Below are 115,343 nucleotides of genomic sequence, written 5' to 3' on the forward strand. Positions count from 1 at the left end.
CAGTTTAATTCGCGCCTTATGTTGCGTCATTCATAAACTCTGACCGTTCTTTTCTACCATCAGTGAGTGTGAATATGTCAGAGACAGCAGCAGAAAACCAAGTAAGCCAGACGCCGCAACCTGTTAATAAGGTCAAGCGCACAACCAATGCATTATTGGCACTCACTATGGTGTCCATTGGTACAGCGATTGTGGCAGATCGCATCATTCCGACGACCGATAATGTCCGCGTGGAAGGCAATGTCGTCTCATTGATCCCACAAGTTTCTGGCCAAGTAGACAGCGTCAGCATTAAGCCAAATACCCAAGTCAAAAAAGGCGATGTGCTACTGCAAATCAATACCACCGATCACCAGATTGCGGTCAAACAAGCAGAAGCAAAGCTCAAAATCGCAGGACAGAATGTTGGCTCGCAAATGGCAGGTGTGATGTCAGCACAAGCTCAATTGACCACCGCGCTCGTGGCACAAGAAAATGCTAAACGCCAAGGGCAGCGAGTTTTAGCCATGGCAGAAAAAGGCGTGGTTTCAAAATCAGATGCAGACACTACTCGCGCGGCCATTGCTCAAGCGAATGCCGATGTCGTTAACGCCAAAGCGAATCTAGAAAAAGCAAAAGCTCAGGTGGGAGCGGCAGGTGAAGAGAATGCTCAGATCCAATCGGCTTTACTGGAACTGCAACAAGCGCAACTGAACTTATCACGCACGACAATGCGAGCACCTTCTGATGGCGCTGTGACCAATTTTAATTTGTCGCAAGGCGCTTATGCCACGGCAGGTTCTCCCTTGATGACGTTTGTTGAAAGCGACGGCTTATGGCTTGAAGCGTTCTTCCGCGAAAACAGCATGGGCAATATTAACGCCGGAGATAAAGTTGAAATTGCGCTCGATTATGCTCCAGGGCAAACCTTCTTTGGCACAGTATCTTCTGTAGATTTAGGGGTTGCATGGGGCGCGAATAATCAGCCAGGCACCTTAGCCACCGTAAAAAATCAAAATGGTTGGCTTCGCGATACACAGCGTATGCCCGTGACCATTAAGCTCGATGATAAACATGCAGCTGACTTCATGCGCATCGGTGGACAAGCAGATGTGGTGATCTACACCGAGAGCAATGCTCTATTTAACTTTCTGGGCAAGATTTGGATCAACCTAGTGAGCGTGTTCTCTTATGTTAGATAGTCTGACCCAAGCACAAGAACGTCGAATACTGCGCTATGTTGTCACTGTAGGTTTGGCTACTTTTATCGCGTTATGGTTTAACTGGCCTTTGGCATTTTGTACGCCTCTTTTGACGGCAAAATTCATCGTCGATAAACCGCAATTTCATATTCTGCATGTCAAACAACTTGGCTATGCGTTGATCTCCACCGCGGTCATTGGCTTTTTGGTATCGAGCGGCTTGCCAGAGTACAAAATAGGTTTTTTGGCTGTACTTTCGTTGGGCATGTTGTGGAGCTATTACCTATTTACCGATCCAAAATGGGTAATGTTTGCCACTTTCTTAATGATTGCCCTGATTTTGATTCCATCGGTTACCATCATCGACAAGCAAGCCGCGTTAGACGTGGGCATCGGTTTTGCGTTTTCTGGTATCGTCGCCGTAGCGCTTTACGGGATGTCGCATGTTTACTTCCCAGAAGAGGATGCGACTGAATTTGCTGGCTTCCCCCCTTCCCCCATAAGCAAAGAAGTTCGTTGGAATGCTGCGATTCGAGCTTGGATGATGTCGTTTCCTTTAGTTTGCTTTTATTTCTATTTCCAACTGTCACAAATATTACTCACGGTTGCGTTTGTCATGCTGCTTTCTCTGATGGCAACCAGCGACAAAGCGGGCAAAACATCATTGTTTTTTGTTATCAGTAATGTGTTAGGAGGACTACTCGCTTTCGCCGCATTCGTTACCATTTCTCTGGTGCCAAATATGTACATCTACATGCTAGTGATGTTGGTGGTTATTACGTTACTTGGGACCAAGATTTACACCGAGCCCGCCAAAGCCCCAGTCTACGCCACTGCATTTACGGGCTTTATGGTGTTAATGGGTACCTCCATGAGCAGCGGTGCGCTAGACGATAAGTTTTACGTTCGGATATGGCAGTTAGTGTTGGTCGTTGCCTACATGGTATTTGTGACCTATTTCTTCGAATCTCGCGACAAGAAGACCGCGTAGTCGCATTAAGCTTGGGCACTTTATGTTGCTCAAGCTTTCATCACTATTGTCGCAAACTGGCAATGAATACTTCATCAAATTGGTAATCTCATACCTTTCATATTGTTATTCACTGAAGGATGGGAAATACGCCATGCTCGATTCACTCGCTCAAAAATTCATTCCACCAAAGCCCTACCTTGTGCTAGGCAACCGCATGTTTTTGCTTTCTATCGTGCTTCTTATCATCAGCGCGTATTTTTATGATGTCGGAGAAGCTTTTGTGGCGGTGGAAGTGGGAATCATCCACTACCTATACAATCTCAAATTCAGTACGACAAAAGACACCCTACTAGGTAGCCTCCATCCTTTGGTCATGACATTAGTTGCGGTACCACTTTCCATGGTACCTATCACTTATGCACCTTTTACTAGTGCGCTGTTTGCCTTCTTGCTCGTCATAACAGAGCGCGATAAACACCACCAAGGAGTACCAAAGTACATTCTGCCGCTGACGTTTATGTTGTTATCGATGATGATGCCGGTAGATATCCCAGCCACAGAACTTATGCTTCAACGTTCAGTATCGGTTGTGCTTGGCATCACTGTTGCGATCATTGCTAGTACGTTGGTTTGGACAAACGCCAACACCCAGAATGGCTCGATGAGCACCACACATAAAATTGGTCGTGCTGATCTCAAGTACTCCAGCCGCAAAGCGCTTGGGATTGGCTTGGTGCTGTCGCTAGGTATATGGGGTGGCACAGGAGCCGTTTTAGGTGCTTACCTATTTATGATGATCCACAGCCCGTTCAGCAAAGATTTAGCACCGAAAGCTTGGCAACGTTTGAACGGAACCTTGCTTGGCGCATTAGTTTATTTGCCTGTGGGATTGCTATTGGGCTCGTTCAACTCCGACATGGCAATGACAATAACCATGTGGGTTTTGGTCATCGCTTCGCTTTACGGCATCCTTGTGTATCTCGAACACAACTACACCATTGCCACGGCTTGTATCATGCTGCTTATTCTTACTGTATCGGTAGGTCCTTTTAATCCGGAAATGGCTGAGTTGATCTTTTCCCAGCGAGTATTATTCACCGTAATTGGCGGCGCTGCCATGGTGGCTCTTGGGGTATTGATACCACTTAATGAGAAAGAGATAACTGCATAAAAGGAAAAGCCTCCCAATTAAAGGGAGGCTTTCCATTGAACAGTTTGGTTTTAATTGGATGCAAATCAAACATACCGCTTCACAAAGTCAATAAAAGTACGGTCGGCGATGGATAGATAGCCTTGTTTTCGCCACGCAAGTGCAAGGTCGAGCTTAACGCTCGGTTCAAATGGAATACCCACTACACCTTGCTCATGTTGTGTCACCAATTCTAGGAGCGCAGTAATAGCAAATTCTTGTTTAACGATACTCAGAATGAGCGGCAGCAAGTTGGTTTCGAATGAGGACTTCATCGTAAAGCCATGCTCTTCGCTGACGTGGTCTAAGAATTCTCGGTGGAAGTAGCCATGTTGGAACATCACCAAATCATGCTCGAAAAACTGATCAAATGTGATGGCATCACGCTGAGCTAAGTCATGTTCCGGAGCCACGACGGCAACCATTTGGCTAGTAAACAAATGGTCAGTTTCTAAGTCGTCTGGTACATCGTCACAGCTGATCACGCCAATATCGAGCTGACCATTAAGTAACATTCGACGAATAGACTGAGTTCCCGCCTCCACCAGCGTCAGCTTTAAATCTGGATACTGGCTCTTAAACGCCATGACAATTCGAGGGAAAAAATAACTGCCCATCATTGAAGGCGTACCAAGGCGCACTTCCCCTTTGGCTAAACCTTTGAGTTCATCAATTGCTAACTGCGCATCGTGTAACTGCTGAATTACTCGCTTAGCGTGAACCAACAAGGTTTCCCCTTCTTTGGTTAAGCTGATTTTCTTTTCTTCTCGGCGAAACAGCGTCACGCCAAGAGACTGTTCGAACTTCTTAATTGAAATACTTAACGCTGGCTGAGCAATGTGCAAAGCCTTAGCTGCATGAGTAATGTTGCCGTGTTCCGCGACCGCCAAAAAGTGTTTAAGTTGTTTCGATTCCATTAGATCAAAAATATATACCAACCATATTTTTAATATATTTTTTCAATCCACAACTAACTGATAGATTGATCACAGTTTCTTTATATTTGCTCGCTCGCATTAGGCAGGACTCATGGTCAGTTTCGGCACTCCGGAATACAAACGCATTACGCTATCTCTGGCACTCGGCTCGTTTTTAGTTTTCTCGAACCTATATCTCCTTCAGCCGATGCTGCCAAGCTTTGCGGCGCACTTTCAGATCTCGGAAACGCAGGTCAACTGGCTATTCGCCGCCACCACACTGGCTCTCTCCTTTAGCTTGGTCCCGATGGCTGTGCTCTCTGAATCGATTGGGCGCAAACCTGTAATGATGTTTGGTCTGTTTTCGATCCCTGCAATTTCTGCATTAATGCTGCTTGGCGATTCGTTTTTGTTCTTAGTGGTTTGTCGCGCTTTGATCGGTGTTGCGCTTGCCGCGTTTGCTGCTGTTGCCGTTGCTTATATGGCGGAAGAGCTAGATAAACACGCATTTTCAATGGCGATCGGTACTTATATCGCAGCCAATTCATTGGGAGGGATCGCAGGACGTATCAGCGGAGGTTTGCTGGCAGACAACTTCAGCATCGATGTCGCCATCGAAGTTATGATGCTATTCACCCTTATCGGTGTGGTCAGCGTGCATTACTTGCTACCAAAACAGAAAAACTTTACTCCTTCTTCGAGCAGTTTAAGGCACCACAATAAAGCTATTATCGGACACTTCAAAAATCAACGTGTGTGGTTCGCTATGCTGATTGGCGGTTTGAACTTTGCATTGTTCGTCAACCTCTATTCGGTAATGGGTTTCCGCTTAGTCAGTGCGCCACATAATGTGCCTGTCGGGTTAGCTTCTCTCATATTTGTTTGCTACCTAGGTGGTACGTTTTCTTCCCGTTGTGCCGGACATTGGAGTAAACGCTTTTCACCGATACTTGGCATGTTTTTAGGCTCTATCGTCAGTATGGCTGGCATGTGGATCGCAGTAATTGAAAGCATACCTGCAATGTTGACAGGTTTGTTATTGATCAGCTTCGGTGCGTTCTTCACTCACACGCTCGCCTACGGTTGGGTTGGACAAAACGCAACACAAGCAAAAGCGACGGCGACCGCATTGTATCTCGTGCATTACTATATTGGCGGCAGTTTAGGTGGATTCCTATTGCTCTATTGCTGGCAAAACGGCGGTTGGTCGAGTGTACTCATCGGTGGCAGTTCACTGTACATTGCCATGTTCGCTGCTATCGCATTCTTAAAACACATCACAGAGCGAATCGACGCTGGCGATAACGCAGACATAACGGCTTAATGAAGCGTTAAGCCTTATTGGTTTTATGTTGTGGCGCTGGTCTGCTATGCTTGCGCCACATTCATAAAAGCAAGAAAGTCGTATGCCAACGCGCTCAACACAAGAATCACCAAACACCGATATCAATGCGATCACAGAGCAAGTCGATCAATGGCTCAATGATGTCGTGATCGGGTTAAATCTCTGCCCGTTCGCCGCTAAGCCTCAGCGCAATAAACAAATCAAAATTTTCGTGAGTGAAGCCTCGCAAGAAGAAGCTCTACTTGAAGACATTTTGCTGCAATTGATCGAACTCAGTAATACCGAGCCAGAAAAACTGGAGACAACCTTGGTTGTGGTTCCAAACATGCTGCAAGATTTCTGGGATTACAACTTCTTCATTGATTGGGTTGAAGGCTTGATCAAACAGCAAGATTGGGAAGGCATTTTCCAAGTTGCCACCTTCTATCCTGATTACTGCTTTGGCGGTGCAGAACCAGAAGATGATGAAAACCTGACGAATCGCTCTCCATACCCAGTGTTTCATTTGATCCGTGAAGAGAGCATGGAAAAGGTACTTAAGCACTACCCTGATCCAGAGTCCATTCCAGATACTAACATCGCACGTGTCTCAGCGCTTTCAGAAGAAGAACGTAAGAAGCTCTTCCCTTACCTATTCCGTTAAAACTCACTCCCCAAGAGACAGATTTCTAACCAGTTAGAATGGGATCACTTGGGGATTAAAGTTCGGTTTGATATGATTGCGACTTCAATCGATTCAATGGACATTAGAATGCAACTGTCAAAGCTAACCCAAGAGATTTTTGATCACCTATACCGTGACATCACCGAGTTCCGTAGCACTTTCGACCTACCAGTGGCGGATGTTGCAAGCCTAGACGCACAAGCAGATACGCTACACACTTCTCTTGCGATCGAAGAGCTTACTGAACTAGCGGAAGCGGATTGCAAAACAGAGCAAGCAGACGCAATCATTGACAGCGTTTACGTTCTAATGGGTCGTCTAGTACACCTTGGTGACAGCAAAGTTGAAGATAACCTAGCGATCAGCTACCTGATCGATCTACTGCTTAACGTAGCGGTGAACCGTGGTATCAACTTTATCCCTTGCTGGGACGAAGTGCACTCAAGCAACATGAGCAAAGTGTGTCGCAACGAACAAGAATACGCAGAAACAGAAGCGTTCTATGCTGAACAAGGCATCAAGCTGATGGCGGTTCAAAAAGGCGAATACATCATTGCGAAATGCGCAGAAGATTTTGTATCTGAAGGCAAAACGGTACGTAAAGGCAAGGTCCTAAAATCAGTTTACTACCGCCCTGCAGACCTCAAGCCACTTACACAGTAAGTCGTCGATTAGGCACTACAGATAAAATTCAGCGCCCACAATACTCGATATTGTGGGCGCTTTTTTATGTCCTCTCAGAGCCTGATTACTTAAAAGTTAAGCTTCATTGAATCTCTGGTCAATGAAGCTAAATCCATGCTTTTAACGCCACTAAACACCTGTTCAGTATTTATTGATATTTCTGAGGTCTATCTCTCTGATAACCTAATCTTAATTACCATATCGTGGATTACCTATGATTCATATATCTCAAGTGTTGCCGTTAGTCGAAAAACAGCTCAAAGAATTGCAGCCTAAAGAAGCGGTAGAGTTTAAGACTTACAAAAGAGATCGCGGTTTTCTGATTTACTGTCTAGCAGATAGCCAGTTCCAAGTTGTTGAAATGGGATATCACAACCAAACGTTGACGGGAGATTTGGTCAGTACGCGTAAACACGTTAAAAAAGCCCTCAGACGAGAGTTCCCGAGAAGTAATAAAGCTTGGGTGGAGTATTTTCAGAATGTCGATAACCCATTAGATGTCAAGAAGCCCCATCCACATCAGATGCCTCTGTTTTAGTCTCACTACAAATAAACGCTTGGCATCTGGATGCTCTGTATTTCTTTAGGATACTAATCAAAAATTAGATACGGCCTTTCTTCTACCAAGACCTTCTTAACTTGAGTTTGGAACACCTCAGCTAATCCTTCTTCTGATAGCACTTCGTCGGCGTTACCGGAAGAATGCAATACGCCGTTATTGAGCAGCAGTACCTTGTCAGCATGCCTAAGCGTTCGGTTTAGGTCGTGGTTTGCGACCAACACCCCAATACCTTGCGCAGCGACGGCATTAATGAGCTGATATAGCAGTCCTTCTTGGGCAATATCGAGCGGCGCTGCGGGTTCATCCAAAATCAATAACTGAGAGTAAGGGTTAATCGTACGCCACACTTGCAAACACACTCCGGCTAGACGGACACGTTGCCATTCACCGCCGGATAATGTCTGAATACTTCGATGAAGCTTGTCTTGCAGTTGCACCAGTTCAATAACGATATTAACAGCATCTCTTACTTTGTCATCGCTGATATTGGCACCCATAGGCAATGAAAGTGCTAAGTATTGAAAGACATCAACATTGAATGCGGGCCTTGATTGCTGACACAAATACCCGCGGATATGCGCTTGTTCTGAAAGTGGCATTGTGAGCAGGTCGTTATTGTCGACAAGTACTTCCCCACTCACGCCTTCACGCTGAGTTAAGGTGCCAGATATCGCACCAAGCAATGTACTCTTTCCTGAGCCGTTTGGACCCACGACATGAACAACCTCACCCGGCTTACATTCAAAGGAGAGCGGTAGCAGTCGACTTCCAACTGCAATGTGCTTAACGTGCATCATGACTTTTCACCAGCATCCAAATGAAGATAGGTGCGCCGATAGAAGTGGTCATCACTCCAAGCGGCAGCTCAGCAGAATCGAGCAACAAACGTGCGCCGATATCAGCAAACACCAATAAGGCTGCGCCAGATATCGCAGAAAGAGGCAACAGGTAACGATTTTCTGTACCAAACGCTAATCGAAGCAAATGCGGCACGACTAGGCCCACAAAGCTAATGATCCCACCCAACGCAACGGAACCACCAACAAGTACGGAGATTGCCAAAATGAGTTTCCAGCGCATCTGATGAACATCAATACCCAGTTGAGTGGCATGGATTTCCCCTAGCATCAACTTATCAAGCGGTTTGCCCTTGCAGCAGAGCCAAATCAGCACAGGTAGCATGACCAAAGTGACGGTGTGTTGATACCAACTTGCACCACCAATGCTGCCCATTAGCCAGTACATTAACTGACGTAGGCTTAAGTCATCGCTAAAGTAGAATGCCCACGTCACAATGGCGCTCGACAAAATACCCAGTGCAACGCCGACGAGCAGCAGCCTTGCAGTAGTGAGATGCATTGCCCTTGCGATACCAACCAATATGACGGTAAACAACATCGAACCGGCAATGGCAGCCAACATAAAGATCATCGGAGAAGGTAAAACTGGCAAGGCAAACATGACGAGCACCATTGCCAAGCTCGCGCCACCGGAGATCCCGAGAACGCCGGGTTCGGCTAATACGTTCCCGAGTAGAACTTGTAAGGTAGCACCAGAGACCGCCAATGCTGCCCCGATAATGGCGGCAGAAACCAAACGTGGCAGGCGTAAATCCAACAAGAGTTTTTGTTCAAATGCAGAGAGAGACTGAAAAGGAGAAAGGAATACCTCTCCGACCATCAAGTGGATAGCAGAGAGCAGCACGAGAATCACTGACATGATCAAAAGATTGCGTTGCCAGCGTCGTTCCTTGTTCAGGATAAGTTGTTGAAAATCCATAGTAGCCGATAAATACAAACGAGGCTTAACCTTACAGTTAAGCCTCGGTAAATTGCAAATGTGTTCTTACGCTTTATTCGCCGAAATTAAAGCGATATGGCATTAATCGTAGACTAACTCGCCATCTTCGTAGCGCGTTTTCACTTCACACACCATTAATGCTGCGCGTTGACCGATCGCGACGTGGCGGTTTGGGAAAACAACGGCTTCGTTATCGTTCTTCGCCATCAATGGTTTGTCACCATCGTGACCAAACACTTCGCCGTGAACGAATGAGGTGAAGTTCTCGACGTTGTCATCAAACATGAAATCGAAATCTTCGTGCAAGCGCACAATCGTACGACTAACACGGTACTTGATACATGGCTTAGACAAGTGCTCCGCTTTCGCCTCTGCAATTAGGTTACGCAGTGACAAATCGAATGCTGTCAGTTTATCTAAGTCGTTTTCACCAATGCGAGCCACACGACCCAGTTCCATCGTCAAAGCTTGAGCGCCGTAGTTCTCTGCACTGAACCAGCTGAATGTGCTGGTTGGCGAGTTAGACAGTAAAACCGCTTCAATATGTGCACTGTCGAGAAAATCAATCAAAGCTTTGCTGCGAACAGGATGACGCGTTTTCGGACTCACCGCAAAGGTGTAGTGCTTTGAATCACGGATCGCACAGTGCAAATCTAAGTGCCAGCGTGTTTCCGCTGCAGTATCTTGATAGAAATCTCTGACTAACAATTTGAGGGTATCAGCAATCGCAAGCTCTTTGGTCGGCTCGTGCTCTTTCTCATCAAACAGTCGGTTAAGGTTTTCTTCTAAAAATCGCGTGTGCGCCAGAGTCGATTCTGGGTGAGCGATAATGAATAAGCATCGAGCCTCGACTTTCTGGAAGCCAGATTCGATGTCTTTGATAACTGAATCCACCAGCTCCATCGGTGCGGTTTCATCCCCGTGGACACCACAAGAGATGATGACGTTCTTTGTTTCCTGAGTGTATTCGTCAGGAATCACTTCTAGCACACCACGCTGATAGAGTTTAAGTTTTACACCATTAGACAGCACCTGCTCCGCTGGCGCGACATCAATATGAACATCTAACGTGTCAGTTAAAAACGATTGGCGAAAGAGAGACTTCGTCATGCGTTACTCCTTAATAGCACGGCGGGTATGTTAATAAATTGTACAAAGGATTTTTGTTGTTGCGATCCCACTTATGAGTAGAAGCCACCAAATTTATTTAAAATCCCATACCTTTTCGCGCCATGCACTCAAATCAAGCATTGAGGCGTTTATTTTTTAAACAATTACAAAGTGTTAGGGCTGTGAACTTTACCACAACCCTAAAGAAGATCATTATGATTTGATCAACTTTTAGCGTTTATTCACCACGTTGTGCGAGTAAACGTTCAAATTCGTCTACTTTGTCACGAACTAGCTCCACACTCTGCTGCCAGAATTCCGGTTGCGTCAGATCCATTGAAAGATGCTTTTCGACAACCTCTTCAGCCATCATGTTGCCAGTGTCGCGCAATAGTTCTACGTAATCGTCGTAGAAACGCTCCCCTTTTGCATCACGTTGAGCGTAGATACCTTTACTGAACAAGAAACCGAACAGATATGGGTAGTTGTAGAAGCTCACCCCAGAAATGGAGAAGTGCAGTTTGCTCGCCCAGAAATAAGGGTCAGCCTCGCTCATCACATCCCCATACCAATCTTTCCACGTTTCTGACATCAGCTCACAGAAGTCATCTGCTGTCAGTTCGCCCTCTTGGCGACGCTCGTAGAAGGCTTTTTCGAATTCGTAACGAACTGGAATATTGATCATCAGCGCTAACGCCGAGGAGAGCTCTTCCCACAGCATTTCGAGCTTATCATCCACGCTTTCTGCTTTTGAAATTAGATGATCACGAACGATGTTTTCAGCGAAAATCGAGGCAGTTTCTGCCAACGTCATCGGGTAGTATGTTTGGCAAAGCGGCAAATCACGAATCACCCAGTTGTGGAATGCGTGACCAAGCTCATGAGCAAGCGTCATCAGGTCTGAGCGGCTACCACTCCACGTCATAAACACGAGCGGCGTACGCGTCGCCGGCAGCTTAGTACAGTATGCACCAAGGCGTTTATTGGCATTAGGCGCAGCATCAATCCAGCCGTTTTGTACCATCATGCGGACAAACTCGGACATGTCTGGATTCACGGTTTCAAACGCTTCACAAATGACGTCGATTGCTTCATCGAAAGGGTAAACTTTCGCTTCACCACTCAAAGCATGCATCGCAGCAAGATGATTCCACGGTTTCATCTCATCCAGACCGTAGACCTTCGCCATTAGCAAACCGGCTTTTTGACCAATCTCACGGCTGTCTTTAGCCACTTTCATCATGGCATCCAATGTTTCGGCTTTGATTCGGCTGCCATGTAAGCTTGGATCAAGGAAATGAACATCACGTTTAGTAGAACGCTTTTTGTTCTCTGTTAAACGCCAACCTGAAAGCGCGTTAAGGATAGAGGCAAAAGACTCTTGGTGTGTCGACATCGCCTTCTGAACACCACGCCATGCAGCTTCTTGGCGATCAAATTCAGAGCCGTAAAGAATGCTTGCTGCTTGCGAGAAGCCAAGCTCTTCACTTTCACCATCAGCGTAGTCAAGCTTCACTTTCAAAGAGCCCGTGAGGTTGTTGTATAACTTACCCCACGCAGATTTTCCATCCACGCTCATCGCCGCTAACAGCTTTTCTTCTTCGGTGCTTAAACGTGTGTCAGCCAGTTTGCGAGAGTTCAGGATTGAAAACGCCTGACCACTGATGTCTGGATTTTCATGATCCAAAACGCGAGTAATGAACTCTTCATCAGCGTGAGTCAATTTAAGCTCAAACGCACTGTAAGCTTGAGAAAGCTCAGAGAAAATACGCGTCATACGACCTAGCAGTGCTTTCGCCTCTGCATTTGTCGCATCCACTGAGGCGTAACAGTTAGCGAAGTTCGCAATAGTGCCAGCCAAACGGCTTGCCGCCTCGCTGGTTAAGATTGCGTTTTGCATCACTTCAACAGAGTTACAATCGGCAGACTGTTTATTGAGTAGGTCAATGCATTGCTCTACAAGGGCAATGTCATCTTGAATTCGTGGGTCAGCGAGATCGTTATAAACGATGGATAAATCCCAGCTAGGAGCGGTCATTTATGGTTCCTTTTGATGTAATCGAGCCAACTCTTTTCTCTCTTAAACTCGGTAGAGATCCAAGCGTTGGCTACTTCCGTGACTAATTTTCAAATAGTGGTACGCCTATCGAACGAATTGAGGCGTAAATCTGATCATCGATGGTAATTGTTATATGTGTTACTGACGCATTTCCTATCGCTAATGTCGAATACCATCGCGGATTGCGCCAATCTACACCCAATACATGGGCAAGAATCATTCTAATTACGCCACCATGCGTGACAATTAGCAAGTTGTCATTGATATCATTAATGATTTGAGACCAAGCACAAGTTACACGATGAGAGAAATCATCCAAGCTCTCAGCATTCGGTAAGGTGTATTGTGCCGGTGCTTTCCAAAATGCATCGAGCTTATTCCAGTGCTCAGAAAGCATGTCAAATGGGATGCCGTCGAAATCACCAAAATCCAATTCTTTAAGTTGAGGTTCCACACTTAAAGGTAAAAGTTGCTGCTCAGCAAGTATCTCAGCAAGGTCGTGACAACGTGACAAAGGAGAGCTGATGATCCCTTCTACTTCTCGACCCGTTTGTTGCCAGGCTTGGGCAATTTTGCGCTGCTCAGCTTCATCGACTTTTAAATCGGCTTGTCCGTGTAAACCTGGGGCTGCGTTCACTCTTCCGTGTCGCAGTAAGTAGATATTCAATATTTTCATCTCTTCCCTTCCTGTGGTTTGAGCTCAAGTGGCAAGCCCGCAGCGACAAACGTGACTCGCTCACATACGGTCGCCAGTTTTTGATTCATCCGTCCCGCATTATCAACAAAGTAACGACTGACGGTGCCGAGCGGCACAATGCCCATCCCGACTTCATTAGAGACAAAAATCAGCGTCGCTTCAGCTTGTGCTGCCGCATTCACCAACAACTCAATTTGTTCCTCTAACCGCTCATTACAGCAGTCATCACCGAGTTCAAAGATCCAGTTGTTGAGCCAAAGCGTAAGGCAGTCAACTAACACAACATCTTGAGACGAAAACTCACAAATGAGCTCTGGCAAGTTACGCGGACATTCATGTTCAATCCACCCAGCCCCTCGCTGCTGTTTATGGTGAGCAATGCGCTGCCTCATCTCGTCATCAAAAGGCAATGCCGTCGCAACGTAGTGAAGCGTTCCGTTTTTATTTTGTGCCCATTGTTGCGCCCTGCTCTCTGCTAAGCTCGACTTTCCTGAGCGCGCACCACCTAGAATAAGTTGCTTCATAATGAATGACTAAATGCGATAAGAGTGAGATAAACAAGCAACTCTGCAAGCTGCTGCGCAGCACCAAGGCAGTCGCCAGTAAATCCGCCGATACGTTTGGTCAGCCAGCGTTTAAAGCCGACACGAAACAGTGCCAATACCAATACAATCACAGCAGCCTGAGTCACACCCAGTAACAACGTGACAACCCCACCAGTTAAGAGCAGTATCGTGACTTCTAAGCTCGATTGCTTATTCGCTAACGGTTTACTTTTCGAGGTATCCGCGTCACTAACGTAAGGCATGTCATATATGAGAGTAGCAGCCAGCGCTCGGCTCACGGTGTACGCCACAACGATCATCAGCCAAAACTGAGGCTCATTGGCTAACTCGCTCCAAAATACAAACTTCGCTAACAGCGCCATCATTAGCGTTGCAGCTCCGTACGTCCCGATGCGGCTGTCCTTCATGATGGTTAAGCGGCGCTCTAACGTCATGCCACCGCCAATACCATCCGCCATATCCGTTAAACCGTCCTCATGGAACGCGCCGGTAAGCAGCAGGCTAAATGCCATGGTCAACACAATGGCAACTGAGTTTGGGAACAACAGACTCGCCAGTGAAAACACAGCCGCGCACAATAGCCCGAGCAACACGCCGACCAAAGCAAAGTACCGCCCCGCTTGGTTCATGCGCGTTTCACTGTAAGGTAAATCTGCGGGCACAGGTATACGGCTAAAAAAACTTACGGCGAGCAAGAAAAGCTCACTCTGATAACGCAAAGAACGAGTCTCTGAATGGAGTGTATTATCAGAAGCAGACACTAAACCGTCACTCCCGCACTCTCAAAGCTCGCCATGTTGTTGTAAAACTGAGCCGCCGCTTTTACGAGTGGCAAAGCAAGCGCTGCTCCAGTTCCTTCACCTAAGCGCAGTCCAAGATCTAAGAGAGGCTCCGCTTGCAAACATTCCAGCACAAACTTGTGCCCATTCTCTTCTGAGTTATGAGCAAACAACATATAATCTCGCGTCTCTTCATCTAATAGAGTCGCGACATAAGCGGCTACAGATACGATAAATCCGTCGACTAAAACAGGCGTTTTGTTGCGTTTCGCTTCTAAGAATGCGCCAACCATTTGCACGATTTCGAAGCCACCGACTTGAGCCAGTGCTCCTTTGGTATCAAGGTCACGACAGCGATTCACACCTTGCGCGACTAGCTTGATCTTGCGGTTGAGTTGCTCTTGAGTAATGCCCGTGCCATAGCCAACGCAATGGTCGACTTCCAATGGACTCAGCGCAGTTAACAATGCCGATGCCGAACTGGTATTGCCGATCCCCATCTCACCAAACATCAACAAGTTCGAGCCATTAAGGATCGCCTGTTGCGCAACCTTTGCACCATATTCCAAACCCAATGCAACTTGCTCTAACGACATCGCCGTTTGCTTAGCAAAGTTTGCCGTGCCATTTCCGAGACGTTTCTCAATCAGGTTGGGATGGTTTTTAAAGTCAGGAACTAAGGTATCGATCGGTGACAACATGCCACAATCAATGACCTTAAAGTCAATTTGGTTGAGATCGCAGAAACAATTTATGGCGGCGCCACCAGCGAGAAAATTCGCCACCATTTGTTGAGTCACGGCACTTGGCGCAATGCTCACCCCTTCTTCGGCGATACCGTGATCACCAGCGAATACCAACATGGTTGGTTTGCGAATTTCTATTGTTTCAACCGCTTGAGGCTTATCTTGGCTTTGAATTAACGCCAGTTCTAGCGCCACTTTTTCGAGCAAACCAAGAGCGCCTAATGGTTTGGTTTTGTTATCAATGCGAGCTTGAATTTCTGAGGCAAAAGAGCGATCCATGATGATGATTCCTTATTCTTTATTTTGGACGAGCGACAGAAAAAGTTTTTTCTAACGTGGCGTATTCATTACCGCCTAATCGAGCTAATGGGTCTACAGCTAAGGCATCAACTTTTAAACGGTCACCCTCCATGGATATGACCCGCTCATCGACATAAATGTGTTCAATCTCTGCAAAGATTAAACTTTGCGGTGTCTCCCCCATCTCTATCACTTCATGCAACTTACAGCCGAATGCAATTGGCGCGCCCTCTAAGCGTGGTAATTCGAAACCTTGGAAATCAACCGTCTCAAGTTGAGTCGTCTCCAGTTCAGATTCCCCATGTTCTAATGTGGCAGAAGATAAAGTGACTTTATCCGAGAGATCGCTGGGTGCAATATGGATAACCAACTTACCGGTTTCTAATGCATTTCGCGTGGTGTCTTTGATATCACCATTGGGCTTTTTTCCCACAGAAATCATCAATAAAGGTGGACGGCTAGAAACCGCAGTAAAGTAGGAAAATGGCGCTAAGTTGAAGTTTTGCTCACCTGAGTCTGTGAGCACCCAAGCGATTGGGCGAGGAATGACAGTTTGAGTCATCAAATGGTACACCTGCGTTGGCGCAAGCGTACTGAGATCTATGTTCATACGACGTCCTTGGTCTTAGAAAACCGCGAGAGAAATGAGACTCCCGACAAATTGAGAGAACAAGTGTACCCCTCTCCCGTGCAATTTCATCTGATTTTCTCTTTTTGACTGCGCTTTTTGTCAATTCGACAGTCATATTGATAAAAATATTATTTCAACAAGCTTGTTCCACTAAAGAAAGCATTCAACTTAAACCAACTCAGTCTCAGTCATTTATTTTTCAGCGCTCTAATTGATAACGTCTGATGGTCAATATCAGTCTAACCAAACAACTTAAAGCATTGATAAATAAAAACTATACAATAGCACGTCTAACAAAGATTAGGCGTAAATGAAACGAGAGCTGATTTCCTCATCGCCTGTATTTTGAAAGTTGGCACGTGTGATGCTTTAAAGAAATCGTCCCTAACACAAAAAGCGAGAAATTATGTTTGCCAATCAAAGTCGTCGCCCCGCTAAGAGAGGCAAGCCAAACCCACCACGCCAATCTCGGCGATCCATACCCTTATCATTCTCCTAAGAAAAAAGACCCGTTTGTCCCGCGGGTCTTTTTATTTGCCTCGTTTGAAGAGCAATCAAATGGGTCGTGCGTCAAACATTGATAGCATGCCTAATGCTTGGCTGAACAATTAAGCTACAATAGCCTAAGCAACTGTTCTCTATGAGGAAGAATACAATGAGTAACGATTCAAATGCATGTGTCATTATCGCTGGCGCAACAGGGCTGGTTGGTAGAGAAGTCATCCATCAACTGATCTCGCAGCCTAGCATCGTAACTCTGTATTCCCTTTCTCGACGAGCCCTCACTGACATTGCCGACCCTGATAATAAAATCATCCCACTTCTCGATGCTGAACTCACCATTCATGACTGGGACGAACAACAACCGACCCCTCGTGTTGGTTTTATTTGTCTTGGTACGACATTGAAGCAAGCTGGCAGCAAAGACGGTTTAAGGAAAATCGATGTTGAGTTGGTGTGTAAAGTGGCTCAGCAAATGAAGTTGATTGGCGTAAAACGACTGGCCGTCGTATCGAGTTTGGGTGCAAAAGCCTCTTCATCATCCCACTATCTTGCTTGCAAAGGCCACATGGAAAAAAATATTGAAAAGATGGGCTTTGAAGAAGTGGTGTTCGCAAGACCAGGGCCTCTGGTCGGGCAACGAGAAAACCCTCGTACAGATGAGAAGGTTGTTCAGACTCTTTCTAAAGTAATTCGTCCGCTTATGCTGGGAAAACTGGCTAATTTTGTGCCAATTCAAGCTCAAGACGTCGCCAAAGCGATGATTTACCAAGTTTTCAGCTATCAACAAGACCCAATCGTCTATTTGCATAGAAGAGAGATGATGGACCTCATCAAGCATTATGACTAAGTAAAATCGGATAAACCTCGTGCTAAAACGTTATTGCACGAGATATGCGTCTCACTTTTATATTCATTTTCGATCTATCTAATACCTGTTTTTCATTTTTAAAGTTATATCCCGATCGGTATCTTACGTTATCAGTATATAGCCCCGTATAAAAAACAGTCAGCATTTGGCGCTGATTAATAAGGTCAGATTATGAATTTCGCAGTGGTTGCCTCTCTGGCGGTGTTTATCGCCATATTATTCTTTCTTTTTAACCAACAACAAAAAAAGAACACGTTATCTCGTCTTGTGTTAATTGGTCTCGTGACTGGTTCACTTTTCGGTCTTGCTTTACAACTGATTCATGGTGAAGGCAGCGATGTGATTGCTCAAACGCTTGAGTGGGTTGGTATCGTTGGTAGTGGTTACGTTGGCCTGTTGAAGATGGTCATTATGCCATTGGTACTTGTCTCTATGATTTCAGCGGTTGTTAAGCTGGAAAAAGGCGGCTCTCTGGGTAAGATTTCTGGCCTTACGATTTCTGTTCTTCTCGTTACGACCGCTATCGCTGCCATGATTGGTATTCTGGTTACCACAACGTTTGGTCTTTCTGCAGAAGGCCTCACAGAAGGTGCGCGTGAAACAGCTCGTATTGCGGTACTAGAAAGCCGTGTAGGCTCAGTAAGCGACTTAACGATTCCTCAGATGCTAGTTAGCTTTATTCCAACCAACCCATTTGCTGACCTAACAGGAGCTCGCTCTACATCGATCATTGCTGTGGTTATCTTTGGTGTGTTAGTGGGTATCGCTGCACGTAAAGTGATGGCAGAAAAAGAAGAGCTAGAATCTCCTATTCGCACTTTTGTTGAGGCTGCTCAATCGATCGTGATGCGTTTAGTTAAAATGATCATGGCATTGACGCCTTACGGTATCGCAGCGCTGATGGCAAAAGTCGTTGCAACTTCAAGTGCTGGTGACATCCTTAACCTGTTAGGCTTCATCGTGGCATCGTACGTTGCTATTTTACTTATGTTCCTTGTACACGGACTACTAGTGTCTTTCGTTGGCGTGAGCCCAGCAGAGTACTTTAAGAAGATCTGGCCTGTACTGACATTTGCGTTTACGTCACGCAGCTCAGCAGCAACGATTCCACTTAACGTTGAAGCACAAATCACCAAGCTAAATGTGCCGCCAGCGATTGCGAACTTGTCCGCTTCTTTCGGTGCCACTATCGGTCAGAACGGCTGTGCAGGTATTTACCCAGCAATGCTGGCGGTAATGGTAGCGCCAACCATGGGTATTGATCCTCTAGACATCAACTTCATTTTGTCATTGATTGCTATTATCACGATTAGCTCATTCGGTATTGCCGGTGTAGGTGGCGGCGCAACTTTTGCGGCATTGATTGTACTACCTGCAATGGGCTTGCCTGTAACAATTGCTGCGTTACTTATCTCTATCGAACCATTGATCGATATGGCGCGAACTGCACTTAATGTGTCTGGCGCGATGACAGCCGGAACGATTACTAGCCGAGTGTTAAAGTCGACCAATAGCGAAACGGCGTTGGAAGAACAGAAAGCGTAGTCGCTACCCAATAATCATTTCTTATACGAGCCGATGGTTTTCCCATCGGCTTTTTTGGTTTTCAGACTCGCTAAAATAAAAGCATGACGAATCTCCCCCAACTCTTTCAAAGACTTACCAGAGTCTAAATAACATTTGCGGCAAATGGGTTTGTTAGCAATAATTGTTATGATATAACATTTCAACAAACTAAAGCCGCATACGAATAACATCGGAGGTTATATCATGACTTCAACTTTAACCGAGTCCATTACAACTGAAGCCTTGGGAAACACGCACAAAACAGCATGTTTCAGTGCACGAAAAGAACCGACGGTGTTGGCAGACATTTATCAGGAAGACATCAATATCGCGATTTGGCAGCGTCAATTTGATCAACAACTGATTGATGCCAGCAAAGCGTTTGTTACATCAAACCCCAACTTTGGTAAGTCGTTGAGCGTCTCCCCGGAAAATGCTTTAGAAACGTTGCAATTCGCAACTGACGGAAAAGCACCAGACGTGCTACTAAGAAATATTGCTGAACTGGTTGATATGTTCTGCTATCTGTTTGAACTCAAAGATGCAGGATTACGCCTCGCAACGCTCAATAGTGCAATGTGTCCCCGCTTTCACGTTGACCAAGTACCTTGCCGATTGGTAACCACATATCATGGTACTGCGACACAGTGGCTAGCCAACGACGCCGCCAATCGCGCCAAACTGGGGCACGGTAGCAATGGACTCCCAGACTCGGAATCAGGTTTGTACATGAAAGAGAATGACATTCAACATTTGTCTGGGGGTGATGTTGCACTTCTGAAAGGTGAACGTTGGAGCGGCAATGAAAACAGAGGTCTGGTACACCGGTCTCCGAACATTGAATCGAGTGATCCTCGCTTGCTATTAACCTTAGATTTTGGGTGATACAACACCTCAATAGTCTAAGCATTAGTCAATTCCCAAATATTAAGCCGACGGTTCGCCTTCGGCTTTTCCATTTTCACAACATCACCTTGCATCTTTCGTTGCGAGTCAAGGCGTTGAATGGTCTAATACCCTCAATCGGTTCCGTAAACGGTAAGCAGAATGCACCAAGATAATCAGCCCACTTTTTTCTTTTTTGATTACGAGACTTGGGGAACAAGTCCAGCCAAAGATCGTCCAAGCCAATTCGCAGGCGTTCGCACTGATGAAAACTTCAATATCATTGGTGAACCTTTGGTCATGTACTGTCGTCCACCTGCTGATTATCTCCCTTCACCAGAAGCTGCTTTGATCACTGGCATTACGCCACAAAAAGCCATGCAAGAAGGCCTACCTGAGCCAGAGTTTATCGCTAAGATCCACGCCGAGCTTTCCAAACCAAACACAACGAGCCTTGGTTACAACAGCATCCGTTTCGATGATGAAGTCACACGTTACACTTGTTACCGCAACTTTATCGACCCGTATGCGTGGAGCTGGCAAAACGGTAACTCGCGCTGGGATTTGCTCGATGTGATGCGAGCGTGTCATGCCCTTCGTCCTGAAGGTGTGGAATGGCCGGAGAATGATGAAGGCTTTACGAGCTTCAAGCTTGAGCATTTATCCGTGGCTAACGGCATTGAACACAGCAATGCTCACGATGCGATGGCAGATGTAATTGCTACTATTGAGATGGCGAAGAAAGTCAAAGCCGCGCAACCAAAGCTGTTTGATTACTTTTACTCGATGCGTAACAAGCGCAAGCTGAACGAGTTAGTCGATATTGTAAACATGACGCCATTGATGCACGTGTCAGGCATGATGGGACGTGAGTGCCAATACACAAGTTGGATTGTGCCAGTGGCTTGGCATCCAACCAACAATAACGCCGTCATCACGATTGATTTAGCCAAAGATCCTCAGCCTATTCTTGAGCTTTCAGCAGAAGAGTTGAAAGAGCGTTTGTACACCAAACGTGAAGAGCTAGGTGACTTACTGCCTGTACCCGTAAAGCTCGTACATCTGAACAAGTGCCCTATCCTTGCTCCAGCTAAAACGTTAACGGCAGAGAACGCAGAGGTAATTGGAATCGACCGTCAGAAATGTTTGAGTAATCTAGCGTTGCTGCGTCAACACCCAGAAATCCGTGAGAAGCTAATTAGTCTATTCTCTATTGAGCGTGAGTTCGAAAAGAGCGATGATGTGGATACGCAACTGTACGATGGCTTCTTTTCACCAGCAGATCGCGCAGCGATGGACATTATTCGTGAAACAGACCCAAACAACCTTGCTGCACTGGACATTGAGTTTGATGACAAACGCATCAAGCCGTTGCTGTTCCGTTACCGTGCCCGTCACTACGCTGGCACACTGGATGAACAAGAACAAAGACGTTGGGCACAACACTGTCGTGAAGTTTTCGAAAGCCAAATTGAAGAGTACATGCTGAATTTAGAAAACTTAGTTCACGAACATGAAAGTGACGAAAAGAAGATAGCGATACTAAAATCCGTCTATCGTTATGTAGAGAGCTTAGCCTCCTAATTTCTTACCTTGTTCAAGCGCACCTTCGGGTGTGCTTATTGTTTTATATGCTGTCAAAATGATTAAAGATCGATTACTACAGCTGGTCCATTTGCTCATTTCCCTCGCACTCATCATGGGAGCACTTGGCATCGGCAACACTATTCAAAAATTCACTGGCGTTTCTGTTCCTGGAAGTGTCATCGGCATGCTTGTGCTGTTTTTCTCTATGACCCTTGGCTTCGTCAAAGTCGAATGGGTTAAACCTGGCGCAACGCTTTTCATTCGCTACATGATCTTATTGTTCGTCCCAATCAGTGTTGGTTTGATGCAGCACTTTGATATGTTGCTGGCGAATGCGCTGCCAATTATTGCAAGTGCAGTTGGCGGTTCACTGATCGTATTGGTCAGCTTAGCGTGGTTCTTAGATTACTTGCTGAAGGAGAAACACTAATATGTGGTTACTTGTCACTATTGTGGTTTTCCTTGCCGCTCGTCAAATCGCAATTAAGGTTAACAACCCAATCGCTAACCCGCTTTTAATCAGCATTGCCGTATTGATCCCTCTACTCACCTTTTTGAAAGTGCCGTTTGAAACCTACTACGCTGACAACGAGTATATTAGCTTCTTGCTTCAACCCGCTGTTGTTGCGCTAGCGTATCCCCTCTATGAGCAACTGCCTCAAATCAAAGCCAATTGGCGCATTATCGCACTGGCTTGCTCTTTGGGCAGCGTGATGTCGATGCTAACAGCGACACTGATTGCCGTTGCGTTCAAAGCAGACATCAGCCTGATTGCAAGCTTAGTGGGCAAATCGGTAACTACTCCTATCGCGATGGAAATCTCTAGCCACTTAGGTGGAGAAGCTGCCGTTGCGGCTATTTTAGTGCTTATCGTTGGGTTATTCGGGGCGATTTTGGCTTACCCAATCTTCAACCTTATCGGCATTAAGCACCCTATCGCTCGCGGCCTGACAATGGGTACTGTCTCTCACGCACTTGGGACAGCAACATGTGCTGAAAAACAGCCTGGTGATGCGGCTTTCTCATCTCTAGCTTTGGTACTGTGTGGCATCATCACTTCTATTCTTGCGCCAAGCTTCTTTGCTTTGGCTGTTTGGTTATACCAATAAAGACCTCAATGACCTGCTCTACTTTGCTTCCCGATAAAGTGAGCAGGTCATAATCTCATCCAGAAAATTCGCAGTATGAATATACGTTGATATAGTTATTAGTGGGACAGAGATAACGTTAAATCGTCGTGAAATCGAATACATGTGTGAGCTCACTCTAATTATGTAACGTAAATTATCATTACACACATTAACGTGATCTAAAGCACAGAACATTTCCATCTTTCACATAGAATAACTGTCCATGCAATAACAAGGATTCAACATGAAAAGTCGCATTGAACAGGCGCTAGCAAGCGCTCCTGAAGCACTTTCAACACATCTTGCTCCTATCGTTCTCGCTGACGATTTTGATGCCACTATTTCTGAGCAACAGTTTGATGAGCTGCTGAACGCTACCAACCTTTCAGACAAAGAGCTTCGTGTTGCTCTACTTCCTTTTGCCGCAGCGTTTTCTTACGCTCCAATTTCTGAATTCTATGTCGGTGCGATTGTTCGCGGTCTATCTGGTCGCCTTTACTTTGGTGCGAACATGGAGTTTTTCGGCGTTCAACTGGGTCAAACCGTTCATGCTGAGCAGTGTGCGATCAGCCACGCTTGGATGAAAGGCGAACATGGTGTGAAAGACATCACCATCAACTACAGCCCTTGTGGTCACTGTCGTCAGTTCATGAATGAACTCACTACTGCAAAAGAACTCAAGATCCAATTGCCAGAACGCGAAGAAAAGTCACTACACCACTACCTTCCAGAAGCTTTTGGTCCTGCAGACTTAGGCATCGAATCTGGTCTAATGGCAGATGTAAAACACGAGTTTGTGTGTGATGAAGATGACGCTCTGATCCAAAAAGCGGTCAGCGCAATGAACATCAGCCACGCGCCTTACACTAACAACTTGAGCGGTATTGCTCTAGAGATGAACAGTGGTCGCGTATTCCAAGGCGCTTACGCAGAAAACGCAGCGTTCAACCCTAGCCTTCCACCACTTCAGGTTGCACTGATTCAAATCCTGATGGCTGGTGAGCAGTTTGAAGACATCAAAGCTGCTGCGCTGGTTGAGAACTCACAAGGCAAGATCAGCCACCTAGCCGATACTCAATCAACGCTAGAAGCGCTAAACCCTGATATTCCAGTGAGTTTTGTGAACGTTTAATTCATAAACTTCAATACAAATAAAAAAGAGCCCGTCGGGCTCTTTTTTATTATAGGAATTCAGTTAATCGATTCGCGGCTCTTTCTAATGCCAGGTTGATCACCTTTGTAATCTCTGGATATTGGTTGTCAGGGTCATCCCAATCAACATCTTCCGGTAGCATTACCTCTTCAAGAATCTGGTGTTCCATGACAATCTTGTTATTGCTGAGATCAACCAATGTCACTTCAGCATTAACATAACCACGTGGCGATGTAAGTGGAATAAAACCATAGTAATCACGCAACGTTCCGGCAGCCATGGTTTGAATTACCAATAAGTGGGTCGCTTGATACTGTTCTTTTACTGCAGAAACATCGTAGTCAAAGTAGCCCTTTTTACGTTCTTCTTTCGGCAGTTTATGTTCATCGGTCGCTTCATAGTATTCTGGAAGAATCACACTGCGACTTCCTCGGCTCTTGATAAGTGTCGCGACCTTGGATTTACCCAATTCAAACTTATCGTGTTTCAGTGACTGGATATGAGATTCAACACTATCTGTCACCATTTCATTGATGGCCATATCCAGCAGACCTTCACCACCTTTCCTATGCGCATCCATCTCTGGAGGCTGAACAAACGCAACGGCGATATTTTTGTCACCACCCGTTTGCCAAAAGTCTGAAGGGATATCCATCGCCTTTTGAGATACACACCCAGACAAAAGCATCACTGCAATAGCACAACCGATTATTCTTATATATTTCATTATATTAGACTCCTTTTTATAGAAGCGAAGAAATCTATCAATATGAAATATATTCTCAATGAGAATAATCATTTATTGTGATTTATTGCATATTAATTATTACAAACGTAGAAGCCAAGCGATGACGCAAACGTTTGCATCATTACAAAAAATCAGTATGATCCCCTGCAAATTCGGTTTCATCACTTTATTTTGTAAGGGAACACTATGTTCGGTACTGCTACTAGCACTCATGCTACCCGTGTATTACTTTTGGGCTCTGGCGAGCTTGGTAAAGAAGTGGCAATTGAATGCCAACGTCTTGGTTTGGAAGTGATCGCGTGCGACCGTTATGCCGATGCTCCAGCGATGCAAGTTGCGCATCGTAGCTACGTCATCGACATGCTTGATGGTCAGGCACTGGAAGAGATCATCAATAAAGAGCAACCTGCTTACGTGGTTCCTGAAATTGAAGCTATCGCGACCGACAAATTGGTTGAGTTAGAAGAGAAAGGCTTGAACGTTGTTCCTACAGCGAAAGCAACTAAGTTGACAATGAACCGTGAAGGCATTCGTCGCCTTGCTGCTGAAGAGTTGGCCCTAAACACTTCCCCTTATCAATTTGCTGACAGCTTTGAGGACTTTAAAGCAGCAGTAGAACACGTTGGAATCCCGTGTGTTGTTAAGCCAGTGATGAGCTCTTCTGGTAAAGGCCAAAGCGTTATCAAATCAGAAGAAGATGTTCAAACGGCTTGGGATTACGCACAAGAAGGTGGTCGTACAGGTGCAGGGCGTGTGATTGTTGAAGGCTTTATTGACTTTGATTACGAAATCACATTGCTAACCGTGCGCGCAGCTGATGGAGTGCACTTTTGTGCTCCGATTGGGCATCGTCAAGAAGATGGTGATTACCGTGAATCATGGCAGCCACAAGCAATGTCAGACAACGCCATCAAAGCAGCTGAATACACAGCAGAGAAAGTTGTTAATGCACTGGGTGGCTACGGTATCTTTGGTGTAGAGCTGTTTGTTAAAGGCGATAAGGTTATTTTTAACGAAGTGTCCCCTCGCCCACACGACACCGGCATGGTAACCATGATTTCTCAAGAAATGTCTGAGTTCGCACTGCATGTTCGAGCGTTCACTGGAATGCCGATCAACAACATCGTTCAGTATGGACCATCAGCATCAGCGGTTATTTTAGGCCAAGGTACATCAACTGATATCCGCTTTGACAATGTTGCCAAAACACTGGCTCAGCCACAAACCCAAGTACGTTTGTTTGGCAAACCTGAAATCGACGGTCGTCGTCGCTTAGGCGTTGTTTTAACGCGTCGTAAGACGATTGAAGATTCGATTGAAGATGCAGTGAATAACGCATCTAAAGTGCAGATCGTATACTAATTTCATTAATCAGCTAAAGATAGACAAAAGCGCAGCTCAATTGGCTGCGCTTTTTCTTTCTGTGGGTTCGAAAAGTCCTTTATTCGCTCTCTATTAAGTAGACTTCTTCAGAGAAGCGGCTTAGACCTTTCTTCGCAATTTTAGGATGGTTTTCGTCGGCTTGGTCGACATTCAAACACGTCACCTTATAACCCGCAAACAGCTGTTCAATCTCTTCGACTGGCACGCTAAATGGAGGGCCTGACATCTCATCCTGTGGGTAGTTAAGAGTCACAAGTAAAATACGTCCACCAGGGTTCAACAGTTGCTTGAGACGAGTTACGTACTCTTCTCGCATTTCTTGCGGCAAAGCCACAAGCGCAGCACGGTCGTAAACGATATCGGCTTTAGAAACAGGCGCAGTAAAGAAGTCGCCAGTGTAAATCGACAACTCATCGAACTGATACAACTCATGCATGCCGTTTAGTGATGTGACAGTCGGCGTGTAGAAGTGTTCAGCAAAAAACGCACGCACGGCGATAAGGCTGAGTTCGACACCCTGCACGTCATCATGCTTCGTCGCAAGCCATACTAAATCCTCTGACTTTCCGCACAAAGGAACTAACACGGTGTCTTCACGTTTAGGATTGGTATGCTGCCAGAATGCAGGTAACAGTGGATTCACGTCATCTAGGTGGAAACCAATTTGGTTACTCGCCCATTTACTGTGCCAAAATTCTTGATCTCTCATTTTACTTCTACTTGTCGGCTGATTGTGGATTCGAGCTTTGCGCTTCGCTTTTGTGGGGTAAGACTAATGATTTTTTCAAATTTGTCTATGCCGTTCATCTTTGGTTAATACTGCAATGGTAGTATGGCTATCGTTCAAGAATGAACCCTTCCTTTTTCTGGTTGTCAGAATAAAGGAAAGCAAAATGGTGATCTAGAACACGATTCCACCATAAGGCTAAAAAACTGCCTTGGAATCTATCGTAGAGCCCCCATCAACTAGGTAGTACCTGATTTGCGAATCTTAGTGACCTTTTCGTTACCCATTTTCTAAGTGCAAGCAAGTTAAGGAGAGTGAATGAGCTTATTTTTACGTACTACAGCATTGATGCTTTTAGTACTAAGCCGTGCGCCGGCGTTCGCCGCACTTCCAAATGTCCCGAGTAACGAGCAACAAAACCGTTCTGCTAGCCAAAACGAAGTTTGCTCAAAATTGTTTAAGCATAGCCTTAGTGGTTTGTATGGCATTCAGTCAATCGACTCCAAACCAACTCAACCTTATTCAGATTTCGACGTACTTTACAGCAAAGCTCACCAAGCGCAGTTCGAGTTAGAAACCATCTGTAAAAGTACTGCCCTTCTTACTGACGCCCAACCTTACTTCGCAGGCGTTAAATCTCAACATCGTGCCGAAGAAAAAATTGCTCACGAATTGGATGGCCAAGTAGAGCGAATTACAGACTTAGCACGAGCAACTATCGTCGCGGATGACGTAGCAAGCCTTGTATCTGTGTACGAAGCGTTAGAGCGTGAAACTACCATCGTTAAAGTGAAAAACCGCTTTAAGAAACCAACGGCCTCTGGCTACCGCGACTTGAACCTGTTGGTTCGTCTCCCTAAAACGAATTTGATTGCTGAAGTTCAATTGCACCTTAAAGCCATTGCTGATGTTAAGAATGGCCCGGAGCATGATTTGTACGAACAAATTCAGAAGCTGGAGCGTCAAGCTCTGGTAGAAGGACGAAACTTAAATGATATCGAGACAGCGTCGATTCGCAGCATGCGCACTCAATCGAAAAACTTGTATCAAGAAGCTTGGCATCCGTACCTGACGACACACCTAGAAGCGGCGTAAACAAGCCGTCTTTTAGAAACTGATTTCCTCAGTACTGAAAAACCACCGCAATTGCGGTGGTTTTTTATTTGTTCTTTAGTAAGTAACGAAGCGTACAGACAAAAAGACCACGACAAAGCGTGGTCTCATTCCATGTTACATGGCTTACTGGTCTGCCTTTAGGTTCTCTACGCGAGCTTTCAACTTCTGACCCGGGCGGAACGTAACGACACGTCGAGCAGTAATAGGAATATCTTCACCAGTTTTCGGGTTACGACCAGGTCGTTCGTTTTTGTCACGAAGGTCAAAGTTACCAAAACCTGACAGTTTTACCTGTTCGCCACTTTCTAGTGCCTTACGAATTTCTTCAAAGAACACTTCCACCGTTTCCTTGGCGTCCCGTTTACTAAATCCCAATTTATCAAACAGGTTTTCTGCAAGTTCGGCTTTTGTGAGCGCCATAAAACTTTCCTCAAAGCTATGTTAAACAATGCTACCTAGTGTAGCGCCAGAGCAGTTTTACCCTACCAATTCAACAACATATCGGGGTTACATCAGGAAGTGTATGCCAAGCTTATGATTTTCGCCAACTTTTTTCTTTGCTAATATACCGAATGTTTTACCACTGAGGTACTTTACCTACCATCATTTCCAGATTTTACTTTAATTCCTTCTCTATCGAGAAAAATATCCAGTTTAAATTACTAGTTTAAAACCTTAAAACAACATTAATCACTATTTAATAAAAATGTCAGATACTGGCTATTTTACAAACAATTGACACAAAACTTCTCTGTTTTTCAGTAGTTTGAGTCACTTCAAAAATAGATCTGACCAGTCACATTCAGCATACTTTTTTTACCTATTCTGCTAGGTGAATTGAAAAACGAAAGCTTGAACGAAGACAAAATTCTGCGTGTTACTCCATGACGGTAAATGGAAACATTGATACTGTTTTCACATACCGCCCTCTTACTAGCGAGCCAACATGTTTCACCAAGTCGTCAGCATTCTCTTCCCTGTATTCGCTTTGGTTTTTGTTGGCTATCTCGTTGGCCGCTACATCAGACCAGATTTTCGCCCCATCAATCGCATTAATATGGATGTGTTCACGCCAGCACTCGTCTTTTCATCGCTGGTAAGCATGCCTCTCAACATGGAGCAAGCCCCTCTTTTAGTTGCTGCTGTTATTGCTGTCGTCGTTCCTGGCCTTGTGATGCTACCAATTACGAGACTGACCGGTCTTTCATTTAAAGCATGGGCACCACCACACATGTTTCGAAATAGCGGCAACTTAGCGATCCCGCTGTTCACGTATACGTTCGGTGAACTCGCTTTACCCTCGGCAGTGCTGTTGTTCGTTGTCTCAGCCTGTTTACACATCAGTTTGGGCGTAATGCTGCTCAGTAGCGGAAACCCCTTCAAACAGATCATTAAGATGCCGATTTTCTTATCTGCTTCACTCGCTTTGGTCATTAACCTTTCTGGAGTTGGCATTTGGAACCCGTTGTATGAGGCGACCGCATTACTCGGACAAGCGGCGGTACCAGTGATGTTGCTTTCATTGGGTGCCCAGATGTTGAACCTGAGATTAGGAGGTTTAAAGGTAGGTCTTATGTGTACAGTGCAATCGCTTGGGACTGGTGCGATCGCATTTGCATTAATCTATTGGTTGATTCCACTGCCGACAATGCAACTGCAAATGATGGTGTTGTTCACTATGCTGCCACCAGCCGTCATGAACTATTTGTTTGCAGAGCGACTTAACATTGAGCCAATGACAGTCGCTTCGATGGTGTTGTTTGGTAATTTCTTCAGCATAATTACGTTGCCGCTACTGCTGTTGTTTACCCTTTCACTCTCTTGAGCAAATCAGCCCTAGCGATAGTGGATCTTCGCAGGAAGCACCACTTGCTGTGGGGTGTGTTTTGGATCGGTTAGCAGCGCTTTGCCGGCTTCATATAAGCTTTGCGCAATCAAATCACAATCCTGTTCAATCGAATCTATCTTAATTGGTAAGCAATCCAAAATAGCGTAGTTGTCGAACGTCGCAATTTTCATCTCTTCATTTAACAGTTGCTGCTCTGAAAGAAAACGCAAAACCCCTTCAAGGATGGAGTAAGAAGCAACGAACAAGCGTTCCGGAAGGCGACCTAACTCTTGATAGGTTTCCTGCATCATTTGATAGCCTGACTCGGGTTGGTAATCCTTGTGTTTAACCAATGCCGCTTCAAATTTCACGCCGGCTTGCTCCAACCCTGCTTGGTAACCGGCAAAACGGTCTTTACTTGGGGACAGCTCTAACTGACCGCCAAAGTAAGCGCACTCTTTTGCTCCCTTACCCAACTTCTCCACGACTTGCTTAGCGGCGTTGTGAGCGTCGGTTTTGATTGTCGTCATCTGCTGCTGCTCAATAACACGGTCAAACAAGATCACAGGCGTAAACTGTCTGACTTCTTGATAAAAGCTATCGTCAGACATAGACGTTGCGACCATCAGTAAATCAACTTGTCTTTCTAATAGGCTCTTTACTGCTTCTTGTTCTTGCTCAGGTTCATCCTCAGAAGAGGCGATCAACAACTGATAACCACTGCTTCGAGCGAGCTTCTCGAGTTGCTTAGCGGTTGTAGCAAAACCCATGTTGGCCAAATCAGGAATAACCAAGCCCAAGGTATACGTTTTTTTCGCTTTTAAAGCGCGGGCATAAAGGCTTGGTGCGTAATTGTGTTCCGCGACGACTGCTTGGACACGTTTTACGGTGTCTTCATTGATTCGGTGTTTCTTGGCGTGTCCATTTAAGACAAAGCTGACTGTGGATTTAGACACTCCGGCCAGTTCTGCAATGTCCGCTAGCTTTAATTTTTTGTTCTTCACCTGGTCATTCCGTGGTTATTTTAAGCTTGGGCTTTTTATTATCCCGCCAATGATACTCAGGTTAATTATGAAAGCCATCACAATCCCCCACTTTGCGCTTGGGCAAACACTCTAGATCATGGTTAAGATCACAATTAACGTCATTTTGACCTTTTTGGTTCAAATAAACATTGATCAGCTAAAACGATTTAGCAAAAATGTAGTTAGTGATTAGATTCTATTTTAGGTAGTAGTTATGAGTAAGATTTGGGTGACTGGCGATGCCGTTGTTGATTTGATTCCAGATACAGAAAGCACGTATTTGAAGTGCCCTGGTGGCGCGCCAGCCAACGTTGCAGTCGCAATTTCTCGATTAGGCGGTAACAGTGCTTTCTTTGGCCGCGTTGGTCAAGATCCTTTGGGTCGCTTCATGAAAGCAACGCTGGCACAAGAACAAGTCAACACAGATTACATGCTGTTGGATGAAGCACAGCGCACATCAACTGTGATTGTAGATTTAGATGACTCAGGTGAACGCAGTTTTACTTTTATGGTGAAGCCAAGTGCAGACCAATTCCTAATCCCTGCTGACATCCCTGCATTTGTTCAAGGCGAATGGCTACATGTGTGTTCAATCGCACTTGCAAACGAACCGAGTCGCAGCAGCACACTAAAAGCGATGCAAGATATTAAAGCAGCCGGTGGCTTCGTCAGCTTTGATCCAAACCTGCGTGAAGAAGTTTGGGCTAACCCAGAAGAGTTAAAGCCTGTGGTTCGCCAAGCAATTGAGCTGGCTGACGTGGTGAAGTTCTCTGACGATGAGCTGCTGTTCCTAACCGACACGGACTCACTCGAAGCGGGTCTTGAAGCCATCAAAGCATTCGATAATACGCTTGCCCTTATCACTCAAGGTGCAAAGGGCGCGTTGGTTGTATTCGAAGGTGAACAAGAGCTGATTGCGGGTCAAGCAGTGAAGCCTGTTGATACAACAGGCGCTGGCGACGCCTTTGTGGGCGGTTTGCTGGCTCGTTTAGCTCAACAAAATGAGTGGGCGAACAAAGAAGCGATCCATTCAGCAGTTAACTGGGCAAATGGTTGTGGTGCTCTAGCGACGACGCAAAAAGGCGCGATGACAGCATTGCCAACTCAAGATGCTTTGTTGGCTTACATTTAGAACAAGATTGCTATTGCTTGAAGCTTAGGTAATAAAATAGAAATCCCCGCAATTGCGGGGATTTTTTTAATTTGTCGTTTTTAGAATTAAACGTTTTGGAAAGGCGCTGCTGCCGCTTTCAAATAATGCAGAGTTGCTTCTCGCTCTCCGCCTTGTAAAGACAAACGTGTCGCATCGACATCAGTAAACACACGCGACGTCATCACCGCTTCACCACCGTTAACAAACACTTCAACAGAAGAAGTATCCGCTAAGATACGCAGTTCAATCTTGCCAGACTCTAGCGGTAACTCGCGAACCGTATCTTGTGCTCGATTCAATGTTTTAGAACGATCTAAGATCAATCGACGCTCAACGTCATCCGCTTTTATCGTCAGTTTTTGCGTTGTATTTTCGAAGAGGCATAACTCGTCTCCCCACTCCAACGTGATAGTTAAATCGAAAGACTTCGCTCCGATATCCATACCATCGGAATTCAATACAAATTCGTTTGTGGATTCAATTAGCGATTCAAGCTCATGAATTGGATATTGATACAGCTTGCCATCACGGAAGTTCATTTCACGCATTGTCGTCAGTTGATGTACCCAGCCATTGTCTGAACTCGGTTGATCGATTTCATCTGGTAATCCCATCCAGCCACACATAACACGGCGACCATCTGGCGTAAGCATGGTTTGTGGCGCGTAAAAATCAAAACCAAAATCGAGGTGTTGGAATTCGCTCAACTGAAGGCCATCTTTTTCATTCCACTTTGCCTTCACAATGCCATTATGGTGAGGAATTGAGTTGTATTCGGAAAACGAAGGAATGCCTTGCGGGCCAATTACAACAAAGCTCTGCTCAGACAAATTGAACATGTCCGGACATTCCCACATATATCCGAAATCACCAAACTCATCGCCATACAAACCGTCAAACGTCCATTGATATAAGTCGTCAGATTTGTAAATCGCTAGGCGCCCTTTTAGCTCTTCCGTCTGCGCACCCAATAGCATTAGCCACTGGTTATCGTGACGAATCACCTTAGGGTCGCGGATGTGTGGTGCTACACCAGGAGGTAGTTCACCAATCACCGGACCATGCTTAACGAAGTTCACACCGTCAGTTGAAGTCGCTAAGCACTGGGTTGTATGACGATCTCGTTGCGGCCCAATTCGTGTATTGCCTGTGTAGAACAACATCAATTCGTTTTCTTGGCTAAGCGCATGACCAGAAAATACACCATGACTATCGAACCAATCTGAAGGTGTGAGCGCAACGGGTTGCCATTCCCAGTTGATCAAGTCAGTACTGGTTAAATGTGCCCAATGCTTATCTTTGTGTTCGCACCCATACGGATACCATTGGTAAAACACGTGGTATTGGCCATTGTGGAACACAAAACCATTTGGGTCGTTAAGCAAACCTCGTGGTGGCGTTATATGCCATAAGGGACGGTGCTCACATTCAACAGGCTCTTGAAGTGATTCAAAGCGTTTCGCTTGTTCTTTGGCGATCCTCTCTCCTAGCTGAAGTAATGCTTCCGCACTGACAGAATCTGAGCGCACAAATCTCACTTGCATTTTTCCCTGAACTTCTTGTAGCTGCTCAATCAGCTCAGAGTCTTGAATTAGCGTGTGTTCACGCACTTCAAAAATAAGGTCTGAATCAGGAATCAAAACGCGAGAGATGTTTTCAACTCCCCCACAAACGGCAATGTATGGTGCTAACGACATTTACTTTAACCTAAAACTCAAGTTGGGAACGTTTGCAAAAATAACATATCAAATAACGAATTCATAGATAACAGCGGATCATAGACAACAAAAACCGTGATCAACCTAACGCTCTAAAGCATCTTTTAATTTATGGCTTAGTACTTAAGTTCTCGTTAGCTGCTACGCTGTTTTTCACATTTGAGAACGTTCCCTAAAAAATCTAATTAATCAGTGGAAGATTTAGATCTACCTTTCTTACAAAGCGGTAATAAGCAACGTAGAGGTTTACTATTAAAACCAATAGGTTAAGTGTTACACTGAAACCATTCAACCAAACGTTACATTGCGAAATTCCATGAAGTCGATTTTCCAGATCAGCGATTGTCACTTAAGCGATCCATCTAGCTTTGAAAACCTGCGCAAAGCGCTGTTGTGTGCTCAAAATGATTCATCCTGCGATACCCTTTTTCTCACTGGCGATCTGTGTTGCAATCCTCAACCTGGCGCTTACCTCAGTCTAGTCAACTTCATAGAACAACACACCCGAAACAAGCGTATCTTCGCCATCGCTGGTAATCATGATGACCATGAACTGATGAAACAAGAACTGCGTGGAAGTTGTATCGCCGCTGTCAATAAAGCCAAGCTCCATGGACGAGAGATTATATTTTTGAACTCAAGTGCAAAACCATTGGATAAGCGACATCCTTTAGGCTCTGGCCGAGTTGATAACCTTGGTTTAGCAGTCTTAACTAAACAGCTTCGCCACGTCGCCAACCCGATTGTAGTTGTCCACCACCCTATTATTCCTGTCGGTTCGGATTGGATGAAAGCGATTTGCTTGGAGAACGACGCAAGCTTACTTGCGCTTTTGGCAAAGCATCGAGTTCAAGATGTAATTTGCGGACATGGACACGATGCGCTGACTATATCGCAGCAAGGTGTGACTCAACATATGGCACCCGCGACCGCTTATGGCTTTGACCACAGTATTGACGAATACAACCGAAGTGAAAGAATTGGTGTGAATAAGATTTGCTTTGAAGGTGAGAGGATAAAAGTGGAGACAATTTGGCTCTAGCTATTCCCTATTCCCTATTCCCTATTCCCTATTCCCAAAATACAAAAAACCCTGCCGAGCTGGCAGGGTTTTCATTTCTTGAGAAAATACGTTACGCGAGATTAGTCACGTAGAGACGCACCAAACTTCTCAGAAACGTGAGCAACGATAGCGTCAACCGCACCAGCGATATCTGCATCTTCAAGCGTACGCTCAAGTGACTGTAGAGTCAGAGCGATTGCTAGGCTCTTCTTACCTTCTTCAACGCCTTTACCTACGTAAACGTCGAACAGTTTCGCATCTTTAAGGAACTCGCCACCTTGCTCTAGACAAGCGTTAACGATGTCACCAGATGCAACAGCTTCATCCACCACTACCGCGATATCACGACGGTTTGAAGGGAACTTAGAAAGCGCTACCGCTTCTGGGATCACTTTGCTGTTGATTGCAGACCATTCGATTTCGAATACGATAGTACGACCGTTTAGACCGAACTTACGCTCAAGCTCAGGGTGAACGGTACCGATCACGCCTACTTCTTTGCCGTCTACGATGATTGCCGCAGATTGACCTGGGTGAAGTGCTGGGTGCTTAGCTGCAGCGAAAGAGTACGCTTTTTCGTTCGCAGATAGCTCTAGAATTGCTTCTAGATCGCCCTTAAGGTCGAAGAAATCAACAGTGTTAGTTTCGATATCCCAGTGCTCTTCACCGCGAGTACCAGCAATAACACCTGCAAGCATAGGCTCTTGGCGCATGCCGTTTTCTGCAGATTCACATGGGATGAAACGTAGGCCGTATTCGAATAGACGAACGCGTGGCTGTTGACGCTTCTGGTTGTGAACAACCGTGTTCAGCAGACCTTGGATAAGGCCAAGACGCATTGCTGACATGTCTGCAGAAATTGGGTTTGGAAGCACTAGAGGCTCAACACCAGGTACAACTAGTTTTTGTTGCTCAGGCTCAACGAAGCTGTATGTAATTGCTTCGTGGTAACCACGGTCAACAAGAAGATCACGAACACGTTTCAGTGGAAGATCCGCTTCAACGTGGTTGTGCATCTTAAGTGCTGCAGCTGGGTGTTGGTTAGGAATGTTGTCGTAACCGTAGATACGGCCAACTTCTTCAATCAGGTCTTGCTCGATAGCGATATCGAAACGCCATGTTGGTGCTACTGCCATCCAACCTTCTTCTGAAGCTTCAACAGTCAGGCCTAGGCGCTCTAGGATTTCTACTACGTCAGCATCAGCGATGTGGTGACCTAGTAGGTTGTCTAGTTTAGTGCGACGTAGAGCAACTTTGTTTGGCTTAGGTAGGTCTGCTTCAGACTCTACTGCAACAACAGGTGCTACTTCACCACCACAGATCTCAACTAGAAGCTGAGTTGCACGCTCCATTGCGCTCACTTGTAGTGCGTAATCCACACCACGCTCGAAACGCATTGAAGAATCAGTGTGCAGACCGTAGCTACGAGCGCGACCACGGATGTGGTCAGGTGCAAAGAATGCACACTCTAGTAGAACGTCTTTAGTCTCAGTTGTTACACCAGACTCTTCACCACCAAAGATACCTGCGATTGCAAGTGCTTTGTTGTGGTCAGCTACTACTAATGTATCTGCGTTTAGCTCTGCTTCGCTGCCGTCAAGAAGTGTTAGCTTCTCACCTTGCTCAGCCATACGAACTACGATGCCACCTTCGATCTTCGCTAGATCGAATGCGTGCATTGGTTGACCTTGCTCTAGAAGAACGTAGTTAGTGATGTCTACTACAGGGTCGATAGAGCGAATACCACAACGACGCAGTTTCTCTTGCATCCATAGTGGCGTTTCAGCTTGAACGTTTACGTTCTTAACAACGCGACCTAGGTAACGTGGACACGCAGCTGGCGCTTTCACTTCGATAGACACTTTGTCTTCGATTGAAGCCGCTACTGCTTCTACTGATGGCTCAGTTACGTCAGCGCGGTTTAGTACGCCAACTTCACGAGCTAGACCACGGATGCTGAAACAGTCAGCGCGGTTTGCTGTTAGGTCTACGTCTACTGTTACGTCGTCTAGACCTAGGAATTCACGGAAATCGGTACCGATTACTGCGTCTTCTGCTAGTTCCATGATGCCGTCTGACTCAACGTCGATACCTAGTTCAGTGAATGAACAAAGCATGCCGTGAGATGGTTGGCCACGTAGTTTCGCTTTTTTGATTTTGAAATCGCCTGGAAGAACAGCACCAACTGTTGCTACTGCTACTTTCAGACCTTGGCGACAGTTGTGTGCGCCACAAACGATGTCTAGAAGCTCTTCTCCACCCACGTCAACTTTAGTTACGCGCAGTTTGTCTGCATCTGGGTGTTGACCACATTCAACAACGTGACCAACTTTAACGCCGTTGAACGAACCTGCTACAGGTAGCACGTCATCAACTTCTAGACCCGCCATTGTAATTTGGTGAGTTAGTTCGTCAGTGGTAATCGAAGGACTAACCCACTCACGAAGCCATGATTCGCTGAATTTCATAGTGATTTATCCCCTGGATTACTTGAACTGTTTTAGGAAACGAAGATCGTTCTCGAAGAACGCACGTAGGTCGTTTACGCCGTAACGAAGCATTGTTAGACGCTCAACACCCATACCGAATGCGAAACCAGAGTATTTTTCAGGGTCGATGCCTACACTACGTAGTACGTTCGGGTGAACCATACCGCAGCCTAGTACTTCTAGCCATTTACCGTTTTTGCCTTTCACGTCAACTTCTGCTGAAGGCTCAGTGAATGGGAAGTAAGATGGGCGGAAACGTACTTCCACTTCTTCTTCGAAGAAGTTACATAGGAAATCGTGCAGGATGCCTTTCAGCTGTGCGAAGTTCACGTTCTCATCAACCAACATGCCTTCCACTTGGTGGAACATTGGCGTGTGCGTTTGGTCGTAGTCGTTACGGTATACACGGCCTGGTGCGATGAAACGGAATGGTGGTTTACCATTTTCCATCGTACGGATCTGTACGCCTGACGTGTGAGTACGAAGCATCAAATCTGGGTTGAAGAAGAAAGTATCGTGGTCAGTACGCGCTGGGTGATCAGCTGCGATGTTTAGTGCATCAAAGTTGTGGAATGCATCTTCGATTTCTGGACCAGACTCTGTGTTAAAGCCAAGTTCGCCAAAGAACTTCTCAATACGCTCAACAGTACGAGTAACTGGGTGTAGACCACCGTTCTCGATACGACGACCTGGTAGTGTCACGTCGATCGTTTCTGCTGCTAGCTTCGCTTCTAGCTCTGCACGTTGTAGTGCATCTTTACGAGCTGCGATAGCTTGCTGAACTACGCCTTTCGCTTTGTTGATCTCTTGACCAGCTTCACGGCGCTCTTCTGGTGGTAGTTTACCTAGGCTTTGAAGTTGAGCAGTTAGCTCACCTTTTTTACCTAGATACTGAACACGCACTTCATCAAGTACGACTAGCGATTCTGCAGCTTCAATTGCTGCACTCGCGTTAGCAATGATCTCTTCTAGATGTTGCATCGTTTCCTCATCTACCTATTGGTAGTATCCATAAGGGAGTGATTGGTTTTTTGATAGCTGTACATAGTAGCCAAACGCGCCACCAAAGCCAAATTGAATTATGAAAAGAAGAGGTTATTGAATAAAAAGAACACAAAAACGTAAAAAAAGCAGCGTTGTCTAGGAATAACGCCCATTTTATCGAGGTTGTTTTTGCATAAGAGGCCAAAGAAAGTCACTGGTATTGTTCTTATCAAGCGAGAAAAGAAGCCGGTTTTCCTTGGCGATTGAATATGAGAAGTAATCTAGTTTAAAGGCGTGAGTTTTTGTACGGTTTGAACTCGGTTTTTACCGTTTTGTTTTGCCAAGTAAACGCCCTCATCGGCAACCCGAATTAAATCCGTGTAGGTTTCCATATTTTCTCGACGCTCTGCAACACCAACACTGATGCTCCCTCGCCAAGGTTCGAATGAAGTAGGAACAAGCATATGGGAGACCTGCTTTCTCACTGCTTCTGCCACATGCAAACCACCCTCTAATCCTGTATCTGGGCAAATCACGAAAAACTCATCGCCGCCTAAACGACACACAATGTCATCACTGCGGAAGTAGTGCTTCAATGCTTGTGCGAGTTCGGTTAGAACTAAATCCCCTGCTTCATGGCCGCAGGTATCATTCACTTGTTTGAAGTAATCCGCATCGATCATGATGCAAACCAAAGGCAGGTCTTTGGCGTCCTCATCTTTCCACAATTTCTTAAGCGTTTTTACCGCGCTTCTACGATTCGGTAACTGAGTTAATGAGTCAGTTAAGGACAAGGCTTCTAGCTGTTTATTTGCATTCGATAACTGCTTCGTCCTTTCGTCCACTTTTTCCTCTAGAACTAGGTTCAACTTGAGTAGCTCTCGATTTCGCTCCGAGACTTGTGAAAATAGCGCATTTAGCGCGTCAAGGAGCGGTTCTGTTGAAGCATTGGCTTGTTTTTCTTGCTCTTCATACGCTGCTTTTGGAGACATGCCGGATTGAATCGCCGCCACTTGTTTGGACATATTCTGATCGATGCCAAGAATGTGGTACGCCAGCCAATGAATAAGGAAATCCAGCAACTGTTCGGCCGCACGCTTATTTTCTTCATTGATGAAGCTTTGCATGCTGATGATATCGCTCATAAACGCACGATGGACTTGGATATGTTTCTGTAGATGCTCAGGATAGATCCCCACTTCGCGCATCAAGTTCTCTTCTTCTTTGAAGTGAAACTCTGCATAACGAGAAAGATCAAACAATGCGACTTGAATATCGGTCAGGGAGATGCTGTTTTGCGCCAAAAGTTCGCCGTACTTATTGATGAAGCCGACTAAATACTGGTGTTGCTCATCAACTTGTTCGATTCCAGTTTCGAAATATGTGTCCCAACGAAATGAATTCAACGCTACTACTCCTGAGTAAAACCAGTGAGTATTGATAGTTGCTTATATACAACTATCAATACCACAACAAACATAAGGAATAGTATCGACAAATCTTCCTTAACGCTTTAGCAGTCAGTCAAAATAATGACGTGGATCTACTTGCCTCCAACTTTTCGATTAGTTTATCTACCAATTTAAAAATAATACTGGATAGAGAGTTCGATAAAGTCGTCGTCCCGTGCGAAATAAAGCAGTTCCGTTGGCGTGTCATTTTTAAACAACCAAGCATCGATTTGCCACTTGAAATGATTTGAAATGCGGCTGGAAGCCTCAAGTTTTGCGTTGTACACATCGGAGTTGTCGAGATCTTGCGTTATACCCGTAAGAATTTCTGTGCCATCTTCGTCATTGAGTGCTAAACGAATGCCTGCAAAGACATCATTTTGACCGATGTTTTGCGCATTGTTACCACGGCTATCATAGAGATACTCACCAATAATGCCTACGTCCCATACCGTATCAAAAGCGCCTACTATCGTGTATTCAAAACCCGTCACGACGCCGACATGATTGTCGAAGCTATCGCGGTAGACACTCTCTAGCTTCCATAACCAATCGCTCACGATGCCTTGAACATCCAGCCCAACATGGCTCATTAGGGCGTAGTAAGGTTTTAACTCTCCTTGATCAAACCGAAAATACGGGTCACGGTTTGTTCCGTAGAGATAGCTTAAACCTACATCCCAATCGCCGAACATTTGTGCGTACCGAAAAGCGACATCCACATGCTTTTCTTCTCGGCTAGATTCATACAGCGCATCATCAGAGACAACAGGATCAATCCTCAAACGTCCATCTTTACCTGCAAATGTTCGCTCACGAAAATAGGGCAATACCATCGCATCCACCGTCCCCCACTCTTTGATAGAGGTAAAATGAACCATAGGTTGGCCGAGCTTATCTTCTCCATCAACCGCCTCTATCGCATCAATTTGGTTTACAACATCAACCAAGTGCGCAGACTCTGTGACGCCCCAAAACACCTTACTGATGCCAACTCGGAGTTCGTAATCATCCCAATAGGTTAAATATAAAGCTTCTCGAATATCACCATGGGTGCGCTCATCATCCATGCTATCCCAGCGATAAAAAGGCGTGAAAGTGAAACTCGCATCACCGTCTTGCAGATCCCAATAAAGCTCGGGTTGCAATACAAGTGATGTTTGCCCTTTGTCTTGCCCCTGAGCACCGTCAGAGAAAAACTGACGATGCTCGATATTGACCTGCCCCGCTAGTTCAACGCCAAACAAAGGCGAAGAACACAGCATTGCCGTAATGCCAGCCAAGGTTCGGCTTGCAGCGATTGCCCTAGTCATTCAACCTCCCTACTTAACGCGCTTAAGGACGTTTTTGTTGAAATCGTTGTCTTTCAAACCAGTCTGGAACGTCAATTCGCTGGTCGTCAGCTCCGTACTTTTGCCTGTTTGGTGATTCATCATCGCCATGGTGTGAGCGCGCCAGTATTGATTCAGATATTGTTTGTAGTCGGAGAATAAGAGTGTTTTTAGCAACGCGCCTTTGCGGTCATAAAATTCTACTTTCAGAGGACGATAGTGCGCCTTGTCCAACCAAACCACCTGCTTGGTGTAACCGGAGTTTTTATCTGTTGGGATTTGCTCTAACACAAACGTCTCTTGGTCATTCACCGTTTCATCTTTTAGGTAATTGAAACGGTATTTTTCAATCTCGAATGAGCTCAGGTCTTCATAAGCAAACTCACTGCCCATAAACGGACCGGATTTATTGCGTGAAGCAATACGTTTTACACGCTTAAGAGCTGGCAGGTAGAGCCATTGGTCATCAGCACCGACTGTATGAGAATGGTTGAGGAAGGCAGTGCCTTTTACATCACGAGGCTCATCAAAAATGGTCAACCCTTTGTCACCATCATCAGCAACCTCAAGTGATTTCAAGCGCATCAAACGCGTACTGCTCTCCCCTTGTGCATTGCGAAGGATCATTTGCATGGTTGCCACCGAATCCCCCCAACCTTCATCACGAGCTTTGCGCTCCTGTGCAATCTCTAATCCTTTTGCTTCATCTGCCCACGCAAAAGACGAAAGCAAAAGTGAAACCGATAACGCGGCGACTTTGAATGGTGTTTTAACTAGTTTCATCATGTGTTCCTTGTCTTAATTCCTGAAGTTCGTTTCTCGATTACAACGGTGTCGCCGTAACGTTTTTCTCTGATTCTGAAGGTGTTTTTTTCGTCCCTATGTTTTGTGAGTAAGCGGCCTTATCAAACAGCATCAGCAAAGTCGGTAAGAATAAGAAGTCCACTACTAAAGCGATAAAGATGACTATCGCACTGAGTTGCCCCATGTCAGCATTCAAACGGAAGCTCGACATGGCCAACACTGAGAAACCAGCAACTAAAACGACAGTCGTAATCCAGAGCGCACGCCCAACAGTATGGAAGGCGTAACGCACTGCTTGCTCAGCGGTTTGGCCTTCTTTTCGGGCACGTTGATATTTAGAGAGGAAGTGAACAGCATCATCGACCACAATCCCGAGCGTCAATGTGACAACAACAGATAGCCCGAGGTTAATTTCACCTGAAATAAGCGCCCAGAGACCAAAGCCAATCACGGCGGGGGCGATGTTTGGCACCAAGCTGATCAAACCAAGTTTGAGAGAGCGAAGCGCAAAAATAAGCAATGTGGAAATGAGCACTAATGTAATAGGTAAAGTAGAGAGCATACTCGCCATGTTGGTCTCACCAATGTGGGCGAACATCAAAGAAGGGCTCGAAGCAACTACTTCATATTGAGGGGCATTGTCAGCAAACCACGCATAGATACGATTCTCAAGAGCAACCAATTCAACACTGCCTAAGTTATCGACGGTGAGGACCATTTTAATTGACGATTTATCAACATTGATTTGGTTGTTTAGGTCGAGCCCATACGGCAAGGACATCTCATAAAGCAACAGATACTGCGCAGCCAGTTCACGATTTTGTGGTAATGCGTAGTAGCTTTCATCGTCGCCATGCATGTTCTTGTTGAGACGTTTATAAACATCCGCTAGCGTCGCAACATGGTCAGTTTCAGGTTGAACTCGCAGCCAGTCCGTAAACCCACCAATAGCATTGAGAAACACCGGATCTGCAATCCCTTGTGATTCGTTAGTTTTAATCGCAATACTGATGTTGGTCATGCCACTGATGCGCGCTTCCATAAAGTCGGCAGCTTGACGAAAATCACTGCGGTTATCGAAGTACTTGACGGATTCATCATTGACGCGATTCAAAGGAATCAAACTCGCGCTGACTGCAATAACCAAAACAGATGCAGGCAGTAACGCTTTGCGATGTGTAACAACAAAGTCGCCCAGTTTATCCATAAAGTCAGACTTTCCGTTCGAAGGCGTTTGCTTAACATTGATAGGAAGCAACTTCAGCAAGGCAGGAAGAAGCGTGATAGAAAGGAAGCATGCGATCATTACGCCTAACGCTGACAAGTTGCCGAAGTCTCTCAATACCGGAGAATCGGACATATTCATCATCAAAAAGCCGATAGCTGTGGTCACTGAAGTGATCAGAATTGGCATGAAGTTAAGTGAAATACTTCTCTCGATAGAATGCGCTTTGCTAAAGCCATTTTGCATCGAGTGGCGCATGGTGGTGATGACATGCACACAATCCGCAACGGCGAGCGTCATAACCAGTGTTGGCACGTTGACCGTTGCAGTGCTCAAGAACATGCCCGCCCAACCAGAAAGCCCCATTGTCGCCATGACTGAGCCGATGATAACGATCAAGGTGGCGACGACACTCAAGAATGAGCGCAGCATAATGGTCAAAAACACCAAAATCACTAACAGCATGGTTGGCACCAGCGTCGAACTGTCTTCTTGCGCCGCCGTCATAAACGCATAGTTCATGGCGATAATGCCTGCTTTATGAAACTCAACATTTGGGTACTTCTCTTGGTAACGCTCTAGCATTGCGCTGATATGAGACATCACCTCTTGCACTTCGGCCGTCTTGTCTAATTCTGGCAGCTGAACAGTAATGTTCACAACCGTTACGTCCCCTTTTTCTGAAATCAAAGCGCTTTTCAATACAGGTTCTGACAACGCAATGCTTTTGACTTTAGCGATGCGTTCAGGGGTTAGTTCATAGTCTTCATACAACAAATCCTCGACGAGAAGATCGTCTTCAAACGCTTCGGTATGTTGGTAGTTGGCGATAGAGTCAACACGACTGGAATAAGGCACTTGCCACGAATCGACGGTGAGGCTTTGTATAAGTTGGAGGATTTCCGGAGTGAAGACGTCGTTGCTGGCTGGTGCAACGACAATGGCGAGATTGTCTGTTTTAGCAAAAGTAGTTTGAATTTCATCGAACGCCAATAACTGCTTATTGGTACCATCAAAGAAGATATTGTAGTCACCACGAAAATAAAGGTTCTTTCCTCCTATTGTCGCGATAACAACGAGTAATACTGTGGCCAGTAGTACCCATATACTGTACTTGGTTGGAATCTTCCCCCATTGAGCAGAGGAAGCTTGTTGAGCTTGGTGGTGTTTCATCACACTCTCCCTTTGTGACGTTTCGTCATAAAACGGAGTTAAAAAAGCAGCTTATGCTGTTCTCTAATTCCAGATACGTTTCTAACGCGATCTCTACACCGATTTAATTAGAGGTATTGGTGTAAAAATCATCGTTATTGACGATCCGTCAAATAGTGTGATTAAAAAGCCAATCCGCTGGTTTGATTGGCTTGTTGCTTACTTAACGATTGACTGAGTCAAGATAAGCAAGTTCTTCACTGAATAATTCCTGCTCTACTCGACGCCAGGTTTTGCGGTAATCCCACTCAGTTGAGAGCGGTAACCAGCCCAAACCGTCAAGTAACATATTGGCGTTATGGAGCACTGAGAAAGGGTCTTGCAAGCGCTGTATGCATCGACTGTTTGACGCATTTTGCGCAAGCGCATTAGAACCAAAAGCAATAGACCAGTTTGCGAATACAATGGCATCAGAGCCTACTGCGGGTGAGAATTTTAAATCTCCAACTTCTACCGCATGGTTCACTAATGCATCCGCACCAGAAATCACTTCCTCTTCAAGCTTATTCAATTCATTTAGGCGGGCCGGAGAGGCTTTCTCAATCACCCAAGGGGTTTTAGCAACAATTGCGCACGTCGATAAGACAGGCTCCATGCGAGCGTAGATTCGGTAGCCCACATGCATTGCAATGATCTTCTCACGAGTATTGCCATCAAAGTTGGCCGTGCGTTCAAAAAACACCGCCTCACTTTTTAGAGAATGGATACAAAGCGCGAGAATCACATCTTCTTTGCTGCAGAAATGGTTGTAGATTGTCCCTTTTGAGTAAGGGCTTGCGGCGGTCAGCTTATCCATGGTGAGATTCGCAAACCCCTGCTCTTGAACCAATGACTTTGCAAGTTGGATCAACTCCACCTCACGATCGGCGATCGCTTGTTGTTTCTTAGTCAAACCAGAAACCACACGACACCCTTCTTGTTTGTCATTTTTCTTGCAGCCAAAGTTAAACATATTTCCCTGTTCCGTATCCCTGTGTAACCCAAATGAAGTGTAACACGAATATGGTTTGCAGAAACGACATCACATTTCTGACGAATCGTCATAATTGACACTTCGTCATAATAGTTCAACAAATAAACATTTCAAGGATGAATTTATAAATCATTAAAAATAACTAGAGATTATATCGAGAGACTCGGCTTATCCCCTGCGGATGCTATCGCATAACGAATATCATCAATAAAGTTTGTCTCTGTTTGAACGATACCATCTGAAAAAGTAACGGGCTGATGTGGGCCTGCAATCAAAAGGACATTGGTAAAATCGGATACGTTAAAGTTCTCTGCCACTACATTTTTTGAATGAAAATCAAGCACAGTATTCGCGACCTGTTCTTCCAAGATAAGCAGTTGTTCTTCTGTGATTTTCATGCGAGACAAAGCGACTCGAACACACTTCTCGTGCGTGGTCGTTTGATCCTTGATGATCTCTGTGTACTTGTCGTTAAGCTTCGAGTTTTCAGCATAGCTGTAGTAAAGCGGACCATGCAGCGTAATGTTGTTTTCTCCATCAACATAAACCAGATCAAGTAATTCTAGCGCGCCTAAATAGTCCGACATACTTTGTTTCGAGAGGTCATACTTTTTCATTAGGATGGTATAGCCGTCTTTCCCACGAAGCATCCGTAACTCTCGATAAAAATCGTAAAGATGAGGAAATTGGAAAAAGACTTCGTCTTGCGTGTGGCTAAAGTAATCTTGATCCTCAGCTTGAAGTTGATTTGCCAGCTTCTGCAATTCATCGAGGGTGCAGTCAACCGCGCGGCAATATTCGAGTAGCTTATCTAGAGCAAGGTTAGTACTAGTTAAATGACGTTTAAAAGTGGACAACGGCATGCCCATTTTCTCAGATAACTCTCGATATGTTAGCCCTTTAGTTTTTATCGCTTGTCGTAATGCGGCTAACAAGTACTCGGGAGTGAGTTCTCTCATCTACAATTCCTTATGGCAATGTTACAGCTGTATTGTATTTGTAACAATTTAGATTCACTTCGCAAGGCATAAGTTCATATTTTTATAAGAAAACTTTGAATTAATATACTTTCATTCACATTTATGATGTTAATACTGGCACTTAAAATGCATTCAGTTTCATTATAAGTTGTTATCAAAATAGATTATAAACATGTTAATCAACATGCTATTCGTCGCATTAACTACTAACTTGAGCGTTTTCTCAGAGTATTTCCGACTTAAGACATCACAAAAACTTAGAATATTTACCCTACAAAACATGCAGCCTAAAATGCATAATTATTCAAATTACATATGCTAAATCTCTATCTATTATTTTTTGCGAACGCTACGATCAGGATCAATAAGGTGAGTATGTAGGAACATTAGGTAGGCGTCAGAAATGCGAACGCAGAACATCACTGTCGAGATTCTGCGTTTCACTTAAAATGGATAATCGAGTTGGAACTTACTAACCCATTCTATTGATCATGAGTTAGCAACACATCGCGCTGGCTAGTCGCTCTTAAACAAGCTTTACTGCAGTGCCAAATGCAAGAATCTCTGAAGAACCATCAACGATCGAACTGGTGGTGAAACGAATACCGACAACAGCATCTGCTCCTAGGTTCGCGGCATCCTCTACCATTCGTTGAATAGCAATATTTCGGGCTTCCGTCATCATTTCGGTGTAGCCACGAATCTCACCACCAACAATGCTTTTTAAGCCAGCCATGAAATCACGTCCAATGTGCTTTGACTGAACCACATTTCCCGTCACAACACCTTTTATCTCAGCAATCTCTCGCCCAGGAATCGTCTCGGTTGTTGAATAAATCATGTTATACCTCAGTAAGATAGTTAGATAACTCAATTAAGTTACCATCTGGATCTCTAATGTAAACCGATAGGATGTTACCAATTGCACCTGTCCGTTGAACGGGGCCATCAATAACCTCGATAGAATGGGAGTCTAAATGGGAGAGCACGTTTGCAATTGGCGTATCACATACAAAACACAAATCGGCACTCCCAGAGGCCACCTGACTCGCCTTAGGTTCAAATTCATTGCCAAGCTGATGAAGGTTGATTTTTTGTCGTCCATATACCAAAGCGACACGTCCTTCCCCAAAAGTAACACTTTCCATACCGAGAACTTGTGTATAGAAATCCAGTGTAGTTTGAATGTCTTTAACGGTCAGTACAAGGTGATCCAAGCGGTTTATTTTCATTAAAGCCTCTCTACAATGCTTCAGATGAGATGACTGCCTCAATCTCAATAGATAAGTCGGGGTGAATCAAACGGCTCACCTCGACTAAAGAACAAGCAGGTAAATACCCTTCATAGAAGTCGAATAATACCGACCGGATCTCTGGCAATTGGTTCATGTCGGTTACAAATATCGTCAGCTTGACGAGATCGCGTTTCTCTCTTTGTTCTTCAGTGAGTATCTGCGACAAGTAAGACAGAATCGTTTTCGTTTGCTCAATTAGGCTTTCACTTTGACTTGGTGAACCCATGGCTGTCAGCCCTGAAACATACAAGGTCTCACAATGTCTTGTCGCATGAACATAAGGACCAGAAATTTGCGGCAAAAATTCGTAACTGATTCGTTGAACCATGTTGTCTCCCCTTCCCTAGCGGTTGTATTTTCGTTTGTTCAGTATCTCTTTCACTTCGTGCGTTTGTTCCAAATCTATTTCATAAACATTGGCTAATGCACAAACATAATAGAGTACGTCGTAGAGTTCTTCCGCGATTGTTCCTTTAATTGTGTTCTCTGTCGGTTGTCCAGTGGCGTCTTTCCTAATCGATTCAGATAACTCACCCACTTCTTCAATCAGTTTGAGGAAATAATGCTGTTTCTGTTCCGGGTCGTGATCAAACTCTTTTATATGCGCTTGTAGTTGTCGAATGTCCATTTCTAATCCTTTTGTTTGTAATCCTAATAAACCCTACCATAAGTAGATAACAGAATGATTTAACGCGATATTCCTTTACTGAGCACAATGCAATGATACTCGCGCCCTAACTCATGCTCAGTATCATCAAATTGCTCTATGTGATTGAAGCCTTGCTTAAACCAAAAGCGAAAAGCGTCAGTATTCTCAACGTACACGTTTAGCATGGCTTTATTGAAAGACGCATACTCAAGAGCAACGTCCAATACACTATCGACGATTTCTTTTCCTAAACCTCTACATTGATAGTCAGGAATAAGACACAGCATAGGAATCCATAAACACCCTTTGTACGGAAAATTCAGTTCGATTTGGATATAACCTATCGGCTTCCCCTCTTGTGTCGATATTTTTCTGAGGTAAAAAGCTTCGAGGTCATCGGGATTTTTTAGTAGAGAACTCTTTGAAATCAGCGCTTGATATTCTGCAATTGGCCAATTACGAAAAGTATGGTCATAAGCCAATTTTTGATGATTAGAATCGAATAGAGATTTGGCTAGCTCAGCCTGTGTTGTATCAAAAGTAGAAAAGATTAAACGCTTTGATTCCCAATAGCTCGGTAACACAGATGCTCCTTATCCGTGATTTGATGAGTAAAGGCAAAATAACAAATCCAGCCACTAGAGCAACTGATTTAGTCAGAGTTGGGATATGAGCGGGAAACGGGAGAGTTTATGGTAAGGGAAACGGAAAGCAATAAAAAAGGAGAGCTAATGCTCTCCTTCTCTTAATCCTAAACTGCTAATTAAAGAGCAGCTTTCGCTTTTTCAACTAGAACAGCAAATGCTGCTTTGTCGAATACTGCGATGTCCGCTAGGATCTTACGGTCGATCTCGATAGATGCTTTCTTAAGACCGTTGATGAAACGGCTGTAAGATAGACCATTTTGACGAGATGCTGCGTTGATACGTGCAATCCATAGTTGACGGAATTGACGTTTCTTAGCGCGACGGTCACGGTAAGCGTATTGACCAGCTTTAGTAACTGCTTGGAAAGCTACGCGGTAAACACGTGAACGTGCACCGTAGTAACCTTTAGCTTGTTTTAGAACTTTCTTATGACGTGCACGAGCTTGTACACCACGTTTTACGCGAGGCATTATGCTTCTCCTAAACTAAACGATTGATAACTAAAAAGAATTAAGCGTATGGCAACATACGAACAACTGCAGCAACTTCACAACGTGGAAGAATTGCATTTGGACGTAACTGACGCTTGTTCTTAGTAGTACGCTTAGTCAGAATGTGACGTTTTGTAGCGTGCTTGTACTTAATACCACCAGCAGTTTTCTTAAAACGCTTAGCAGCACCTTTGTTGGTTTTCATCTTAGGCATGATGAATAACTCCGCATTGAGTAGGTTTAATAAACAACGTAATTAGGGCGAACAAAACCCAGCCGTTTACCTTTAAAAGGGAAACGGCCAGGTCTTAATTACTTGATGAGCCGTTAATTACTTCTTTTTAGGGGCAAGAACCATGATCATCTGACGACCTTCGATCTTACTTGGGAAAGATTCCACTACAGCAAAGTCTACAGTGTCTTCTTTCAAACGATGAAGAACGTCAACACCGATGTCTTGGTGTGCCATTTCTCGGCCACGGAAGCGAATTGTTACCTTCACTTTGTTGCCTTCTTCAAGGAAACGCGTCAGGTTGCGTAGTTTTACCTGATAGTCTCCAATATCAGTTCCAGGACGGAATTTTACTTCCTTAATCTGAACCTGTTTTTGCTTTTTCTTCTGCTCTTTAGCAGATTTGCTCTTTTCAAAGAGGAATTTGCCGTAGTCCATAACACGACAGACTGGCGGCTCAGCGTTAGGACTGATTTCCACAAGATCCATGCCTGCTTCTTCAGCAGCTGCGATCGCTTCTTGAATCGATACAACACCAACTGATTCACCGTCAGCGCCAGTTAGTCGAACTTCACGAACGCCACGAATTTCACCGTTCATACGGTGTGGGTTTTGTTTTACCGGCTGTTGGCCGCGTCTTCCGCCTTTAATAGCTTATTCCTCCAGATTGAGCTTACGGCTAGAGATCTCGTCTTGGATGTATGCGATAAAATCATCCACTTTAAATTTACCAAGATCTTTACCTTTACGAGTACGTACTGCGATTTCGCCTGCTTCCATCTCTTGGTCACCGACTACAAGCATATACGGTACACGCTTCAAAGTGTGTTCGCGGATTTTAAAGCCAATCTTCTCATTTCTCAAGTCCGCTTTAGCTCTAATTCCACTTTTTTGTAGTTTTTGTACTACTTCTTGAACATATTCTGATTGTTTATCAGTGATGTTCATAAGAATTGCCTGTTCTGGCGCCAACCAAGTTGGGAAGAAACCAGCATATTCTTCGATAAGGATACCAATGAAACGCTCTAGTGAACCTAGAATTGCACGGTGAATCATTACCGGTACAAGACGTTCATTGTTTTCACCTACATAAGTTGCACCTAGGCGACCTGGTAGGTTGAAGTCTAGCTGAACAGTACCACACTGCCACGCACGGTCTAGACAGTCGTATAGTGTGAATTCGATCTTAGGACCGTAGAATGCACCCTCACCTTCTTGGATCTCGTATGGGATTTCCATCGATTCAAGAGATTGTTTCAATGCTTCTTCAGATTGATCCCAGATTTCATCTGAACCTACACGTTTTTCTGGACGAGTAGACAGCTTCACTACGATATTGTCGAAACCAAATGTTTGGTACGTATCGTACACCATCTTGATACAGTTTGTTACTTCTTCTTGAATTTGGCTCTCAGTACAGAAAATGTGAGCGTCATCCTGAGTAAAGCCACGTACACGCATAATACCGTGTAGTGCACCAGATGGTTCGTTACGGTGACATGAGCCAAACTCAGCCATGCGTAACGGTAGGTCGCGGTACGACTTAAGACCTTGGTTAAAGATCTGTACGTGACCAGGACAGTTCATTGGCTTGATTGCGTATTCACGGTTTTCAGAAGAAGTCGTGAACATTGCATCTGCGTATTTGTCCCAGTGACCAGAGCGTTCCCAAAGAACACGGTCCATCATTAGCGGACCTTTTACTTCTTGGTAGCCGTACTCATCTAGCTTAGAGCGGATGAATACTTCTAGATCACGGAAAACAGACCAACCATTGTGATGCCAGAACACCATACCAGGTGCTTCTTGCTGCATGTGGAATAGGTCTAGTTGCTTACCGATCTTACGGTGGTCACGCTTCGCCGCTTCTTCTAAGCGAGTAAGGTGCGCTTTCAGTGCTTTCTTATCGTGGAAAGCAGTACCGTAGATACGTTGAAGCATTTTGTTGTCGCTGTTACCACGCCAGTAAGCACCCGCAACATTCAATAGAGTGAAATGTTGACAGAAGCTCATGTTAGGAACGTGAGGACCACGACACATGTCGATGTATTCTTCATGGTGGTAAAGACCAGGACGATCATCACGAGATACGTTTTCGTCTAGGATTTCCACTTTGTATGGTTCGCCACGTGATTCAAACGTATCACGTGCTTCCTGCCAGCTCACTTTTTTCTTAACAACTTCGTACTTGGTTTTCGCTAGCTCTTTCATACGCTTTTCAATCTTTTCAAGATCTTCTTGCGTTAGAGACTCATCTAAGTCGATGTCGTAGTAGAAGCCATTGTCGATGGTTGGACCAATCGCCATTTTAGCTTGTGGGTAAAGCTGCTTAAGAGCGTGACCAAGAAGGTGAGCACATGAGTGACGAACGATTTCTAGACCGTCGACTTCATCTTTTACTGTGATGATCTCAAGGCTTGCGTCTTCTTCAATTAGATCGCACGCATCAACGCGGTTACCGTTTACACGACCAGCGATAGTTGCTTTTGCAAGACCAGGACCGATCGATTGCGCAACTTCCATAGTAGAAACTGGGTTGTCAAATTGACGCTGACTGCCGTCAGGAAGAGTAATAATAGGCATGCTATGTCCTTTACAGTGGTGTTGCACACCAAGCAACACATGTTATTCAAATTAGAAGATATTTCGAGAGTCGATGACGGTCGCTCAGTAACACGAATACCGGACCTTCATCGGAACAAGGATTGTACATAGCTCACATTTAGAATGCAAAGTGCGATTTCAAAATGTCATTGAAACTTCATCACAGCAAATTCATCGATAAGCAAAGATTGAGGAATTAATACAATTGAACGGCATTCAAAACATGATAAGACTATAGTTAATCTATTGAGTAATCTCACTTTAGGCTCTCATCATGATGGATTTAAGATGGCAACCTACGCTCATGAGTTGCGCCATTCTCCTATCTGCGCCGGCAATCTGTGCTTCAGATTTGTATGGTCCACTACGTTCCTATGCTCAATCTCCAGTGCAAGTTGTCAGCCACACGAACATACTTCGCTCCGGATATGCCCTCCCCTCTGGTTATGTTGAAGCGTATGGTTCGGGCACAATTGCGAGTGTCTGGGCACATACCAGCGACTATTCACTCGACTATTACCACAACCAACTCGAGTTAGGCGGTAGGTGGCAAATCAATGAAAAGTGGCAATGGGAACTGAACTATCGCTGGGTCTTTGCTGCGGATAACCATTTAGATGGATTAACCGAAAGCTTTCACGACCTGTTTGGTATTGGACAAAATGGACGTGATGAAGTCGACAAGAACCGCTTTTATATGTCGATGCCTGACTACGACATTTTAATAGAGGATTTTGAAGGTGAAACGCTAGCAAACAACCTCTCAACGTATATCCAATACCAAATAGTACAAAATGAACATCATGGTTTGTCTGTTGGTGGAAGTCTCTACTATAACGATGTTGCTCATGGCTCTTTCAAAGGCAACAGTTTTGAGCAAGGTGTACAAATCAACTACACCTATCGATTCAATGCAGCCAATATATTCTATTCGATGGCCGGAATGACCTTTAGAAACAGTGATAAAGCACTCGCTGATTTCCCCTATCGACATAACACCGCCGCCTTTGCTGGCGGTTATCGCTATGCACTAAAAAACAATCACCACTTCATTCTTGAATATCATTGGTATCAAGGTTCGACAGAAGGGCCGAGTGAGTTTGCCGACGCATCGAATGAGTTCGTGATTGGATATCGCTATTTAATGGAGAACTCTGCCATAGAGGTCATGGCGATTGAGAATGCGAGGAATATGGATAACAGTACCGATATCGCCTTTACATTTGGATATCGGTACTTATTCGCTCCAGATAATGAGAGCTAGAAATATTACAGGTTCAATGTCGGCGCAATGGCTGCCGCAACTTGTGAATCAGAAGCCCCGATCGGTAATGAGAACGAACGGTATTGGTCACCCGACATACTAAACGAGCGGTCAATCTCCGCTAAACAGTGGATAGTCCCACCATCTAAAATAAAGGAAAGCTCTATCTCTTTCGTAGAAACGAAGCCGTTATTGCGGAATTCTAATTCTTGGTAAATACCCGAACGTGAGGAGAAGGTATTCCCACGCAAGAAGCCTTTTTCAACATCTGCTTTTACCATTGTAAAACCGGCTTGCTCGATCGCTTGAATCACACGAGCAGCAACAGGCAAAGGTTTAACCTCAATGTAATCACGATCGCGAGGGTCTATCGCAAAGCCGATGTCCAGTGTGGTCTCTATCCAAACATGACACTGGTTTTTATGTGCGTTAACGGCTGTGATGGGCGTTTCATCGTGCAGTTTAAGTTCAAAAGGTACTTGTTTTTCTTCATTCGGTTGAATGACAAACGGCTCAACCGCTTTCAATTGATCAATGGTGAAAGTTTGGTAGCTAACACTGTCGTCTTCTTCCACTTTCATTTCTGTGTTCAATTTAATGGTAATGGCATCGATTTGTTGTTCAACATCACCGCCTTTAATTTGAACGTGACCACGCAAAGTCGCGCCTTGATACACACTCATCTCATCTAAAATCGTATCTACTTTTGCTGAGCCGATACCGAGTGACGCTTTTAGTTTTTTAAACATGCGATTCCTTTGTGACTGTCTGTTTTCGTTATTCTGATAAGTCTCTGTTTACACAACTGATGAAACTCCTGCAAGCAATAGACGACAAGAATGCGGACTAATTCCTTTTATCACTGCACAAAATACGTATGTCTGTTTGCAATTTGTCTATAGATTACGCAGTATTTGTATAGTCAATTAAAAGGAAGCCTTTATGTCTGCACCACTCTATATGCAAATCAAACGATTTATCCTCGATAAAATTGATTCGGGTGAGTGGATGGTTGGTCATCGCATCGCAACAGAAATCGAATTGACGGAACAGTTTGGTGTGAGCCGTATGACCGTCAACAAAGCGATCCGAGATTTAGTGAATGAAGGCAAACTTCAACGCCGACCACGCCTCGGTACCTTTGTTTGCGATCCGGCAGAAAAGTCTGAATCTCCACTTTTAGACATTCGCAACATTGCCGATGAAATCAGTAATCGCGGACGAGAGCATCACAGTGAAGTACTGCAACAAATCTCCATCAAAGCCGATGACAGTATTGCGACCAAGCTTGGCGTCATGCTTGGCACCACGGTGTTTTACAGTGAGATTGTCCATTTTGAAGATCACACTCCGATCCAACTAGAACTGCGTTGGGTCAACAGCCAATATGCACCCAACTACTTGCAACAAGATTTCACTTGTATGACGCCAAACCAGTACTTGTCGGGCAACTGTCCACTCAGTGCCATCGAACATACTGTCGAAGCGATTATCCCCGACGCTCGTGTAAAACAAGACCTAAAAATGCAAGCCAACGAGCCGTGTTTGCTGCTGAATCGTCGTACATGGAGTCAAGATAAACTGGTCAGCACAGCTCTCCTTTATCATCCGGGCAACAAGTACAAATTAAGCTCTAAGATCCTGCTATAAACTAGGCGTTACTTCTTCGTTTTGATCACATTTCAGCAACATTAGCCTTGTCAGTGATGCTTTTTTCTCCTATTTATTTGTATATACATTTAAAGATACAAATCAGAAGGAAACATCAGAATGGATTTGCTGATTGAAAATGCACGCCTCGTCACTATGCAAGAAGGAGAACAAGGTTACCTACCCTCTCCCCTTGCTCGTGTCGGCATTCGGTCAGGAAAAATTGTTGCACTCAGCACCGCAACAAAAGGCAAAGACAGCGCAGAAACTGAATCCATCCTGAATCCGGACCACTACGAACAAACCATTGATCTTCAAAGCAAGCTTTTGTTGCCAGGTTTGATTGATTGCCACACTCATCTTGTGTACGCCGGAAGTCGAGCCAACGAGTTTGAAATGCGCCTCAATGGTGTGCCTTATGAAGAAATCGCCAAGCGAGGCGGCGGTATTCTCTCTACCGTTCATGCCACTCGTGCCGCCACTGAAGAACAACTTATCGAGCTCGCTCTACCACGCTTAGATGGGTTACTTGCCAGTGGCGTTACCTCTATCGAAGTTAAGTCTGGTTACGGCCTCACGCTAGATGATGAAATTAAGATGCTACGAGCAGCCAAAGCCTTAGAGCAAGAGCGCAAAGTAAAAATCACCACAACCCTGCTCGCCGCTCATGCACTTCCACCAGAATTTAAAGACCGAGCTGACGATTACATCCAATATATTTGTGAAGACATTATTCCCCTCGTGGCAGAAGAAAAGCTCGCCACCAGCGTCGATGTGTTTTGTGAATCGATAGGTTTTAACTTAGCGCAAACAGAGCGTGTCTTTGAGATGGCAAAAAAACATGGCTTGCATGTGAAAGGTCATACTGAACAGCTCTCTGATTTAGGTGGTACGGCTTTAACCGCCCAATACAATGGCCTTTCTGCCGATCATATTGAATATCTGGATGAAATTGGCGTACGCGCCCTTGCCAACTCTTCTACCGTCGCAACCTTGCTACCTGGTGCATTTTACTTCTTACGTGAAACCCAATTACCACCTATCGATTTGCTTAGAACGCACAAGGTGCCAATGGCGATAGCGACGGATATCAACCCTGGCACGTCACCGTTCGCAGATTTAACCCTGATGATGAACATGGCTTGCACTCTGTTCCGTTTAACACCTCAAGAAGCACTGCGTGGCGTCACTCAAAACGCAGCAAAAGCACTGGGTTATGGGAAATCTCGTGGCGTGATTGAAGTCGGTTATGACGCTGACTTCTCAATCTGGGATATCGAACACCCAGCAGACCTCAGTTACCAAGTCGGCGCAAAACGTTTGGTAGGTCGTATAGTCAATGGTGAATATGTCTCTCACGGAGGACTGTAACATGGCTCAATCAGATCCAAATACCGCTCCATTTCACTGGCAAGGTCGCCACGATGCAGAAGATGGTGAACTGGGTAAACGCGTTCACCACGTGATTAAAAACATTTCTGTCGAAGAGTTGCCGAGCAAAACCGAAGGCGTCTCAATCCTTGGTTTTGCTACCGATGCAGGTGTTGCCAGAAATAAAGGCCGTATTGGCGCGAAAAAGTCACCGGATTTGATCCGTCGTGCCCTAGCCAATCTCGCTTGGCACCAAGATGCTCCACTTTATGACCTAGGTACTGTCGTTTGCGAAGACGATTTACTAGAGAGCAGCCAATCGCAATGCGCGGCCACGGTTGCTCAAGCACTACCCCATTCACCTGTCGTAGTATTAGGCGGCGGTCATGAGATCGCATGGGCATCATTTTCCGGGTTGGCCGAGTACTTCAAAACCCATCACCCAAAAAAGCAGCCGAAGATTGGCATTATCAACTTCGACGCACATTTCGACCTACGCGCTTTTGAAAGTTCGCTGGCAGATGTAAAACCGAGCTCAGGGACACCATTTAATCAAATCCATGACTTCTGCCAACGCAATGATTGGAAGTTTCATTACGCTTGCATCGGTGTCAGTCGCAGCAGCAATACCAAAGCACTATTCCAGAAAGCGGACGAACTCAATGTTTGGTATGTGGAAGACAAACAACTTTGCTACATGAACCACAGCTACCATTTAACGCAACTACAGCACTTTATCGATGACTGCGATTATCTCTATCTAACGATTGATTTGGACGTATTCCCTGCGGCAACAGCTCCGGGTGTAAGCGCCCCAGCAGCAAGAGGGGTCAGCTACGACATCATTTCGCCGTTTCTCGACCGAATCCTACATTACAAAAACAAGCTCATGCTGGCTGACATTGCCGAGTATAACCCCACTTATGACGTCGATAGCCAAACCGCTCGATTGGCAGCCCGCCTTTGTTGGGACATCGCCAATGCCATGGCAGAGAAAAACCACAAGCCTAAATAACCAAACCCAATAACGATTAAATAGCCAAGCACAGACTTGGTGTACACGTGAAACTAAAGGAGTCTTAAAATGACACAGCGCCAAGGACAAGATCCACGACTTGATACCAGCAGAACAATTCGTGCTCCACGCGGTACCGACCTGCGCGCCAAATCTTGGCTGACGGAAGCCCCACTTCGTATGCTGATGAACAACCTTGACCCAGACGTAGCCGAGCACCCTCACTCGCTCGTTGTATACGGTGGTATTGGTCGAGCAGCACGAAATTGGGAATGCTTCGATAAGATTGTTGAAGTGTTAGAAAGACTCGACGATGACCAAACTCTTCTCGTTCAATCAGGCAAACCAGTGGGCGTTTTCCCGACTCATAAAAATGCGCCACGCGTTCTGATTGCGAACTCAAACCTCGTACCACATTGGGCCAACTGGGAGCACTTCAATGAGCTCGATAAAGAAGGCCTAATGATGTACGGACAAATGACTGCTGGTAGCTGGATTTACATCGGCTCACAAGGCATTGTTCAAGGCACTTACGAAACCTTTGTCTCAGTAGCTAAAAAGCACTTTAACGGCGACGCAAAAGGTCGATGGATCCTGACAGGCGGCCTTGGTGGTATGGGCGGAGCTCAGCCTCTAGCAGGTACAATGGCAGGTTTCTCAATGATTGCTGTTGAGTGTGACGAGTCACGTATCGATTACCGTCTGCGCACAGGCTACGTCGACAAGAAAGCCACATCTTTAGATGAAGCGCTGGCGATGATCAAAGAGTCTGACACGCCTATTTCTGTCGGTCTATTAGGTAACGCTGCAGACATCTTCCCTGAGCTTGTGGAACGTAACATCACGCCAGACGTAGTAACAGACCAAACCTCTGCACACGATCCACTGAACGGCTACTTACCTCAAGGTTGGAGCATGTCTCATGCAGCAGAAATGCGCTTGCAAGACGAAGCAGGCGTAGTGAAAGCGGCGAAACAATCAATGGCTGTGCAAGTTCAAGCCATGCTAGAGCTGCAAAACCGCGGCGCTGCAACACTGGATTACGGTAATAACATCCGTCAAATGGCGTTGGAAGAAGGCGTCGAAAACGCGTTTGATTTCCCAGGTTTCGTACCGGCTTACATTCGTCCATTATTCTGTGAAGGTATTGGACCATTCCGTTGGGCAGCGCTGTCTGGCGATCCAGAGGACATCTACAAAACCGACCAAAAAGTTAAAGAGCTGATCCCAGATAACCCTCATCTACATAATTGGCTAGACATGGCACGTGAACGCATTCAGTTCCAAGGTCTGCCTGCACGTATCTGTTGGGTGGGTCTGAAAGACCGTGAACGCCTTGGCCAAGCCTTTAATGAAATGGTGAAAAATGGTGAACTGAAAGCACCGGTTGTGATTGGCCGTGACCACTTAGACTCAGGCTCGGTAGCCAGCCCGAACCGCGAAACCGAAGGCATGATGGATGGCTCTGATGCCGTATCAGATTGGCCATTACTTAATGCCCTATTGAACACCGCAGGCGGTGCAACTTGGGTATCACTTCACCATGGTGGCGGCGTTGGCATGGGCTTCTCTCAACACTCAGGTATGGTGATTTGTTGTGACGGCAGTGATGACGCATCTGAGCGCATTGCTCGTGTGCTTCACAATGACCCAGCGACGGGGGTTATGCGTCATGCCGATGCGGGCTATGACATCGCAAAACAATGTGCAGCTGAGCAAAAACTGGATTTGCCAATGCTCAATGAAGAACTGAAAAAGCTGAAGTAAGGATGAAAGACATGCTCAATTTAACGCTAAAGCCGGGCCATATTAGCTTAAACGAACTACGTCAGGTAAGCCGCTCGCCTGTCAACCTTACTCTCGATCCAGAAGCTATTCCGGCGATTGAGGAAAGCACTCAAGTTGTCGACCGAGTGATTGCAGAAGATCGCACCGTTTATGGCATCAATACGGGTTTCGGTCTACTCGCAAACACTCGTATTGCGCCAGAAGATTTAGAAACGCTGCAACGCAGTATTGTGCTTTCTCATGCTGCGGGCATCGGCAAATTTATGTCAGATGAAACCGTTCGCTTGATGATGGTACTGAAAATCAACAGCCTTGCGCGTGGCTTCTCAGGCTTGCGCTTGAAAGTCATTAACATGCTGATTGACCTTGTGAATGCGCAGGTGTACCCATGCGTACCACAAAAAGGCTCTGTCGGCGCATCTGGTGACTTAGCACCGCTTGCTCACATGAGTACGGTTCTTCTTGGCGAAGGCCAAGCGCGTCATAATGGCAAAGTCATTTCTGGCTTAGAAGCTCTGCAAATTGCTGGTCTAGAGCCAATCACACTGGCACCGAAAGAAGGTCTTGCACTGCTTAACGGTACTCAAGCATCAACGGCGTTTGCACTCGAAGGTTTGTTCATTGCCGAGGACCTATTCTCATCTGCGACCGTTTGTGGCGCGATGTCGGTAGAAGCAGCACTAGGCAGCCGTCGTCCATTCGACCCTCGTATCCACCGAGTTCGTGGCCATCGCAGCCAAATGGATGCGGCGTTAGCGTATCGACATCTATTAGAAGCGACCAGTGAGATTGGTGAATCCCATACCAATTGTGAGAAGGTTCAAGACCCTTACTCCCTGCGCTGTCAGCCTCAAGTTATGGGGGCTTGTTTACAGCAAATTCGCAATGCGGCAGACACTCTACAAGTAGAAGCGAACTCGGTATCGGATAACCCGCTTGTGTTTGCAGAAGACAACGACATTATTTCTGGCGGAAACTTCCATGCTGAGCCAGTTGCTATGGCGGCGGATAACCTTGCGCTTGCGATTGCAGAGATTGGTAGCTTGTCAGAGCGTCGCATGGCACTGCTTATTGATAGTGCTCTATCTAAGCTTCCTCCATTCTTGGTCGACAATGGCGGCGTAAACTCGGGCTTTATGATCGCTCAGGTTACTTCGGCAGCGCTGGCGAGTGAAAACAAAACGCTCGCTCACCCTGCTTCCGTCGATAGCTTGCCAACATCAGCAAACCAAGAAGATCACGTATCAATGGCGACTTTCGCCGGTCGTCGTCTGAAAGAGATGGGAGAGAATACGCGTGGTATTTTGGCGGTTGAATACTTGTCAGCCGCGCAAGGGTTGGATTTCCGTGCGCCAAACAAATCTTCTGAGCGTATCGAAATTGCCAAGCAAATGCTGCGTGAAAAAGTATCGTTCTACGATAAAGACCGCTACTTCGCGCCAGATATCGAGCAAGCCAATGCCCTACTCAAGCTCGCTTTGCATAACGCATTGATGCCAGAAAGCTTACTACCAAGCGTGCATTAATCTATCGTGCTAATGACCCTAAAGGCTCCTTCTTGGAGCCTTTATTGTATTTATACGCATCAAGTCCCTCAATAATATGGTAAATCGCAGATTTATGACCATACTGAATAATGCATAACAAAAGCGCTCTTTTTGGTGCTTTATTCCGCTGCGTTATCGTTTCATTGTTAAGATACAGTGAAGTTTTCACTGGATGGACCATTGCTACGCAGATATTCGCATATAATCCCTGACAGTTTTGGTTACTACGTAAAGATTATGTTTCTAACACCTTATTTTTCAAACACTAATCACCAATTTCAGTTCACTCGTGAGCAAGCAAGTCACTTCGCAAAACGCGTAGCTGGTGATTACAACCCTATTCACGATGAGGACAACAAGCGCTTTTGTGTTCCAGGCGATCTGCTTTTTGCAGTATTGCTGAGCAAAGAAGGCGTGAGCCAAAAGATGCGTTTCGATTTCTCTGGAATGGTGAATGATGGCGTTGCACTTCACATCGAAAATAAGTGTGAAAAAGAAAGCGCCGTGGTCGATGAAGCAGGTAAAGAATACCTACACATGTCTCGTGAAGGCGAAACAAACCAAGATCCAGCATTCATTGAACACGTGGTGACTAACTACGTTCAATTCTCTGGCATGAACTTCCCTCACATCATGGTTCCTCTAATGGAAGAGAAACAGATGATGATCAACTGCCAACGTCCACTGGTGATTTACGAAAGCATGGAAGTTGAGTTCTGTCGTTTAGACCTGACTCACCCAGAAGTCGATTTCACAGGCGCAACGTTTGATGTGGAAGGCAAACGTGGTGTTGTAACGTTAAACTTTGCATTCAAACAAGACGGTGAAGTCGTTGGTAAAGGCATCAAACGTATGGTGGCAAGTGGCCTTAAACCATACGACCAAGATGCAGTTGACGATTTGGTACAACGCTTTAACGAGCGTAAGGATGCCTTCTTAGCAAAGTTCGCTAAGGCAGCTTAGTCTTCGGAAGCAATGCTCCTGCAGATAAGCCCTGCCGCTCCTTTCCAAAAAAGAAAATTCAATAGAAAGCCCAGCAAATATGCTGGGCTTTCTTTTTATCTGCGGTTTGTTTATTCATCAAATCCAGCGACGTACTTGGTTCTTATAATCTAGGTAATCTTCACCGAATAGTCTTTCCAAAGCGCGTTCTTCTGGCTTAATTTGGTAGCGATTCATGTACGCGACAAACAATACAGCGCACAAAATAACACTGAGGTGTTGCCACCACAGACCAATAGCGATAATGACAAGCAAAAGCGCTACATACATTGGATTGCGTGTGTAAGCGAATACGCCTGTATCGACCACCAGCGAAGCAGTTTCTGGTTTCACTGGGTTTACTGTCGTCTTGGCTTTACGAAACTCGTAAACACCGGCAATGCCGACAAACCCAGCAATCAAAACAAGCCCAGCAGTAACAAACTCAACAAACGGTACGGTAATTTTCATTTCTGGCACGACGTCTTTCAGCCAGTACATAAGCAGTACCATCAACAAAAATAAAGCGACAGGTGGCACTTTAAGCTCAAGCTTTTTCAATCTTCATATCCTTATGAGAATAAAACGTTGTCATCGTCAGTAACGGTTCTTAAATGATAAAAAGCCCAGTTAGACTGGGCTTTCGTAAAGCATTATATCAAGGTTAGCAAAGCTTGAACTGGGTGCTTAGGTTTTACCCCTTCAAAGCGTTTGACTTGGCTTCGGCAGGAGTACCCCGTAATCAAGCAACGCTCGGTATCGAGTTTGTCCAAGTTTGGCTTCCAGCTCAGATCATAAATGTCACGCGACATCGAGAGCTTATCTACTTCATGGCCAAAGGTCCCCGCCATACCACAACAGCCTACAGGCACAGTGTTCAACACCGCACCAAAATGAGCGAAGATAGCCCCCCACTCTTTCTCTGCATTTGGCAATTTGGTTTTCTCAGTACAATGAGCGAACAGGTACCAAGGTGCTTGCTCTTTAGATTCAAGAGCATCGAACTCGCCCAGTCTTGGGTGAAGCCACTCATGAGCAGTCAGCACATCAAACTGACCACGCTTGCTACCCAATACTTCAGCATACTCGTCGCGGTAACACAGTACCAACGCAGGATCGACCCCCACCAATGGGATATCTATGTCCGCGACCATCTCCAAGAACTTCGCGGTATCTTGCGCGGTGTTCTTAAACTGACGTAAGAAACCTTTGATGTGCTGTGCTTTGCCGTTTGGCTTAAATGGCAGAAGAATCGGATTCATACCTAACTTCTTAACCAGTTTGATGAAGTCTTCCACCACCTCTGCATCGTAGTAACTGGTGAAAGGGTCTTGAACAATCAGCACATGCTTTTGTTTGTCTTCACTTGATAAGCCACTTAGTGCTTGGAGGTCATAAGCCGTGGTTAACGTCTCGACTCGCTCTTTCAATGTCGGTACAGACAATAACGGAGCATCAACATACCCCACCGTCGAAGCCGTTAGACTTTGCACCCAAGATTGCTTGAGCACACCATTCACGACACTTGGCGCTTTGGCCATCAGTGGCAACATGGATTCAATGTTCGACACCAAGTAGTCTTTTGCCGGACGTTGGTAACGCGAGTGGTAAATGTTGAGGAAACGAGAGCGGAAGCTAGGCACATCCACTTTAATCGGGCACTGGCTCGCACACGCTTTACACGCCAAACAACCATTCATCGCTTCATACACTTCGTGGGAGAAGTCATATTCGTGACGACGGTTAATCGAATGACGCACACGGTCGATCATGGTTTTGATGGACGTTTTGTTTTCCAGCGTCTGCTTCTCTAAGTCGAGAATATCAATGCCCTGCTCAGTCAACTGGCGTAGCCACTCACGAACTAAACCTGCACGCCCTTTCGGCGAATGACGGCGGTCTGCAGTGACTTTCATTGAAGGACACATAGGCGAGCTGGTGTCGTAGTTAAAACACAGGCCGTTACCGTTACACTCCATCGCTTGCTTGAAGCTATCACGTACCTGTACGTCAATCTGACGATCGAAGTAGCCGCGTTTGGTGTCGGTCACTTTCACAAGCTCAGCATCGCTATTCAGCGGCGTACAGATCTTGCCTGGGTTCATTTTGTTGTGTGGGTCAAAAGCGGCTTTCACTCGGCGCAATTCAGTAAAGAGTTCTTCACCAAAGAACTCAGGGCCATACTCAGAGCGGAAACCTTTACCGTGTTCACCCCACATTAAGCCGCCGTATTTTGCTACTAATTTAACCACTTCATCCGAGATTTCATGCATCAAGGCTTCTTGATGAGGATCGCACAGATCCAATGCTGGTCGAACGTGGAGAACGCCAGCATCTACATGACCAAACATGCCGTAGTTAAGTGATTTTGCGTCTAGCAACTCGCGAAACTCAACGATAAAGTCCGCTAAGTTTTCTGGCGGAACACAAGTGTCCTCGGCAAACGCAACAGGCTTAGCACGCCCTTTTGCTGCGCCCAATAGACCCACGGCTTTTTTACGCATGTTGTAGATACGGCCGATGCTCGCCACATCACTGCATACTTGGTAGCCAATGATGCCCGCTTCTTCCGTTTCTAGCATGCTGTCGAGCTTGGCGGTTAGGAACGCGACTTGAGAACCCACTTCCTCTTCATCCTGACCTGCGTACTCGACCATGTTGATGCCGAGCATCTCTTTATCAGGTACGTCGGTAATCAAGTCACTGACGGTGTGCCAAACAATGTCTTGCTTCGCCAAGTTCAGAACTTTTGAATCCACTGTCTCAACAGACAACGCTTTCGCTTCCACCATAAATGGCGCATTACGTAAAGCCGAATCAAAACTGTTGTATTTCACGTTAACCAGAGTTCGCGCTTTAGGAATGCGGGTTAGGTTGAGCTTCGCTTCGGTGATGAACGCTAATGAGCCCTCAGCGCCGCACAAAACACGAGTTATATCGAAGCTGTCTGCCTCTTCATCAAATGCGTTTTTAAGGTCGTAGCCAGTTAAGAAGCGGTTTAACGGTGGAAACTTATCGTTAATTTGTTGGCGCTTGTCACGACATACCGATTCCGTCACACGCATTGCCGTATCGGCAAACTCCCCTTTATTTGGCAAGCCATGAGAAAGGTCGGATTCCAAAATCGAACCATCAGCAAAAACCGCTTGAAGAGAAAGAACGTGGTCAGAGGTTTTACCGTACTTAAGCGAGCCTTGACCGGAGGCATCGGTGTTGATCATCCCACCAATCGTTGCACGGTTGCTGGTCGATAAGTCTGGCGAAAAGAAATAACCATACGGACGAACAGCATCATTCAGCTGGTCTTTGACCACACCCGTCTGAACTCGAACCCAGCCTTCTTCTTCATTCACTTCTAGAACTTGGTTCATATGGCGAGACAAATCAACCACTATGCCCTTCGTTAAAGACTGACCATTGGTGCCCGTACCGCCACCACGAGGAGAAAAGGTAATACGCTCGTATTTTTCTTTGTTGCTGAGTTTACCGATGAGGGAAACGTCTTGGGTGGTTTTGGGATGAACAACAGCCTGAGGAAGTTGCTGGTAGACACTGTTATCAGTGGCTACTGCGAGACGGCTAGAGTATTGGTTTTCGATATCGCCAGTGAACCCGGAGTGCTCAAGCTCTTTGAGAAAACTAAGAACAAGAGGATCGACATCCGTTTGCGAGTGTAATCTTGGTAACATTTGCTTCCTGCCCCTACTGCGCTGATCCAATCAGCTGCGGGTTATCTAATTTTTAATCATTCTCACCATCAACGACCAAAACCATTGGCGAGTTAGCGGTATGAATGAGGTTGTTTTCTTTGAATTACGTCACTTTACAACATTTAAAAAGGCGTTCAAATCAGAATCTCAATACAAGAATTAAACTTATGCTTTATTTTATAACGCTTGATGCCTTACATTGAAAAAGAAATAGCCTTTCAATATGAGCTTTCAGGATGAAAAAAAATAAAGTTGTAACCACTGAAGATATCCTTCTAAAACTTTGCCAGTCGGTTTCTGGCGTACTTACTTCAGCAACCTCCTCTCAAGTTAACTACTCTGCCATGGTGCAAAAGATCAACAAAACCAGCCTCAAGCCGGATTTTGGTTGTTTTGTATTGTTTGATGGAGGCTTCACTGGTCTTGTTGTGATTAACTTTACAGCAAAAGCGGCCTTAGAGATTTACACCAACTACATGCGTAATATGGGCATGCCAGAGGAAGAGTTAGCGATCTCACACACTTCAGATGAAGTGGGCGATGTGCTTGGTGAGCTGATGAACCAATTGGTCGGCGACTTCACCAATAAAATTCGTAAAGAGCTGCAGACCAATATCACGCAGAACCAACCAAAAATGCTTTCACTGAACAAGCAAGTGATTCTGCAAGTTGATACCAATCTAGACCGTCCTCAAGCGCGCCGAGTCACCTTCTCTACAGAGAACAATAATATCTTCTACCTAGAACTTGCGATGGACAAGACCGAGTTTATCCAACTTGAAGAGTTTGAAGTGGCTGAAGATGAAAGCCCGGACGATATTTTAGAAGCCACTCGCAAAAGTATGGCTGACAAAAAAGCAGCAGAATCAGCAAGCTCAAAAAGTGATGCGGATGATCTGCTAGACCAACTTGGTCTGTAATATTGTCAAACAACGACCTTTCTCAAAGCCTCTTTCCATAAGGGGCTTTCTTTTTGCAGCACAGTTTTCCCTCTCCATCGTTATTCCGTTTTTCCATCAAAAAAGGTAATATATCCGACTTCCTAAATTTTCAGTTCCCGGTACTGGTCGTCGATGGATAAACAAAAAGCTCTGAAAAAAATCGCCAAGTGTTTAGAACTGGGCAACTCCGCCAACGTTAATGAAGCGGCGAACGCTATCAAGATGGCGCATCGTCTCATGCTGAAATATGGCTTGGATAAGGACGATATTGAGTTTATCAAGATGGGTAAGACTCAGTCTTCACATCTCTTGCCAGCAAGCATTAGCTCGACGATATTGCGCGTGATTCGCGGCATCAATACTAAGTTCGGTGTTGAGGCGGTTCTTCTGAACCATAAAGGGCTTAAACGAGTAGAGTTTATCGGTGAAGCAGACCGCGCGATTTTTGCGGCTTTTGCCTTTGATATTATCTATCGTGAGATGAACGAAAGCACAGGACAGTTCCGCAATAGTTTCGCGGGTTCAGGCACTTCTTCAATGGAAGTAACGCGTCGTGTTAACTCGTTCGTTTCTGGTTGGGTAGAAGGTGCGCTCGAAAAGCTACCTGTGATCTCACCAGATGAAGAATCCGCAAACAAAATCAATAACTACATTGATAAAGAATTTAAAAACATCGACCGTGAGACGTTCAAGAAACAGCTCAAGGAAGCGATGAAGAACATCACTGCAGATTACGAAGTCGGCTTGAAAAAAGGCCGCAAAGTTTCCGTCAACCGAGGGGTTGGCGGAGAGCAGGCGAGAAAAATGTTGGATAACCCTTCTAAATAACTCTGGAACTGATTACAACATCGCCAACTATAAGAAAAAGCTTACAAAGCTTCTATCAATCTGACGTTCGCATAACAAATATCAATACCTTCTATTCCATAATTCACATCCCATTATGAGGCGCGCTTGCGCCTCGGCTTATACGGAGATTTTCCCTTGAAAAAGATGTCTATTGCACTTGCGCTAGTGCTGGCTCTTACTGGCTGTCAAGCAACACAACGCCAAAACGCAACTACAGGTGAATACGAAACTAACTCAACCACGCAAGGTGCGCTTATCGGTGCGATTGCGGGTGCAGCAATTGGTCTTGCGACTGGTGACGACGCTAAAGAACGTCGTAAACACGCATTGATTGGTGCGGCGGCTGGTGGTGCAACAGGCGCTGGTGTTGGTTACTACTTCGACCAACAAGAAGCGGAACTGCGTCGTGCTCTATTAAACTCTGGCGTACAAGTTGAACGTGTTGGCGAAAACCAACTGCTTCTTCGCATGGAAAACGGCATTGGCTTCTCTTCAAGCTCTTACCAACTAGACGCAAGCATCCACAACACACTTCGTGGTGTGGCTCGTATCCTAGTTGAATACCCAGACACAAGCCTTGTGATCGATGGTTACACAGACAGCACAGGTAGCGATTCTTACAACCAAACGCTATCAGAGCGTCGTGCTGAATCGGTACGTCAGTACCTAGTATCACAAAACGTTGCACCAGGTCGCGCAATCGCACGTGGCTACGGTGAGCGTAACCCAATTTGCTCAAACCAAACTTCTGAAGGTCGTGCCTGCAACCGTCGTGTTGAAATCCAGATCTTGCCACTGAAGTAATTTGGTTGCACCATATCGGTAATAACAATTATTACCGGAGCAGGTCTAGCGTTGTTCGCTAGACCTGACATACCCAATGTCTTTCAGAACCACTGCCCTTACCTTTGCTTTAAGTGCCTGCCTTACGAGCACTGCATTTGCTTCTCAGAACCCGACACAACCTGAAGCCCAATTCGACCTTGCGCAGCAACTGGCGTTAAACCCCAATCCAGAATCACCCACTGACGCACGTTATTGGCTAGAACAAGCAGCACATCAAGGTTACTTACCCGCTCAAAAACAATTAGCAGAAGATTACGCTCGCGGTTTAACTGGCAACACAGACTTCACCCAAGCGATTTATTGGTTCACTTCTGTTGCGTTAAACGATCCTACCGACCGTGGTTTTTTGTTGGCCGATTTTGTCCAACACCATCAAGCGGAAGTATCGAACTCTGATCTCGTCGAAGCTTGGTATCAACTGTCTGCACTTAAAAACCCTCAGGCAGAAGAAGCCTATAACCAGTTTTTGGAAGATCGCTTCAATCAACTCAGGGCCAAACAAGTTTCTGAGATTGTAGAGTTGGATAAGCAAGCCACTGACGAAGAACAGAAAGAGACCATTGAAATTCAACAAGCAAAGAAAGCTGAAAACACCAACGTTTGGTATGCCTCTGGCGCTCTGGGCTTTGCTTTGCTTCTTGGTGGCGGTGCATTCGGTTACCGCAGGCACACACAAAAGGCCAAAGCCATTGCAGCGAATGAAGTGTCACGCTCTCTGCAATTAGAGACACAAGTGAAAGAACTTCAGTTCGCCAATAAACAACTTAAGCGCCAACTCGAAAAAGTATTTAAAGAGTTCAAGAAGATAAAAGGTCAATCTGAGAACCAAAAACTTCTCGTCGCTTGTGCAATGTTTGGCTATACCCCGCAAACCATTCCAGACAGTAAAGCAGTGAAGTTGCGCTACAGACAATTATCTAAACTCTACCATCCTGATTCTAGGGGAAGTGAAGAAGAGATGAAGCGTTTAAATCAGGCGTTTAAAACCATTTCACAAAATGTTACAAAAGAGTAAAACTTAGCCACACACCTTTATCTCGCGAGCTTTTCATCCTAGAAAATAAAGGCTCGCAATCGATCTCCCTCTCAAACAAATTAACAGACATTTAACTTGACCATCTTTTATATGCCATAATGCCGGGTGAAAAATAACACCTAGCGACTCAAATTTATGTAGGTGGGGAGAAAATCAATGTTCACTGAAGAAGGCACCTGTGACTGGTGTAAAAAACCTAGCTTTGTAACTCGTCATGATTACGTAGATGGTAAATACCATCGTTCATGCAGCTCTTGCTACGACATCGCGAAAATCGATGTCCGCCTATTCAACCAAGGCGAATTGCAAATGCGCGAGCGTTTGGAACAACGAGCAAGCTAAATAGAACAAATCAACGGAACTGATTTTCAAGGGCGCCTTATCACAAGGCGCTTTTTTGATCCTTCATCAGAACGTGAAGCCCTCACAACCAAAACACTCCGCAATCACATTCTCTAGTCCTCTGGTGGTTCTCACACCCTCAAATCGGCTATTAATTGACCTATTAAAAACAGTGTCACTTATTTCATAGTGATGTTGATGGTTTTCCCTGTCAGCGGGTCAAACCCACGATACATCTGGAGTATAGTTTTGTCGCTCAAACAAAAAACAGGTGACCATATGTACACAGATGAAGCGGAAGCAATTATTGCTAGCCAGCCTCCTGAAGCCGTTGCAACTGGCGAGTTGATGGTTTTGAAAAATACAATTAAAAGAAAAGTCTCTGGCCCTAACAAAAGTCGATTATTGCGATTAGCAAACTCCGACCTTGGCAGTTTATGCTCCCGTGCCAATTCAGGTAACATCGAACAAATTCGCACCATGTTTCAAACTATGGTTCAGCTTGTAAGGGCTGGCAACCTTGGCCAATTTGAAACAGAAATCGCACGTGCAAAAACCGAATTCTAACCATTATTAAACATCGATCCTTGTATTTTCAGGCTGCGTATTCGCAGCCTGCTTTTTATCATTTCCTGAAAAAGCAAAGCGCTTTCTTGAACGTTCTGCCTCTGCCTTTCTTGTTTTCTCTTCCTTTCTTCTTCCTCAAAAGCACTAACACTACTGTGTGCCCTCACGAAAAAGCACTGTATAAATCGGTTAAAACCACTGTATAGCTAATCCGAAATTACTGTATATACAGTAGTAACCACCTGTATATACAGCTCCGGAATGCAGGTTACTTCACATTTCACCATGTTTATCAAACATATCAAAAGCCAAACTTTACACTTTAATTTCAATAACTTAGATAAAAACCAAGTCATAAGTACGGGAAAGTTTTTCAACTCCATTCATAAAAATCGGTTGATCAGGCATCAAAAACAAACTACTGTGTATACATACAGCATGTATAAAGGAACAGTAAGATGCAGTTACAAACTCAATCTCATACATACTCTCGCTACAACGTATTGGCACAAGCAACACAACCTATGGATGTGTCGGACCAACTTCTTTCTAAGTTGGCAGTATTGTCTCAACAACAGCAATGGATTCTGTTTACCGCTGAGTGCCCTCGTCCTGATTTTGAGCAACTTGCTGCTTCCAACATTCGCTGTCAAAACATCATTCAGATGAAACCGTCTCAACAGCTTTCTGAAGTGGAAATCGTAATCAAAGCTATTCAGTCTGGTAACGCTAGCGCTGTCGTCGCATCGAACAAGATTGCTCTAATGAATCAATCAATGCTTCGCGATATTGCTCAACGTTATCAGTGTGAAGTCTTTTTCGTCGAAGGCAGAGTGAACAAGTACCACTAACAAGATCGACGTTATCCATCCTGCATCTCGCCTCCTTTTAAGGGGGCTTTTTTTGTGCTTTAACAAATTAAGGCAAACGTTTGCTTTTTCTCTGGCGAGTTAAAATAGTTCTGGTATGATGCCCTCATTCGATTTATTCAGCGTGCTCTTTTCGCTGGATATCTTCTCTTTATGACGTTTGATTAAGATGATAGGAATGTCGCAATGAGCCTTGCTAATCAAGTACTTGCCGTCAATGACGACCTGCCAATTCGCACCCACAAGCCTGTTCACAGCGGAAAAGTTCGCTCTGTTTACTGGTTAACTGAAGAAGACAGCGCACGACTGATCAAAGAAAAAGGATACGATGTCGCTCCTGATGCCCCGTTGGCCATCATGGTGATCAGTGACCGTATCTCTGCATTCGATTGTATCTGGCATGGCGAAGGTGGACTCAAAGGCGTTCCGGGTAAAGGCGCTGCACTCAACGCGATCTCTAACCACTGGTTCAAATTGTTCAAAGACAACGGCCTTGCTGATAGTCATATCTTGGACATCCCTCACCCATTCGTTTGGATCGTACAAAAAGCGAAGCCAGTTAAGATTGAAGCAATCTGCCGTAAGTACATCACAGGTTCTATGTGGCGCGCTTACGCAAATGGCGAGCGTGAATTCTGTGGCATTCAGCTTCCTGAAGGTCTTGAGAAAGATAAAGCGCTACCTGAATTACTAATGACACCTTCAACCAAAGGTATCTTGAAAGGTATTCCAGGCGTTCCTGAGGCGGATGACGTGAACATCACTCGCCAAAACATCGTGGATAACTATGAAGCTTTCAACTTCTCAAGTGCAGAAGACATTGCACAATACGAAAAGCTATTGAAAGAAGGTTTCAACGTGATCAGCGATGCACTTGAAGCCGTTGACCAAACGTTCGTGGATACTAAGTTTGAATTTGGTTACGTGCACGACGCTGCTGGTAACGAAAAGCTAATTTACATGGATGAAGTCGGTACGCCTGATTCGTCACGTATTTGGGATACAAAAGAATACCAAGCGGGTAACATCGTTGAGAATTCGAAAGAAGGTTTCCGTCAGTTCTTACTAAACCACTTCCCTGAGCCTGATATTCTGCTTAACAAAGAACGCATGCCAGAACGTGAAGCCCTTGCTCGTGATAACGACCTGCCAGTGGAGTCCTTGATGGATATCTCTCGCACGTATATCGGCATTGCAGAAAAAATCACAGGGCAACCAATCAAGTTGAGCGATAATCCGAAAGCAGAGATCATCGAAATCTTAAGCAAAGAATACGGTCTAATCGACTAAAGTCAGCCTCTGTACTGAGTTACTAGATTAACCAACAAGAAAGTCCGCCAAGTGCGGACTTTCTTATTTCTAGCGCGGTCGTCTAGAACGTATTCGTTAACTGCCCTACTCTATATCGAGCATCAGACCATTCGTTGTGGATGCCGACTTGGTTGTCACTTGATAGTTTTTATCTTTAATGCTGGAAAGCATGTACCACGTTGATTGCGCTTTCTCTGGCGTAAAGGTCACACGCATGAAACCGCGTTGCTTGATGTCCGTCCATTGCAGTTCAGAAACCAAGTTCGGCAGTGAATATTCCATCTGAGCAATCGCAACTGGCTCTAACGCTAAATATTCTTCTAAGCCTGGCGAACTGACCGAGCTTGTCGCGAACTCAACGCCAATAGGATTGTTCGACATATCCTTCAACTCACTAGTCCATGCATTATGTGTATCACCCGCCAAACATACAAAGTTGCCTGAGCTTGCTTTAGCAATTTCGTAAACGCGCTCACGTTCGATGTAATAACCATCCCAAGCATCAAGGTTATACGGCAGCTTAATCGTGTCTGAGCTTGGATCTGCAAGATAACTGGCGATCGCATTATTCACAGCTAAGAGCGCGTCCATCTTCTGATCGTCGGTTGCGGTAAAGAGTTGGAACATCGCCAACATAACAGAACTCGGAAGCTCCATACGTGACATAAGCACTTGCTGTCCAAGCACATTCCACTTTGCATTTTGGCTACCAAACGCATTCATCAACCACGCTAACTGCTCTGTGCCAAGCAATTCTCTTTCAGTACTTCGTGACCGAGCAACTAGGCTACCAATCGCTTCCATTGTTGGTTCGGTTAGGGAGAAATAATCCAAAGGTTGGTCGCGGCCTACCAATCGAGTGTCGAGCATCATTAGATTGATTAAGTCACCAAAGGCGAACTGACGATAAATCAGCATGTTTGAGAAGGTGTTTTCTCGCACAGGGAGCCATTCAGTCCAAGCTGCTGCTGCCGCGGCGCGTCTGTCATTAAAGCTGCCTTCGTTGTCTTGGTGGTTTTCCGCCCCCTCTTTCCATGCATCATTAGCTAACTCGTGGTCATCCCACACTGCGATCATTGGTAGCGCCGCATGTAGAGCTTGCAGATCTTCATCTTGGCGATATTGAGCATAGCGCTTTCGATAATCATCTAAACTAATACACTCTGTGCCTTTGCTCGGCTCACGACCTAGCGCAGCTGCATCTTCGCTCGCATAACCACCAGCGCCGTATTCATAAATATAATCACCGAGATGCAAAACCACATCAAACGCTTCCTTCTGATGCTGCACAAGAATCTCTTTGTAGGCGTTGAAATACCCCGCCGGATAATTTGCGCAAGACACGACTGCCATAGACGCTTTGCTCACGCTGCCTTCCGGTAAGGTCTGTGTCATACCAACGATGCTACTCTTCTCTCCCACCATGAATCGGTAGTAGTACTGGGAGCTTGGATTAAGGTTTTGCACATCGACCTTGACCGTAAAATCGCGGCTGGTATCTGTGGTAAAAGTGCCACTTTGCTCGATGGTAGAAAAATCTTCCGTTGCAGACACCTGCCAAGAGACATCGACATAACTCGCCTGCGTAGTCACTCTTGTCCAGATGATCACTTGAGTTTGAGTTGGGTCACCACTGGCGACGCCATGCTCGAATGAGGCAGCAGTGGCAGTATTGTTATCATCACTTCCACAAGCGGTCAGCGTGGTAGCAACGGCTCCTGAAGAGACGACTTTTATAAAGTCTCTGCGAGACAATGACATAGTAACTTCCTTTGTTATTGTGTTTTTATCGATGCGCGTTTTCCTGCGCTGAGTAACGAGCCAATTTAGGCATTGGGATCGTTTGGCTAATTACTCTAAAAAACATTAAGTTAGAAGCTAGTTATGACAATTGCATTTCTTAATGTTAATTTTTTGTTGCTTTAAGTGTAAATACTCTATATTCATCACAGTTCCAACAAATTGAAAACCAATTTATAGAATCAATAGAACAAACATAAAAAAAGCGACCGTTGCTGGTCGCTTTTGTGTTTGGGGGAAATGTTCCTTGGGTGTTAGAGCTTCAAATTAAGCACATCTTGCTCTGCAGTTTCTACTTTTAGTTTACTTCGAGATTCAATGTACTCTATTTGTTTTGAGTCTAACGAATAAGGCATAACTACACGTAATTCATGGATCCCTTCATGTTTTGCTAGCTTCACCAACATCACTAGATTGGATTCATCGCTCTGACGAGAAGACATCGATTTTAAGGCAGCATCCCAAAGGCGATCCTCTGGTTGGCTTAACTCCGCGATGTTCTGTTTCCACATCAGGCCAAAAATGGGAGCGATGGTGGCGAATACCTCCAAGAAGGTCCACTTCTTACTTCCCGTTGCCCCTAGGAAGCTTGTGTAGTCGAATTCAATGCATGTCTTTCCTTGTTGCTCCATCCTATGCCTCGACACTCTGAAATGAGATATACAAAATATCGTTCAATTACTTTGATATAGCAATAGGATATAAAACAATGGTCTTTTATGCCCTAATTTAACCTCAAAAGGAAATATTAAAACCAGCTTTGTAACAAATGATATACAGCTTCGCCATATATAAGCATCCAATTGATTAATATTTTAAACGCTAAACTAAAACTAAGGGGCAACAAGGGATACAAGCAGATCGGCGTTATAAGTTAACCAACCTGATCCCAAGCCCAACACGCGTTTGTGAATGGTCGTAATCAATCAAGGTTTCACCATAGCCATGGTAGCCCTGAACATACAAACCTAAGATGTCATTGAAGTACAAGGTGTACCCCAATTCTACGCCACCTTTATCATCGGCAAAGTTATAGAAGCCTCGGGTATTAAACACACCAGCGCCAGTGTAGACCTTCGCCCAAAGTTCATACGGGGCATAATAGTTTTCCATGTCATCATTTTCGGTAGTGACCACCCACCAAGCGTGCGCACCGTATTCAACAGGACCAGAAAAGCGCTCTGCCGCGATATAAAGGCGATCCCAACTGCGAGATAGCTTACTTGATTGGCCATTTGACTCATGCTTGTACCCCACCTCTAAATGGTTGAATAACAGCATGTTTGATTGATGCGCAAGAAACACTTGAGGTTTGTAATTGGTCTCTCTGAACGGAGAAGAAATGTCAGAGTTAGCAAGTTGCCAGAGAGACTTTTGCGTGTAAGACCCCATCAAAGCCGTACCGGAACTGAATCGGTAGAATGGGATAGAAGCCGAGATTTGAAACTTCACTTCAAACTGCTGAAGTGAGTCCATATCTGAACCGAGTTCGTTGTAGGCGTCTTGATTGATGTCTGTGGTGTAGGTACCCGAACGTAGTTGTCTTCATATGTTGAGATGTGTGTGATGCTTTTGCCGTACGCTAGTACCGGACATAACAATAGTGGAATCGCTTTATACTTCATCGTTTTCCTTCACGCCGCTCAACCGGAGCGGCAAATTCATTCCTTATCACCCAATAATCAGGTCATAAACTGCAAGGGAAACGGATTAAAGCAATTATCGTTCCGGCTTATAAATATCCTTATTTTACATCAAGCACACGGCTGGCTTTTTTGTACTGCACTTTCCAACCTGCCCAGCGTGGTAGCTCCCAACGTTTAGGGTCGCCTTTTCGGCTGCCTTCGGTGTAAATGACATGAACCAATTTACGAGACACAAAGTATTCCACATCGAGTTTCAGTTCCGCCAAGATCAACTTTAAAGGGAACTGCTCAGCAAAGTCTTGATATTCCCAGTCTGGAATGCCTTCGAATGGGATGTCATCAACTTCAAACAGCTCGATATCTTCCACACTTTCTACACCAAGCGTTTCCAATTGCTCGACCAACCAAGTAGCGAAAGACAAACCATCGAGTTCTGTTTTTTCAATAGGCTCAGGATTTAACCCAAGCGCGTTATAGATCTTCCAGTGCTGAATTTGCTGTTTTCTCAATGGAGCAAAACCCGGTAATAGCGTTTCGTCTTCAATCATCTCAACAATAGATTGGACGGCAACTTCGCCTTCAAGCGCTTGATATTCCGTACAAATGGTTCGTCCTGCATAGACCAAATGCATGGTCGCTCGTGGGGATTCTTCCTCATAATTGGTTTCGCCTTGTTGCCACTCACCAAGCTCTAATTCGCGCAGCAGATTGAGGGAAACAGGCAGCATTACGGAGGCAAGATTGAGCGTCTGTTTTACACCTCGTCCGGGTACGCTGTGGCTATCTAGCACCAAAGCTGCTTCACTTTTTTCCGGAAAACGGCTATTACGCCCAACCATCATTTCCATCAAACCATTGCCTAGCGCGTCACGACGTCGTTCTCGGCGAACAAATACAAGCTCTGGATGTAACGTGGCAATGGCTTTGGTCAATTCATCGCGTTTGTATCGCGATGCGACTTCAAGATCCGGCAATTCAAACACTTCTCGCATTTGCTTTGCTAAACCTTGCGCTTCTTCAAGCACGCTTGCGTCGAGATTAATGCCAGAAAGTTGCTCCCCTCGCACCAAGCGAATCATCAACGAGGCATCGCAACTAAATGGTTCTTCTTGAGCTAATGCTTCGGCAGACTCACCGCCTTGCAATTGGTACAACTGAGCGGGCACAGAAAGCGCTGCCGCTAAATCGATCATTGCTTCTCTTTCTGATTTGGTTTGGATGCGAGTCACTAAGTCTGCAAATAAGGCATCAATTGGTAGAGGGTAAACTTTTTTACCGTGCTCGGTGATGTCACCTTGCTCGTCTATCGCTCCCATCCCCTGCAAGGTTTGGAGTGCTGAGTTAAGTGACTTTTCAGGTACAGAATCGAGGAAGGAAAGTTCGGAAAGTCTGTATCCACAACAAGCCGCTGCGAGCATTGGTTCTACGAGTTCTTCACGGTGCAATTCAGGTGGCGTCACCAATTCCAACGGTGCATGCTCACCAAACAAGCGAATACACGCCCCTTCAGCAACACGGCCAGCTCGCCCCATTCGCTGCGCCGCGCTGGCTTTAGAGATGTTGGTTAACGTCAGGGCTGTTCGTCCATTGCGTTGCACGGTTCTGCGTTCCAGGCCGCTGTCGATCACGACGCGGATGTTTGGAATGGTCAGAGAGGTTTCTGCAACGTTGGTTGCCAACACCACTTTACGCTGCTTTTGTACCGTTAACGCACGATGGCGCTCTTCATCACTCACCGATGCATGCAGCTTCACGACCATCACATCATCAATACTTTGCAGCATTTGTGCACATTGAGTGATCTCTTTTCGACCCGGTAAGAAAACGAGAATATCGCCCTCTTCGTCTTCGAGTGCTTCTTTTACTGTGCGCACAACATCATTCTCACAACCTTTCTTGTTCGGCAAGTAACGACTGTCCATTGAGCGATGAGTCACGGTGACAGGAAAACAACGACCTTCTGATCGCAGGCGCTTGGCATCCAGATAGCTCGCCAGTTTTTCGCCTTCTAAAGTGGCTGATGTAACAATCAAACGGTGCTGTTTTTCTTGCTTTAAAATCGCGGTAAGGAGATCAATGTCCCAGCGGCGTTCATGAAATTCGTCCACCATCACGATATCGAAGCTAGCCAGTTTGTCTTCCGCGAACCAACGCAGCGCAACACCGGGCGTCACGAATACGACTTTAGTCTTTTCATCATAGTGAGCGTGAAGCTTGATCGCGTAACCAATCTGCTTACCTAAAGGTTGACCAGATTTCTCGGCAAGAAATTCAGCTAACGAGGTACAAGCGATTCGGCGTGGCTCAATCACCAATACTCGACCGTGATTTGCTGCCCAAAGTGGCAATCGCGTAGATTTACCTGAGCCGGTTTCGGCCTCAACCACCAAATGATGGTGATTCACGAGTTGGTCAAATTCCGCTTGTAAGCTATCGATAGGTAATTGAGACATAAAAGATAAGAACGTGATAATGGATTGCGAGGCATTATACCTGAGTGAGAAATTCCTGCTTTAGGAATCGTTTCTGGCCATTTAATGACAGTATTAATGTTTCAGTGACGATATTTTCGTCGGGAATTGGATTTTTTTGCGACATTACGTTGATGTGCATCAACGAATGTTTACAACTAAATAGTGAACCCGTTAGAATTTTGCACGCATCCTTCAACCCTACATTTAAGGCACCCAATGAACAACGACAAGCGCCCACTCTATATCCCATATGCGGGTCCGGCTCTTTTAGCGACCCCTCTTTTGAACAAGGGCAGTGCGTTCTCCGGAGAAGAACGTAGTTCATTCAACTTGGAAGGTCTTCTACCAGAGACGACTGAAACCATCCAAGAGCAAGTAGAGCGTGCGTACCAACAGTACAAAAGCTTTGAAAGTGACATGGACAAGCACATTTACCTGCGCAACATCCAAGACACGAACGAAACGCTATTCTACCGCCTAGTTCAAAACCACATTTCTGAGATGATGCCGATCATCTACACACCAACCGTTGGTGCAGCGTGTGAGAACTTCTCAAACATCTACCGTCGTGGCCGTGGTCTGTTCATCTCTTACCCGAACCGTGACCGTATCGATGACCTGCTAAACAACGCAGCAAACCACAACGTTAAAGTTATCGTGGTCACTGATGGCGAACGTATCTTGGGCTTGGGTGACCAAGGTATCGGCGGCATGGGTATTCCAATCGGTAAGCTTTCTCTTTACACAGCGTGTGGCGGCATCAGCCCAGCTTACACACTACCAATCGTACTTGACGTGGGTACTAACAACCCGCAACGTCTTGCAGACCCAATGTACATGGGTTGGCGTCACCCTCGTATCACTGGTCCTGATTACGATGCGTTTGTTGAAGAGTTTATCCAAGCAGTACAACGCCGTTGGCCCGATGCCCTTATCCAGTTCGAAGACTTTGCACAGAAAAACGCAATGCCACTTCTAGAGCGCTACAAAGATCGCATCTGTTGTTTCAACGATGACATTCAAGGTACGGCGGCAGTTACAGTAGGTTCTCTACTGGCAGCATGTAAAGCGGCGGGCACTAAACTGTCTGATCAACGTATTACTTTCTTGGGTGCTGGTTCTGCTGGTTGTGGTATTGCTGAAGCGATCATTGCGCAAATGGTATCGGAAGGAATCTCTGATAAGAAAGCACGTTCGCAAGTTTACATGGTTGACCGTTGGGGTCTGTTGCAAGAAGGCATGCCTAACCTTCTTGATTTCCAACAGCGCTTGGTTCAGAAGTTCGACAACACGAAGAAGTGGGAAAATGAAGGAAATGGCTTCTCACTTCTTGATGTGATGCACAATGCGAAGCCAACCGTGCTAATTGGTGTATCTGGTGCCCCTGGTCTCTTCAGTGAAGAAGTGATCAAAGAAATGCACAAGCACTGCGCGCGTCCGATTGTATTCCCGCTTTCGAACCCAACAAGCCGCGTAGAAGCAACACCAAATGACATCATTCGTTGGACAAACGGTGAAGCGTTAGTTGCAACAGGTAGCCCATTTGAGCCAGTGGTTCATGAAGGCAACACTTACCCTATCGCGCAATGTAACAACAGCTACATCTTCCCTGGTATTGGTTTGGGTGTACTTGCGGTAAACGCGAAGCGCGTAACTGACGAAATGTTGATGGAATCAAGCCGTGCATTGGCAACATGCTCACCATTAGCGATCAACGGTAACGGTGCTCTGCTTCCACCACTAGAAGAAATTCATTTGGTATCGAAGAAGATTGCATTCGCTGTTGCGAAGAAAGCGATTGAGCAAGGTGTCGCGCTAGAAATCACTGATGAAGCGCTAAATGACGCAATTGACCAAGCATTCTGGCAACCAGTTTACCGCCGTTACAAACGCACAGCATTCTAAGCTTTAAGACGTTTTGTATAATTATTAGCCCTCGCACTCCGAGGGCTTTTGTTTTTTATGCTCTTTTTTCTCATCCTAACCATATTTTGGCATAAATGGGCTTCTCTCTTTTCATTTCTATCAGATATGATGAGGGATACACATTGAAATAAGGACATCGAACGTTTTGCTGTTTTCTCGCATAAAGTCAAAGTGGAAGCTCAAGTTCTCATGGAAGCGTCTGGCTTTGGTTTTGTCGATCTCTTTACTCGGTCTTTTCGTCACAATTATTGCTATTGACCGTTGGGTCGTGCTCCAAGCACAAGAAGAAATCTTTACCGACTACGAGCAAGTGCCTAAGCATGAAGTCGCGGTCGTTCTCGGTACCAGTAAATACATTGGGAAGATCCTCAATACTTACTACACTCACAGAATCAACGCCGCTATCGAACTGTACAAACAAGGAAAAGTGAAACAGTTTTTGTTGAGTGGGGACAACGCACATCGCTCTTACAATGAACCGTGGACGATGAAACGTGATCTACTCAAAGCGGGCGTGCCAGAAGAAGTCATTCATCTGGACTATGCGGGGTTCCGAACCCTAGATTCCATCGTTCGTGCTAAAAAGATATTCGCCTCTGAGCGCTTCTTGATTGTCACTCAACGATTTCATTGTGAACGCGCGCTGTTTATTGCTGACGCTTACAATATTGATGCGCAGTGTTTGGCTGTAGCTGGACCAACGGCAAGTAAGCAGAAGATCAACATGCGAACGCGTGAACTTATGGCACGTGTGAAAGCATTTTTGGACTTGTACATCATGAATACGCAACCGCGCTTCCTTGGTCCTCAAGAGCCAATCGTTGCGGTGGAAGATACAGTGGAAGAAAAACAAGAAATCATCGAAAACGAACGTAACATTCCGGTTCACTAAGTCAACTAAAGTGTTGCTGCTTTCAACATTCTCGCCCTGCATTACACACCGATAACAATTCATTAAAAGTAAATGGGTAGCTTTCTACCCATTTCCAATTCCCAACCTCACACTTTCTTATTCTGCCGTCGATTCAGGCAAAACACCCTTTCGCATCCGAAGTAACATTTAATCAATAAATAACTACAAGTCAGTTACTTTGCCATAAAAAACCAACACTAAGGCAATGCAAAAGGAGCACAACCCATGACCGCACTCGCTGTGACACTGAAGAATTGGTTCTTCACACGCAACAGCATGATATTGACGTCTAATGTCCTGCTGTTCGCTATTTTGTTCAACACCCTACCCTTTGAGCCTCAAGTCGTAACCGGCTTATGTATTTTGATTTTCGTTGCCGTACTTTGGCTAACGGAAGCCATTCACGTAAGCATCACTGCCCTGCTAATCCCGCTGCTCGCGGTATTCTTGGGCGTATTCAATACCCAAGCAGCACTAAACAACTTCTCTAACTCGATCATTTTCTTGTTCTTGGGTGGTTTCGCATTGGCTGCAGCGCTGCATAAGCAAAAGCTTGACCAAGCGATCGCAGACAAAGTACTACTGATTGCGCGCGGTAAGATGTCTGTCGCGGTCTTCATGCTGTTTGGTGTGAGCGCAGGCCTATCAATGTGGATCTCAAACACCGCAACGACAGCGATGATGTTGCCATTGGTTCTTGGCGTAATGAGCAAACTAGACGCGAAGAAGAGCCACAGCACTTACCTGTTCGTGCTACTTGGTATCGCTTACAGTGCGTCGATTGGCGGCATCGCAACGCTAGTAGGTAGCCCACCGAATGCTATCGCAGCCGCAGAAGTCGGTTTGAACTTTACAGAGTGGATGGAGCTGGGTTTACCAATTTCTTTGATTCTGATGCCTATCGCGATCTTGGTGCTTTACACCATGACAAAACCAGATTTAAGCCACACGTTCGAACTTGACCACCAGCCTGTTGAGTGGACAAACGGCAAAAAGATCACCTTAGCGATTTTCCTATTAACAGTGACATTCTGGATTTTCAGCAAACCAATCAACGCGATGCTTGGCGGTTTTGCGAAGTTCGATACCCTCGTTGCAATTGGTGCGATTCTATTACTTGGTGCATCTCGCGCAGTAGAGTGGAAAGACATTGAAAAGACAACTGACTGGGGTGTTTTGATCCTGTTTGGTGGCGGTATCTGTCTAAGTAACGTACTAAAAGCAACAGGCACAAGTGTCTTCTTGGCTAACGGTCTAGCTGGTTTCCTTGAGCAAGCTGGTGTCCTACTCACGATTTTATCTGTGGTTGCGTTTGTTGTTTTCCTAACCGAGTTTGCAAGTAACACCGCGAGTGCGGCGCTATTAGTGCCAGTATTTGCCACCATTGCAGAAGCGCTTGGTCTATCGCCAGTCATTCTATCAGCACTGATTGCGGTAGCTGCATCTTGTGCCTTCATGCTGCCAGTAGCAACGCCACCTAACGCGATTGTATTTGCGACGGGTCATATCAAACAGAAAGAGATGATGCGAATCGGTATGGTGTTGAACGTTGCATGTATCGGCGCGCTGACTCTATTCGCTTGGTTGTTCTGGTAAACATTGCTCAAATAAAAAAGAGCTGCGCCCAAACGCAACTCTCTTATCAAAACTAGCACTACAACTGCTGTTCTCGGTAATCAAATTGAATACCTAACTACTACCCCCTAGTCATGTTCAGCAGTTTCCCTTTTGGTGGTCGGTCGGCCACCTTTTTTCTTTTCCACGCCAATGGTGAGCGCGGCACTTAGGAAGCTGAGTTATGAAGCTTAGGTTGTGAAACCTTAGTTATGAAGTCTTAGTTAAGAAGCAATATCCGACTTCTTTTGCATGCCGTAATTTACTTCTATTCGGTTTCGGCCATTACGCTTAGCCAAATACAAGACTTCATCTGCACGAGCCATCGTCTCAGAGACTCGTTCGTTTTGCATTTGGGCGACACCAATACTGCACGTTAGCGATTCACCATGAACCCAGAGGTGTTTTTCAACATTCTGGCGCACGACTTCAGCTTTCTTCACGGCTTGCTCAATATCGGTATTTGGGCAGAACACGACGAACTCTTCCCCACCCCAACGAACCAAACGATCATCTGGTTGGATAGAGCTAGCGATCACCATGACAAACTCCCGCAGAATATCGTCACCCATCTGATGACCATACTTGTCGTTTACTCGTTTGAATTTATCCAAGTCCATGTAAAGGATAGAGAAGGAATCGTGCCCCCAACGAACTTGTCGAGCCTGTTGCTCCAACCAGTTTTGTACCGCATGTCGGTTCATTGCTCCAGTTAACGCATCACGATGTGCCAGTTCTGCAAATTCATAATTTTGAGCGCGCAGTGTACTGTTCACTTTTTCTAAATGCCGATGACGCTTTCGTGCTTTGTTATACGCGATTTTGTTTTTACGCATTTCATGCAGCGAGAAAGCCAAGCCAAGTGCCATCCAAGAGAACAACAGCGCGAACAAGAGTGTGGATTGCTGAACATACGCACCTTCAAACTCGATCTTGTCGATCACGATCTTATGTTTACCGAGTGCCGCCCCCGCTCCGGTAGCCAAATCAATGCGAGTAATATTGGCAAACTCAGGCGCAGAGTGCTCAATCGCAACGTCGTTGTCATTCAACCACCACGTCATTACTTGAAGGTTTTCTATTGGGATCTCGATGACTTCGCTAAAGTCTGAAGGAGAAAACTGCATGCCATTGTATTTGATGGTGTATTCATCATTCGGATCTGAATAGGCCGAATTGAAATTACGTAGGTACAGGCGCAAGTTTTTGCTTGGGCTTTGTCCCTCTCCCGCAGTTTCATAACGAATTTTAAGACGAACGGTATGGTAACTGGAAAGATCCAAACCTTTAGTCGCTTGCTTCACATCGGTGTAAACGGAGATACCGCAATAAGGCCACGCGTACTTACTTTCTTTTAGGTCACAGTTGAGAACCAAACTGTGGTTTTGATAAGTAATATCAGATTCACTCAGACCACCAGCAATGGCATCGCTTGTGACATGAATATTAAATTGATCCGGCGTGACTTCTAGCTTACGGGTATCACCTAGCAAACTGTATAACGCCACTAAACTGATGGTGCATATCGATAATGCAAAAATTAATCTGTGTATCCACTTCATCGTGACTAACCTAGTTACTGACTATCGTTCTGTTTATATTAAGCAAATGTACTGAAAGTTATTTCACATTTCAAATAAAGTTATTTATCAAGTTAAAAAGTGATTTTTGACTCACATTCTCACTCTCGATACATATTACTCATTTAAGAAGCGTGATCTTGCTTCAGGTATGTAGGATTTTTCTCACTTGAGCATTTGTGCGAAGCATCTCACGTCAATCAACATCACCTTGATTAAAAAGGCACCAAAGAGGACACAAAACCACAGACTTATTTGCTTATCTCTGCATATCGAGACCGCTTCGGTATATACTGTGCAAAAACACAATAATGAGTAATGTCATGTCAATAATTGCTACAGGCACGCTAAACAAAATGCGTGCTTCTCTGGATGGTGCAGTAAGCTATCGTCTGCCTGTGGGTGACGAAGAAGTGGATTTGAGCCCATTTCTTGGTAAAACCCTCACCCTAACTCACACTGGCAACATCTACTGTTGTTCTTGCGGTAAGAAAACCAAGAAGAGCTACTCTCAAGGCCACTGCTTTGTATGTATGAAGAAGTTGGCGAGTTGCGACATGTGCATCATGAAGCCAGAAACTTGTCACTACGAACAAGGCACCTGTCGCGAACCGCAATGGGGTGAAGAGAACTGCATGGTGGACCACTTCGTTTACCTATCTAACACGTCAAGTTTGAAAGTGGGCATCACGCGTCATACCCAAATTCCAACCCGTTGGATAGACCAAGGTGCGACACAAGGTCTGCCTATCTTCAAAGTAAAGACTCGTCATATCTCTGGCTTGATTGAAATCGAACTAGCGAAACATATTGCTGATAAGACAAACTGGCGAACGCTGCTGAAAGGCGATGGCGACCCAATTGAACTGCAAGATCGCTTTGCAGAACTACTGCCATTAGTGGAAGACAAAATCGCTGAGATTAAACAGCAGTATGGCGATGACGCAATTGAAGTGTTAAGCGAAAACATCACTTCTCTAAGCTACCCAGTTCAGCAGCATCCAACTAAAATCACCTCACACAACTTCGATAAAAACCCAGTTGTAACGGGTACATTGCAAGGCATTAAAGGCCAATACCTGATCTTCGATACTGGCGTGATCAACGTGCGTAAGTTCACCTCTTATGAAGTTGAAGTGAGCGAATAAGTTCTCGGTTAATTGAACAAAAGAAACGAAAAAGCTCGAGCCAAGTGCTCGAGCTTTTAGTTTGTGGTGGTGTCGTCGATTCTTAGGCGTCGAGGATGTTTTCTAACACATCAAACAACATATCGATTTCTGCCGTTGTGTTGTAGTGCATACAACCGATGCGAACCACGCCGCCCGACTCTTCTAGGCCTAACTGACGAACGAGTCCTAGCGCATAGAAGTGTCCATTCCAGACACAGATATTGTGCTCGCCCAACGTCTTCGCGATGAACTCTGGAGCGTATTTATCAAAAGTGAGCGCGAAAGTTGGCGTTCTCAGTTGGTTACTTTCGTTGTTAATACCAAACAAATTCACGCCGTCCAGCGCCCCTAAACGTTGCAAGAAATGCTCACTCAATTGCTGCTCATGTTTGCTGTATAACGCATAGCTTTGCTCTAAACGCTGACGAAGTGATGCATCTTCATCACCAAACTGGGCTAGGTATTCAACCGCAGCTGTGACGCCTGCCAAGCCTTCAAAGCTCTGTGTTCCGGTTTCGAAGCGTCCCGGTCCAATGTTGGTTGCTGGTTCAACTTTGTAGGGCTTAACACTGTGTAACCACTGGTCTGCTACGTACGCAATTCCTACATGTGGTCCAAAAAACTTGTACGCTGAGCACGCCAAGAAATCACATCCTAATGCTTGCACATCCACTAAATGGTGCGGTGCATAATGCACGGCATCCACATAAACTTGAGCGCCGATACTGTGTGCCATTTTGACCACTTGGTGCATATCGACGATCGAACCTGTAGTGTTCGATGCGTAAGTCACCGCCACTAAACGCGTTTTCTCATTCAACAAGCTCTGAAGATGCTCAAGATCTAGCGTGCAATCTTCTTCATTAATTCTGACTTGGTGAACCACAGCGCCTTTGTCTTCTGCTGCTTGTTGCCAACTCGATACGTTAGAGTAGTGGTCTAGGGCTGAAACAATAATCTCATCGCCCTCTTTCCAATCTCGACTAATAGCGCGACTTAGCTGGAATGTCAGCGAGGTCATATTCGCGCCAAACACGATATTGCCAGAGGACGGCGCGTTTAGCAGAGCTTGTGCCGATTCGCGAGCCGATTGCATTACATCAACTGTCGCTTGGCTTGAGAAATAATGCCCGCCGAGGTTCGAATTGAATCGTCCAAGGTAGTTCACCATGCTATCTAGTACCGACTGCGGTACTTGTGAACCACCGGGTCCATCAAAAAAGGTCACTGGGCGATCATTGTGGTATTGCGCCAGTGCAGGAAATTGTTCTCGGATCTGATTAAGATTGAAGTTCATTTCTTTTGTCCGTCGCTGTCAGTACAAATACATCCATATGACCTTCTTGGTCATTAATCACTGAGCGAATTGGCACCGCGTTGTGCCATAGTTTGCTGTCTGCCAACATTGCTACTTCGCCATTTTCCAATACTTTACGGAAAAAAGGCGCTTGGTTGTGGCTGCTGTAAAGCATGATGTCGCCACCCATGATGTTATGACGCCCTACGCCTACTAGTGCGATGTGGTCAAAACCATCTTGGTGTACCCCTTCCGGTGCAACTTGCGTTTCATCGTAAATCGCGGTAATTCGAATTTGATGGATCTCGATTTCCTGACCGTCTGGTAAGTGGTTTGCGTTAACGAACAACTCACACATTTCACGGAAACCTTCACTGGAAAGAATCCCTTTTTCAATCGGCTCAAACTGGCGAATCACATCACCTTGGAAACGGTTGATATCAGAAGATTGTACAAAGCTGTTTTTGTTTAAATCGACCACCTGACCGTTTTCAAACCCAACCACGGAGTAACGACGAAGACGATATTGACCGTCGGCGTGTTCCGTACGAGGTAGGCCTTCGAAGGAAGGAGAAAGTTGCTCAATCGCTGCCATGCTGAGCTGAGTTAAATGTAGGGTGTTCTCTCGTGAATGTAACATCATTGGCTCCTTTAATGAGGCACATCTAGCTTGTTTGAATTAACATTTAATTTACATCTTAGGATACGCAAATATTCTGCAATTACCAGAATTTGACGTTGATAGCTTCAACAAAAAAGAAAAAACGACACTTAGCACTACAATTAATATCAACAGCAGTTTAAACATTCAGAACGGAGCTTGCGCAGTATTTGAAACTAGAACTCTCTACTATAAACAGAATTTTATTCTAGTCTGGAACGCCTCTCCATAAACATCAGCAAGTTCTAACCTATAACCAATAATTCGATCCGCTCCTTTCGTTTATGCTTTTAAAGCACTAAGAATTTCCATACAATCGAGAGAAATGTTCAGCCCTCTATGGAGCCATAATGAGCGACGTAAAACACTGTAAATTATTAATTCTTGGTTCTGGCCCAGCAGGTTACACCGCAGCAGTATACGCAGCGCGTGCTAACTTAAACCCTGTGCTAGTAACGGGAATGCAGCAAGGTGGTCAGCTAACGACCACAACTGAAGTAGAAAACTGGCCTGGTGATGCAGAAGGTCTTACTGGCCCAGGTTTGATGGAACGCATGAAAGAACACGCAGAACGATTCGAAACAGAAATCGTGTTCGATCACATCAACGAAGTGGATCTGTCTCAACGTCCATTCCGTCTGAAAGGTGACTCTGGTGAGTACACTTGTGATGCGTTGATCATCTCTACTGGTGCATCAGCGAAATACCTAGGTCTTGAATCTGAAGAAGCATTTAAAGGTCGCGGCGTTTCAGCTTGTGCAACTTGTGATGGTTTCTTCTACCGCAATCAGAAAGTGGCGGTTGTGGGCGGCGGTAACACTGCTGTTGAAGAAGCGCTTTACCTATCAAACATTGCATCAGAAGTGCACCTGATCCACCGCCGCGATTCATTCCGCGCAGAGAAGATCCTCGTAAAACGCCTGATGGATAAAGTTGAAAGCGGCAATATCGTTCTTCACACTGACCGTACACTCGATGAAGTGCTAGGCGACGACATGGGTGTAACGGGTGTTCGCATTAAAGACGTGAGCAGCGGTGCAACTGAAGATATCGATGTAATGGGTGCATTCATCGCAATCGGTCACCAACCAAACACGCAAATCTTCGAAGGCCAAGTCGATATGAAAGATGGTTACATCCTCGTTCAATCTGGTCTAGAAGGTAACGCAACGCAAACCAGCATCGAAGGTGTGTTTGCAGCAGGCGACGTGATGGATCATAACTACCGTCAAGCAATCACCTCTGCAGGTACTGGCTGTATGGCAGCTTTAGATGCAGAACGCTTCTTAGACGCACTTACTGACAAATAACTTTTCACATTTGTGTCATATCCTTAAAGCCCAGCGGTATTCCCGCTGGGTTTTCTTTTGTATACTACCGCCTCATTAAAACAATTATCATTAAGCCTTCACGATGGATAAGAAAAAGCAAAGCAGCTTGAATAAGTGGCTTAAGCAACAGAGTAAGTTGGCCAAGCGCTGGCTGATGGTTGCGATAGGCCTAGGCGTACTATCAAGCGTGTTTTTATTGGCTCAAGCAGCCCTGCTCGCCTCCATTCTCCACCAACTCATTATTGAACAAGTCGACAAATCCGAGCTCGTTTGGTACTTCGTCGGACTTGGTGTCACCGTTATCGGTCGCGCAGCTTGTACTTGGGGACGCGAAATCGCCGGATATCGTTGCGGCGAACAGATCCGCGTTTACATCCGCCAACTGATTCTCGATAAAGTTCACCAACTTGGTCCTGCTTATATCAAAGGCAAGCCAGCAGGTAGCTGGGCAACGTTGATCCTAGAGCAAGTAGAAGACATGCAAGACTTCTTCTCTCGCTACCTTCCGCAAATGTCGTTGTCTGTTTTGGTGCCTTTCATCATCCTAGTGGTGGTTTTCCCAATTAACTGGGCAGCCGGTTTAATTTTCCTGATTACTGCACCATTGGTTCCAATGTTTATGGCGTTGGTGGGTATGAAAGCCGCTGACGCAAACCGTAAGAACTTCAAAGCGCTGCAACGTTTATCTGGTCACTTCTATGACCGTTTGCAAGCAATGACAACCATCCGTTTGTTCGACCGTACTCAATCAGAAACCGAGACATTAAAAGGTGCATCTGAAGTTTTCCGTACTCGCACAATGGATGTATTGAAGATAGCATTCCTATCTTCAGCGGTTCTTGAGTTCTTCACTTCTATCTCAATTGCGATTACGGCAGTTTACTTTGGCTTTAGCTATATCGGAGAGCTCAACTTCGGTTACTACGGCGCAGGTGTAACGCTGTTTGCTGGTCTATTTATTCTGATCCTTGCGCCTGAGTTCTATCAGCCATTGCGTGACCTTGGTACCTTCTACCATGCGAAGCAACAAGCAGTCGGCGCAGCAGAAAGCATTGTTGAATTTCTAGAGCTAGATGTAGACCAAGTAAAAGACGGCAACAAGGCTGTAGAACAAAACGCTGCGATTCATATCGAAGCTCAAGACCTTGTTATCTTCAGCCCTGAAGGTAAACAACTTGCTGGTCCCCTATCCTTCTCGCTAGAAGCGAACCAAAGCACCGCACTGGTTGGCCCAAGTGGTGCAGGTAAAACCAGCTTAGTAAATACCATCCTTGGTTTTATGCCATACAAAGGCAGCTTAAAGATTAACGGCTGTGAGCTTTCCGAGTTGGATTTGGCGACATGGCGCGAAACCATCAGCTGGATTGGTCAAAACCCAATGCTTTTGCATGGCAGCATTCGTGACAACGTCACTCTAGGTAAACAGGATATTCAAGATCAGCAAGTCCATTCTGTACTGAGTGACTCCCACGCTGCAGAGTTTGTTGAAATGCACGGTCTGGATTACCAAATCTCTGATCGCTCTGGCGGCTTGTCTGTTGGTCAGGCACAACGTCTTGCTCTTGCTCGTGCGATGTTACAAAACGGCCGTTTTTGGCTACTTGATGAACCAACCGCAAGTTTGGATGCTCGAAGCGAGAAATTAGTTATGGAAGGCATCGGTAAATACACCGAGTCCACCACTAACTTGATGATCACTCACCAATTGGCGCCACTGCAGAATGTCTCCCAGATTCTGGTTATGCAAGAGGGTCAAATCGTTCAACGCGGTGATTACGCAACGCTGGCATCGCAAGATGGTTTGTTTAAAGAAATGTTGGCTGCCAACCTAGCTCAACGTGAATCAGACAAGGGGAACTTAGATGCGTGATTTACTCCCTTATCTAAAACTGTATAAAAAGCACTGGTTTGGTTTGTCACTCGGCATGCTTCTGGCGTTTCTAACGCTGGCTGCTTCTATTGGCCTACTCACCTTATCCGGTTGGTTTATCTCTGCGGCTGCCGTCGCGGGTTTGACTATTGCTCGTGAAACCTTCAACTACATGCTTCCGGGCGCTGGCGTTCGTGGCGCTGCGATGGCGCGTACTGCGGGCCGTTGGGGCGAGCGTGTAGTTAGCCACAATGCAACATTCAAACTACTGACGGATCTGCGTATCTTCTTCTTCAAGAAGCTTGCGCCGCTGATCTCTGGACGCGTTTCGACTCTGCGTGATGCGGATCTGCTAAACCGCCTAGTGGCAGACGTAGACGCGATGGATCACGTGTACTTGCGTCTTGTCAGCCCTGTGATTGTTGGCATCTTCGGTATCTTGTCGCTAACTGCGGTACTTGCCTTCTTTGACTGGCACCTTGCGCTACTGCTTGGCGGTATCCTGACGGTAATGCTGTTGGTGTGGCCGGTATTGTTCTACAAACTAGGCAAACACAACGGCGAACACCTGACTCAAAACAAAGCACAACTGCGCGTAGCAACACTGGACTGGCTACAAGGTTACAGCGAGCTGAGCCTGTTTGGTGCAGAAGAGCGTTACCGTAACGTGATTCTAGAAAAGCAAAAACAACTGCTATCCAACCAGTTTGTTAACGCAAACCTCACTGGTATGGCATCTGGCTTGTTGATGCTCGCTAACGGCTTAACCCTTGTTGCAATGCTTTGGTTTGCTGCGGATGGTGTTGGCGGTCGTGCACCAGATCCTTGGATTGCACTGTTCGCGTTTGCAACTATGGCAAGCTTTGAAATTCTGATGCCAATTGCTGGTGCTTTCCAATACCTAGGTCAAACATTGACGTCCGCACGTCGATTGAACGAAATCACCTTAGCGGAGCCAGACGTTGTCTTCCCAGAAACATCGAAGCGTGAAGGTGATAAACCGTTAAATATTGAGTTCGACAAGGTTGATTTCACCTACCCTGACGGTCAACAAAAAGTGCTGAAAGACCTGACACTGTCACTGCCACTGGGCTCAAAAACGGCGATTGTTGGCCAAACCGGTTCAGGTAAATCGACGCTTATTCAATTGCTTTGCCGCTACTGGGATGTAAACCAAGGTCAAGTGAGCATTGGTGGCGCGCCTCTGCAAGATTGGAGCGAATCCGATTTGCGCGCTGCGATCACAGTAGTTAGCCAACGTGTTGATGTGCTTAATGGAACACTGCGTGACAACCTATTGCTTGCAGCTCCAGAAGCAACGGATGAGCAGTTGGCTGACATTCTGACTAAAGTGGACTTGGCGAATCTGTTAGACGAACCAGGACTGGATGCTTGGCTAGGTGACGGCGGTCGTCAACTGTCTGGTGGTGAGAAGCGTCGTATCGGTATTGCTCGCGCGCTATTGCGTGACGCTCCTATCCTACTGCTTGATGAACCAACCGAAGGTCTAGACAAGCGTACTGAGCAAACAGTGATGGAATTGTTCAAGCAACACTTCACCAATAAAACGGTCGTATTCATTACTCACCGTTTGATTGAGCTGGAAAGCATGGACAACATCTGTTTGATGGAACAAGGCGAGATCATCGAACAAGGTAGCCACCAAGCACTGCTTGCAGAAAAAGGTCGTTACCACCAGCTGTTACAATCTCTGTAATACTGGGATTCAAATAGACAAAGGGCTCATCAATTGATGAGCCCTTTTCTTTTGCTCTCGCTGTTCCCATAACAAGTGCAAAATTCTTTAACGACCTGACTTGGCTAGATAAGCCGACATTTCCTCTTCCGGTACCATGCCGCCACCGGTCGCCCAAACTAAGTGAGTCGCGTTGTTTAATTTATCTACAGTAAACTGCATTCGCGCTTGGTAAGCTTTATCGTTAGAAACATGCACCGCACCAATCATGCCCGCTAAAGCTGATGGTTCTAAACGAATATCTTCCAGCTCACTTAACTCGCCTAGATGGTGATACATGCGCTCATCCGTCATGGTGTAGTAACCATCAAGCAGTCTTTCCATCGCTCGGCCAACAAAACCAGACGCACGACCTACCGCTAAACCGTCAGCTGCAGTGATGTTATCAATACCAAGATCTTGCACCGCGATGTCATCATGCAAGCCTGTGTGTACACCAAGCAGCATACACGGAGAATGTGTCGGCTCCGCGAAGATACAATGCACATCGTCACCAAAAGCCATCTTCAAGCCGAACGCCACACCACCAGGACCACCGCCCACTCCGCAAGGTAGGTAAACAAACAGAGGGTGCTCCGCATCAACGATGATACCCATATCATCAAACTGTTGCTTTAAGCGTTCACCTGCAACGGAATAACCTAAGAACAAGGTCTGCGAGTTTTCATCATCAATAAAAAAGCAAGTTGGATCTTTCTCCGCTTCTTTGCGTCCCTGTTCAACAGCAACACCGTAATCTTGCTCGTACTCCACCACGTTTACGCCGTGAGAACGCAGTTTGTTTTTCTTCCACTCTCTTGCATCTGCCGACATATGAACCGACACAGAAAAACCGAGTTTTGCACTCATGATGCCGATAGACATACCCAGATTCCCTGTCGAACCTACGGCAATGCTGTATTGCTGAAAGAACTGACGAAGCTCTTCACTCGCCAATTTGCTGTAATCATCACTTTCACTCAGAAGCCCAGCTTCAATCGCCAACTTCTCTGCATGTGTCAACACTTCATAAATACCGCCACGCGCCTTGATAGAACCTGAAATAGGCAAATGGCTGTCTTTTTTAAGCATCAAACGCCCAAGGATTTGAGTATCGTATTGCGCTTCCAAACACGACTTCATCTTGTCGATGTCGACCACGCTCGATTCAATGATTCCATTAGAGGCCGCCGTTTCAGGGAAAGCTTTCATTAAGTATGGAGCAAAGCGCTCTAGTCGTTCACTAGCGTCTTTGATGTTGGCAGCACCTAAACCAACGAACGGCAAGCCTTCTTCAAGTGTGGTGATATTTGGGTTGAACCAAACCACCTCGTCCAAATCAATCAATCGCTTAACCAGAGGAAACTCGGTAGCAAGTGCGTGTGCATTGTAGGTTGTCATTGGTTCCTAGTTGCAAGTTACTGTCTTTAATCGTTATTTAACCAAACTCTCACCAAAGATGACAAACGATCAAAAATCACTTTCACATGAACCAGATTAAAACAAAAACGTGATTGAGTTGGAATTTTGTGGACAAGAAGTCTTTTTAGCTCAACATACAACACACAAAAGCCCTATTATCCAATCAACAGCAGCAAATCATTCATTAGCCATGTACACCAACGACACCATTTTCGGTAAGCATCAACGCATCAACAGTTTTCAGCTTTCTAAGTTACACACCTTTGAAGTAGCAGCGAGACACTGTTCTTTTTCCCTTGCTGCGGAAGAGCTTTCCATGACCCCTAGCGCCATCTCACATCGCATCAACAAACTGGAAGAAGAACTGGGCATCAAGCTGTTTGTAAGGTCCCATCGAAAGATAACCCTGACCGAAGAAGGCGAACGGATATATCTAGCCCTTAACCGAACATTGAATGAGTTAAACCAAGAAGTAATGGAAGTGAAATGTGGCGATGTCTCGGGCGAACTGACCATCTACTCCCGCCCTTCCTTTGCACAAAGCTGGTTGGTTCCCCGTATTTACTCGTTTAAACAACAGTTTCCGTCGATTGAGCTAAACATACTAACGGGTAATGAGAACGTGAATTTCCAAGGCTATGGCATTGATGCCGCCATTTACTTCGACGAGCAGATGCCAGAAAAACTGTGGCACCAAGAGCTGATGGAAGAAAGCATTGTGCCAGTTTGCACCAAAGAGTACGCAGAAAAACTGGGACTCATTGATGCCCCAGATAAACTTGTAAGCGCTACATTACTGCATGACAAACAAGCATGGGACTACAACTCGCATCATGATGAGTGGGCGCTTTGGGCTGGTGAAAATGGGCTCGACGACATCGAAGGGATCCCGAGTATCTCGTTTGATCGTTCCGATCTTGCGGTTACAGCGGCAATGCATAACGCCGGCGTTGCCATTGGCCGACTTTCTCTTGTCGAAAGCTTGTTGAAATCCGGCGCACTTATTACGCCTTTTTCTGCGAGAGCACTTCGCTGTAAACAGAAATACTATGTGGTCACCGCCAATGAAAAGCACTCACGCAAGTTGGCACTTTTCATTGGTTGGTTAAATCAGCAAGCAGGGAACCGTTAAATTTTATGCCCACATCGCCGATGAGCCATGGTTTGAGCTAGGCTTAGAGAGTTTTGGGCATAAATCCGAAACCATGCTTGGTCTGTGCAAGTAATAACCCTGCGCATAACTCACATCCAAACTTTGCATGAAATTCAGTTCATCGGATGTTTCAATCCCTTCGGCAACCAAATCAAATTTGTATTGGTGCTTCCAAGACGCCAAACGTTGCCAGAACTTCTCATATTGAATCCCTTGCCTTCTGAGTAAGCTTCGATCGAGCTTCACCACATCTGGCGATACATATCGAATGATGGATTCATTCTTATGATTGTCTCGACCAAAATCGTCCAGCGCAATTTTTACTCCCAAATTTTGGCATAGTTGTAAGTTGATCTTAAACATCAACTTATCGCACATCTCTGTCGGATACTGCGTCTGCTCGGTCAGCTCAAGCCATAACGTGCTTCCCATACGCTTACATGCGTTCAATAAGGGCAACACATCGGCAAAAAAAGACAGACTGGAAAGATAAGAAGGTGGAATATTTACCGAAATGAAGCCAATAGATTCAGGAAGCTCATCCAAACACGTTGAAAGCTTTTTGAATAATCGTTTAGTAAAAAAATTGGCATACCCTTCTTCCTCGATACAACGGAATGATTTTTCGATACATCTTGGCGTATTCCATCGCGTTAGCACTTCAGCACCAATTTTGTGGCCGTGCTGCAATCCATAGATTGGTTGAAAGATAGGATAGAAAGCGCCTTTACGAATATCCGCAAAGACCGTTTTACATTCATCCTCCCTCGTTGAATTTTTCATGGGTCTTACCGTTAACAATAGATCTCTAATATAAAGATTAAGGGAACGTAATACACAATAGTAGGCATCGAAAAATGGGTTTGCTTGAGCTTTGCTATGCGACTCCTATAATGACAGAGCAATCAATAACCTATTACAGAACAAAAAATGCGAGGAAATTGATGTTCGGGGAATACTTAAAACAACTCAGGGAAGAGATTGGACTGACACAAAAAGAACTCGCGACCAAACTGAACCTCGCGAGCACAGATTTCGCCTCGATTGACCCAGTAACGATTAGCCGCTGGGAAAGAGGAACGACGGCTCCAACGACAGTAAAAGCCATCAGGATCCTGAGAGTACTCACCACCGACTTAATGCCCTTTCTCATCACGCTGCCATCTGAATCAGGAAAAGGCATATTCGAAGAGATTGTTGAATATCGATTTAAGTCGCCTTGGGCAACATTAATGAGCAGCTCTTATGACACACAATCGAAATGCAATGCGATTACGGAGAGTCAGCTGTTAGAAAGCGATAAGGATGACTACCTAACTAGCCTAAAACACTTTTTCAATAGTTTGTCGCTCGATAACAAAGCGCTATTCGATATCGATTTGTACCAATATCAGCTCGATAACAAAATGGTCGCTCGCAAATACACGGATGAAGAAAGTAAAGAAATTCTGGGCCATAGTATCTCGTTTTTATTTGATGCTAACGAATTACATCAGTATTTCTCATCGCCATTTTATCCAGTGCCATTGCAGCAAGCTCGCCCTTATTCCACCAGCCGAGCCATGGCGGTTTGTACCATCTCTCGTTATTCATCAATCGAATCTGTGTTTTGGCAAAACAGTGCATTTGGTGCGAAATACGTTGCCTCACATGCCAACATTCATGATATGTACTTTTATGCTGTTGACCACTGGTCAGTCAATTATATGAATAGCTTAGATGCAGAGAAAATTGCTTTTGATACACCCGATGAAAACGGCATTGTAAAAATTGGCAATCAATCTTTTAAACGCTGTTTATACCGAGTTGATAGCGCTATCTGGTTATCCAGACCAGAAATCATTGAACTGCTAAAACGCGAATAATTATTAATAAGCGTCACCTCTTTCTTATATAGATGAACAGGATATAACCAAATCCAGACATATTATTGACATGATTGAAGGCGACACTGCCTAGCATAAAAATAGTTTCTACAATTAATGTAGGCACGTGTAAGAAACACGATTCAAGTTATTATGAGGGCAATGTATGTTCGGGGATTACCTGAAACAGCTTAGGATCGAGGGAAATCTTACGCAAAAGGAACTTGCGGTAAAACTTAACTTAGCAGACCCAGAGTTCGCCTCTATCGACTCTGTAACGGTCAGTCGTTGGGAACGCAACACTACCGCACCGAATCCGGTTAAAGCGGTTAAAGTACTCAGAACCCTTACCAACGATCTAAGGCCCTACCTTCTCTCCATCGAGATTGATGAGGACAAGACTCAGATTAATCACTATCTGAAAGAGCGTTACCATTCTCCTAAAGATGTCTTGATGAATACTTCGTATCAATCAAACCAAGAGGTTGAAGCATGTAATGTGCTTGAGGCACCACTGTTTGAATCCAGAGGGGAAAAATACGAAGCGGGTTTGAAGAATTTCTTGAGTGGAATTGGCATTGAACACGACACCTTGTTTGACGTCGACCTATACCAATATCAGCAAGATCATAAGATTTACGGCAAGAAGTATCTCGATAAGCTGTCTGGACGATTGCTGGGGCACTCGCTGTCTTTCTTCTTCCATGCCGACGATTTAGAAGACTATTATTGTTCGCCGTTTCTTAAGATCCCGATAAAAAAGACCAAAGCCTATTCAAGCAACAAAAAGATGGCAATCTGTACGTTAACCCATTTTTGCTCTGATGAGCCTACCTTTTGGATTGATCATCAAACCGGTATTGACTACCTCGCGACTCACGCGAATGTTCAAGACCTTTACTACTATGCTATCGATAAACTCACGGCAGACTATATGATTGGGATCGGCGCCGAAAAAGTGGCTTTCGACGCACCGAGCGAACAAGGCATCGTCAAAATCGGTGCAGAAAAGTACATGCGCTGTTTACTTAAACTCGACAGTGCGATTTGGCTGACACGCCCTGAGTTGCTCCTCCTTCTCAAAAAACAATATCCTCAATAATCAACTACCCTAGTGTAAGAAGCCAATTTGTTTTGGCTTACTTTCCATAATAAAAACAAGGTAAGTGTATGTTTGGAGACTATTTAAAACAGTTGAGAAATCAGCTCAACTTGACGCAAAGGGAACTTGCCACAAAGCTCAACCTCGCAAACCCAGAGTTTGCCTCTATCGACTCTGTAACGATCAGTCGATGGGAAAGAAATACAACATCACCAAACGCGGTTAAAGCGATCCGAGTACTTCGTGAACTCGCATTGGACTTAAAGCCATTTTTGTTGTCCATTCCGTCTCCAGAAAATGGCACCATGCTTGATGACATCTTATACGACCGCTTTCACTCACAACGAGCAATGCTCCTAACATCGGGATACGAAGAACTAAAACCGAGTAAAGAAGTCGAGATCATTGAAGAGACGCTTTTCACTGAGCATGTTGACGCCGATCTGGCTCGCTTAAAAAACTTCTTTCTCAATTCAGACGCGCATTACCCAGGGATGTTCGATCTCGATTACGTGGCGATGCACAATGACGATAAGTTAATCGCCAAAGTCTACAAAGACAGCGAGACGAACAAAGTGCGTGGGCACTCGATTTCGTTCCTTTTCCGGATTGAAGATTTGGACGCTCATTTTCATAACCCAAGCCAAACCTTGCCGTTTAGCCAAGCTCGCGCTTACTCAGAAAACCGAGGCATGGCACTATGTTGCTTGAGCCGATATGCCGCTAGCGAACAAGTCTTTATGATGCTTCATCCTACGTTGGTGGATTACTTGGCAGGACGTTCCAATATCACTGAGTTGTACTATTATGCGTTCGATAATCAGTTTACCGATTATTTAGTGAGCTTGGGGGCTGAGAAAGTCGCTTATGACACGCCAGACAAAGCAGGTTCAGTGACTATTGGCAAAACGTCTTACCGCAAATGCTTACTCAAAGTGGATACAGCCGTACTTCTTGCACAGCCTTCAATGATATATCTACTCCATCAACACCAAGCAAATACTGCAAAACGTTAAACGCTAAATAAGGCTTTCCTGAAATATATTAAGCGCCGTAAATTCACTTACTGCGCCTATTAGTGCATTGGCACTAATCGATAAATAATAAATTCAGTGAAGAAAGGACCTTATATTTATATCTAATATACTCATATGAAATATGTTCTTTCTCGTGAACCTTTCTCATTTTTAAGATAACAGCAAAAAATGATTTACCGAACGTATAATTGTATGAATTTCATCAACCTACGTGACCAAGTACTAAAAAAGACTGTAATTACAAGGCTATTTTCATCTATTTTAGGACAGTGTTGGCCATCACTAGGCATCTTCAATCGACTTAATAAGCACAATGCCTTCTCAATTTAATAACAAACACAATATGATTTGCATGATATTTATGATCAAACACAACATAAATATTAATGCATTTTCAACCTCCTATAAGCCAAGTCAATTTTAAAGGGTCGTAAGTAAATGGAATAACATTTCCAACAATTGACATATTTGGCAGAGGAATGTCATGCACATAACTTAAACGAAAAATAAGAATTAGCTATGGACATGTTTTAAACCTATGGGGGAAAGTAAAGTGTTCGGGAGTTATCTAAAAGCAATAAGAACCACATTAGGGTTAACTCAGGAGCAAGCATCGATAAGGTTAAATCTATTAGGTGGTGATTTAGCTAATATAGACTGTGTCACTTTCAGTCGATGGGAACGGGGCATTACTCAACCAAGCTTAAGCCGTCGAGTAAGAGTCCTACGAGCGTTTGAAAACAACTTGCTGCCTTATCTGTGCAGTTTGGGATTAGACTCATCTTTAAAGGATGAAGTTGAGCAATTTGAACTGTCGTTGAAGCAACGCTACCAGGACGCGATGTCGATCATCTCGGGGATTGATTACAATACTCCGTGTCCGGTAGAGCACAATAATATTGAAGAGGAAGAGCTCAGCCAAAGTAATGAACAAGAGTTTATTCACAGTTTGAACAACTTCCACAATCAATTGAAGTCGCTCAACATTAAGCACAACTTAGCTACTATCGATTTGGTGGAATACCAAAAGGATGGTCGCGCAATTGCTTACAAGTATCTTTCTCGAGGAGAGTTAGTAGGACATAACATTGGCATGTTTTTTACCGAGCCAACGTTAGAGAATGAAATTGATCGAGTGAAGAAGAACCGCTTACCGATCGATGTCATTGACCTAAGACTCACCAAACCGCTGAAAGATAAAGGGGTATATTCTTACTACGCCATCAGTCAACACTCGAAGAATGAACGTGTTTTCCGAAGGCAGTTACACACTGAATTTACCTTTTTGGCTCAAAATGCGCATATTCATCACTATTACGCGAGTGTCACACTCAAGAGTTCTGTCGATGTTATGCTCAAAATGGGCTTTAGTGTCGCCGCTTACGAAGGTGAAAACCCAGTTGGTGCGATTAAAGTCGGGTCTAAGCGTTACACCAGAGCGATCATGTATATTGAAACCAGTGAACTGTTCACGCAGCCCGAGTTTCTCTACTTGCTCACTTGTTGCGGCGTTTGCACTCACCGCCAGTGTGACACCTGTACGGAGCACCCTGACTGCATTTGTTAATTAGCGACAAAGAACGAAAGTTTCGGCATTCAGCTGCCCCGCTCTGTGCTTGAACGATACTGTTCATCAAAAGGTCAATAACAGCAGACTCTCCCTCCTAACCTGTTGTGATTGGCCTTTTTATTATCCACGTCGCCCGAATTTAGTTTTCGACCTTACATCACGCATACGGCCATCAACGAGTTCAACGGTAATGTATCCAGAGCGTGTTACTGAGAAACTTTAGCTAGAAACTTGAACGCTCTGACTTATTGGTTTCCATTCTAAATCCTATTTGCTGCATTACGTAGGCAGATAACAGTTTAGCTTTTTATAATATGCTTAGGATTGATTAAGTTAGAGCATTTAATCCGTGCATATCCGCGTTGAGAACTCATTAAGTATCACTTCTTAATCGATAGCGTATCGTACAAAAAACAAACGCAACTCATTGAATATCCCCATACTTAGCAATAGGGGTATGTATCAATTTCTAAATGCTATCTTATCAAGCTTCATAGTCGTTAAGATGAAGCGTTAAAGTGCTATACGTTTATTCACAGGTGAAACGCATGAAAAAGATTCGCTACCCATTTGATTTGCACGGAACGCTCTCAATCCGATACAGGGACAAAGTAAATCCAATTTTTCTTGATACTGACGAGGAAAATCAGTCCATTATCGACATTGATGATTTTGCAGTAAGAGCGTTTAGCTACGACGCAGAAGATCGTCTACTAAAAATATCGTTGCAAAAGGCGGTGAACCTTACCGAGATCTCGGATTGCGGTTCGGTATTTACGGGTGTGGAATTAGAGCAGAACAACATCAAATTGGATCTTGTGTACTGCCTCTACAATGCAGGAATTATTAGCTCTAGCATTTCTTACCCACTTGATGACGCTTCACCGATTGAATCTATCGCAGTCTCAAAGCCATTAACCTTGCATTTAAAGTAGAGTCATTGATGAAGTAAAGAGCTCCCAAAGCAACAGCTAAGGCTCTGAAGCAACAATAAGTAATAACTGCATCACCATACTCAAATAAAAAGCCCTTGCTGTACGGACAACAAGGGCTTTTTGTATTCAGGCGAGTAGCGCTAGATTAATAGGACCTGATATCTATGCCCTACTCCAATAGCGGCTTACTTTTGATAGAAGGCGCGTTTTTTCTCGTACATGGCCTCATCTGCGATTGAGAACAGATTTTCCAGCGCCACTGACTCACTCGATGCACCGCCAACAGAGAACTGAACTGGGTGACGGTTTTGCCCTGATAGCTCTATCCATTTGTCTTGCTGAGATGCTTCCAAAGCCGAAATCAGTTCATCTAATGCTGCGGCATTCATATCTTGTGCAATCACCGCAAACTCATCGCCACCAATTCGATACAGGGCGTGCTTACCTTGAAGTACCGTCTTAATCAGTTGGGTGGATTTTGCAATCAACAGATCACCACGATCGTGCCCGTAGGTATCATTCAACGTCTTCAATCCGTTAATATCGATGATAAGAATCGACATCCTACGCCAACGCCCCTGAGCAACAGACTGGCGCGCATACTCATAGTCTTCATCAAACGCTTTTCGGTTAAAGCTTTTGGAGAGCTTATCTCGACGAGCGAACTCTTCCAATTCAAGCCAAGAGTAGAGCTGCTTCTTGAATAGCTCTAGAAGGATGCCTTCCTCTTCGTTCATCGAATAAGTGCCGTAGTCGAAGTAACCCAACTCAGAACCCGTTGATGAGCGCATCGTTTTGACGCGTTCACAATCCGGTTTCTCAAAGCTAAAGCGCATGTCTGAATCAGGGAAGAGCTTGATCAAACCTGAATTAATCACTTCCGGAATCGCGTGATACCCCACACCTGCATGGCTGGTGGTGAAGTTAATCAAGGTCATCAATTTAGCTTGGTGCGCCTCTTCTCGGGTCAAGTTCGCACGTAACTCTGCCGTTTGTTCATCAACGCGATGCTCTAGCTCTTGGTTAAAATTCGCTAACTGTGCGTTGGTTTCTTGAACTTGCAGGTTTGCCTTTCGCAGTGCTTGGTTTCTTATCTCCAATTCATCCATGTGATTGGTCAATTGAAGCCACAACGAGTCGAGCAATCTCATCAATTGCCTAAACTCTTTAAATTGGAACTGCTTGGGTTGAAGATCCGGGCGCTTGTTGTTTTTAAAGCTACGTACCACCCGCTCCATCTTCCTGATGGGTTGAGTCAACCAACGGCTTGCCACAATCGCAAAGCAAAGAGTCACTATGAGCGTCGCGATGATAATATTGAGCAGCTGTTGCTTCGAACGCATAAGGTCTTGGTTACGCACAGCGTCAGAAACAGTGTGCACCATAGTGACTTCAAGCGGCTCAACAAAGTTACTGTTGTTCACCTCTATCTCACTCACATGGCGAGAGTTATCCGTCTTTAGCTTGTTGATGTCACCGTAGTGGAAGTTCACGCTCTCTTGCGCATAGAGGAAAGGCTGCGAGATACGAATCAAATCTTGGTACGAAACCAACACCACCAAATAACCTTGCGGCTCATACTCTGATCCAGGCAACAGTGTATACGGCAAAAGCGGACTAACGAAGGCAATTCCACTTTGTCCCCCCTCCAAGACTAACCCTTCATCAAAGTAAGTGGTGTGGAACATTTTACCCTGCTTATAAACGTCGCTAGCGGCGCGTATTTTGTTAAGCAGTTTGCTGGTTTCTAAGTGGTAAACGGAGCCATTGCTTTCGTACATTGGCTGCCAGTTTTTATCGATGATATATGTGGTACTGACGTTAACGGCCAATTCTTCAAACGTTTCGATCATCTGCCAGATGATGCTTGAATACAGCACGTTATCCATCCCTTGAACCAACAAACGGTCTTTGGAGTACCAACGTGTTAAGTTCGCGACGAACGTCAGATCTTCCGTCACTGTTTTCTTGATACCTTGATTGGTATTAACAAGCTTGATCTCTTTCTCCACCAGCAGATCTTCTTGGTGTTTTTCGATCATACTGGTACCAACCCAATAAGCAGGAAGCAAAGACCCTAGCACCACAATCAAAGTTAGGATGTTACGTAAACTTATCATGATGACTTCCTACGTTTATGGATATGCTGAGAGTGCTTTTTAATGAAATCCACCACAAACTCAGCTGCGGATTCAGCAGGCATGCCCGCGCGAAAACGTTTGTAGCCACGAATCAACGCTTCCCATGTCACCGCCATTTCGACAGTACTCGGCATAACATAAGCCGGGGTCAACTGAGTATAGAGATCGCTGTAGTAAGTGCTGTCTGCGTCGTACCATTTACGATTGATTGAGCGGTTGGTCGAAATCAGGTTCTGGTTGATGATAACGTCTTCGATGAATTCAGGTTTCTGTACAATCGTCGCTAGGGTTCGCATGGCTTGGCGCTTGTCTGGGTTTGCCATCGCTTCAGCATTAAACGCCAGTACTTTGCCACCACTTAACGAATGCATGTGATGGTTGTTGTAAGTCGGCAAGCCGCTGATTTTCAGCTCTTTTGAAAAGTGTTGTTTAAGCTCCCCTAACGCCCAGTCACCATCAATTAAGTACGCCACTTCACCATCGATAAACTGCTGTCGTGCCTGATCTTGGCCGTATTCGCCTTTTAAAACGCCGACGACAGGAAGCTCACCATAGAACTTCAGCGCAGCAGCTAAAGCACCAACGTCAATGTCTGTAACCGGTTTAGAACGATGGTCAGAAAACATTGGAACAAACGACATCAAAAAATACATATTCGGATATTGCATCGCGAGCGTCGTTCTTCCCTGCTCAGCTTCTTCGAGTAGCTCTTCCCACGTCGGTTCAAGATCTTTGGTTAGCTTTGTGTTCACGTACAACACAAGGTGATTGCCCAATCCAAGAGGCACGCCATAAATGGCTCCATCAACCGAGACCAACTCTAGCGCTTTTGGCTCAATACTCTTTTCATCAATCCAGCTCGAAGGGATTTTAGCCAAATCGAAATAATCGTGTAGCCCTAGAAAATCTGAAGGCACCCAAATCACATCAGGTACCGTAATCCCTGTCTGTTTCGCTAATAACAGCTCTGAGCGAATGTTGTTTACGTCAAACTCACGAATCGCTAGCTTGTTACCCGTCTCTGCCTCAAAACGCTCTTGGATCTCAGCAACGGTTGAGTACTCAATACCGCTCCACACTTGGATCTCTTGTGCATTTACAAAGGAAGATAAGCACAGCAGAAATGTCAGACAGAGGTTTCTCACTAGATTTCTCGAAAATTGATGATGTTACAAAGATAGCGAACAGCGGATGGTTGTTCAAAATCGCCATTTGGAAATGTGCGTGTGCTTCCATTAGAAAATCACGATTCTGCAGAAAGTAAAAAGCGCCGCTAATGCGACGCTTTTAAGGATTGTATCACAGGTCGCGATTAAGCGTATTCTTGCTCGAACTCTCGCATAAAGTCGACAAGGGCCTGTACACCTTCTAGTGGCATCGCGTTGTAGATAGAGGCACGCATACCGCCAACTGCGCGGTGACCTTTTAGCGCTTTCAGCCCTTTTGCGTCTGCCAATTCTAAGAACGTTCCGTCTAGCTCAGGCTTAGCAAGTTGGAATGGTACGTTCATTAGAGAACGGTTCGCAGAATGCACACCATTGCGGTAGAAGTCTGATTGGTCAATGTAATCATAAAGCAGTGCAGCTTTGTCACGGTTTACTTGTTCAATCGCTTTTACGCCGCCTTGCGCTTTCAACCACTTGAATACGAGGCCAGATAGGTACCAAGCAAACGTCGGTGGCGTGTTGAACATTGACTCTTTCTCTGCCAACACTTTGTAATCCAAAATGCTTGGTAGTACTTCTTTCGCTAGACCAAGCAGATCATCACGAACGATCGCAATAGCGATACCTGAAGGACCAATATTCTTCTGCGCACCCGCGTAAATCACGCCGTATTTCGAGACGTCGATTTCACGAGAAAGAATGGTTGAAGACATATCAGCAACGATTGGTTTGTCCGTCACTGGCATATCGTTGATTTCGATACCATCAATGGTTTCGTTCGGGCAGAAATGCACGTAAGCCGCGTCAGGAGAAATTTTCCATTCTGCCGCTGGCAATACAGCTGCTTTGCCGTCGATAACCGCCTTTGCGTTGAAGACGTCTGGTTCACAGTACTTTTTCGCTTCTGCTACTGCGCTTTCCGCCCAGTAACCGCCATCAATATAAGTCGCAGTTTCCGCATCGCCTAAAAGGTTAAGTGGAACAGCGGCAAATTGAGCACGAGCACCACCTTGGCAAAACAGTACTTTGTAGTTGTCTGGGATGTTCAGAAGATCACGAAGGTCTTGCTCTGCTTCTTCTGCAACCTTGATGAACTCTTTACTTCGGTGACTGATTTCCATCACTGAAGTACCAAGACCTTGCCAGTTGATTAGCTCCTTTTGTGCTTGCTGCATGACTGCTTTTGGCAGACCTGCTGGCCCTGCACTGAAGTTAAATACGTTGTCCGTATTTTGTTCCATGATGCTCATTGCTCCTGCTAAGTAAAGATTACGAAATTAATATCACGTTTTTGCAGGGATAAAAACAACAAAAGAGGTCTTACGACCTCTTTTTAAACTGAAAAAGCTAAAAACTTACTTTGTAAACTTCTCTATTGCATCAAGGCTGGCATAAGCAGTGCGATTAAAGGAAACTCTTGTCCGTTTTCGAACTTCAATTTCCCATCAGAAATTTGCGCTTTTAGTTCATAACCTTTGTCTTTTTTCTGGATAAGCTCCATCACCATCAGCTCATCCACACTTTCTTGAATGAACGGGTAAAGATCCACGAGTTCATCCGAGAAGTAAGTATTTAGAGAACCATTTGTCGCCGTCATCAACTTCATTGGGTCTTGAGTGATGTGGTCAGTACCTTGAGGCACAGACAATTGCCATTCGTTGCGGAACTTGCCTTCACCAAATGCCAAAGACAACTCATTCACAGATAGGTTGAAGCCTTTGCTAAACAACGTATCAATGTGTGGCAATAGTTTTTGTACTTCTTGCTCATCCAGCATTGGCGAGCTTTGGTAAATTGACATGATTTCATCGAAAGATTTGCTGTCTACATCGCCAATAGCAAAATCCAACTTAAAGTTATCAACGTCTGTGCCATCTGTTAAACGCATTTGCTTCGCATCCAGCACCAGTTTCGTGCTCAGCTTATCGCCCGCTTCGTTCAGAGAGGTATTGCCGCTGTAGCTTGCGTTCTCAATCAGGAACATAGGAGCAAGTTGCGCATCAACGATATCTAGCTTTTGTAGTGAGAAAGACTGCTCACCAAGCCAGTAACCTTTTGCTTGCTTACCTTTGCCTTCACCTTTTAGCTCTGTTAGGTGAATCTCTTCGCCATTTTCAAAATCAATTTGTACCGAAGGAATCGACACTTGGTAGTTCAAATCACCCAGTACCGTTACATTACCTTTCACTTGAGCTGGGCTTGAAGAAAGGTGCATACCTTGAGCATCATTCTGGTAATTCCAGCTAGCAAGATCCAACGTAAAATCGGTGTTGCCGTTCAACTGGGTTTTGCTGTGCATCGTCAGCGGTAAGAAGTCCGCATCCACCAATTTAGAGTCAGCACTTAGGCTTGTTAAACCATGAGTCACGTCACTGGTTACATCAAATGCAGTCGGCAGACCATCGCGCTCAAGCTGCGCTTTGATTTCTGGGTCGACAACGGTGTAACGCGTCAGAACGACTGAAGACAGGTAACCGCGGTCATATTCCACGATTTCACCTTTGACCATTTCATCGTTCATGTTGGCGATACCATCTTCAATGATAGTTTGACCAATCTGACCAACCGCTAGCGGCCAACATAGCGCAAGAGAAATAGCGCCACCAATGGCACCGATTTTTTTTAGATTTTCCATAACGTCACTTATTGAGTATTTGTGCTCAGTCTAACCCAAACCCAAAGCGGATAAAACATTGAGATATATCAGACTATTGATGGTTATTTTAGTTCATTAATCGAGAATAATACCCAGCTCCCACCCATTCTTACATTTAATTGATATGTTGTTAGTGCCAAGTTTTAACCGGAGCTCAAACCGCTGTGAACCGTTACGCTGTATTGTGCCTCGACAACAATCCAATCAGTGCCGAACAGTTTCGATTGGAGTTGTCAGCCTTCTCAAGTAAGTTTGATATTCTCTCTGTGGAATCAATAGAAGAAGCACAGAGCGCTCTCGAATATCTCGAAGAAAGAGAGCAAAAAGTGGCACTCGTTATTGCCAGTCATCACGCACATTTTAACGGCGTCGATTTCCTCATTGGCTTGGATCGCAAGCCTCATACTGAACAAGCGCGCAAAATACTGATCAGCTGTTCTTCAGATATTGAAGCCATTTTAACCGCCGTCAACGAAGGCAGACTCGACCATTGCTTAACTAAGCCACTCCCTGACAAGGTTCTTTTCAATACAGCACAGAAAGAGCTCACCCAATTTATTCTGCGTTACGACAGAGAAGACTTACTCAGCTACAGCCAAATTCTCGACCAGCACAAGTTGCTTCGTGCGCACATCGAAAATCAGATGAGTAACTACCAAGCTGGTTTCCTAAACGACTATCACGCCCTTTCCGACGGAGAACTGGCAGAACAAGTCATCAGTGCTCTGCAACATTTCTTTGAACAAAATGACGATACCAAGGCTTGCCGTACCTACTCACCAGAACACTTGCTCACGGTAGAAGGCGAACCAAACAGCTTCTTGTGGTTTATTACCAGCGGTGAAGTGGCACTCTATAAACGCGACGAGCTTGGTATGCAGCGCGAAGTGGTTCGACATTCGAAAGGTAACATTGTCGGCGGCATGTCGTTTGTTACTGGAGAAAGTTCCTTCTCGACAGCCTTAACGCTCACCAAAACCGAAGTGATCAAGCTGGATCGAAAAGTCTTTCGGAAGGTAATGCAGAGCGATTCAAATTTGCTGCCTTTGTTTACTAATTTGTTGCTGCGCCATTTCAACCGACGTTTGCAGCGCAGCATTAATACCAAGCTACAACTGCAAAAAACCTTAGAGTCATTAGAATCCGCCCACCAGCAATTAATCGAGCGTGAAAAGATGGCAATGCTTGGCCAGCTTGTCGCTGGGGTCGCTCATGAGCTGAACAACCCTATTGCGGCAATTTTGCGGGGTGTAGAAAACCTGACACTGACATTAGAGAATCTGCTTAAAGAACTTCCTAGCCATGACATTCAAGAAAAAGGCGTTGCCTTACTGACCAAAGCCCAACGCGTCAAACCCGCTTCTACGGCCGAGCTACGGGAACGAGTGAAACAACTTAGCACCGACCTTCCCGACAGAGCGCTCGCTAAGAAAGTCGTTAATCTCGGACTCGAATCGAACCAAACCTTGATAACGCAGCTCAACCGTCAAAAAACCGAATCACTGCACACCTTGGGAACCCTAGAGCAGTATCACCAAGTTGGTGCCTCTCTGCGTTCGATAAATGTGTGTGCCGCTCGGATTGCTGACATGGTGAAAAGCTTGAAGGGCTACGCCCGCTCTGATGATGAGAGTTTGCATTTTGCAGACCTGCATGAAGGCATAGAAGATACGTTGGTGATCTTTGAAAACAAACTCAAAATGCACAAGGTCACGACCGACTATGCTGAGCTACCAAATACCCTTTGCCAGCCGATTGCGCTGCAGCAAGTGTGGACCAATCTTATTTCCAACGCGATTGATGCTTTCCCAGACAAAGGGGAATTGGTAATTCAGTCGAGATTGGTCGAAAAAGACAGTCAAACTTATGCCGTCATCTCATTCAAAGACAACGGATGTGGCATTCCAGAATCACAACAAAAAGCCATTTTTGAACTCAACTTTACAACTAAGAAAGAAGGTAATTTCGGTTTAGGAATCGGACTTTCTATCTGCCAACAAATCATGGCGGGCCATAAAGGCTGGATAGAAGTGGAATCTAAGCTCAACCATTTCACTTGCATGACCGTCTGGTTACCTATCACTCAAGAAGGAGATGAAGCATGACTAAATATCTGATTTTATGTGTGGATGATGAAAGAGAAGTCTTGGATAGTGTCCTTCAGGATTTGATCCCATTTGAAGATAACTTTGTGGTAGAAGGCGCGGAATCCGTAACGGAAGCCAAACAAGTGATTGAAGAAATGGCGGAAGATGGTATTCAGCTCGCCTTAATTCTGTGTGACCACATCATGCCAGAGCAGACAGGCATCAGCTTCTTAATCGAGCTCAGTCAAAATGGTGACACTAAATCCGCTCGAAAAGTACTCCTTACTGGACAAGCAGGGCTTGAAGACACTGTAGAAGCGGTGAATCACGCAAGTCTTGATTACTACATTGCAAAACCTTGGAAAGGTGAAGAATTAAGAGAAGCGATCGTCTCGCAACTGACTGCTTTTATGATAGAAAACGATGATAACCTCCTATCCTGGACTTCTATTTTAGACGCAGAATCGATTCTTAACGCCATGGCAGATAGACGAGCAAGCTTCGGCGAATAATCCTTTAAACACAAAAACGCGCCGCGTCACCCCAACATGGCGCGTTTTTTGCTGTTAACTTGGCACAATTGACTCATTTGACAAAACATCGACACTTTTTTGTTGGTCGTCGCCCTTGGTTTTTATTATGATGTCGAACAAATCAGATTACGGTTCAAGTGGTTACTTGGATCCATGGAACTATAAGACAAGGTTTATCGTTAGTTATGCGTAAAACACTATTAGCCGCTGCCCTTTTGCTGGCATCTAGCCAAGCTCTAGCTGCGAACGACTACAACGCTCCAGCAACAATGAGCAACTTTAGCTACGACTACATGGAAGCTCGCATTGGTGCAAGCCCAGTAACATTCGGTGCTGGCTTCAGCAAATCAATCCACCCAAATGCACACGTGATTGCACGCATCGATTCTGAGTTCGATGGCGATTTCGATTCAGCAGCGGGTTTTGGCTTCCACTCTCCACTAAACAACTGGGCTGACCTAACAGGTGCAATGCTAATGCGTGTTGTACAACCATCAAACTCTAGCAGCACAGACGTTGGTATGGAACTGAACCTTGGTGTACGCCAATGGCTTGGTCCACAACTAGAAGTGGGTGGTAAAGCAGGCTACGTATCTATCGATAACGATGACGATTGGATTGGTTCTGTTTACGCTCGTTTCCACTCTACAGAGCTATTCTCTCTAGGTGCAGAAGCGCGCATTAACGACTTCTACGGTGACCAAGTGATGTTCACTACTCGCTTCAAGTTCTAATCAATCCCTTGATTGAACAGCCCTAGAAGCACAAATAAAAAAACCGAGGCATCTGCCTCGGTTTTTCTTTTCTAATAACTGATTTGTAGCAATGACTAACTCTAATGAAGTGGCTAAAAGCATCAACTTCCTTTTGTCGCTTTCAACACTCACCTTTTATGACTCGCTAACTTCATCCTAAACGAGTCAATCATCGTGAAACTAAAGCGCCTTACTCGCACATCGCTAGCAATTGCTTTTTGCGTGGCTCTTGGATCAATTTCCAGTGGATACCATCGATCGCACCGGCAAATTTCCATAGAAGTTTCACATCAACGTCACTGCCGTAAGCAACTCTGACTTTGTTGAACACTTCTACCGGTCCAAGTTCTAAAAATGTGTCGACATCATCAATGCCGGCTTTCTTCACCATGCGTTCGAGCGTCAACTGCATATTTGGCAGATCACGCAAACGTCTACTGGCGGAAGACTTTTGGTATTTGCGTTCCTTAATAGAACATTCAATTGATTTTTGTAACAGTTCGTCTAGCCCATCAAAGCTTGAATCAAACAGGTCTGTTACGTCGTAATAGTTTACGGTTGCCGTCGTTTGCTTTTTGACGTGCTTATATTTTTCGCAGTTTAGTTGAGTAAACTCATCATCCAACCCATTTCCGCCGCGTAAATAACAACAGTCGTTACTTACTAACGCGAACATTGCGTCATTGCTGAATAAACCAATACCACCAAACATTGAACGTTTTTGGTACTCATTAAAATTGCTTACATAGTTAAAAAAAGCTTGGTCTGTCATGTCCATTGACCTCTTTAATTGGAATAAATTACCCCGATTAGCGATGTCACCAGATTGAACAGCAGCTTATAGCGATTAAAAATTGTCGTTATGTTGGCGATATTTTTGTGAATTGCGCTCACCAACTGTCTTAATCATACTTAACGTTGAAAAATAAGTTAGGATCTATGTCACAGATGCCAAACTACAAATTCAACATACGTGATTAGTTTCACAGTTACTTATCTTCACCCGATGTTTTTTTGACGCAGCAAGTGCCAAAAAATAAGCATCATGGTGATTAATACGGCAATTGCGAGAGCGAATTAGGTATTTAATTGATAACTAACATACTGTGAGGGTACACTGTACGAAAGCTCTCAAGCACAGCGTCATAATGGAACATTTATCATTTTTTTGGCTACCTAATAATAAAGATAAGCTCATAAAGGCACTCGAATCTGAGTTCGCTCAGCTGGTAGAACAATCGATTTCTACTGGTAAAATTTCCCTTCCTCCCATCCCAGATGTCGTCCTCAAGATCCAACAACTTTGCACTGAAGAACACACGACCATTGCAGATGTAGCAAATGCCTTACTGGAAGATCCAGGTTTGGCTGCGGTTGTTGTTCGCGTGGCAAACTCTGTCATCTTTAATCGTCGCAACATTACATGCAATGACCTAACGACGGCAGTTTCACGCCTTGGGATTCTTCGAGTGAGGGATATCGTCACCGCGCAAGCGATTGAACAGTTGAAGCACTCTGTGAACCTAACCAAAGAGTGTAATAGCATCTTGGTGAAAAGTGCCGCGGTTTCACGTGAGCTTGGTGCAACCATGGTGTTAGTGGTTCAAGAGTTTCGTAAGCATGAACCGGCGACCTATGGGCATCTGGAGCAAGAAAAGGCACTGCTGGTTGGCTTGTTAGCCGACATTGGCTTATTCTGCCTAATCAATGAATACCACCTCTATCTCGATCGCGGCAACTACCTTGATGCCGATATCGCGCTACAAATATTCCAAACCCGCTGTTCTGCTACGAGTAAATTAGTGCTAGAAAAATGGGGCTTTGATAATGATTTCCGTGAAGTCTCCTCGAATGAGAAGTTCGAGTCTGCTCGCCCTGAAGTAAGCTATTTAGATATTGCTCGTATCGCAAACCATCTATTAATGTTCCGCAATCAAGATGAACGCATTGAAGATCACGAAGTAGAATTTAATTTAACAGGTGCAGAAGTCTTGTACGATCTCAGTAATATGAGTGATACTGACTTCCAAAGTGAAATTAAAGAAGTACTCAGCGCAAGCGGTCTTTAATCTTACCAGCTTCAAACCAAGCCACGATAAGCGTCAGATAGTATTCTGATACGTTGATTCGTGGCTCTGTTGTACTTTATCCAGAAAGGAATCATTGGGCTTTATGTTCTCAGGGATGCTATTTATCTTCGCCCCACTCGTGGTGGGTTATTTAATTCCAGTTTCTCGCGCGTCAGTATTGGAGAAGATCAATAAATCGACGTCGTACCTTATTTACGTCATTCTTTCCCTGATGGGCTTGAGTTTGGCTGCGCTGGATAATTTAGGTAGCAATCTACAAACCATCCTTCTATACGCGGGCACCTTCTTTGTGTGCTTGGGAGCCTGCAACCTACTCGCTTTACCTTTGGTCGATAAGTTGCTTCCTTTGCAAACCGATCAGAATCAAAAGAAGCTTCCCCTTTCATCAATGGCCTTAGAGTCAATCAAGCTTGTCGTCGTTGTCGGTGGCGGCCTAATCGCTGGCTTGATTCTTCCTATTGGCTTGTCTTGGGTAGATACAGCAAGTGAATGGATTTTATTCCTTTTGCTTTTCTTTATCGGCATTCAACTGCGCAATAGTGGTTTGACGCTTAGACAGATTTTACTCAATAAACAAGGCATGGCTATTGCTACAGTGATCATTGCAACGTGCATGCTTGGCGGCGTAATTGCTGCAATGATTGTGGATCTTCCTCTTTATCAAGCTTTGGCAATGTCCTCTGGTTTTGGTTGGTACTCACTGGCTGGCATTTTGATGGGTGACGCCTTTGGCCCTATCTTTGGCGGCGCTTCTTTCTTAATTGAGCTGATGCGTGAATTGGTCGCTTTGATTGCTATTCCACTGCTTATTCGCAGTTATCCATCTACAGCAATTGGTTACGCTGGTGCGACAGCGATGGACTTTACCCTGCCCGTCATTCAAACCACGGGCGGTGTTCGATGTGTGCCTGTTGCCATTGTTAGTGGCTTTATCTTGAGCTTATTAGTGCCAGTTATGATGCTTTTCTTTGTGTCTCTTGCTAGCTAGATCTCAGGAATATTCATTAACATCCATTACAATACGGCAAAAATTCAAATACCCAAGTAACCTCAAAATGCTCAATTCGATGAGAATTTTCTGGTTCACCGCTTTGTTATCGAGCCCTTTAATTTTTAACTCTTGGATCGGTAATCAGTGACAGGCAAGGCATATGTCTATTGGGGTTACAAAGGGAATACAACCAAAAGGAATAATAATGAAACGCTTTGTCGTTGCGGCGCTCCTCGCTACAAGCTCAACTTTTACTTTTGCTGCTGATCAGCAATGTCTTGCAACTAAATACGATGGCTACATTGATGCTTCTCTACAGTGGTATCAAGACCTCGTAGACCTAACGGTGACTCAATACCCTGACTTAAACGAAGTTAGCCAATGGTTCTTAGAAGGCCGTAAACACCACTTCGAACTCAACCGTGAAGCAGTACATTATTTTCTAGAAAACGATCCAAGCCGAGTAGCGACAGAACAACCGGTTGAGGCATGGTTGAAGCTAGAACAACATGATGTGAAGCAACTGGCGACACGCAGTGATGCCCTAGGTGAAGCGGCGAAGAAAACCTTCAGCGATCGTCAATCTGCAAACCACCCAAAGAACTACGACCTACGTTCTGCGTTTGCTGACTTATTGAGCCACCCAAAACAGATCGATTCTGCGCTTAACAAGTATAATCAATCAATTGCTAAGATTGAAAAGCAGAAATGTGAATAAATCCCACCCTAGAATTTCATTTCAGCAATATGGGTTTCAATAATTAAAACGGGACTTTGCGCCCGTTTTGGTTTAGATTGTGCCGCTCGCATTACCAAAATAACTACAAAGATTCTTTGCTATGGTTAAGGAACAAAAAACCGCTGACGTTAGCTTCGAGAGCTTGTTAAAGATCTTCACTATCCCTGAAGGTCCAGATTCAACGTTGACTAAAATTGATGAAAGTCTTTCGCAGAACTTGAATCAATTTCTTCGTGAACACATCGTGGCAGAAGAAAAGCCTTTACGTGAAATTGAGAAAGACTTTTCTTCTGCTCAGATTCCTGAGCAACCTGAGTTCGTGTCAGACCATACCGAGCACCTGCTAGATACCTTGGTATCTCACTCGGTTCACACCTCTGCACCAAGCTTTATTGGTCACATGACTTCTGCCCTGCCGTATTTCTTAATGCCGCTGTCGAAGATCATGATTGCCTTGAACCAAAACTTGGTGAAAATCGAAACATCAAAAGCTTTCACACCGCTTGAGCGTCAAGTTCTTGGTATGTTGCATCGCCTTATCTATGGTCAGGACGATAAGTTCTACCGTAAATGGATGCACAGCGCGAAACACTCTCTGGGTGCATTTTGCTCCGGCGGTACCATAGCTAACATCACTGCGCTTTGGGTTGCTCGCAATAAAGCACTGAAGGCTGATGGCGCATTCAAAGGTGTAGAGAAAGAAGGTCTGTTCAAAGCCATGAAGCATTATGGCTATGAAGGCTTAGCGATTTTGGTTTCTGAACGAGGTCACTACTCTCTTAAGAAAGCAGCAGACGTTCTTGGCCTTGGTCAAGAGGGCCTAGTTGCCGTCAAAACAGACGCGAACAACCGCATCATTGTTGACGACCTAAAAGCAAAAATCGCCGAGCTCGAATCACAAAACATCAAGCCTATTGCTGTGGTTGGTGTTGCTGGTACGACAGAGACTGGCAGCGTTGACCCACTACCTCAAA

General features: G+C 45.1%; 102 protein-coding genes and 1 pseudogene (1 of these 103 cut by a window edge). 54 read left to right on the forward strand and 49 right to left on the reverse strand.

The genetic code is table 11. The features are described from left to right. Positions 1-74: 74 nt before the first annotated feature. The 3 genes from H735_RS05665 (at position 75) to H735_RS05675 (ending at position 3,325) form a co-directional block, all read left to right on the forward strand. The gene (locus H735_RS05665; RefSeq protein WP_020197777.1) at positions 75-1,181 is read left to right on the forward strand and encodes an HlyD family secretion protein; all 1,107 of its coding nucleotides are present in this window, start codon (positions 75-77) and stop codon (positions 1,179-1,181) included. Then, entirely contained in the window at positions 1,171-2,172 is a 1,002-nt protein-coding gene (locus H735_RS05670) for a DUF2955 domain-containing protein (RefSeq protein WP_020197778.1), read from the forward strand. The genes H735_RS05665 and H735_RS05670 overlap by 11 nt, the downstream gene beginning before the upstream one ends. A 133-nt stretch (positions 2,173-2,305) precedes the next feature. Continuing rightward, positions 2,306-3,325 carry an FUSC family protein gene (locus H735_RS05675; RefSeq protein ID WP_020197779.1) on the forward strand — a complete coding sequence of 340 codons (1,020 nt, stop codon included), beginning with the start codon at positions 2,306-2,308 and terminating at the stop codon, positions 3,323-3,325. A gap of 65 nt (positions 3,326-3,390) precedes the next feature. Here H735_RS05675 and H735_RS05680 read toward each other — a convergent pair whose 3' ends face one another. Continuing rightward, the gene (locus H735_RS05680; RefSeq protein ID WP_020197780.1) at positions 3,391-4,260 is read right to left on the reverse strand and encodes a LysR family transcriptional regulator; all 870 of its coding nucleotides are present in this window, start codon (positions 4,258-4,260) and stop codon (positions 3,391-3,393) included. Positions 4,261-4,372: 112 nt separating this feature from the next. On the opposite strand from H735_RS05680, the gene H735_RS05685 reads away from it, so the two are divergent. From H735_RS05685 to H735_RS05700, 4 genes are all read left to right on the forward strand, one after another. Continuing rightward, entirely contained in the window at positions 4,373-5,584 is a 1,212-nt protein-coding gene (locus H735_RS05685) for an MFS transporter (protein ID WP_020197781.1), read from the forward strand. 82 nt (positions 5,585-5,666) lie between these two features. Continuing rightward, positions 5,667-6,248: a DUF1415 domain-containing protein gene (locus H735_RS05690; RefSeq protein ID WP_020197782.1), complete on the forward strand. Its 582-nt coding sequence runs from the start codon at positions 5,667-5,669 to the stop codon at positions 6,246-6,248. 108 nt (positions 6,249-6,356) lie between these two features. Continuing rightward, a complete protein-coding gene (locus H735_RS05695) occupies positions 6,357-6,932 on the forward strand; it encodes a nucleoside triphosphate pyrophosphohydrolase family protein (RefSeq protein WP_020197783.1) in 576 nt (191 codons plus the stop codon). A gap of 235 nt (positions 6,933-7,167) precedes the next feature. Next, positions 7,168-7,491 carry a hypothetical protein gene (locus H735_RS05700; RefSeq protein WP_020197784.1) on the forward strand — a complete coding sequence of 108 codons (324 nt, stop codon included), beginning with the start codon at positions 7,168-7,170 and terminating at the stop codon, positions 7,489-7,491. Between the two features lie 53 nt (positions 7,492-7,544). Here the strand turns inward: H735_RS05700 and btuD are convergent, their stop codons facing one another. The 9 genes from btuD to H735_RS05745 form a co-directional block, all read right to left on the reverse strand. Beyond that, positions 7,545-8,312, reverse strand: coding sequence for a vitamin B12 ABC transporter ATP-binding protein BtuD (gene btuD, locus H735_RS05705; protein WP_020197785.1), 768 nt, complete (start codon positions 8,310-8,312; stop codon positions 7,545-7,547). Then, positions 8,299-9,294, reverse strand: coding sequence for a vitamin B12 ABC transporter permease BtuC (btuC, locus tag H735_RS05710; RefSeq protein WP_020197786.1), 996 nt, complete (start codon positions 9,292-9,294; stop codon positions 8,299-8,301). The genes btuD and btuC overlap by 14 nt, the downstream gene beginning before the upstream one ends. A 102-nt stretch (positions 9,295-9,396) precedes the next feature. Beyond that, the gene (locus H735_RS05715) at positions 9,397-10,425 is read right to left on the reverse strand and encodes a succinylglutamate desuccinylase (protein WP_020197787.1); all 1,029 of its coding nucleotides are present in this window, start codon (positions 10,423-10,425) and stop codon (positions 9,397-9,399) included. Positions 10,426-10,663: 238 nt separating this feature from the next. Further along, positions 10,664-12,463 (reverse strand): M3 family oligoendopeptidase, encoded by a 1,800-nt coding sequence (locus H735_RS05720; protein ID WP_020197788.1) that lies wholly within the window; start codon positions 12,461-12,463, stop codon positions 10,664-10,666. Positions 12,464-12,545: 82 nt separating this feature from the next. Further along, the gene (cobC, locus tag H735_RS05725) at positions 12,546-13,160 is read right to left on the reverse strand and encodes an alpha-ribazole phosphatase (RefSeq protein WP_020197789.1); all 615 of its coding nucleotides are present in this window, start codon (positions 13,158-13,160) and stop codon (positions 12,546-12,548) included. After that, positions 13,157-13,705: a bifunctional adenosylcobinamide kinase/adenosylcobinamide-phosphate guanylyltransferase gene (cobU, locus tag H735_RS05730; protein ID WP_020197790.1), complete on the reverse strand. Its 549-nt coding sequence runs from the start codon at positions 13,703-13,705 to the stop codon at positions 13,157-13,159. Before cobU ends, cobC begins: the two co-directional genes overlap by 4 nt. Next, a complete protein-coding gene (locus tag H735_RS05735; RefSeq protein ID WP_027726831.1) occupies positions 13,702-14,508 on the reverse strand; it encodes an adenosylcobinamide-GDP ribazoletransferase in 807 nt (268 codons plus the stop codon). The genes cobU and H735_RS05735 overlap by 4 nt, the downstream gene beginning before the upstream one ends. Continuing rightward, the gene (cobT, locus tag H735_RS05740; RefSeq protein ID WP_020197792.1) at positions 14,508-15,551 is read right to left on the reverse strand and encodes a nicotinate-nucleotide--dimethylbenzimidazole phosphoribosyltransferase; all 1,044 of its coding nucleotides are present in this window, start codon (positions 15,549-15,551) and stop codon (positions 14,508-14,510) included. The genes H735_RS05735 and cobT overlap by 1 nt, the downstream gene beginning before the upstream one ends. A 19-nt stretch (positions 15,552-15,570) precedes the next feature. Further along, positions 15,571-16,182, reverse strand: coding sequence for a flavin reductase family protein (locus H735_RS05745; RefSeq protein ID WP_009705902.1), 612 nt, complete (start codon positions 16,180-16,182; stop codon positions 15,571-15,573). A gap of 676 nt (positions 16,183-16,858) precedes the next feature. Here H735_RS05745 and H735_RS05750 point away from each other — a divergent pair. The 7 genes from H735_RS05750 (at position 16,859) to cdd (ending at position 23,875) form a co-directional block, all read left to right on the forward strand. Then, on the forward strand, positions 16,859-17,554 hold the full coding sequence (locus H735_RS05750; protein WP_020197793.1) for an NAD(P)H-binding protein: 696 nt from the start codon (positions 16,859-16,861) through the stop codon (positions 17,552-17,554). A gap of 192 nt (positions 17,555-17,746) precedes the next feature. After that, entirely contained in the window at positions 17,747-19,120 is a 1,374-nt protein-coding gene (locus H735_RS05755; RefSeq protein ID WP_020194842.1) for an L-cystine transporter, read from the forward strand. A 225-nt stretch (positions 19,121-19,345) separates the two neighbouring features. Further along, entirely contained in the window at positions 19,346-20,026 is a 681-nt protein-coding gene (locus H735_RS05760; protein ID WP_020194843.1) for a DUF1826 domain-containing protein, read from the forward strand. Positions 20,027-20,188: 162 nt separating this feature from the next. Further along, positions 20,189-21,610 (forward strand): exodeoxyribonuclease I, encoded by a 1,422-nt coding sequence (sbcB, locus tag H735_RS05765; protein WP_020194844.1) that lies wholly within the window; start codon positions 20,189-20,191, stop codon positions 21,608-21,610. Between the two features lie 58 nt (positions 21,611-21,668). Next, entirely contained in the window at positions 21,669-22,043 is a 375-nt protein-coding gene (locus H735_RS05770) for a CidA/LrgA family protein (protein ID WP_005439820.1), read from the forward strand. 1 nt (position 22,044) lies between these two features. Beyond that, a complete protein-coding gene (locus H735_RS05775; RefSeq protein WP_009705896.1) occupies positions 22,045-22,722 on the forward strand; it encodes an LrgB family protein in 678 nt (225 codons plus the stop codon). A gap of 265 nt (positions 22,723-22,987) precedes the next feature. After that, on the forward strand, positions 22,988-23,875 hold the full coding sequence (cdd, locus tag H735_RS05780) for a cytidine deaminase (RefSeq protein WP_005439818.1): 888 nt from the start codon (positions 22,988-22,990) through the stop codon (positions 23,873-23,875). A gap of 49 nt (positions 23,876-23,924) precedes the next feature. Here cdd and H735_RS05785 read toward each other — a convergent pair whose 3' ends face one another. Continuing rightward, entirely contained in the window at positions 23,925-24,623 is a 699-nt protein-coding gene (locus H735_RS05785) for a putative periplasmic lipoprotein (RefSeq protein ID WP_009705895.1), read from the reverse strand. A gap of 207 nt (positions 24,624-24,830) precedes the next feature. Between H735_RS05785 and purT the strand changes: the two genes are divergently transcribed. Then, complete coding sequence (gene purT, locus H735_RS05790; RefSeq protein ID WP_020194845.1) at positions 24,831-26,006, forward strand: formate-dependent phosphoribosylglycinamide formyltransferase; 1,176 nt, start codon at positions 24,831-24,833, stop codon at positions 26,004-26,006. Between the two features lie 79 nt (positions 26,007-26,085). Here purT and H735_RS05795 read toward each other — a convergent pair whose 3' ends face one another. Beyond that, positions 26,086-26,736, reverse strand: a complete 651-nt coding sequence (locus H735_RS05795; protein ID WP_020194846.1) for a thiopurine S-methyltransferase — start codon at positions 26,734-26,736, stop codon at positions 26,086-26,088. Positions 26,737-27,072: 336 nt separating this feature from the next. Between H735_RS05795 and H735_RS05800 the strand changes: the two genes are divergently transcribed. Further along, the gene (locus tag H735_RS05800) at positions 27,073-27,849 is read left to right on the forward strand and encodes a RelA/SpoT domain-containing protein (protein ID WP_005439815.1); all 777 of its coding nucleotides are present in this window, start codon (positions 27,073-27,075) and stop codon (positions 27,847-27,849) included. Between the two features lie 144 nt (positions 27,850-27,993). On the opposite strand, the gene ihfA is transcribed toward H735_RS05800, so the two are convergent. Then, on the reverse strand, positions 27,994-28,290 hold the full coding sequence (ihfA, locus tag H735_RS05805) for an integration host factor subunit alpha (RefSeq protein WP_005427969.1): 297 nt from the start codon (positions 28,288-28,290) through the stop codon (positions 27,994-27,996). A gap of 526 nt (positions 28,291-28,816) precedes the next feature. On the opposite strand from ihfA, the gene H735_RS05810 reads away from it, so the two are divergent. Beyond that, complete coding sequence (locus tag H735_RS05810) at positions 28,817-29,695, forward strand: AEC family transporter (protein ID WP_020194847.1); 879 nt, start codon at positions 28,817-28,819, stop codon at positions 29,693-29,695. An 11-nt stretch (positions 29,696-29,706) separates the two neighbouring features. Here H735_RS05810 and H735_RS05815 read toward each other — a convergent pair whose 3' ends face one another. Next, entirely contained in the window at positions 29,707-30,702 is a 996-nt protein-coding gene (locus tag H735_RS05815; protein WP_020194848.1) for a LacI family DNA-binding transcriptional regulator, read from the reverse strand. A gap of 235 nt (positions 30,703-30,937) precedes the next feature. Between H735_RS05815 and H735_RS05820 the strand changes: the two genes are divergently transcribed. Further along, the gene (locus H735_RS05820) at positions 30,938-31,855 is read left to right on the forward strand and encodes an aminoimidazole riboside kinase (protein ID WP_020194849.1); all 918 of its coding nucleotides are present in this window, start codon (positions 30,938-30,940) and stop codon (positions 31,853-31,855) included. Positions 31,856-31,941: 86 nt separating this feature from the next. On the opposite strand, the gene H735_RS05825 is transcribed toward H735_RS05820, so the two are convergent. Next, on the reverse strand, positions 31,942-33,573 hold the full coding sequence (locus tag H735_RS05825) for a glycoside hydrolase family 32 protein (protein WP_020194850.1): 1,632 nt from the start codon (positions 33,571-33,573) through the stop codon (positions 31,942-31,944). Positions 33,574-33,910: 337 nt separating this feature from the next. On the opposite strand from H735_RS05825, the gene H735_RS05830 reads away from it, so the two are divergent. Next, complete coding sequence (locus H735_RS05830) at positions 33,911-34,636, forward strand: metallophosphoesterase family protein (RefSeq protein WP_020194851.1); 726 nt, start codon at positions 33,911-33,913, stop codon at positions 34,634-34,636. 101 nt (positions 34,637-34,737) lie between these two features. Here the strand turns inward: H735_RS05830 and pheT are convergent, their stop codons facing one another. The 17 genes from pheT to thrS all read right to left on the reverse strand — a co-directional run bounded on the left by pheT (position 34,738) and on the right by thrS (position 52,003). Further along, complete coding sequence (pheT, locus tag H735_RS05835) at positions 34,738-37,125, reverse strand: phenylalanine--tRNA ligase subunit beta (RefSeq protein WP_020194852.1); 2,388 nt, start codon at positions 37,123-37,125, stop codon at positions 34,738-34,740. Positions 37,126-37,143: 18 nt separating this feature from the next. Next, positions 37,144-38,127, reverse strand: coding sequence for a phenylalanine--tRNA ligase subunit alpha (pheS, locus tag H735_RS05840; protein ID WP_005439802.1), 984 nt, complete (start codon positions 38,125-38,127; stop codon positions 37,144-37,146). Between the two features lie 284 nt (positions 38,128-38,411). Next, complete coding sequence (locus tag H735_RS05845; protein ID WP_020194853.1) at positions 38,412-39,536, reverse strand: GGDEF domain-containing protein; 1,125 nt, start codon at positions 39,534-39,536, stop codon at positions 38,412-38,414. A gap of 176 nt (positions 39,537-39,712) precedes the next feature. Continuing rightward, positions 39,713-40,894 (reverse strand): hypothetical protein, encoded by a 1,182-nt coding sequence (locus H735_RS05850; protein ID WP_020194854.1) that lies wholly within the window; start codon positions 40,892-40,894, stop codon positions 39,713-39,715. A 9-nt stretch (positions 40,895-40,903) separates the two neighbouring features. Next, positions 40,904-41,695 carry an outer membrane lipoprotein-sorting protein gene (locus H735_RS05855; protein WP_020194855.1) on the reverse strand — a complete coding sequence of 264 codons (792 nt, stop codon included), beginning with the start codon at positions 41,693-41,695 and terminating at the stop codon, positions 40,904-40,906. Positions 41,696-41,735: 40 nt separating this feature from the next. Continuing rightward, the gene (locus tag H735_RS05860) at positions 41,736-44,114 is read right to left on the reverse strand and encodes an efflux RND transporter permease subunit (RefSeq protein WP_020194856.1); all 2,379 of its coding nucleotides are present in this window, start codon (positions 44,112-44,114) and stop codon (positions 41,736-41,738) included. Positions 44,115-44,316: 202 nt separating this feature from the next. Next, positions 44,317-45,105, reverse strand: a complete 789-nt coding sequence (locus tag H735_RS05865; protein WP_009705882.1) for a TetR/AcrR family transcriptional regulator — start codon at positions 45,103-45,105, stop codon at positions 44,317-44,319. A 170-nt stretch (positions 45,106-45,275) separates the two neighbouring features. Beyond that, positions 45,276-46,085, reverse strand: coding sequence for a helix-turn-helix domain-containing protein (locus H735_RS05870; RefSeq protein WP_020194857.1), 810 nt, complete (start codon positions 46,083-46,085; stop codon positions 45,276-45,278). A gap of 547 nt (positions 46,086-46,632) precedes the next feature. Next, entirely contained in the window at positions 46,633-46,947 is a 315-nt protein-coding gene (locus tag H735_RS05875; RefSeq protein ID WP_005443150.1) for a heavy metal-binding domain-containing protein, read from the reverse strand. Position 46,948: 1 nt separating this feature from the next. Further along, positions 46,949-47,338 (reverse strand): VOC family protein, encoded by a 390-nt coding sequence (locus H735_RS05880; RefSeq protein ID WP_020194858.1) that lies wholly within the window; start codon positions 47,336-47,338, stop codon positions 46,949-46,951. Positions 47,339-47,348: 10 nt separating this feature from the next. Next, positions 47,349-47,729 (reverse strand): RidA family protein, encoded by a 381-nt coding sequence (locus H735_RS05885; RefSeq protein WP_009705879.1) that lies wholly within the window; start codon positions 47,727-47,729, stop codon positions 47,349-47,351. 15 nt (positions 47,730-47,744) lie between these two features. Further along, positions 47,745-48,029, reverse strand: coding sequence for a MazG nucleotide pyrophosphohydrolase domain-containing protein (locus H735_RS05890; protein WP_020194859.1), 285 nt, complete (start codon positions 48,027-48,029; stop codon positions 47,745-47,747). A 59-nt stretch (positions 48,030-48,088) separates the two neighbouring features. Further along, positions 48,089-48,634 (reverse strand): GNAT family N-acetyltransferase, encoded by a 546-nt coding sequence (locus H735_RS05895; protein WP_020194860.1) that lies wholly within the window; start codon positions 48,632-48,634, stop codon positions 48,089-48,091. 179 nt (positions 48,635-48,813) lie between these two features. Next, positions 48,814-49,167 carry a 50S ribosomal protein L20 gene (gene rplT / locus H735_RS05900; protein ID WP_004727974.1) on the reverse strand — a complete coding sequence of 118 codons (354 nt, stop codon included), beginning with the start codon at positions 49,165-49,167 and terminating at the stop codon, positions 48,814-48,816. A gap of 40 nt (positions 49,168-49,207) precedes the next feature. Next, the gene (gene rpmI / locus H735_RS05905) at positions 49,208-49,402 is read right to left on the reverse strand and encodes a 50S ribosomal protein L35 (protein ID WP_009705876.1); all 195 of its coding nucleotides are present in this window, start codon (positions 49,400-49,402) and stop codon (positions 49,208-49,210) included. A gap of 117 nt (positions 49,403-49,519) precedes the next feature. After that, positions 49,520-50,071 carry a translation initiation factor IF-3 gene (infC, locus tag H735_RS05910; protein WP_074050532.1) on the reverse strand — a complete coding sequence of 184 codons (552 nt, stop codon included), beginning with the start codon at positions 50,069-50,071 and terminating at the stop codon, positions 49,520-49,522. Between the two features lie 3 nt (positions 50,072-50,074). Further along, entirely contained in the window at positions 50,075-52,003 is a 1,929-nt protein-coding gene (gene thrS, locus H735_RS05915) for a threonine--tRNA ligase (RefSeq protein ID WP_009705874.1), read from the reverse strand. Positions 52,004-52,298: 295 nt separating this feature from the next. On the opposite strand from thrS, the gene H735_RS05920 reads away from it, so the two are divergent. After that, positions 52,299-53,288, forward strand: coding sequence for a DUF3187 family protein (locus tag H735_RS05920; protein WP_020194861.1), 990 nt, complete (start codon positions 52,299-52,301; stop codon positions 53,286-53,288). A gap of 5 nt (positions 53,289-53,293) precedes the next feature. On the opposite strand, the gene H735_RS05925 is transcribed toward H735_RS05920, so the two are convergent. Next, on the reverse strand, positions 53,294-54,037 hold the full coding sequence (locus tag H735_RS05925; protein WP_020194862.1) for a sporulation protein: 744 nt from the start codon (positions 54,035-54,037) through the stop codon (positions 53,294-53,296). Between the two features lie 193 nt (positions 54,038-54,230). Between H735_RS05925 and hutC the strand changes: the two genes are divergently transcribed. From hutC to H735_RS05960, 6 genes are all read left to right on the forward strand, one after another. Continuing rightward, positions 54,231-54,938: a histidine utilization repressor gene (gene hutC, locus H735_RS05930; protein WP_005536165.1), complete on the forward strand. Its 708-nt coding sequence runs from the start codon at positions 54,231-54,233 to the stop codon at positions 54,936-54,938. Between the two features lie 120 nt (positions 54,939-55,058). Beyond that, complete coding sequence (gene hutI / locus H735_RS05935) at positions 55,059-56,309, forward strand: imidazolonepropionase (protein ID WP_020194863.1); 1,251 nt, start codon at positions 55,059-55,061, stop codon at positions 56,307-56,309. 1 nt (position 56,310) lies between these two features. Then, positions 56,311-57,324 (forward strand): formimidoylglutamase, encoded by a 1,014-nt coding sequence (gene hutG / locus H735_RS05940; protein ID WP_020194864.1) that lies wholly within the window; start codon positions 56,311-56,313, stop codon positions 57,322-57,324. A gap of 69 nt (positions 57,325-57,393) precedes the next feature. Beyond that, positions 57,394-59,091: a urocanate hydratase gene (gene hutU / locus H735_RS05945; protein ID WP_020194865.1), complete on the forward strand. Its 1,698-nt coding sequence runs from the start codon at positions 57,394-57,396 to the stop codon at positions 59,089-59,091. Positions 59,092-59,102: 11 nt separating this feature from the next. Continuing rightward, on the forward strand, positions 59,103-60,638 hold the full coding sequence (gene hutH, locus H735_RS05950; protein WP_020194866.1) for a histidine ammonia-lyase: 1,536 nt from the start codon (positions 59,103-59,105) through the stop codon (positions 60,636-60,638). A 258-nt stretch (positions 60,639-60,896) separates the two neighbouring features. Continuing rightward, positions 60,897-61,622 (forward strand): DUF3581 domain-containing protein, encoded by a 726-nt coding sequence (locus H735_RS05960; RefSeq protein WP_009705868.1) that lies wholly within the window; start codon positions 60,897-60,899, stop codon positions 61,620-61,622. Positions 61,623-61,739: 117 nt separating this feature from the next. On the opposite strand, the gene H735_RS05965 is transcribed toward H735_RS05960, so the two are convergent. Next, complete coding sequence (locus tag H735_RS05965; protein WP_009705867.1) at positions 61,740-62,201, reverse strand: methyltransferase family protein; 462 nt, start codon at positions 62,199-62,201, stop codon at positions 61,740-61,742. Between the two features lie 92 nt (positions 62,202-62,293). Next, on the reverse strand, positions 62,294-65,329 hold the full coding sequence (gene ydiJ, locus H735_RS05970) for a D-2-hydroxyglutarate dehydrogenase YdiJ (RefSeq protein ID WP_020194867.1): 3,036 nt from the start codon (positions 65,327-65,329) through the stop codon (positions 62,294-62,296). A gap of 257 nt (positions 65,330-65,586) precedes the next feature. Here ydiJ and H735_RS05975 point away from each other — a divergent pair, with 257 nt between their 5' ends. The 8 genes from H735_RS05975 (at position 65,587) to H735_RS06010 (ending at position 72,090) form a co-directional block, all read left to right on the forward strand. Then, positions 65,587-66,270 carry a DUF3334 family protein gene (locus tag H735_RS05975; RefSeq protein ID WP_009705865.1) on the forward strand — a complete coding sequence of 228 codons (684 nt, stop codon included), beginning with the start codon at positions 65,587-65,589 and terminating at the stop codon, positions 66,268-66,270. A gap of 153 nt (positions 66,271-66,423) precedes the next feature. After that, positions 66,424-67,119, forward strand: coding sequence for a DUF2786 domain-containing protein (locus H735_RS05980; protein ID WP_005443269.1), 696 nt, complete (start codon positions 66,424-66,426; stop codon positions 67,117-67,119). Between the two features lie 156 nt (positions 67,120-67,275). Then, complete coding sequence (locus tag H735_RS05985; protein ID WP_009705864.1) at positions 67,276-67,944, forward strand: YiaD family glycine zipper/OmpA-like lipoprotein; 669 nt, start codon at positions 67,276-67,278, stop codon at positions 67,942-67,944. A 76-nt stretch (positions 67,945-68,020) separates the two neighbouring features. Further along, positions 68,021-69,001, forward strand: coding sequence for a J domain-containing protein (locus tag H735_RS05990; protein ID WP_020194868.1), 981 nt, complete (start codon positions 68,021-68,023; stop codon positions 68,999-69,001). A gap of 177 nt (positions 69,002-69,178) precedes the next feature. Further along, positions 69,179-69,364 carry a hypothetical protein gene (locus tag H735_RS05995; RefSeq protein WP_009705862.1) on the forward strand — a complete coding sequence of 62 codons (186 nt, stop codon included), beginning with the start codon at positions 69,179-69,181 and terminating at the stop codon, positions 69,362-69,364. Between the two features lie 249 nt (positions 69,365-69,613). Beyond that, entirely contained in the window at positions 69,614-69,931 is a 318-nt protein-coding gene (locus H735_RS06000) for a hypothetical protein (RefSeq protein WP_227739867.1), read from the forward strand. Positions 69,932-70,389: 458 nt separating this feature from the next. Continuing rightward, positions 70,390-70,782: a SulA-like leucine-rich domain-containing protein gene (locus H735_RS06005; protein ID WP_005443276.1), complete on the forward strand. Its 393-nt coding sequence runs from the start codon at positions 70,390-70,392 to the stop codon at positions 70,780-70,782. A gap of 204 nt (positions 70,783-70,986) precedes the next feature. Next, entirely contained in the window at positions 70,987-72,090 is a 1,104-nt protein-coding gene (locus H735_RS06010; RefSeq protein ID WP_020194870.1) for a phosphoribosylaminoimidazolesuccinocarboxamide synthase, read from the forward strand. A 105-nt stretch (positions 72,091-72,195) separates the two neighbouring features. On the opposite strand, the gene H735_RS06015 is transcribed toward H735_RS06010, so the two are convergent. The 4 genes and pseudogenes from H735_RS06015 to H735_RS06030 form a co-directional block, all read right to left on the reverse strand. Beyond that, entirely contained in the window at positions 72,196-73,872 is a 1,677-nt protein-coding gene (locus H735_RS06015) for an alkaline phosphatase D family protein (protein WP_020194871.1), read from the reverse strand. Between the two features lie 293 nt (positions 73,873-74,165). Then, positions 74,166-74,543 (reverse strand): hypothetical protein, encoded by a 378-nt coding sequence (locus H735_RS06020; protein WP_020194872.1) that lies wholly within the window; start codon positions 74,541-74,543, stop codon positions 74,166-74,168. Between the two features lie 235 nt (positions 74,544-74,778). Then, positions 74,779-75,536 (reverse strand): annotated as a pseudogene (locus H735_RS06025) (phospholipase A). Positions 75,537-75,655: 119 nt separating this feature from the next. Beyond that, positions 75,656-78,010, reverse strand: coding sequence for a helicase-related protein (locus H735_RS06030; RefSeq protein WP_020194874.1), 2,355 nt, complete (start codon positions 78,008-78,010; stop codon positions 75,656-75,658). 237 nt (positions 78,011-78,247) lie between these two features. Between H735_RS06030 and H735_RS06035 the strand changes: the two genes are divergently transcribed. From H735_RS06035 to H735_RS06045, 3 genes are all read left to right on the forward strand, one after another. Next, positions 78,248-79,936 (forward strand): NAD-dependent malic enzyme, encoded by a 1,689-nt coding sequence (locus H735_RS06035; protein WP_009705856.1) that lies wholly within the window; start codon positions 78,248-78,250, stop codon positions 79,934-79,936. Positions 79,937-80,102: 166 nt separating this feature from the next. Next, positions 80,103-80,849, forward strand: a complete 747-nt coding sequence (locus H735_RS06040) for a SanA/YdcF family protein (RefSeq protein ID WP_005443283.1) — start codon at positions 80,103-80,105, stop codon at positions 80,847-80,849. 246 nt (positions 80,850-81,095) lie between these two features. Further along, positions 81,096-82,466, forward strand: a complete 1,371-nt coding sequence (locus H735_RS06045) for an SLC13 family permease (protein ID WP_005443284.1) — start codon at positions 81,096-81,098, stop codon at positions 82,464-82,466. Positions 82,467-82,708: 242 nt separating this feature from the next. Here the strand turns inward: H735_RS06045 and H735_RS06050 are convergent, their stop codons facing one another. Continuing rightward, a complete protein-coding gene (locus tag H735_RS06050) occupies positions 82,709-84,046 on the reverse strand; it encodes a GGDEF domain-containing protein (protein ID WP_005443285.1) in 1,338 nt (445 codons plus the stop codon). Positions 84,047-84,387: 341 nt separating this feature from the next. Between H735_RS06050 and H735_RS06055 the strand changes: the two genes are divergently transcribed. Beyond that, positions 84,388-85,212, forward strand: a complete 825-nt coding sequence (locus H735_RS06055; protein WP_009705854.1) for a DUF2797 domain-containing protein — start codon at positions 84,388-84,390, stop codon at positions 85,210-85,212. An 82-nt stretch (positions 85,213-85,294) separates the two neighbouring features. On the opposite strand, the gene H735_RS06060 is transcribed toward H735_RS06055, so the two are convergent. Then, the gene (locus H735_RS06060) at positions 85,295-86,530 is read right to left on the reverse strand and encodes a cysteine desulfurase-like protein (protein ID WP_020194876.1); all 1,236 of its coding nucleotides are present in this window, start codon (positions 86,528-86,530) and stop codon (positions 85,295-85,297) included. Then, positions 86,514-87,170, reverse strand: a complete 657-nt coding sequence (locus H735_RS06065; protein WP_009705852.1) for a 2OG-Fe dioxygenase family protein — start codon at positions 87,168-87,170, stop codon at positions 86,514-86,516. The genes H735_RS06060 and H735_RS06065 overlap by 17 nt, the downstream gene beginning before the upstream one ends. A 371-nt stretch (positions 87,171-87,541) precedes the next feature. On the opposite strand from H735_RS06065, the gene trxB reads away from it, so the two are divergent. From trxB to cydC, 3 genes are all read left to right on the forward strand, one after another. Continuing rightward, a complete protein-coding gene (gene trxB / locus H735_RS06070) occupies positions 87,542-88,501 on the forward strand; it encodes a thioredoxin-disulfide reductase (RefSeq protein WP_020194877.1) in 960 nt (319 codons plus the stop codon). A gap of 103 nt (positions 88,502-88,604) precedes the next feature. Further along, complete coding sequence (gene cydD / locus H735_RS06075) at positions 88,605-90,392, forward strand: heme ABC transporter permease/ATP-binding protein CydD (protein ID WP_020194878.1); 1,788 nt, start codon at positions 88,605-88,607, stop codon at positions 90,390-90,392. Further along, positions 90,385-92,109: a heme ABC transporter ATP-binding protein/permease CydC gene (gene cydC, locus H735_RS06080; protein WP_020194879.1), complete on the forward strand. Its 1,725-nt coding sequence runs from the start codon at positions 90,385-90,387 to the stop codon at positions 92,107-92,109. The genes cydD and cydC overlap by 8 nt, the downstream gene beginning before the upstream one ends. Positions 92,110-92,196: 87 nt before the next feature. Here cydC and H735_RS06085 read toward each other — a convergent pair whose 3' ends face one another. Next, positions 92,197-93,528: a D-serine ammonia-lyase gene (locus tag H735_RS06085; RefSeq protein ID WP_020194880.1), complete on the reverse strand. Its 1,332-nt coding sequence runs from the start codon at positions 93,526-93,528 to the stop codon at positions 92,197-92,199. A 211-nt stretch (positions 93,529-93,739) separates the two neighbouring features. On the opposite strand from H735_RS06085, the gene dsdC reads away from it, so the two are divergent. Beyond that, the gene (gene dsdC, locus H735_RS06090) at positions 93,740-94,681 is read left to right on the forward strand and encodes a DNA-binding transcriptional regulator DsdC (RefSeq protein ID WP_027726587.1); all 942 of its coding nucleotides are present in this window, start codon (positions 93,740-93,742) and stop codon (positions 94,679-94,681) included. Between the two features lie 3 nt (positions 94,682-94,684). Here the strand turns inward: dsdC and H735_RS06095 are convergent, their stop codons facing one another. Beyond that, entirely contained in the window at positions 94,685-95,485 is an 801-nt protein-coding gene (locus H735_RS06095; protein ID WP_020194882.1) for an EAL domain-containing protein, read from the reverse strand. A gap of 161 nt (positions 95,486-95,646) precedes the next feature. On the opposite strand from H735_RS06095, the gene H735_RS06100 reads away from it, so the two are divergent. The 5 genes from H735_RS06100 to H735_RS06120 all read left to right on the forward strand — a co-directional run bounded on the left by H735_RS06100 (position 95,647) and on the right by H735_RS06120 (position 101,211). Beyond that, positions 95,647-96,567 carry a helix-turn-helix domain-containing protein gene (locus H735_RS06100; protein WP_020194883.1) on the forward strand — a complete coding sequence of 307 codons (921 nt, stop codon included), beginning with the start codon at positions 95,647-95,649 and terminating at the stop codon, positions 96,565-96,567. 166 nt (positions 96,568-96,733) lie between these two features. Then, a complete protein-coding gene (locus H735_RS06105; RefSeq protein ID WP_020194884.1) occupies positions 96,734-97,669 on the forward strand; it encodes a helix-turn-helix domain-containing protein in 936 nt (311 codons plus the stop codon). Positions 97,670-97,737: 68 nt separating this feature from the next. Next, positions 97,738-98,685 carry a helix-turn-helix domain-containing protein gene (locus H735_RS06110; protein WP_020194885.1) on the forward strand — a complete coding sequence of 316 codons (948 nt, stop codon included), beginning with the start codon at positions 97,738-97,740 and terminating at the stop codon, positions 98,683-98,685. A 574-nt stretch (positions 98,686-99,259) separates the two neighbouring features. Beyond that, a complete protein-coding gene (locus H735_RS06115) occupies positions 99,260-100,273 on the forward strand; it encodes a helix-turn-helix domain-containing protein (RefSeq protein ID WP_027726588.1) in 1,014 nt (337 codons plus the stop codon). 551 nt (positions 100,274-100,824) lie between these two features. Further along, on the forward strand, positions 100,825-101,211 hold the full coding sequence (locus H735_RS06120) for a hypothetical protein (protein WP_009705841.1): 387 nt from the start codon (positions 100,825-100,827) through the stop codon (positions 101,209-101,211). A gap of 185 nt (positions 101,212-101,396) precedes the next feature. On the opposite strand, the gene H735_RS06125 is transcribed toward H735_RS06120, so the two are convergent. From H735_RS06125 to H735_RS06140, 4 genes are all read right to left on the reverse strand, one after another. Further along, positions 101,397-103,331, reverse strand: a complete 1,935-nt coding sequence (locus H735_RS06125; protein ID WP_020194887.1) for a GGDEF domain-containing protein — start codon at positions 103,329-103,331, stop codon at positions 101,397-101,399. Beyond that, on the reverse strand, positions 103,328-104,431 hold the full coding sequence (locus H735_RS06130) for a sugar ABC transporter substrate-binding protein (RefSeq protein WP_020194888.1): 1,104 nt from the start codon (positions 104,429-104,431) through the stop codon (positions 103,328-103,330). The genes H735_RS06125 and H735_RS06130 overlap by 4 nt, the downstream gene beginning before the upstream one ends. A gap of 233 nt (positions 104,432-104,664) precedes the next feature. Continuing rightward, entirely contained in the window at positions 104,665-105,759 is a 1,095-nt protein-coding gene (gene serC / locus H735_RS06135; RefSeq protein WP_027726589.1) for a 3-phosphoserine/phosphohydroxythreonine transaminase, read from the reverse strand. A 131-nt stretch (positions 105,760-105,890) separates the two neighbouring features. Then, entirely contained in the window at positions 105,891-107,153 is a 1,263-nt protein-coding gene (locus H735_RS06140) for a DUF945 family protein (protein ID WP_020194890.1), read from the reverse strand. A gap of 185 nt (positions 107,154-107,338) precedes the next feature. Here H735_RS06140 and H735_RS06145 point away from each other — a divergent pair, with 185 nt between their 5' ends. The 3 genes from H735_RS06145 (at position 107,339) to H735_RS06155 (ending at position 110,528) form a co-directional block, all read left to right on the forward strand. After that, positions 107,339-109,279: an ATP-binding protein gene (locus H735_RS06145; protein ID WP_020194891.1), complete on the forward strand. Its 1,941-nt coding sequence runs from the start codon at positions 107,339-107,341 to the stop codon at positions 109,277-109,279. Further along, positions 109,276-109,773 carry a response regulator gene (locus H735_RS06150; protein ID WP_009705835.1) on the forward strand — a complete coding sequence of 166 codons (498 nt, stop codon included), beginning with the start codon at positions 109,276-109,278 and terminating at the stop codon, positions 109,771-109,773. Before H735_RS06145 ends, H735_RS06150 begins: the two co-directional genes overlap by 4 nt. 206 nt (positions 109,774-109,979) lie before the next feature. Continuing rightward, entirely contained in the window at positions 109,980-110,528 is a 549-nt protein-coding gene (locus H735_RS06155) for a hypothetical protein (protein WP_005442235.1), read from the forward strand. Between the two features lie 211 nt (positions 110,529-110,739). Here H735_RS06155 and H735_RS06160 read toward each other — a convergent pair whose 3' ends face one another. Further along, positions 110,740-111,327: a TfoX/Sxy family DNA transformation protein gene (locus H735_RS06160; RefSeq protein WP_020194892.1), complete on the reverse strand. Its 588-nt coding sequence runs from the start codon at positions 111,325-111,327 to the stop codon at positions 110,740-110,742. A 370-nt stretch (positions 111,328-111,697) separates the two neighbouring features. On the opposite strand from H735_RS06160, the gene H735_RS06165 reads away from it, so the two are divergent. From H735_RS06165 to panP, 4 genes are all read left to right on the forward strand, one after another. Further along, a complete protein-coding gene (locus H735_RS06165) occupies positions 111,698-112,618 on the forward strand; it encodes an HDOD domain-containing protein (RefSeq protein WP_009705833.1) in 921 nt (306 codons plus the stop codon). Positions 112,619-112,721: 103 nt separating this feature from the next. After that, complete coding sequence (locus H735_RS06170; RefSeq protein WP_020194893.1) at positions 112,722-113,627, forward strand: LysO family transporter; 906 nt, start codon at positions 112,722-112,724, stop codon at positions 113,625-113,627. A 208-nt stretch (positions 113,628-113,835) separates the two neighbouring features. Beyond that, positions 113,836-114,348: a hypothetical protein gene (locus tag H735_RS06175; protein WP_005442243.1), complete on the forward strand. Its 513-nt coding sequence runs from the start codon at positions 113,836-113,838 to the stop codon at positions 114,346-114,348. 121 nt (positions 114,349-114,469) lie between these two features. After that, positions 114,470-115,343, forward strand: the 5' portion of a protein-coding gene (gene panP / locus H735_RS06180; RefSeq protein ID WP_009705831.1) for a pyridoxal-dependent aspartate 1-decarboxylase PanP. Its footprint extends 773 nt past the window's final position; the window shows 874 of its 1,647 coding nt (coding positions 1-874); it begins with the start codon at positions 114,470-114,472; its stop codon lies off the right edge, out of view.

This window comes from Vibrio owensii CAIM 1854 = LMG 25443 (genome assembly GCF_000817815.1).
In the GTDB taxonomy this organism is placed as follows: domain Bacteria; phylum Pseudomonadota; class Gammaproteobacteria; order Enterobacterales; family Vibrionaceae; genus Vibrio; species Vibrio owensii.

Excerpts from the sequence above, each read along its gene's own strand:
- H735_RS05745 (WP_009705902.1), bottom strand. The coding sequence starts at position 16,182 with ATGAACATAGATCTCAGTACGCTTGCGCCAACGCAGGTGTACCATTTG.
- H735_RS05810 (WP_020194847.1), top strand. The coding sequence starts at position 28,817 with ATGTTTCACCAAGTCGTCAGCATTCTCTTCCCTGTATTCGCTTTGGTT.
- H735_RS05800 (WP_005439815.1), top strand. The coding sequence starts at position 27,073 with ATGAGCTTATTTTTACGTACTACAGCATTGATGCTTTTAGTACTAAGC.
- thrS (WP_009705874.1), bottom strand. The coding sequence starts at position 52,003 with ATGCCTATTATTACTCTTCCTGACGGCAGTCAGCGTCAATTTGACAAC.
- H735_RS06035 (WP_009705856.1), top strand. The coding sequence starts at position 78,248 with ATGAACAACGACAAGCGCCCACTCTATATCCCATATGCGGGTCCGGCT.
- H735_RS05925 (WP_020194862.1), bottom strand. The coding sequence starts at position 54,037 with ATGTTTAAAAAACTAAAAGCGTCACTCGGTATCGGCTCAGCAAAAGTA.
- H735_RS06055 (WP_009705854.1), top strand. The coding sequence starts at position 84,388 with ATGTCAATAATTGCTACAGGCACGCTAAACAAAATGCGTGCTTCTCTG.
- serC (WP_027726589.1), bottom strand. The coding sequence starts at position 105,759 with ATGGAACAAAATACGGACAACGTATTTAACTTCAGTGCAGGGCCAGCA.
- dsdC (WP_027726587.1), top strand. The coding sequence starts at position 93,740 with ATGTACACCAACGACACCATTTTCGGTAAGCATCAACGCATCAACAGT.
- H735_RS05715 (WP_020197787.1), bottom strand. The coding sequence starts at position 10,425 with ATGACGAAGTCTCTCTTTCGCCAATCGTTTTTAACTGACACGTTAGAT.
- H735_RS05760 (WP_020194843.1), top strand. The coding sequence starts at position 19,346 with ATGACTTCAACTTTAACCGAGTCCATTACAACTGAAGCCTTGGGAAAC.
- H735_RS06005 (WP_005443276.1), top strand. The coding sequence starts at position 70,390 with ATGCAGTTACAAACTCAATCTCATACATACTCTCGCTACAACGTATTG.
- H735_RS06030 (WP_020194874.1), bottom strand. The coding sequence starts at position 78,010 with ATGTCTCAATTACCTATCGATAGCTTACAAGCGGAATTTGACCAACTC.
- cobT (WP_020197792.1), bottom strand. The coding sequence starts at position 15,551 with ATGGATCGCTCTTTTGCCTCAGAAATTCAAGCTCGCATTGATAACAAA.
- cobC (WP_020197789.1), bottom strand. The coding sequence starts at position 13,160 with ATGAAAATATTGAATATCTACTTACTGCGACACGGAAGAGTGAACGCA.
- hutG (WP_020194864.1), top strand. The coding sequence starts at position 56,311 with ATGGCTCAATCAGATCCAAATACCGCTCCATTTCACTGGCAAGGTCGC.
- H735_RS05980 (WP_005443269.1), top strand. The coding sequence starts at position 66,424 with ATGGATAAACAAAAAGCTCTGAAAAAAATCGCCAAGTGTTTAGAACTG.
- rplT (WP_004727974.1), bottom strand. The coding sequence starts at position 49,167 with ATGCCTCGCGTAAAACGTGGTGTACAAGCTCGTGCACGTCATAAGAAA.
- pheS (WP_005439802.1), bottom strand. The coding sequence starts at position 38,127 with ATGCAACATCTAGAAGAGATCATTGCTAACGCGAGTGCAGCAATTGAA.
- cobU (WP_020197790.1), bottom strand. The coding sequence starts at position 13,705 with ATGAAGCAACTTATTCTAGGTGGTGCGCGCTCAGGAAAGTCGAGCTTA.
- cdd (WP_005439818.1), top strand. The coding sequence starts at position 22,988 with ATGAAAAGTCGCATTGAACAGGCGCTAGCAAGCGCTCCTGAAGCACTT.
- trxB (WP_020194877.1), top strand. The coding sequence starts at position 87,542 with ATGAGCGACGTAAAACACTGTAAATTATTAATTCTTGGTTCTGGCCCA.
- H735_RS05670 (WP_020197778.1), top strand. The coding sequence starts at position 1,171 with ATGTTAGATAGTCTGACCCAAGCACAAGAACGTCGAATACTGCGCTAT.
- H735_RS05995 (WP_009705862.1), top strand. The coding sequence starts at position 69,179 with ATGTTCACTGAAGAAGGCACCTGTGACTGGTGTAAAAAACCTAGCTTT.
- btuC (WP_020197786.1), bottom strand. The coding sequence starts at position 9,294 with ATGGATTTTCAACAACTTATCCTGAACAAGGAACGACGCTGGCAACGC.
- H735_RS06015 (WP_020194871.1), bottom strand. The coding sequence starts at position 73,872 with ATGTCATTGTCTCGCAGAGACTTTATAAAAGTCGTCTCTTCAGGAGCC.
- H735_RS05880 (WP_020194858.1), bottom strand. The coding sequence starts at position 47,338 with ATGAAAATAAACCGCTTGGATCACCTTGTACTGACCGTTAAAGACATT.
- hutU (WP_020194865.1), top strand. The coding sequence starts at position 57,394 with ATGACACAGCGCCAAGGACAAGATCCACGACTTGATACCAGCAGAACA.
- H735_RS05975 (WP_009705865.1), top strand. The coding sequence starts at position 65,587 with ATGAAAAAAAATAAAGTTGTAACCACTGAAGATATCCTTCTAAAACTT.
- H735_RS05700 (WP_020197784.1), top strand. The coding sequence starts at position 7,168 with ATGATTCATATATCTCAAGTGTTGCCGTTAGTCGAAAAACAGCTCAAA.
- H735_RS05825 (WP_020194850.1), bottom strand. The coding sequence starts at position 33,573 with ATGTCGTTAGCACCATACATTGCCGTTTGTGGGGGAGTTGAAAACATC.
- H735_RS06120 (WP_009705841.1), top strand. The coding sequence starts at position 100,825 with ATGAAAAAGATTCGCTACCCATTTGATTTGCACGGAACGCTCTCAATC.
- H735_RS05750 (WP_020197793.1), top strand. The coding sequence starts at position 16,859 with ATGAGTAACGATTCAAATGCATGTGTCATTATCGCTGGCGCAACAGGG.
- H735_RS05770 (WP_005439820.1), top strand. The coding sequence starts at position 21,669 with ATGATTAAAGATCGATTACTACAGCTGGTCCATTTGCTCATTTCCCTC.
- H735_RS06125 (WP_020194887.1), bottom strand. The coding sequence starts at position 103,331 with ATGATAAGTTTACGTAACATCCTAACTTTGATTGTGGTGCTAGGGTCT.
- H735_RS05785 (WP_009705895.1), bottom strand. The coding sequence starts at position 24,623 with ATGAAATATATAAGAATAATCGGTTGTGCTATTGCAGTGATGCTTTTG.
- pheT (WP_020194852.1), bottom strand. The coding sequence starts at position 37,125 with ATGAAATTCAGCGAATCATGGCTTCGTGAGTGGGTTAGTCCTTCGATT.
- H735_RS06060 (WP_020194876.1), bottom strand. The coding sequence starts at position 86,530 with ATGAACTTCAATCTTAATCAGATCCGAGAACAATTTCCTGCACTGGCG.
- H735_RS05850 (WP_020194854.1), bottom strand. The coding sequence starts at position 40,894 with ATGACTAGGGCAATCGCTGCAAGCCGAACCTTGGCTGGCATTACGGCA.
- H735_RS06105 (WP_020194884.1), top strand. The coding sequence starts at position 96,734 with ATGTTCGGGGATTACCTGAAACAGCTTAGGATCGAGGGAAATCTTACG.
- H735_RS05875 (WP_005443150.1), bottom strand. The coding sequence starts at position 46,947 with ATGATTTATTCAACAACCGAGACGATTCCTGGGCGAGAGATTGCTGAG.
- H735_RS05820 (WP_020194849.1), top strand. The coding sequence starts at position 30,938 with ATGAGTAAGATTTGGGTGACTGGCGATGCCGTTGTTGATTTGATTCCA.
- H735_RS06160 (WP_020194892.1), bottom strand. The coding sequence starts at position 111,327 with ATGGACATGACAGACCAAGCTTTTTTTAACTATGTAAGCAATTTTAAT.
- H735_RS05675 (WP_020197779.1), top strand. The coding sequence starts at position 2,306 with ATGCTCGATTCACTCGCTCAAAAATTCATTCCACCAAAGCCCTACCTT.
- H735_RS06175 (WP_005442243.1), top strand. The coding sequence starts at position 113,836 with ATGAAACGCTTTGTCGTTGCGGCGCTCCTCGCTACAAGCTCAACTTTT.
- H735_RS05665 (WP_020197777.1), top strand. The coding sequence starts at position 75 with ATGTCAGAGACAGCAGCAGAAAACCAAGTAAGCCAGACGCCGCAACCT.
- purT (WP_020194845.1), top strand. The coding sequence starts at position 24,831 with ATGTTCGGTACTGCTACTAGCACTCATGCTACCCGTGTATTACTTTTG.
- H735_RS05830 (WP_020194851.1), top strand. The coding sequence starts at position 33,911 with ATGAAGTCGATTTTCCAGATCAGCGATTGTCACTTAAGCGATCCATCT.
- H735_RS05870 (WP_020194857.1), bottom strand. The coding sequence starts at position 46,085 with ATGAGAGAACTCACTCCCGAGTACTTGTTAGCCGCATTACGACAAGCG.
- H735_RS06095 (WP_020194882.1), bottom strand. The coding sequence starts at position 95,485 with ATGAAAAATTCAACGAGGGAGGATGAATGTAAAACGGTCTTTGCGGAT.
- rpmI (WP_009705876.1), bottom strand. The coding sequence starts at position 49,402 with ATGCCTAAGATGAAAACCAACAAAGGTGCTGCTAAGCGTTTTAAGAAA.
- hutC (WP_005536165.1), top strand. The coding sequence starts at position 54,231 with ATGTCTGCACCACTCTATATGCAAATCAAACGATTTATCCTCGATAAA.
- H735_RS05860 (WP_020194856.1), bottom strand. The coding sequence starts at position 44,114 with ATGAAACACCACCAAGCTCAACAAGCTTCCTCTGCTCAATGGGGGAAG.
- sbcB (WP_020194844.1), top strand. The coding sequence starts at position 20,189 with ATGCACCAAGATAATCAGCCCACTTTTTTCTTTTTTGATTACGAGACT.
- H735_RS06010 (WP_020194870.1), top strand. The coding sequence starts at position 70,987 with ATGAGCCTTGCTAATCAAGTACTTGCCGTCAATGACGACCTGCCAATT.
- H735_RS05990 (WP_020194868.1), top strand. The coding sequence starts at position 68,021 with ATGTCTTTCAGAACCACTGCCCTTACCTTTGCTTTAAGTGCCTGCCTT.
- H735_RS05865 (WP_009705882.1), bottom strand. The coding sequence starts at position 45,105 with ATGTTTAACTTTGGCTGCAAGAAAAATGACAAACAAGAAGGGTGTCGT.
- H735_RS05890 (WP_020194859.1), bottom strand. The coding sequence starts at position 48,029 with ATGGACATTCGACAACTACAAGCGCATATAAAAGAGTTTGATCACGAC.
- H735_RS05795 (WP_020194846.1), bottom strand. The coding sequence starts at position 26,736 with ATGAGAGATCAAGAATTTTGGCACAGTAAATGGGCGAGTAACCAAATT.
- H735_RS05695 (WP_020197783.1), top strand. The coding sequence starts at position 6,357 with ATGCAACTGTCAAAGCTAACCCAAGAGATTTTTGATCACCTATACCGT.
- btuD (WP_020197785.1), bottom strand. The coding sequence starts at position 8,312 with ATGATGCACGTTAAGCACATTGCAGTTGGAAGTCGACTGCTACCGCTC.
- H735_RS06065 (WP_009705852.1), bottom strand. The coding sequence starts at position 87,170 with ATGTTACATTCACGAGAGAACACCCTACATTTAACTCAGCTCAGCATG.
- hutI (WP_020194863.1), top strand. The coding sequence starts at position 55,059 with ATGGATTTGCTGATTGAAAATGCACGCCTCGTCACTATGCAAGAAGGA.
- H735_RS05680 (WP_020197780.1), bottom strand. The coding sequence starts at position 4,260 with ATGGAATCGAAACAACTTAAACACTTTTTGGCGGTCGCGGAACACGGC.
- H735_RS05720 (WP_020197788.1), bottom strand. The coding sequence starts at position 12,463 with ATGACCGCTCCTAGCTGGGATTTATCCATCGTTTATAACGATCTCGCT.
- H735_RS06110 (WP_020194885.1), top strand. The coding sequence starts at position 97,738 with ATGTTTGGAGACTATTTAAAACAGTTGAGAAATCAGCTCAACTTGACG.
- H735_RS06170 (WP_020194893.1), top strand. The coding sequence starts at position 112,722 with ATGTTCTCAGGGATGCTATTTATCTTCGCCCCACTCGTGGTGGGTTAT.
- H735_RS06155 (WP_005442235.1), top strand. The coding sequence starts at position 109,980 with ATGCGTAAAACACTATTAGCCGCTGCCCTTTTGCTGGCATCTAGCCAA.
- H735_RS06085 (WP_020194880.1), bottom strand. The coding sequence starts at position 93,528 with ATGACAACCTACAATGCACACGCACTTGCTACCGAGTTTCCTCTGGTT.
- H735_RS06100 (WP_020194883.1), top strand. The coding sequence starts at position 95,647 with ATGTTCGGGGAATACTTAAAACAACTCAGGGAAGAGATTGGACTGACA.
- cydD (WP_020194878.1), top strand. The coding sequence starts at position 88,605 with ATGGATAAGAAAAAGCAAAGCAGCTTGAATAAGTGGCTTAAGCAACAG.
- H735_RS06050 (WP_005443285.1), bottom strand. The coding sequence starts at position 84,046 with ATGAAGTGGATACACAGATTAATTTTTGCATTATCGATATGCACCATC.
- hutH (WP_020194866.1), top strand. The coding sequence starts at position 59,103 with ATGCTCAATTTAACGCTAAAGCCGGGCCATATTAGCTTAAACGAACTA.
- ihfA (WP_005427969.1), bottom strand. The coding sequence starts at position 28,290 with ATGGCGCTCACAAAAGCCGAACTTGCAGAAAACCTGTTTGATAAATTG.
- ydiJ (WP_020194867.1), bottom strand. The coding sequence starts at position 65,329 with ATGTTACCAAGATTACACTCGCAAACGGATGTCGATCCTCTTGTTCTT.
- cydC (WP_020194879.1), top strand. The coding sequence starts at position 90,385 with ATGCGTGATTTACTCCCTTATCTAAAACTGTATAAAAAGCACTGGTTT.
- H735_RS05960 (WP_009705868.1), top strand. The coding sequence starts at position 60,897 with ATGTTTCTAACACCTTATTTTTCAAACACTAATCACCAATTTCAGTTC.
- H735_RS05885 (WP_009705879.1), bottom strand. The coding sequence starts at position 47,729 with ATGGTTCAACGAATCAGTTACGAATTTTTGCCGCAAATTTCTGGTCCT.
- H735_RS05920 (WP_020194861.1), top strand. The coding sequence starts at position 52,299 with ATGATGGATTTAAGATGGCAACCTACGCTCATGAGTTGCGCCATTCTC.
- H735_RS06020 (WP_020194872.1), bottom strand. The coding sequence starts at position 74,543 with ATGGAGCAACAAGGAAAGACATGCATTGAATTCGACTACACAAGCTTC.
- H735_RS05855 (WP_020194855.1), bottom strand. The coding sequence starts at position 41,695 with ATGAAACTAGTTAAAACACCATTCAAAGTCGCCGCGTTATCGGTTTCA.
- H735_RS05685 (WP_020197781.1), top strand. The coding sequence starts at position 4,373 with ATGGTCAGTTTCGGCACTCCGGAATACAAACGCATTACGCTATCTCTG.
- H735_RS05775 (WP_009705896.1), top strand. The coding sequence starts at position 22,045 with ATGTGGTTACTTGTCACTATTGTGGTTTTCCTTGCCGCTCGTCAAATC.
- H735_RS06140 (WP_020194890.1), bottom strand. The coding sequence starts at position 107,153 with ATGGAAAATCTAAAAAAAATCGGTGCCATTGGTGGCGCTATTTCTCTT.
- H735_RS05755 (WP_020194842.1), top strand. The coding sequence starts at position 17,747 with ATGAATTTCGCAGTGGTTGCCTCTCTGGCGGTGTTTATCGCCATATTA.
- H735_RS06045 (WP_005443284.1), top strand. The coding sequence starts at position 81,096 with ATGACCGCACTCGCTGTGACACTGAAGAATTGGTTCTTCACACGCAAC.
- H735_RS05690 (WP_020197782.1), top strand. The coding sequence starts at position 5,667 with ATGCCAACGCGCTCAACACAAGAATCACCAAACACCGATATCAATGCG.
- H735_RS06150 (WP_009705835.1), top strand. The coding sequence starts at position 109,276 with ATGACTAAATATCTGATTTTATGTGTGGATGATGAAAGAGAAGTCTTG.
- H735_RS06165 (WP_009705833.1), top strand. The coding sequence starts at position 111,698 with ATGGAACATTTATCATTTTTTTGGCTACCTAATAATAAAGATAAGCTC.